Here is a 115,343-nt window from a genome sequence, read left to right as displayed (position 1 = left end):
TTATATGCATATAAACCATTCAATGTAGCCTCTCCTAGATGGGGCGTAATCTTAGAAATTTCATCAATATCCGACTTAGACAGAGAACTAGTTGGCTGTGTTTCTAAAAAATCATTTGAACAACCACAGAATATCAATCCTATTATTATAATAAATCCTTTTTTCATGTCAATATTTATTAAATTAAAACTTCACTTTTACGCCACCAGTAATAGTAGATAGAGGGGAATACTGGTAGGTTGATGATTGTCCAAACTCCGATCCTGTTGGGTTAAATCCTTTTCGTTTTGTAAACAATAACAAATTATCGCCAGATACATAAAAACTTAACTCTGCTAAACCTAGTTGTTTTACATAAGCTGACGGCAATCGATAACCTAAGCGCACATTATTAATACTCAAAAAATCACTTTTAGTCAAAAATCTAGTTGACACTCCATTAACATTAGTATCAGCATTACTTGACAACCTAGGCACATCAGTTAAATCTCCAGGTTTTTGCCAACGGTTTCCAATATCTTTATGCCAGTTATTACTACCTATTTTACTATTCCCCATAAGTCCTGCATAAGCGCTATCGTAAGCATATCCTCCAAGGCTATAAAGCATTTGAATACCTAATTCCCAACCTTTGTAACCAGCATTTAAATTAATACCTCCTCTTAACTTTGGAATAGCAGATTTGCCTACATAATTCAGAGTACCTTCTGCATAACTTGTTGTTGTTTCTTTTGTCAATTTTCCTCCCATCTCAGGATTTTTTGCTAAAAAATCTACTAATGACTCCACATGTCGCTTCTGGCCATCTTCCCCTATGTAAGTATAAGTATACCATTGAGCTTGACCAGTTTCCGAATTAACCCCAGCCCATTCCCTTATATAAAAATCTGCTAGAGAATGTCCTGAAGACCTACCATAAACTCCAGATACATCAATTGTCTTCTCTTCACCAGTAGAAGGGTCATTAGGCATTCTTTTCAACTTATTTCTAAGGTACTCTCCATTAATAGACAAATCTATATAAGCATCTTTTGATTTTAAGATATGCCCTACAAGATTAAACTCAAGTCCCTGATTTCTAAGTCTCCCATCATTAACAGTTATGGATTGAAACCCAACAGAAGGTCCTATTCCCCTATTAAAAATTAAATCGTCTGTATTCTTAATATAATAGTCTATACTAACATCTAAAAACTGTTTTAAACTAAATTCTGTACCGACTTGGAACATCTTAGCTTTTTCCCACGTCAACTCAGCATTACCAATCCTTCCTTCATATATAGCAAGATCCCCACCATAAGTTCCAATATCCCAATAGTTTTCACCTGCATAATATGTCCCTACACTCTGATCTCCCATTACACCATAACTAATCTTCCATTTTAAATTACTAAATAGCTTTTGATCATTCATGAAATTTTCACGCGACATAACCCAAGAGGCTCCCAATGAACTAAATGTTCCCCATTTTTCATTTTTAAACCTTGATGAACCATCTCTTCTAACAGACCCTGTTAAGAAATATTTATTAGCAAAATCATAATTTAATTGTCCAAAAAAACTTTCTATGGTATAAACATCTTTATAACCGCTAGTTGGTAATGTTACACTACCATTATTCATCTCTGTTCCATGTGGGTTTCCTAAATCTTTCTTACCCATTGAGTTCAAACGATATTCATAAGAACTATTTTCGTGCGCAACGAGCGCTTCAATACCATGCCCTCCAAAAGCTTTTTTATAGCGAAATAACTTAAGCCAATTATAAGTAAACACTTCACTTTTACTTTTGTAGATAGACCCTTTGCTTGGCACTGATGGTCCATAAAACATACTACCCAAAATATCTCTGGTATTATTATAATACTGTCCTCCTACAGTAGTTTCAAACGTTAATCCATCATATAACTTAACATTAAATGAAGCATTAGCATTTATTTCATCTCTCACTCCCTTATTTTTTCCATAAGTAGCGTCAGCTATAGCGTTAGTTTGAGAACCAAATCCTCTACCTCTACCGTAATCATACTCATAACCTCCATATACGTCTTTTAAAAAACCTCCATCTGCATCTCTTAAATAAAGAGGATAAATAGATGGGATATTCTGAGTAAACCAAAACAGACTGCCCGAATCACTACTCTGTCCACTATTATTACTTTCTGAATGTGAATAACCAATATTCATTTTCGCATCCAACCAATCTTTAGGTTTATGCTGTAGATTAAGTCTTGCTGTTAGACGTTCGAAATCAGATTTAATAGAATATCCCTCATCACTTAAGTAACCTATAGAAGAATAATAAGAAGACTTATCGCTAGATCCTCCCATATTGAGGTTCACCTCTGTACGTTTTCCACTTCTAAAAGCATAATCTTTCCAATTCTCAGGATTGTACTTTCTACTTACTCCTTCATAAACTTGACCAGTACTAGGGTCTATTAATTCAGTACCGTCTTTTACATTCCACATATTGTAATGAGAAGAAATACCATATTGTGGATTAAAAAGATTCTTACCTGCCCAAAGAAGCGCTTGCTCATCTGTAAACTTTCCTCTAATTTTTCCGAAATTTTTCAACGCTTCAAATGAATACTCCATATAAAGCTCTGGAGAAGTAATAATATCATATTCTGGTAAAGCTCGCCAGTTAACTCCCGTCTTAGCTTCTACTTCTATATAAGACTTTACACCTTTTCCATTCTTTGTATTGACAATAATAACTCCATTTGCACCACGAGATCCATAAATAGCTGTTGCTGTCGCATCTTTCAAAACAGTCAAAGAACCAATGTCAGCAGGGTTTATAGAGGAGAAATTTGAGTTATAAGGCACTCCATCTAGTATAATTAAAGGACTTCTATTACCATTAATCGAGCCAAATCCACGAATACGAATAGTAGGTTCCGAACCTGGTTGTCCAGTAGCATTTATAATTCGAACACCAGCTGCTTCACCTGACAGTGCTACAAGCGCATTAGAAACACTTTTACTTTCTATACTCTTTGCACTAATTTGCGATGCTGAACCAGAAAAAGATTCTTTAGTTGAAGTCCCATATCCTACAACAATAACTTCATCTAAAATATGTTCATCTGACAATAATTCTACATCATAAGTAGATGCTCCCCCTACCTTATAAGTAACATCCTTCATACCGATAAAACTGAACACAAGTACATCTCCTGCCTTAACATTTAAAGAATAATTACCATTTAAATCTGTTTGAGCCCCCTGACTTGTTCCTTTTATAGTAACCGAAACACCAGGAAGAGGCGTTCCTCCATCACTCACTTTCCCTGTAAGTGTCTTGTTTTGTGCGTGCCCTAAACTTACTGAAAGTAATAGTAAACTAGCATAAAACCAATTAAGTCTAAATTTCTTCATAAAAACATTGATTAGTTAGTATGACAAATCTAAACACAGTTGTTAACATTAAATTAACATAAACAAAGAACTATAAAGTATTTGTGATAGAATTCAAATAACCATACATAAAAAAAGCTACCCAATATTTGGGTAGCTTTTAATACTATACTAGTACATTAATATACTAAATATTTATTTTTACTTATTTGTAAGCTTGATTTTGTTCTATCTTACTTACGTTAATCTCTGCTTGAGGTATAGGAAATGCAGTTAACGCATCTCCAAACTCCACTTTATCTTTAGTAATATTTAAATTAGCTTTAATTCTAGGGTTCACCACTTCACCTTTCCAACGCATAACATCTTCGTAACCAAAACCTTCAAACATCAACTCACGTTGTCTTTCCATTTTATAAGCTTCAAAATCTAAAGAGTTATACTTTTTAGGTATAGGTGAACTATTCCCGTCTTGTAAAGTAACTCTCTGTACAACTATTTCATTAAGATAATCTAATGCTACATTTGTTTTTCCTTTTGAAGCACCTTTAATAGTAGCCTCAATATAGTTCAACATTACCTCTTCAATACGCATCATACGTATATTAGAAGTTCTCGTAGTGTATTTACCTAAATTACGAAGAGTTTTAGTTGGCATAGCATCTCTTCCAACAATATCACTACGAACATCAGCTACTACCTTACCTTCTTCATTTTCAGGAAAGAAAGACAATTTATCACCTCCATTCCAAACTAAATCACCATAACCTTCCGTAGGAGACTTAAAGTAAATATTATAGAGACTGTTAGTATATTGATTATCTGTTCCAAATTGTGTTAACTCAAATAATGAATTAGACATTATTCCATCTCCTTTATAAGCATCTAAGAATCCACTTCTACTCATGACAGTGATATTTCTCTCTTTTGCTTTTGCTATAGCTAACTCTGCACTTTCTAAAACCAAATCGTATTTACTACTATCAAAACCAGCAAAAAATAAAGCAATTCTAGATTTAATACCATAAGCACTAGCTAATGTTATACGAGCACGCTGAGTGGCTTGGTTCTTAACCTCTGATTCTGACTTTTTCATCATCTCTATTCCAAGATTCAAATCTGCGAATATAGAATCAAAATTCTCTTTTACTGTTTTACGTGTAATTTTCTCATCAATATCCTTAAATGATAATTTATAAGGGATACCTAAAGCCATCATTCCTGAATTTCCAACATACTGCTCACCATACAATCTTAATAAATCATAATGAGCTAAAGCTCTAATTACATATGCTTGTCCTTTATAATATTGAACATAAGCATCATCTGTAACATCCGCCTCGATTACACGGTTAGTATTTGAAATAACCTTGTATATTTGTTCCCAAGTTTCCTTTGCATATGCATGGCTAGGTGTAATTGTAAAGCCAGAAATATTTCCAAACCTACCACTTCGATTATCCGAATACATGTACGGAGATCTTGCTTCAGAGAAAATAATAATATCCCTACCGTAGTACAAAGCACTAGTCATACGTGCATAAGAACCGTTTAGCCCTGCCAACAAGTCATTAACATTTCTAATTGGTTCTTTTTCATTATCTTTATAATTTGACTGTTCAGGATCCAATGAACATGATGTTACTGACACACCTGTCATTCCTATCATTCCTGCTAACAGAAAAGTTTTTATTATATTCTTCATCTAACTTAAAATTTAACGTTCAACGTAAAAACAACAGATTTTAATGGTGGCGTTGCCATTTCAATATATCCTGTTGCATCAACTTCCGGATCCCACTTTAATCTACTATCTTTTACCCAAGTCAAAGGATTTCTAGCAGAAACAGAAAGATTTAAACCATCCAATCCCATTCTATTAACAATTTTCTTATTAAAATTATAACCAACTGTTAATTGTTTTAATCTTATATGATCTCCATCATACAACCATCTAGTACTTGGATCTGTATAACTAGCTCCCCCTTCTGTTGTTAACATAGGCACATCAGTAATATCCCCAGGCTTTTGCCATCTATCCATTAATTCTGTAGTTCCATTATAATAATATAAAGATGTATCATTTGGAGCATTTGTATAAGCAGACCAATAATCATATACACTATATCCTGCAGCAAAACTAAATAAAGCATCAACATAAAAACCTTTAAAATCAATATGTGTATTGATAGCTCCAGTTACTTTTGGTAAAGCACTAGTATTCTGAAATCTAAACTCCGCAGCATTATGATTAGTTGTTTTTGTTCCGTCTGCCATATACCATTGAGCTAATCCTGTTTGAGCATCAACCCCAGCATATTCTTTCAAACGCCATGTCTCTAAGGCTTTTCCCTCAACTGTTCCTTTAAAGCTGCTAAATACTTCTAATGGTTTTCCATCAACTATAGGCATACTAACCATTTCATTTTTTACTGTACCTAGATTTCCACCTATAGACCAATTAAAATCTTCTGAGCGAATTATATCATAGTTCAATTCAACCTCAATTCCACTATTTTTCAAATCACCTAAATTAACCCATTGAGAGCTAAATCCTGATGTCAACGATAATGGTCTTGCATACAACAAATCTTTACTTTTGCTTTGAAAATATGTGAAAGACCCAGTTAAGCGATTATCAAACAATCCAAACTCTACTCCGAAATCTAATTTTTGTTGTTTTTCCCATCCTAATAAACCTCCAAATTGAGTCGAAATCATAGCTGACTCTTCATTATAGGTACCTGCTCCCAATAATTGTGTAAAAGTATTAAGGCTTATTTCAGAATTACCAGTTGTACCATAAGATCCCCTTAAACGTAATAAATTCAAAAATTCAACATCATTCATAAATGACTCTGAATTAATGTTCCACGCTCCTCCAATCGCATAGAAAGTACCCCATCTTTTATCTTCGGAAAAACGAGAAGAACCTTCTCTTCTCAAAGTTAAATCTAGTAAATAACGATCATCGTAACTATAATTCAACAGCCCTAAATAACTTAAATTTGTCCAATCAGTATAAGATGCATTTGTTGTATAATTGGCAGCAGCAGTACCTAAACTGATCATACCTGGAGGGAGAACTTCTCCACGTCCCGACAATACGTTAGTTTTATTTTTTTGAAACTCCATAACACCTCTCACATCAAAACGGTGAGCTTCACCTACATAAAACTTATAGTTTAAGCTATTTTGCCAAACATAATTAAATCTTTTATTATCATCCTCGCTAGCAGACCCCTTATAAGCAGCACCATCACCATGAGTTGGGTTATAGTATGTAGAGTAATTCGCTAAAATATAATCCAGTGCTATAGTAGATTCAAATTTCAAATCATCTAATATTTTATATCCCAAACTATTATTTGACATTACACGAATAACATCATTTTGATATTTATTATTGCTCATTGTATACAATGAATTGTGCAGACCTGTCGGTATATTAAAGTTGTGGCTACCATCTTCATTATAAATTGGTATCCAAGGATTCATAAACATTCCTGATAAATTAGGATTAGAGAAAAAAGCTCCTCCTTCAGGTATTCCATTTTGAAGAATATTAGAGACATTTGCACCAATTTTTATATCCAATCTATCGTTTAAATTTCGAGTCATATTAAATGCACCAGAAACTTTTCTAAAATCAGTTCCAATAACAACTCCGTCAAATTTTTCGTGACCAATACTCGCATAATAAGTCCCTTTATCATCTCCTCCATTAACACTAAACGCTAATGTAGAAGTTAATGCATCTTTATTTTGAACAGCATCTCTCCAATTATTACTAGTTGAACCACTACGACCCCAAATTATTAAAGGATCATTTGGATTATAAGCATCTTGATACCATTCCCAAGCATTATCCATAGTAAACCCTTCATCCTTTCCATAAGTATTATAATTAGCTTCTAACCATAATTCTTTCTTTTGATCAGCATCAAGAAACTTAGGCCCTTTTCTAGCAAAATTTTGAAATCCTATAGACGCTTTTAAATTATAACTAGGAGCACCTCTTTTACCTTTTTTAGTTGTAATTACAATTACTCCATTACCACCTCTAGCTCCATATGCAGCAGTAGCAGCGGCATCTTTCAACACAGTCATAGATTCAACATCTTCACTACTTATACCTGAAATTGATGATAAGGTTGTTCCATCTGTATTACCTGATATATTACCACTTGTTAATGGTATTCCATCTACAACAAACAAAGGCTCATTATTAGCTGACATTGAATTTCTTCCTCGTATACGGATATTTTGTACAGCTCCAGGCGAACCAGATGTCGTTGACATTTGCAACCCAGCAACCCTACCCTGCAGAGCTTGATCAACAGAAACAGTAGGAGTCTTTGCTACAACATCACCTTGTACAGCAACAACATTCCCTGTAATTTCATTTTTACTTCTATTCTGACCATAAGCAAGAACAACTACTTCTTTCAATTGATTATCTTCAGATGATAAAGATGGACTATAAATACTTGCATCTCCAACTTTATAAGTAATATCCTTCATACCAATAAAACTAAAGACTAATACATCTCCTGGTTTTACATTCAAAGAATAATTACCATCCAAATCTGTTTGTGTTCCATGGTTAGTACCTTGGATTGTAACAGAAACCCCTGGAAGAGGAGTTCCTCCCTCGCTTACAACTCCCGTAAGCTTCTTGTCTTGTGCATAACCTGCGCTTACTGAAAGTAATAGCAAACTAGCATAAAACCAATTAAGTCTAGATTTCTTCATTAATAACATTGATTAGTTAGTGAAACAAATCTAACAAAATATTTGAATTATTTTATAATAATATTAAGAAATAAAAACAAAACACATTTGTAGTGAAAAAAAATTTATAATTAAAATGTGAAAAATAAAAACAAATCACATCTAATTAACAAAAAACACAAACTTATAAATATTTTAAACTTATAAATTCATTATAAAATACGAATAATCATATCTTAATTTTTTTCATAAAAAAACCTATAAGAAAATTCTTATAGGTTTTTTTATTTTAGATACTACATAGGATTATTTCTCTGGCTCTCTAATAATAACATAATCAAACTTAAACAATTTAGAAGTATCTTTTCCTTTAATTTCTATATTAGTAGGATACCCAAATTCATGAGAGGCAGTCGTTTTAAATGTATATACCTCTCCTGTCTTTTTATTAGTAGCTGTCTCTATATTGTTCTTAGAACTTTGAACAAAACGGATTAGATCACCACCGGGAAAATAGTCAAATGTCAAATTATACTCACTGTGTACAAATGGATTATATCCTGTACCATAAGTATAGTTAAATAATTCACCTATATCGTCCGATACTGAAGTCAGATTACCACGGTTATCATAGTCATAAGTATAAACTTTATCACTACTAGATGCCTTAACTACATTACCGCTTGAATATTCATACACAAAAGAACTCTTCTTACCTGTCAAATCATTCAAATAGTCAAATATACAGCCTATACTAACTAAATTATATTCTCTTTTATTCACAGATAGTAATAATAAATTATTTTACAACAAAAAAGGCTTTCGCATCTGCGAAAGCCTTTATATTAAACATTACTTAAAAACTAGTAACCTTTGTTTTGATCGATTTTACTATCATTGATCTCACTACGAGGTATAGGGAATGCTAACTTAGCATCACCATATTTAATTCCATCCTTAGATTGAGGCGTAGCACCTAAATTCTCTTTATTACGCATTTGATCGTCGAAACGGAATCCTTCAAATACTAATTCTTTACGTCTCTCTGCTAATACAGTTTCTAACGTTAAAGAAGTAAATTTAGACTTAGGGTTACCTTCATATCTTTCTTCAGCCACCTTATTAACTAATTCTAAAGCTCTTGTAACATTTGATTTTGTACGAACTGCAGCCTCGGCGTAGTTATAAATTAACTCCTCGTAACGCATAACCTTGATGTTAGAGCTAACAGCTGTATACTTACCAAAATTACGGTAGTACTCTTCTTTATAACGATTTTTCGGATCTACTTCAACAGTACCATCTAATTCCTCCTTAGTTAAAGGAATGTACTCTTTAGACACAAGTTTATATGCTCCTTTTTCATCTTTTACCATATTCATCCCCTGCATCTCTTCTGATGAACGGATATCTGTTTTGTCTGTAAAAAGAGCTTTTAAGTTCTCTTCTATACCTACAACATCTCCATATCCTAAATAAGAATAGATATATGATAATCCATTAATACCTTGGTTATTGATATTATCTTGTGCTAATTCTAATATAGAGTTACTTTGTGGCTCTTCAGCTCTAAATGAAGCAACATATGCACTTCTTTGAACAACAGCACCACCTAAACTCAATGCTTTCTCAGCACTTTCCATTGCAATGTTATAATCTGCACTATCAAATGCTCCAAAAAACAATGCCACTCTTGATTTCACACCATTAATTGATTGTGCATTGAAACGTGTTTTCTTAGTTGCATTCTTATCTACTAAAGTCAAAGCCTCATCTAAATCTCTATAAATAAGATCTCTAACTTCTCTAACAGAAAGTCTTTTGTAATTTTTAGCATCTAATTCACCAAACTGCGTAATATAAGGTACTCCTAATCCTGCTAATCCAGCATTGTCAACATTTTGTTGTCCAAATAAACGCAATAGATCAAAATGAGCTAATGCTCTTATTGCTAAAGCTTCAGCTTTTCCTTGATTAATATCAGTTTTATCACCTATCGTAATATTAGAACCTATAGCTAAGTTAGCAGAACTAATTACCTCATAAATCTTCTTCCATGTATCTGATGGAAAAGCATGAGTAGGAGTCAAAGTAAAACTAGATACATTTTGAAAACGGTTAGAAAAACCAGCCGCCGCATATGCATTATCTCCACGTACTTCACTGAAGATAACCATATCACGTCCGTAGTAATTATAATTTACCATTCTATAATATGCACCAGATACTGCCGCTCTTAAGTCAGTAGCAGATACTAGTGGCTTAGATTCGATATCTCGAGCACCTTCTAATGTAGCGTCTAATCTATCATCTGAACAACTAGTCATTCCAGCAGATAAAAGAACTACAGATAATATTGAAAATATAATTTTTTTCATAACTTTTTAAAACTTAACATTTACAGAGAATACTACTGATTTTACAGGCGGAGTAGCTACACTAACGTAACCTGAAGGGTCAACCTCTGGATCATATTTTAATCCTTTGTCTTTAACCCATGTCCATAAGTTCGTTCCAATAACTGAGAAACTTAAACCATCAACTTTCAAAGCTCTTGTAAATTCAGAATTGAAATTATATCCTAAAGTAACATTACGCAATCTAATATAATCTCCATCGTGTAAGAATCTAGTAGATGGACTTGTGAAATTCTTGTTACCTCCAGTAGCAGTGTACTCTACGATTGGCACGTTAGTAATATCACCTGGCTTTTGCCATCTATCTAACATCTCTACAGAAGCATTTGAAGAAACTAAAGCACTTGTAGTACCAGCTGTTTTAAATGCATACTGCTCATATACTTTATGTCCTCCAGCGAAAGTAAACATACCATCTAAGAAGAATCCTTTATAATCTACGTGTAAGTTAGCACCTCCAGTATATTTTGGTAAAGCACTCGCTCTTTGGAATCTATGTTCTGCTTTAGAATAATCAGAAGTAGCATTACCATCTTTATCAAACCACATAGGTTGTCCTGTAGCAGGATCAACTCCAGCCCATGTTGGCATATACCACTCACCTACTTCATGTCCAGCTACATCAGCATTATAAGATTTATAAACCTCCAACTCTTTTCCATCAACAACAGGCATCTCAGTAATTCTATTACGAACTGTACCAAAGTTAAAACCAACAGAAACATTAAAATCATCAGATCTAACAACTTCCCCATTGAACTCTACTTCAATACCACGGTTATTCATAGCTCCCATATTCATCATTTGGCTAGTGAAACCAGACATTTTAGAAAGAGATCTATTGTATAGTAAGTCACTTGTTTTACTGTCAAAATAAGCAGCTCCTAATGTAATACGCTCATTAAATAACCCTAAAGTAAAACCAAAGTCCATTTTTTGTTGTTTCTCCCATCCAATTGGTCCTCCAATCTGAGTTGGAATAAGCGCTGCCTCTCCATCATAAGATACGATATCAGCACGACGTACAAATTGATTAGGATTAATCTGAGAGTTACCATTCGTACCATAAGACCCTCTAAGACGTAATGTCGAAATAGTTTGTTGATTTTGCATCCACTCTTCCATATGCATATTCCATGCACCACCAACTGAATAGAAGTAACCTATTCTATCTGTAAATTTAGAAGAACCTTCACGTCTTCCTGTTACATCTACTAAGAATCTATTTTGATAGTTATAGTTTAAGATACCTACATATCCTAAGTTAGAATCATCTAAGAAATCATATCCAGCATCTCTATTAGCAGCCGCAGCAGCTAAAGAATTGAATCCATCTAAGATGATTTGTCCCGTTCCTTGTAAGAAGCTACGTTTAGATTTTTGATATTCTACTAATACTTTAGCATCGAACTTATGGTTCTCTCCTAAATAGAATCTATAGTCTAATCCGTTTTGAGCTACATAACTAAAGTTTCTTCTAACATATTTAGCAGCAGTACCATCATAAGTTCTACCATCACCATGAATAGGGTTTCTATACTCAGAATAATCTGCTAATGTATAATCAATACCCATAGAAGAAGTAAACTTCAAGTTATCAGTAATAGCATAACTAATAGAATTAGAATTAATTACACGAGTAACATCATTCAAATTTTGATTATGCTTTGTAGTATATACAACATTGTGATATCCTGATGGTGGTAGATAGTAACTACCATCTTCGTTATACAATGGGTTCCATGGATTCATAACTAACTTAATATAGTTAGGATTCGAGAAATATGATCCCCCTTCAGAAATACCATTTTGTTTAGTATTTGTAACTTTAATACTAGTATTAAATTCGATTTTATCACTTAATTTTTGCATAAAGCTTAAAGAAGCTCCGATACGTCTAAAATCAGATCCGATAACAGTACTCTCCATTTTGTCATGTGACATAGATGCGTAGAAATTGTTACGCTCACCACCACCTGTAGCAGAGAAGTTGATACTAGTTAAAGGTGCATCTGCATTCTTAACATATTCACCCCAATCATTATCAGGACGGCCTGCAGCAATCCAATTACTGTAACCACCTGCATTAGCATGTTTAGGTTGTGTTAATGCCCAAGCTCCAGCTTCTGCACGAGTGAACCCATTTGCAGCACCGAAAGTATTATATAACCCATCTAAATAAAGCTCTTCTTTCTGATTAGATGATAATAATTTAGGTCCTCTAACAGCGTTATTTTGGAATCCTACACGCGCACTTAAATTATATTTAGTAGCTCCTGATTTACCTCTTTTAGTAGTAATCAAGATTACCCCATTTGTACCACGAGCACCATATACTGCAGTCGCACCAGCATCTTTTAATACAGTCATAGACTCAATATCTGCTGGGTTAATTGTTGCTAATAATGATAATGATGTAGAAGGTGAGTCTGATCCTTGATTTCCTCCAGAGAAATCCCCATCATACATAGGCACACCATCGATAACGTATAACGGCTCATTAGTAGCAGTCATAGAGTTACGTCCACGAATACGAATATTTTGTTTAGCTCCAGGAGAACCAGATGAAGCAGACATTTGTAAACCTGCCACACGTCCTTGTAAAGCTTGGTCAGCAGAAGCCAATGGAGTGGCTGCAACAGCATCACCTTTAATAGCTACAGCATTACCTGTTACTTCATTCTTAGTTTTAACCTGCCCATAAGCTAACACTACTACTTCTTCTAACACAGAATCTTCCGATTCTAAAGAAACATTATAGTTATTCGCTGTAGACACTTTATATTCTTTATCGTTCATTCCGATGAAAGAATATACCAATACATCTCCAGGTTTTACCTTAAGAGAGTAGTTTCCATCTAGATCTGTTTGAGTACCCTCGTTAGTCCCCTTGATTACCACGCTTACACCTGGTAATGGAAGTCCTCCTTCTGATACTACTCCAGATAGAGTCTTTTCTTGTGCAAAAGAAGTTTGCACAGCTAGCCCTGCTACAAGAGCTAAAGTCCATCTTAACTTAGAAATCATTATTAAATTGAATTAGTTAGTTCACAAATCTAAAAAAGTAATTAGATAACCTAACTAGAATACCCATTATTAACAATACTAACCAATTGCATTCACAATACATTAATTAATATTTAAAATATTAACAATTAAAAAATACATACAATTAAATAAAATGACAATAACTAAACATCAAAACAATTGTTTTTTTAACTCAATGCTAAAAAAAACAAAATTGACTTATTTTTTTTAACACTTAAATCTTCCAATACCACTAAATACGCCTTATCACCAAAAAAAAATCACTAAAAAACTCATCGTTTTTTAACAAAACATTGAACTAAGAACTATAAAATTTATCATAAGATTCTCTCTAACTATCCAGCTAATATTATTTACATTTGCGGTAATTAAAAACGAGACTTTAGATGTTATTAAAAAATTTCTCCGAGTTTAGCTTAGAAGCTGGTACTGACGAAGCTGGTAGAGGATGTATCGCTGGTCCTGTAACGGCTGCAGCTGTAATACTCCCACTAGACTTTATCAATGAAGAAATAAACGATTCTAAAAAAATCACCTCTAAGATACGATACAAACTCCGAGATATCATAGAAGATCAGGCATTAACTTATAAAGTGACTCATCTTCACGAAGACGCAATCGAAGAACTAAACATCTTACACGCTTCTATTAAGGCTATGACTCTTTCTGTACTTGACTTAGACCCTAAACCAGAGTTTCTCATTATAGATGGAAATAAGTTCACTCCTATCCCAGATTTACCTCATCAGTGTATTGTCAAAGGAGATATGAAATATCTAAGCTTAGCAGCTGCCTCTATATTAGCAAAGACGTATCGAGATGATTATATGGATAAAATCCACGAGGAATTCCCAATGTACAATTGGAAGAAAAACAAAGGATACCCTACTAAAGAACACAGAGAAGCTATTGCAAAATATGGCCCTTGCAAGTACCATAGAATGTCTTTTAAACTTCTACCTGATCAATTAAAACTAGACTTATAATAGCCTAAACACTATAGATTACAAGCACACTTCGGTGTGCTTTTTTATTAACAACATCTCACTACAGTCTACACAATATCTCATTTAGTCCTCATAGACACCTATCATAACATAATGATAAGACACTTATCGCATAGTGATCGCATTAAAAACAGGCAAAAATATGCGACCACTATCCCATCACTATGCGACCACTATGCGATAACTCCCAAAATAGCAGATAAAAAAATAACCTATTCTAAGGAAAGAATAGGTTATTGATCTGTATTTTGAAATTGCAATAATTCGCTTAAGAGAAAATTTTATTTACTGCATTAATCGTGTAATCTAAATCTTCATAAGTCAATGCGTCAGTAATAAACCAAGTTTCATAAGATGATGGAGCGATATATACCCCTTCAGCTAATAATCCATGGAAGAATTTCTTAAACGTATCGTTATTACCATACCCTGCTGTTTCGAAATCAACTACTTCTCTTTCGTCAAAGAATACAGAGATCATAGATCCCACACGGTTAATCGTATAAGCTACTTTATTATCTGTTAATACCTTGCGCATTCCTTTTTCTAAATATGCTGTCTTTTCTTCAAGGCGCTTAAATAGATCAGCATCTTTATTAATTTCTTGTAACATCGTAAGACCAGCTGCCATCGCTAATGGATTACCAGATAGTGTTCCTGCTTGGTATACAGGTCCTACTGGTGCAAGGTAATTCATAATCTCGTTACGAGAAGCAAAAGCTCCTACTGGCAATCCTCCACCAATCACTTTACCAAAAGTAACGATGTCGGCATTCACACCAAATAATTCTTGTGCTCCACCTTTCGCTAGACGGAAGCCTGTCATCACCTCATCAAAGATTAATAACGTACCATGCTTATCACATAACGCTCTTAATCCCTCTAAGAATCCTTTTGCAGGAGGTACACATCCCATATTCCCCGCTACAGGCTCGATGATGATCGCAGCTACTTCTCCTTTGTTTGCTTCTAGGATAGACTCTACATTACTCAGATTATTATAATCTGCTAACAAAGTATCTTTTGCTGTACCTGCAGTTACACCAGGACTGTTAGGTGAACCAAAAGTAACAGCTCCACTTCCTGCAGAGATCAAGAATGAATCTGAGTGCCCGTGATAACAACCTTTAAATTTGATAATCTTCTCTCTATCTGTATACCCTCTAGCTAATCTAATAGCACTCATACAGGCTTCTGTACCAGAATTCACAAAGCGAATTTTATCAATATTAGGTACCATAGATACAGCTAGCTCAGCTATCTGTGTCTCTATCTCTGTAGGCATCCCAAAAGAAGTCCCTAGTTTTGCTTTTTCGACTACAGCATTAACTACTGGCTCATAAGCATGTCCTAAGATCATAGGTCCCCAAGAGTTAATATAATCTATAAGTTTATTACCATCCTCATCGTATAAATATGCTCCTTTAGCCTCTTTAACGAAGATAGGAGTTCCTCCGACAGATTTAAAAGCACGTACTGGAGAGTTAACTCCTCCTGGTATCACTTTCTCAGCTTCTGCAAAAAGCTTACTACTTCTTTGGTATAACATATTATTTTATTTTTAAAGTTTGACCTATTGAAAGGTTTGTTCCTGTTAATTTATTCATTTTCTGTACTTGTGCTACAGTGGTATTATATCTCTTAGAGATAGAGTATAATGTATCACCTTTTTTCACTACATGTACCGTCCCTTTACTTTTAGCACTAGACTGAGAAGACTTCGATGTAGATTTAGTTTCCGTTACTGCACTAGGTTTATCAGTCGTTGTAGCTATTGTTCTAGGTCTAGGCCCTGTCACAGTCTTATTTAGCACCTCAGCATCGTATTTATACAGTTCATATCGTTCGATAAGACTGATCAACTTCTCAGCATATCTAGGGTCAGTAGCATACCCAGCACTCTTTAGTCCTACTGCCCATCCTTCATAATCATCCTTTTCTAATAAAAACAGACTGCTATAACGCCCTCTATTCGTTAAGAACAGAGAGTGGTCTGTATAAGATTCGTTAGGATTGCTATATTTTCTAAAGCATTCGTCTGGTGCATCATCTGTATGGCGTACAGACTCACCGTCCCATCCTTGATGACACTTAATACCGAAGTGGTTATTCGCATTTCTACTCAGTGTCCCTTGTCCTGAGCCAGACTCTAACACCCCTTGAGCTAATTTAATACTAGCAGGGATCCCGTATGTCGTCATATTATCTTTTGCAACATCTTTATATGTAAGTATATAGTCGCGTATCATATCAGTCGTCACACTTAGTCTAGAGGTAGCTTCTAAGACCTCACTAGAGCTTCTCTTCTTCTCTTCTTTTTTTCTATCCACTTCATTTTTCTGAAGTTTATCTCTATACTCAGACTTAGACACGAGTTCTTTTTCTTTTACTTTTTTTCCAGTAGGAGCAGGATATCTCTTCGTAGTTAGAGCCTTACTCTTAGGCATTGGAGTTTTCTTGCTAGCACACCCAACAAGAAAAACCATACAAATAAAAAAAATGATTCTTCTATACATACATTACTATTGCTAAATATTTATCTTTTCATTCCAACCTTGCAAGCCACCAGTGTGTATTACAAGTATTTTACTATTATCCTTAAATCTTCCTTTCTTAATCTCTTCTAACACCCCGTATATCATCTTACCATTATAAATAGGATCAAACAAAACGCCTGTTTGTTTATAGAGCTCTCTTAAAAATGATAACAACTCCTCATTATACTTTGCATATCCTCCGAAGTGATAGTCTAAGACTAGGTCCCAATTATTGTTAGTAACAAACTTACGAATATCCTCATATAAAAAGCTTCCTTTAAGGGCAGGAAAGCCTAATATTGTTTGATTCTGATGAGAACTGTTAATAATACCTGCTATCGTCCCCCCTGTTCCTACAGCTGTACAGATATAATCAAAGGCCTCATCACCTTCTTTTAATATTTCTTCTGTTCCCTTTATTGCCTCTGCATTCGTTCCTCCTTCTGGTACTAAATAAAAATCTCCATACCTAGCTTTTAGTCTATCGATGATCTCTACCTCTCCTTTACTTCTATACTCTGTGCGCGTCATAAAACCAAGCGTCATTCCATCCTCTACTGCCTTCGTTAGTGTTGGATTGCCTGCGTAGTTATTTTCTAGCTCTTCACCTCTAATGATACCTATCGTCTCTACTCCACAGATACGTCCTGCCGCGGCAGTAGCGGCTATATGGTTAGAATATGCCCCACCGAATGTCAAAAGCTTACTATATCCTAACTCTTGCGCCTTTAAAATATTGTACTTTAATTTTCTAAACTTATTACCTGATACTTCTTCATGTAATAAATCTTCTCTCTTGACAAAAATAGTAATCCCTCTAGGCAATTCTACTTTCAATTGTTCATTATATACATTCTCGCTCTCAAACATTAGTATTATTTCTTAAGAATGAATAAAGTCTTCTCGTTTTTAAATAGTCAAGATTGTGTTCATATTGATACGCTTCTCTTTCAAACAGGTTCTTACGATATGCCTTTTTCACATCCTTAGTTTGAAAATAACGCCACACAAAATCTAAAACATACCAAAGATAAAATAACACAATCAACAGTTCTATTTGTTGCCTTAGATGGATGCGTTCATGATTTAGTAAATAACGATCTCCTTTAGATTCTGCTGATCTTAAAATAATAAAGGGAAACAATGTTATTCCCTGATATCCTTTAGGAACTAAATATTTACAAACAATTACCACTCTCTTTTTTTAGAACTTTTTAATAATCGAGATATTAATTTTATCCAAGTTTATTACTATCTTCCCATCAGTTTTACTACAGCTAGTGTAATAAAGCGTCAACGTAGCAAAAATAGTTAATGATTTGGCTAATTCACTAGTATTTAAATAAAAATTAATAACAAACAAAAAATTATAAAAATGACTTTTCAAGAACATATTTTACAAGGGATACCGACTGTGTTACCTCCTAAGAAAGAGTATGATTTATCTATCAACCACGCTCCTAAGAGAAAAGAAATCTTATCTGATGATGAGAAAGTATTAGCCCTTAAGAATGCGCTACGCTATTTCCCAAGTGAGAACCACAGCACACTTATCCCTGAGTTCAAAGAAGAACTTGAAAAGTACGGAAGAATCTATATGTACCGTCTACGCCCGGACTACAAGATGTATGCTAGACCGATAGATGAATATCCTGGACAATGTCTACAAGCGAAGGCAATCATGCTAATGATCCAAAACAACCTTGACTATGCTGTAGCTCAACATCCACATGAGTTAATTACTTACGGAGGTAATGGAGCTGTGTTCTCTAACTGGGCTCAATACTTACTGACGATGAAGTATTTAGGAGAGATGACTGACGAGCAGACATTAGTAATGTATTCTGGTCATCCTATGGGACTATTCCCTTCTCATAAAAACGCACCTCGTGTAGTAGTGACTAATGGTATGATGATCCCTAACTACTCGAAACCGGATGATTGGGAAAAGTTCAATGCGTTAGGTGTGACACAGTACGGTCAGATGACTGCAGGTAGCTATATGTATATAGGTCCTCAAGGTATCGTACATGGGACAACAATCACAGTGCTAAACGGCGGTAGAAAAATAGCTAAAAACGGAGAAGGATTAGCAGGTAAGCTGTTTGTGACTTCAGGATTAGGAGGAATGAGTGGTGCTCAACCAAAAGCTGGAAATATTGCAGGATGTATTACGGTATGTGCAGAGGTAAACCCTAAAGCAGTACATACTAGACATTCTCAAGGATGGGTAGATGAAGTAATAACTGATATCAACGCCCTAGTCGTTCGCGTTAAAAAAGCACAAGAGGATAAAGAAATCGTATCTATCGCATACCAAGGTAACGTAGTGGATATATGGGAAGAATTTGACAAACAAGATTTATACATAGACTTAGGTTCTGATCAGACCTCTCTTCACAACCCTTGGGCAGGTGGATACTACCCAGTAGGCGTTGCTTTTGAAGAAGCAAATGACTTAATGGCTAATAACCCAGCTAAGTTTAAAGAACTAGTACAAGAGTCTCTAAGACGACAAGCTGCCGCTATTAATAAACACACAGCTAAAGGAACTTATTTCTTTGACTATGGAAATGCTTTCTTATTAGAAGCTTCTAGAGCAGGAGCTGATGTTATGGCAGCTAATAATATCGACTTTAAATACCCTAGTTATGTACAGGATATTATGGGGCCAATGTGTTTTGACTACGGATTTGGACCATTTAGATGGGTATGTACATCCGGAAATCCAGAAGATCTAGCCAAAACAGATGAGATCGCTTGTGAGGTATTAGAAGAGATGATTAAAAACTCGCCTGTAGAAATACAACAACAGATGGCTGATAATATCCGTTGGATAAAAGGAGCTCAAGAGAATAAACTAGTAGTAGGGTCACAAGCTCGTATCTTATATGCAGATGCTGAAGGGCGTATTAATATCGCCAGAGCATTTAACGACGCTATTAAAGCAGGTAAGATAGGCCCTGTAGTATTAGGAAGAGATCACCATGATGTATCTGGTACAGACTCTCCATATAGAGAAACATCTAATATCTATGATGGTTCTAAATTCACAGCCGATATGGCTATCCATAACGTTATCGGAGACAGCTTCAGAGGAGCTACTTGGGTATCTATCCACAATGGTGGTGGTGTAGGATGGGGAGAAGTAATCAATGGTGGTTTTGGTATGTTACTTGATGGTACTATTGAAGCACAAAAAAGATTAGAATCAATGCTATTCTGGGATGTTAATAATGGAATCGCTAGAAGAAGCTGGGCTAGAAATGACGAAGCTATTTTTGCAATAAAAAGAGCGATGGAAGTAGAACCACTTCTAAAAGTAACTATTCCAAATATAGTAGATGAAAACTTATTGAAATAACAATTAAAACAATTTCACTCATGAAAGCTATTAAATTATTACCACTAGCTCTATTGATGTTATTTATAGCATCATGTAGTAGCGTTAAAGTAACAGCTGATTATGATAAAGCTGTAGACTTCGAACAATACAAAACGTATGCTTTCTTTAAAGAAGGTATTGATCAAGCAACGATTAATGACTTAGACAAGAAGAGAATTCTAACTGCTATTGATAGTAATCTTACAGCAAAAGGTTTTACAAAAGCTAGTAGCAATCCTGATTTTGTTATTAATATTTTCACTAAAGCGTCAAAACAAGTCAATGTGACTACCCATAACAACTTCTATTCTCCTTACGGATACTACGGTTGGGGATGGGGACCATATTGGGGACCTAATAATACGACAGTGTCTACTTCTATAGAGGGGACACTTTATATAGACGTTCTAGACACAAAGAAAAAAGCCTTAATCTGGCAAGGAATAGGAACAGGATACCTAGACAATGCACCTACTCCAGAGAAAAAAGAAGAGAGAATACATGAGTTTATCGAAAAGATATTAACTAAGTTCCCTCCTACACTAGAGAAGAAATAATTCTTCCTATAGATGATATACACAGAGGCTTTCCCTTACAGGAGAGCCTCTGTTCTTTTATACTTTTCTAAAGAATTCTCTTAATGATTCGATTAAAAACACAATAATAGGGTATTCTGAGTGCCTATCGTCCATTGTTTTTATTATATTTACGACAAACAATAACAAATTTCATTTATGAAAACACAAGAATATGAAAGTAACGACTTGATCGAAAGATTGCCACAGCATTTAAAACAATTTATCAAACCACAGAGTTATCAGGATTATACACCTATTAATCAAGCTGTGTGGCGATACGTTATGCGTAAAAATGTTGATTATCTATCTAAAGTTGCTCACGAATCATATCTTGACGGTCTAGCTAAAACAGGTATTTCTATAGAAAGTATCCCTAGTATGTATGGGATGAATAGAATATTAAAAGAAATTGGTTGGGCTGCTGTAGCAGTAGATGGCTTTATACCACCGAATGCCTTTATGGAGTTTCAGGCGTATAAAGTACTTGTTATTGCATCAGATATTAGACAATTAGAAAATATAGAATACACACCTGCACCAGACATTATACACGAAGGGGCAGGACATGCTCCTATTATCGCTAACCCTGAGTATGCTGAGTATCTGAGACGCTTCGGAGAGATAGGCTGTAAGGCTATTTCTTCTGGCAGAGACTATGAGATATATGAAGCTATCCGCTTACTGTCTATCTTAAAAGAGGCTGAGGGTGTAGACCCTGAAGAAATCAAAAAGGCAGAAGAGCAGGTAGATTATTTACAAGGTATAACAGAAGAACCTTCTGAGATGGCACTTATCCGTAATCTTCACTGGTGGACAGTAGAGTATGGATTAATCGGTACTACGGATAACCCTAAGATATACGGAGCAGGCTTACTATCTTCTATCGGAGAGAGTGCATGGTGTATGACTGATAATGTAAAAAAACTTCCTTACAGCATAGAAGCTGCATACCAAGGCTTTGATATCACTAAACCTCAACCTCAGTTATATGTAACTCCTGACTTTGCTTATCTAAGTGAAGTATTAGAAGAGTTTGCAAATAAGATGGCTTTAAGAAAAGGAGGCTTAATGGGAATAAACAAACTAATAGACTCTAAAGCCTTAGGTACGATAGAACTGAATACAGGTCTACAGATATCAGGTGTATTTAAACGTGTAATCGAACACGAAGGCAAACCTGCTTATGTGCAGACAACAGGCAAAACAGCTTTAGCCTATAGAGAGAAAGAATTAGTAGGACACGGCACAGAGACTCATCCACATGGTTTTGGTACTGCATTAGGTCGTTTAAAGGGAATCAACCTTGCTATAGAAGACATGAGTCCTAGAGATCTAAAAGCTTATAACTTATATGAAGGCAAGCCAGTAACTCTAGAGTTCGAAGGAGGGATCACTGTATCTGGAACTAATATCACGGGTATTCGCAATATACATGGTAAGATTATTCTGATTAGTTTTAGTGACTGTACAGTGAAGCACAATGATGAAGTACTATTCCAACCAGAATGGGGGACTTATGATATGGCTGTTGGTGCTCATGTGATTTCTGCTTTCTCAGGACCTGCTGACTACCACAGTTTTGATCTAATCAATCACGTTCCTTCTAGCCAAACAATAAAAGCAAAAAGAGACGAGAGTAAAATAAAGCTTGAAAACTTCTACCAAGAAGTTAGAGCCATGAGAGAAGAGAGTAAAACAACTGATTTAAACAACGTACTAGATGTTCTAATCAACGAATACCCTTCTGATTGGTTACTTACAGTAGAAATACTGGAATTAGCTAAAAAAGCTTCAAATACAGTATTAGCTGAAAAAGCAATGAGCCACCTTAAATCTGTTCAAACACACAGACCTGAAGTAGCTCATTTAATCAAAGACGGTATAGATATTATTCTAAAAAGCTTATAAAGCCATATCTAATACCAAGTCTTTATCACTTTGAATAACGTTACCTTGATACTCTAGTTTCCAACCTAGAGTATTGGTAACTATTAATATTTTAGAAAGTTCACTTATAAGTCGATTCTCCGCATTCGATTTTAAAGTGGACTTTTCTATTTTATCTTCTAAGTCTTTCTTCACTTTTGCATTAATCTTATTGTAGTCATCTCCTTTAAAAGGGTTGAAAGTACTCTGCTCTACATCTAGTATTTTATAGTCAGGATATATATTTACTTCTGCTTCTGGTATATATATTAATTGCACTACCTTATTCTTCTCATCGATCTGATATTGCAGTTGACTCAAATCATAAGACACTGTAGCCTTTGCATTAATAATAACCACAGCCTTTTTATCAAAAGAAAGCATATTTAAAAAGTATTTCTGCTGATCCTTATACGTCATTACTTGTGAAAAAGTAGCTTCTGTCACCACTAATTTACTCACATTTTTTAACTGCTCTTGGATTAGAGCTGTATTGTATTGCATATCATCTTTATCCCCCTTCACAAAGCTGTTATACAAAACAACTCCTGCAAACATAAAGAAGAGCACTATAAATATACCGAAGAGTACGCGCAATAACTTTCTCATAACTATCTAAAGTTCATAAATGGATATTTCTCTAATAAGTAATCTATCTTGGCTACCAATGTATCTAAGAAAGCTAAGTGTTGCTCTGCAGTAGGGTTAAAGGGTCTATGGTTCAGTCCTTTTTGCACCTCATCTACTTTATGCATAATCGGATACATATCAGGATGAACCCAAGTCGTCACAAAGCGCTCCCAGATATAATCTATCGCCAACTCATTTGGATGTAACATATCAGCTTTATAAAAGCGATAATCTCTTAACTCATCCATTACAATCTCATAAGAAGGGAAGTAACTAATTTTATCTCCACTTTGCTGATCTAACACATCGTGTAAGGCAGTAAATAATACTGACTTACTTCTCTGATTCTCTACGATACCATCTTTAAAATGTCTCACTGGAGACACTGTAAACACAATCTGTATATCCGGATTAATAGCTTGTACTAATGTAATAATTTTAGACAAGCTAACCTTCACTTCTTCAGTACTTAATAATCTCTTTTTGAAATTACTCTGTGCTACCTTATGACAATTGGCAACAACCATTCCACTCTCGATATGCTCATATACCCAAGCTGTTCCTAAAGTAATATACATAAACGAGCTCTCTTTTAAAGCTACCTGTAAGTCAAACAGCTTTACATTCAGCTTCGTCACGATATCTTCTTCTTCTAATTCATTCAAATCAGAATGTGCGATAAAGCTACTCCACACCTCGTTATGACAGAACACATCTGCACTTGTAAATTCATACCCTTTCACCGCATACTCTAATATGCGCTCTATCGCAATAGGGTGAAACAGAATACCGAATGGATTCACCACACTTTGGAACTGATACTCTTTTAGCTTATCACTTATATTCACAGCAAAACAAGATCCCATAGATAAGATCTTATGCTCGTATTTAATTCTATCCTTTGCTACCTTAGTAGGCACTACTGTACTAAACTTCATAACCTGATGAACTCTTGAACAAAAAAAAGATTCTCATATGAGAATCTTTTTTTATCTATTATTATTACAAATATAATACTATTTCAAATAATCTTTTGCGTGAGCGATAGCGTCTGCCATACCTGCTGGGTTCTTACCTCCTGCTGTAGCGAAGAACGCTTGTCCACCACCACCACCTTGGATGTGTTTACCTAACTCACGTACGATAGTACCTGCATTAAGACCTTTGCTCTCTACTATATCTTTAGATACATAACAAGTCAGCATTGGCTTATCATTCGCTACACTACCAAGCAGTACATATAGATTAGAGAACTCATTACCTAACTCATACGCAAGGTCCTTTGCTCCAGCAGCATCTAAGTCCACTTCTACAGCTAAGAAAGAGATACCGTTTACCTCTTGGATTTGACCTTTTAAGTCTCCTTTTAGGTTCTTTGCTTTCTCTTTTAATAATTGCTCTACTTGTTTTTTAAGTTTAGCATTCTCATCTTGAAGAGATACTACCGCTTTTAAGGTATCTTGTGGATTCTTTAATACTGCTTTAAGCTCTTTTAATGTATCTTCTTGTTCTGCGTAGAACTGACGAGCAGCTTTATTCGTAATCGCCTCAATACGACGAATACCTGCAGCTACAGCCCCTTCACTTACGATCTTGAACTGCCAGATATCACTTGTATTCCCTACGTGAGTACCTCCACATAGCTCCATACTCTCTCCGAACTTAATAGCACGTACCTCATCACCGTATTTTTCACCGAATAATGCCATAGCACCCTCAGCGATAGCCTGAGCCATCGGTATACTTCTGCGCTCTACTAATGGCAAGTGATCGTGAATTCTATCATTCACGAATGCCTCTACTTGTGCTAACTCTTCTTCTGTCACTTTAGAGAAGTGAGAGAAGTCAAAGCGCAAGTGCGTAGGAGCCACTAACGAACCTTTTTGTTCTACGTGAGTACCTAAGATAGTGCGCAATGCTTGGTGTAGTAAGTGAGTAGCAGAGTGGTTAGCCATAGATTGCTTACGAGCATCTACATCTACCTTCGCTACTAGAGTTCCTTCTACATTAGCAGGAAGCTCTCTTACGATATGTAATATTAAGTTATTCTCTTTTTTCGTGTCGATTACTTGGATAGTGTCATTAGCAGATACTAATACTCCAGTATCTCCTACCTGTCCTCCTCCTTCTGGATAGAATGGAGTAGAATCTAACACGATTTGGAATAACTTACCATCTTTTTTACTATCAATCTTTCTATAACGAGTGATCTTCACTTCATTCTCTAACTGATCATATCCTACGAACTGCTCTACATTTCCTGATACTAATACAGTCCAGTCATCAGTAGATACTTCTGAAGCCGCACGAGAACGTGTTTTTTGTTCTAACATTGCTGCGTCAAAACCAGCTTCGTCTAGTTCATACCCTTTCTCTCTAAGGATAAGCGCTGTCAAGTCAATAGGGAAACCAAAAGTATCGTATAGTTCAAAAGCCTTCACTCCTGATACTACTTTACCTTCTGTTTGTTTGATTACATTGTCTAATAAATGTAACCCTTGCTCTAACGTTCTTAAGAAAGAAGTTTCTTCTTCTTTAATCACGTTTTTCACTAATTCTTTTTGACTAGTGATTTCTGGGAAGAATGCTCCCATCTGTGTACTTAACACCTCTACTAACTCATAGATGAATGGTTCTTTCTTATCTAAGAATGTAAATGCATAGCGAATAGCACGACGTAAGATACGACGGATCACATACCCTGCTCCATTGTTAGAAGGCAACTGCCCATCTGCAATAGCAAAGGCAACTGCTCTTACGTGGTCAACGATAACGCGGATAGCGATATTAATCTTCTCTTCCTCATCATCTTTTGCTTTCATTGTGTATTTACCACCTGTTAGCTCAGATACTTTAGCGATAAGTGGAGAGAATACATCTGTGTCATAGTTAGACTGTACTCCTTGAAGCACCATACATAGACGCTCAAACCCCATACCTGTATCTACGTGCTGAGCAGGTAACTTCTCTAGCGAACCATCCGCTTTACGGTTAAACTCCATAAATACGTTATTCCAGATCTCTACTACCTGTGGATGATCTCCATTCACTAATTCTCTACCCGCTATCTTTGCCTTCTCCTCAGCACTACGGATATCTACGTGTATCTCAGTACATGGTCCACAAGGTCCTTGATCTCCCATTTCCCAGAAGTTATCTTTCTTATTCCCCATCAGGATACGATCCTTGCCGATTAGGGTACTCCAGATATCATAAGCTTCTTGGTCAAAAGGAACGTTCTCCTCTTCACTACCTTCAAATACAGTAACGTATAAAATATCTTTAGGGATGTTATAAACTTCAGTCAATAATTCCCAAGCCCAATTGATAGCTTCTTTCTTAAAGTAATCTCCGAAACTCCAGTTCCCTAGCATCTCGAACATCGTGTGGTGGTATGTATCGATACCTACCTCTTCTAAGTCATTGTGCTTACCAGACACGCGAAGACACTTCTGTGTATCAGTGATACGGTTACTTTTAGGCTTGGCGTTTCCTAAGAAATACTCTTTAAACTGGGCCATCCCAGAGTTATTAAACATTAAAGTTGGATCGTCTTTCAGAACGATCGGCGCAGAAGGTACAACCATGTGACCTCTTTCTTCAAAAAAGTTTAAAAACTTCTGACGAATTTCTTGTGATTTCATATCCTTTGGAAACTAATTTATTCTTTTATATTCTTATTATTAAGTTATTCGGTTAGTTGTTAAACATATTATAAATTAACGAATAACTAGCTTTTATTTTATTCTCTTTGGCACTTAAACTATCATTATAACGAAAACATTTTTTAAATTTGTTAGCTAACCAATGACAGCACTTCTTATAAGATACAAAAAAGATAGTGCAAAAATAGTGTTTTTTTAAAAATATGGCTAAGGTAAAATATTATTACGACCCTGAAAAATTAGCGTTCCTTAAAATACGCCCTAAAAAGTTTAGACAGATAGGTAATATACTCTTGTTTTTACTAACAGCAGCTATTTTTGGAGTGCTCGGATTAATCTTTTTAATTAATAGTGATATCCTACAAACTCCTAAAGAAAAGAAACAAGCTAGAGAAATAGCAGAATTCAAAACTAACTATACTCTTCTAAACAAGAAACTTGACCTGATCACAGAGGTACTAGACGAATTAGAGGTGCGAGATAACGATATCTATAGAGCTTACTTTAATACCGCGCCTATCCCTGATGAACAACGCAAGTCTGGCCTAGGAGGTATTAATAGATATAGATCATTCGTAGGGCTTAACAACGAAAAGCTGTTGACAGAAACGAATGTGAAGATGGATCAACTACTGAAACAAGTAGCCATACAGTCCCAATCCTTAGATGACATCATCGCACTAGCCAAGAAGAAAGAAGAATTCTTATCCTCTATCCCTGCGATACAGCCAGTGAAGAATGAAGATCTAAAGAGAATGGCATCTGGATACGGATATCGTAGTGACCCCTTTACTAAAATCAAGAAGTTCCACGCTGGTATGGACTTCTCTGCAGAGGTAGGCACTCCGATATACGCTACTGGAGACGGTAAAGTAATCCGTGCTAACAACGAACTATCTGGGTATGGTAACCTAATCGAAATAGATCACGGATACGGATACCTAACTAGGTACGCTCACTTAAGCAAGTATCAAGCACGCGCTGGACAGTCTGTTAAACGTGGAGATATCATAGGATATGTAGGTAGTACTGGGCGTAGCTCTGGTCCTCACTTACACTATGAGGTACACTACCAAGGGAATGTAGTCAATCCACTGAATTACTACTACGGAGAAATCTCTGCTAAAGAATTTGAACTTCTATCACAAGAAGCTAACCAAGAAAACCAATCACTTGACTAATGGAATTAAACTTACCTGATAAACGATACTATAGCATTGGCGAACTTGCCAAGGCATTTGATGTAAATGCTTCGTTATTGCGATTCTGGGAGAAAGAATTTGACATTATCAAACCTAGAAAGAATGCAAAGGGAAATCGAATGTTCACACCTCAGGATGTGCAAAATCTTCAGCTCATCTATCACTTAGTGAAAGAAAGAGGATTCACTCTAGACGGTGCTAAAGAACACATGAAGAAGAATGCAAAAGACATTATGGATAACTTCGAAATCATACAGAAACTCGAAGGAATCAAAACAGCGCTACTGAATATTAAAAATGAACTCTAAATAACAAAAAATCAAAATGAAAAAAGCTTTACCAATTATCATCGTACTTGTAGTATTAATCGGAGGATACTTTATGCTATCTATGAACTACAACAACTCGGCTCTAGTACACAAACAGGCTACAGATAAATCTTGGGCTGATGTGCAAGGGGCTTACCAACGTAGAAACGACCTTATCGGAAACTTAGTAAACACAGTAAAAGGGGCTGCTGACTTCGAAAAATCAACATTAGAAGCTGTAGTAAATGCGCGTGCAAAAGCAACTTCTGTAAACATAGATCCAAGTAATATGACTCCTGAAAAGTTTCAAGAGTTCCAACAAGCTCAATCTGGTGTATCTAGTGCATTAGGAAGATTATTAGTAACTGTAGAAAAATACCCTGATTTAAAAACAAATCAAAACTTCTTAAAACTACAAGATGAACTAGCTAGTACAGAGAACCAAATATTAACTCAACGTACTCGTTTTAATGACGCTGTAGCTGTATATAACAGTTATGTACTTAAGATGCCTAATAAGTTCTTCTTAAGCGATTATAAAGAAAGGCCTTTCTTCCAAGCAGAAGCTGGAGCAGAGAAAGCACCTGAAGTAAAATTCTAAAAAACTATAAAATGGATAGACTAAGAGAGTTTTTAACCAAAACGGATGAAGAAGAAATTGTTCTTGCTATAACTCAAGCAGAAAAGAATACTTCTGGAGAGATTAGAGTACATATCGAAACGACTTCTAAGAAAGATCCTTTTGAAAGAGCTCAGGAGGTCTTCTTTGAATTAGGCATAGATAAGACAGCTGCTAGAAATGGTGTACTGTTTTACATCTGTATTAACTCTAAAGCATTCGTGATACTGGGTGATCAGGGAATAGATCATAAAGTTAGATCAGATAACTTCTGGGAAGGAACCAAAGAACTAGTGATTAATCACTTCAGACAAGGTCTGTTCAAAGAAGGATTAGTCTATGGGATCCTAAAAGCAGGAAGTCAACTAAAAGTACACTTCCCTTCACTTGAAGAAAATAAAAACGAATTATCAAACGAAATTTCAAAAGCATAAATCAATGATCAAGCTATTACTAAAAGCATATCATTTCATAACCCTGATTATAATTCTATTATTATCACAGGTAACTTATGCTCAATTAGACGTCCCTAAGAAACCCTCTTTCCAAACTTCTGTATACGACTATGCTACCATATTAGAAGCGAATCAAATGAAGCAACTAGAGCGCAAACTCATTGCTTATAGTGATTCTACTTCTACTCAGATAGTACTAATTACCATTCCTTCTCTAAAAGGAGAAAACATTGGTATACTAGGACCTAAATGGGGACAAGAATGGGGCATCGGACAGAAAGGGAAAGACAATGGTATCGTAATCCTTATGGCGGCAAAAGAACGTCAGATCGGTATCTACCCTGGTTATGGAGTAGAACACCTTATCACAGCCGGACAAGGAGGAGAGATTATCCGTAATATCATTATCCCAGAGTTTAAGCGCAATGATTATTACGCAGGATTAGACAAAGGGACAGATGCCATCTTCCAGCTATTGACTGGTACATATAAGGCAGACAAGACCGTTAGAACAGATGGTGATAATAGCATCGGTGGTCTAGCGTGTTTAGGAATCATTATACTGATCATCGTACTGACTATCGTATTCGGTAAGAAAGATAACAATGGAAGAGGCGGGGGTAATCATCGCTCACGTGACTTTGGAAGTAGCTTACTAGACATCCTTGTATTAAGCAGTCTTGGCCGTGGAGGCGGAGGCGGCGGAAGCTTCGGTGGCGGTGGTGGCTTCGGAAGTGGAGGCGGTGGCGGAGGCTTCGGTGGAGGCTTTGGCGGCGGTGGGTTCTCCGGAGGAGGATCTAGCGGTAGCTGGTAGACATACGTCATTCTAAACATATAAGCAGGTAATATAGTTAGTGCTAGTCGCTTCTACATTGCCTGCTTTTTTTATGCACTCTCGCTCGCTGTCTTTACAACACAACTATTTTACACCTCCATACTGACTCCGTTATTTCTCTTGATACTACGGAGTCAGTACGGATACATAACGGACTCACTACGGACTCAAACCGCACAAGTCAAAAAGGCAAGTCGAGTATAACTCCTATTCTAGCTATACTCGACTTGCCTTTACTATATTTTCTTGTATTTTACTTAAGTCCTTTTTTTAATACCTCATCACACGCATCGGTCTTGAGACTCCTCCTCTTCCTCTATTCCCTCCTTTTTTAGTTCCTGCAAACTCATTAAGCTTATAAGTCAATGAGAACATCACATATCGCTTCAGTACTAAACTCTCAGAATCCACTATCTGCATTGGGTCTATGGTACGTGTACTACTAGTATTCTGATTTAATACATCGTATACCTTCACCTTAGCACTGAATTTGTCTTTATAGAAATCATACGCTAGACTTATATTCCACATATAGAAATCTTTCTTAAAGCCTTTAGCAATCTGTGAATTATAATTATAAGCAAAGTCGTTACCAAATGTAACCTTCTTTGGCCAATACGTTGTTGTCTGTATATTAAATCTATGTGTAAAGTTAGAAGCCTTATCTACAGAGAAATTAGTATAACTCGTTCTATTATAGTTATAATTATACGATGGCTTTATAGACACCCATTCTCCGTAATCATAGGTTAGATACACACGTGGTCCCATCGTATTCCCTCTAGCGGTATAAGTCTCTCCATCTATATATCCGTTATTAATCGTCTGATTATATCTAAACATAATACCGTATCTCAGCGCATGCTCTCCCCACTTACTATTCTTAAACCAGTCAGCTGTAACTCCCCATTGGTAGTTCCCTTGTATATTCTTATACGTAGAGATAGCCTTCTTATCCTCATCATAGATTACAGATCCTACTATACTATTATCAAATATTCCTGCATTAGCCGAAATACTATATCCAGCACGAGTCTGAAAGTCATACGAACGGTAGCTAAGATTAACGTTATGCTGCCCAGTAGGCTTTAGATCCGGGTTACCGATCGTAGTCGTTAATGGGTTAGAGATATCTGTGATATCTAGTAATTGGCTTGCACTTTGATAATTGACATTATATCGATAGATACCGAATAAACTCTTATCCTTCGTCAGTCTATAATTAATCATAGCATTAATATTCGGGTCGATGTAGTGTTTATCTAGGCTATACCACTTCGCATTATAAAGAGCAGTAGCTGTATTCTTAACGATCTGAGTCCTCGTCGAAATATTAATATTGTACTTATTCTTATTCAACGCAAAGTTTACATAAGGAGACACCTTATTCCCAATATCCGTATATCTATTTGTCTCTAGTACATTGACATCAGTATACCCCTGCTCTGTCTCATTATAGTTAAACACTTGCAGATCGTTAATGCTCTGATTTCTACTCCAGTCCACACCTATAGATACTCTTAATGAATCTGTAATCGGCTGTGTGAATTCTACAGATATACCATAACTATCCGTAGTCGTATAATTCTTTCTGTACTGTCTACGCCAATCGTCTTCTGTCTCTGATTGAAAAAACTGCGTCAGAGATTCGCTCAATGCATTATTCGTAGCGCTCCTATTACTATTATTAAAACCTATACTTAGATATTGTCCCTCTTTTTTAAACTTGCGCGTATACTGTGCAGATGAACTAAAACTATCTGAGTTTCCTCTAGATGATGAGTGAGCATTGCTACTATTCAGTTTTTCTCCATGCTCATCATAAGATACTTGATTGCTCTCACTAGTCGAATAGGTGTGATCTGTACTAAAATGAGGGCTAAAATAGAAAGCGTCTTTCTCTCCCATATAGTCTACAGATACATTCCCCCTATGCCCTTCATTCCCTCCTAGGGAAGAAGAATTAGAATCTGTGCTAAACTGCCCTGAAGGCAAAAACTTAGTACTAGACGACTTATTGGCTTGTTCTGTCTCTGCAAAATTATAATCGTAACTACCATTAACCTTCAGCTTATCAGATACATCTTCTACAAAGTTTAGCCCCAACATACGCGATTCTGTAAGCCCGCCTCTAGAGCGCCCCGTACGCATATTATCAAATACCTTATCCATAGAGAATCCGACAGCATTGATATTATTAGCAGATCCTATCAGACTAATCTTTCTACGCTTATTAAAGGTGTTTAAGAACATTCCTGCTTCATAGTGCTCATCAGTACCATATCCTCCTGATACTCGCCCAAAGTGCCCTTTATTCTTATCTTCGTCTATCGTTATATTGATACTCGCATCATCTGTTCTACTGCGTTCACCTGTGAATTTTTCTTTCTTAGTCTTTTTTTCAGTTACCTGTACTTTTTGGATAATCTCAGCAGGTAAGTTCTCTAGTGCTATTGCTCCATCTTCGTTAAAGAAAGGTTTGCCATTGACTAAGATTTCATTGACAGGCTTACCATTGACCGTGATCTTTTTATTCTCATCTAGCTGCACCCCTGGTAGATTCTTTAAAAGCTCTTCAAGATTAGCATCAGGTCTTACCTTAAACGAAGCAGCATTAAACTCTAAGGTATCTTTCTTCATACGAATAGGCGGAGCATCGGCTACAATCAATACTTCGTCTAGCTGATTGCCATATTCTTTAAGAATAAGTGTCTTAAGGTCAACATTCTCTTGTACCCCTTTTTCAAACTTCTTAGCATAATCTTGGTACCCTACCATAGAAAGCTTGAGCACTGAAGGCTCAGATAGCTTACTGAAGGCTAGCTTAAAGTTACCTTTGACATCCGTCATGGTGTACTCCACTAGTGTCGAATCTTTCTCTTTCGATAGATATACCGTCACCGCTTCTATCGGCTGTTTTAAACTATCTACTACAGTCCCAGTAATATTCACAGTACTCTGTGAATACATATTCACACAGGAGATTAATAGTAGTAACGTCAATAAGTTTCTCATAAAAAAAGCGGTCAATGTTATTACACAAAGACCGCTGTTATATATAGAATATATTACTTACTATTTCTGACGGAAATAAATATCGATAGGCACACCACTGAAGTTGTACATTTCTCTTAACTTATTCTCAATATATCGTTTGTAAGGGTCTTTGATATATTGTGGCAAGTTAGCAAAAAATACGAATTGAGGTGTAGCTGTAGGCAATTGCATACAGTATTTTATCTTGATATATTTTCCTTTAATTGCAGGAGGTGGTGTATTCTCTACGATAGGCAACATCGCTTCATTAAATTTAGAAGTCGAAATTCTCGCTTTTCTATTTTCATACACTTCCACAGCAGTCTCTAACGCTTTTAATAAACGCTGTTTAGTCACTGTAGATGTAAAGACAATAGGCACATCTGTAAATGGCGCGATCTCCTCACGGATTCTATCTTCAAACTGTTTAGTAGTCATAGTATCTTTCTCTACTAAATCCCATTTGTTTACAAGGATAACGATTCCTTTTCTATTCTTCTCTGCTAACCAGAATATATTCTGATCTTGTCCTTCGAACCCACGTGTAGCATCTACCATAAGGATACATACATCACTGTGCTCAATAGCTCTCACAGATCTCATCACTGAGTAAAACTCTAAATCTTCTTTTACTTTTGACTTTCTACGGATACCCGCAGTATCTACTAAGTTAAAGTCAAAGCCAAACTGTGTAAAGCGCGTATCAATAGCATCACGTGTAGTACCAGCAATATCTGTAACAATATAACGATCTTCACCAATAAGTGCATTGATAAAGCTAGACTTACCAGCATTAGGACGACCTACAACACAAAAACGTGGTAACTCTTCTTCTTCTGTCTCTCTTACTTCTTCTTCTGGCAATGCAGCTACTACAGCATCTAATAGATCTCCAGTACCACTTCCACTCATCCCCGCGATAGGATATATCTCCCCTAAACCAAGGTTATAGAACTCGAATGTGTCATCCATACGCTTAGCACTGTCCACTTTATTCACAGCGACAAAGACAGGTTTAGTTTCTTTGCGCAATAGACGAGCTACTTCAGCATCCATAGGTGTAATACCTTCTTCTACATCTACTACAAATATTACTACGTCACACTCTTCAATAGCTAAAGAAACTTGACGTCTAATCTCTCCTTCAAATACGTCGTCAGATCCTTTTATATATCCTCCAGTGTCAATCACTGAGAACTCTCTTCCATTCCACTCTGACTTGCCGTAGTTTCTATCACGTGTCACTCCACTAACCGAATCTACGATGGCATCTCTCCTTTGAATCAATCGATTAAAAAAAGTTGACTTTCCTACGTTTGGTCTACCAACTATGGCTACTATACTACTCATAAATATTTTAAATATGTCGCAAAGTTAGTATTTCAATGCGATATTTTAATGATTATTTTATTATTCCTTATTTCTTTTGATTATATCCGAAACGACGCAATTGATAGTCACTCGATCTCCAATCTTTATTCACCTTTACGAATAGTTCTAAGTGTACTTTCTTCATAAAGAATTGTTCCATTTCTTCTCTAGCAGTTATCCCTACTTTCTTTAAAGCAGCCCCTTTATGTCCGATGATAATCCCCTTCTGACTATCGCGCTCTACCATAATTACAGCCTTGATACGAATGATATTCTCTTCTTCTTTAAACTCCTCTGTCTCTACCTCTACAGCATAAGGCACTTCCTTATCATAGTTAAGCAAAATCTTCTCACGAATAATCTCGTTCACGAAGAAACGCTCTGACTTATCTGTTAGGGCATCTTTAGGGAAATACGGTGGAGATACTGGCAATAGCTCGATGATACGATCATATACAGCCTGGGTATTAAACTTCTCTAAAGCAGATATAGGGAATATCTCAGCATTAGGAACCTTCTCACTCCATAGGGTTACTTGTTCTTCTAATTGTTCTTGATTAGATTTGTCTATCTTATTAAGAAGCAACATTACAGGTACTTTAGAGTTGTTAATTCTAGCGAAAAATGCTTCGTCTTTTAATTCTCTCTCGCCTATCTCTACCATATAAATCAATACGTCCGCATCCTCAAAAGCAGATTTAACGAAGTCCATCATTGATTCTTGTAATTCGTATGCAGGCTTGATAATACCAGGGGTATCTGAGAAAACGATCTGATAATCATCTCCATTTACGATCCCTAATATTCTATGTCTAGTAGTCTGTGCCTTAGAAGTGATGATAGACAATCTCTCACCTACTAAAGCATTCATTAGTGTTGATTTACCTACATTTGGATTACCAATAATGTTAACGTAACCAGCTTTATGCGTCATATTATTTAATTTTTTCGGTAGCAAAGGTAGCTTATATCAATGACATAGGAAAAATTAAATAAAATTTATAACAACACTTTATATATATTTAGCTTTTGAAATATAGATAAACAATTAGCCTATCTGAGGTTATATACTTAAAATAGAAGAGAACAAATGATAGAAGAGAACAAAAAACATTGGTCTAAAGTAGAATACCTACACGAGACAGTAAAAAATCCTAACATACATATCAAGGGAACAACAAGTTATTACAGCAATGCCTGGACAGGTAGCTTTGAAGATAGTGTAGTACGTTACCTATATGGAGACGAATACAGTCTACAAACTTGGGAACCACTATGGCATATAGATCAATTATACATAGGATCCCATGTCTGTATAGCAGCGGAAGTCGTTATCTTAATGGGAGGGAATAATACGCATCGCACAGATTGGTTTAGTCTATACCCTTATCTAGATGTGATACAAGAAGCGTATCAAGCAAAAGGAGACACTACGATAGGTGATGGCGCATGGTTAGGTATGCGATCTATGATAATGCCAGGCATTACCATAGGAGAAGGGGCTATTATCGCTTCGGGTGCTGTCGTCATAAAGGATGTCGAACCGTATACTATCGTAGCTGGTAACCCTGCAAAGCCAATAAAACAGCGCTTCTCAGAAGAAATAATAAAAAAGTTACTGGAATTAAAAATTTATGATTGGTCAGAAGAAAAATTAAATCATCTGCTTAAACACCTATGCAACAATAACATTGAGGCTTTAGAATTAGCTCATTCTAAGTACACACAAGGCTTACAATCAAAATAAAAGTAAAATAGAGCGAATTATTTTAGGGACTCATTTGTGAGTTCCAAATATTCGTTCTATATTTGCACCACAATAACGCGGGATAGAGCAGTAGGCAGCTCGTCGGGCTCATAACCCGAAGGTCACAGGTTCGAGTCCTGTTCCCGCTACTAAGTAAAAGCCATTTCTAACGAAGTGGCTTTTTTATTTTATAATACTTTGTTGGTACTTATACATATTTATAGCAACACTTAGCAATCCAAGCAAACCAATACCTAATACAAGTAAACCAACTGCTATCTCTTCTAAAACACTAGAAACAGCAAAATAGTATCCTACTCCACCTCCAACAAAAGAAAGCACAGACATAAGCGTTATAATATACAAGGCTATTGCACCTTTCTTCTTGTCCTGCCATATACGTTTAGAGAAATTATTCTGTGTCTTGGTCGAATCCTGCAATGCCGAAAAGCTGACTCCAATTCCTATAAACATCAACGCACTATTCATACACGATAAATAAGTATCCATATTACCTAAAGCTATTTTATCATAGATCGGTTTAAAGCTATAGAATAAAGCTATTAATAGAAAAGGGTATTGTAGGTAGCTAATAATCTGAAATGTTTTCTCAATATTCTTCATTTAATAGGGAAGTATAAATTCATAATAAGTCTCAGAAACAGAATAAGTACTATTATTACCCTGACTAAGACGGTCAAAAATACTAAAATATTCATAAAATAAATAAACTGTCTCTTTTTTAATTAACAGTTACATACCTATCAAACAAGTTTCTTAAAAAGAATATAACCTTCTAGTAATATTACTTCTATAAAATATATTATCAACAATAATTAAGTAAAAAAGACTCCTAAGAGTAAAAAACATTTAACATTATAATAGATAAACACAGTATTACTCAATTGTCTGATTTTGTCAACCCAAATATTGGTCGTACATTTGTACCACAATAGCGCGGGATAGAGCAGTAGGCAGCTCGTCGGGCTCATAACCCGAAGGTCACAGGTTCGAGTCCTGTTCCCGCTACTAAGTAAAAGCCACTTCAATCACTTGAAGTGGTTTTTTCTTGAAATAATATAACTTTATTACGCCTATTTTATAAAAAAAGGGATTACTTAATGTAATCCCTTTTTTATTATCTATTGTAATTGTTCGTGGATTTCTTCCCACTCAATCATCAAATCATCAATCTTTTTCTTCTTCTTCTCATACTCACTAAAGAAATTTGCGTCAGCCATTAACTTCTCATAATCTACAGCTAATCGCTCATCATCCTTAGCGATCTTCTTCTCTAGCTCTGATATTTCGCTCTCGATTTTGCTCAATCTATTTTGTAAAGACTTCTGCTTCTTTTGCTCTTCATAAGACAACGCAGGTGCTTTCTTCTCTTCAACTACAGTTTTTTTAGTATCTTCTACAACTGTTTTCTTTTCGATTTCACGCATATTTTGCGCGTTTCTCTCCTCTAAGAAATAGTTGATATCCCCTAGGTATTCTTTTATCTTCTGATCTTTAAACTCATAAACGAACTGTGTTAGTCCTTGTAAGAAGTCACGGTCGTGAGACACTAATACTAAAGTTCCTTTAAAGTTCTCTAATGCCTTCTTCAGTACGTTCTTAGATTTAATATCTAAGTGGTTCGTCGGCTCATCCATCAGCAAGACATTAATAGGTAAAAGTAACATTTTACACAAAGCAAGTCTATTTCGCTCACCTCCTGACAGTACTTTTACTTTTTTCTCTACATCATCACCTCTAAATAAGAAAGACCCCAGCATATCACGTACTTTCACGCGATTACCATCTGTAGCAGCGTCTAACATCGTATCTAAGATAGTCTTCTCTCCGTCTAAATAATCTGCTTGGTTCTGTGCGAAATAACCGATTTGGACATTGTGTCCCAACTTAATATTACCTTCGTATTCAAACTCATTGATAATTGCTTTAATCAATGTAGATTTACCTTGACCATTTTGTCCAACGAAAGCTACCTTAGTTCCACGTTCAATTAAAAGATCAATATCTTTAAAGATCACTTTATCACCGAAACGCTTCGTTACTTTATCAATCTCTAAAACAACTTTACCAGGATCAATACTAACAGGAAAAGAGATATTCATTACAGCATTATCATCTTCATCTACTTCGATACGCTCCACTTTATCCAATTTCTTAATAAGCGATTGCGCCATAGAGGCCTTAGTCGCTTTATATCTAAACTTTTCGATAAGTTTCTCCGTCTCTTCTATCTTCTTCGCTTGGTTCTTCTGAGCAGCTAATTGCATCTCTCGAAGTTCTTCACGCAATACTAAGTATTGTGAATAAGGCTTATTAAAGTCATATATCTTTCCTAATGATATTTCTATCGTACGATTAGTCACGTTGTCTAAGAACATCTTATCGTGCGAAATAATCACTACAGCACCAGCATAAGACTTTAAGAATTGTTCTAACCAAATGATACTCTCAATATCCAAGTGGTTCGTAGGCTCATCCAGAAGAAGCACATCATTATCTTGTAATAACAACTTAGCTAATTCAATACGCATACGCCATCCTCCAGAGAAAGTGTCAGTCTGATTATTAAACTCCTCACGCTTAAAACCTAAACCTAATAATACACGCTCTGTATTACCAACATAGTTATACCCACCTATGATTTCAAAACGATGAGTTAAATCACTCAGTTTCTCAATCAGCTCACTATAACTTTCAGATTCATAATCTGTACGTTCTGTCAGCTCCTTATTTACTTTATCTAAATCAGCTTCTACTTTCTTAATTTCTTCAAAAGCTTGATAAGCCTCATCTAACACAGTACGACCAGGTATAAAATCAATATCCTGTCTCAAGAAACCAATTCGAAGATCTTTCTCCATAGCAAGGCTTCCTGTATCTGGTTCTAAATCACCAGATAATAACTTCAACATAGTCGATTTACCAGCTCCATTTTTTCCAACTAGACCTACGCGGTCTCCTGCACCTATACGAAACGTAACGTTCTCAAATAAATATTCACCCGAAAAAGAAACTGATAGATTGTGTATATTTAACATACTTAGATTCTACTAAAATTTAAACTTCTTATATCTATGAATAGAGATATTCTCCTCTAGCTCCATAGCATTTTCTATATTATTATATAATTTATCTGCCAAGAAAGGTCCTAATAACACCCCTCTAGTTCCCAATCCATTCAACACATGAATTCTCGCAGACTCTCTACTTCTTCCTAACAAGGGACGACGATCTTTTACAGTAGGTCGTACACCAGCATTATGAGCAACTACCTCAAAGTCTAAATCAACAACATCTCTTAATCCTTCTAATAACTCACTTAGTCCCTCTGCTGTAGTATTATCTGTTTTATCTTGCCAATCATAAGTAGCGCCTACTTTATATAAATCATTACCTACAGGGATTAAAAACACATTTGCTTTCAATATAACATCAACATTAAGATTAGGTATCCTTACTAAAAGAACCTCTCCTTTAGTACCGTCTAAAGGCAGATCTTTAAAGAAAGGGTTCTGTAACATCCCAAAGCCTTCTGCAAAAACAATATGCTTAGCCACTATATCCTTATAAGTGATTCGCTCATCTGTATAGCTCAAACTATCGTAATCAAAGTCCTCTTGTCTATAGCTATTAATTCCGTTCAAATAAGCTCTATAAGCTTTAATCAAGGTTTTAGTTTCAACATATCCTGTATAGTTCACCTCTCCAAAACCAAAAGGAGACTTCACTCCATTAATTTCATCACGAACTAACTTAGGTGATAGATACTTCTCTAAATTTGGTTTATCAGCCGCATGGAACCAATTATTCTGTTCTTCAACAGATAATAATCTTCTGTACAAAGGCATAGCAAAGATAAACTTCTCCCCTAATTTCTTTTCTAATTCAGTATAAAAAGGCAAAGCTATCTCTAATTGTTCTCCAACCTTCCATACATCAGTGAAACGCTTTAATACAACAGGGTTATACATACCTCCTGCCATTAGTGAAGAAGAGCGCTTCTCATTGTCTATCACTACAAAGGTCTTACCTTCCTTAGCTAGTTTTTCTGTAAAACAGATTCCTGCCAAACCAGTACCTACTACAATATAATCTACCATACTTAAAACCATTAAAAAAGCTCTTATCTATTCTAATAGATAAGAGCTTAATAAATTAGAAACTACAAAATTAGTAATTCCACATATCATCTTCAAGGTTTCGAATCAATTCTTTAATTCTTTCTGCCTCAAATAAACGTTTTAAATCATTACTCTTGATATAATCATCAATTTTACGATTACCATATTGGTTATCTGCTTTATAAATAGTAGCACTAAATCTTCTTGAATTTAACAAGTGATCGAAGTTGATCGGATTAAGTGGGTTCTTAGCATTGAATGCATAGTTTTGGAACAATGTATTACGAGCATCAGCAAAGAATATCCAGAATAACTCCACATAGTTTTCATTAGCTGACCCTTTAGTATACAAGTCCGCAACTACAGGAGCGATACCTAATAATCTATATTTTAACTGTCCTTCATTTCTATCGAAATACCACATACCCATGATGTGATATTCTTTAACATCAGAAGGTCTTAACTCTACTTTCTGAATATATTCCTCAGGAATAGCTTCTCCAGCATTGTAATACTCAATACCAGCATCTGTAGTATCTATTCTAACGAAAGAGTCTTGAATATCTTTTAAAGTACGTTGGTTTTTGAAATCACTATTATCATAAACTTCAGTAATCTCTCCAGATTTAATACCATCAATTAAAACTTGGAACAAAGGTTTTTTTCCTTCAGATGAATATTCATCAATAGGATATAGATACATCTCATTTGCTTTCTCAGCTAACGAAATATTCTCCCATACTTTAATACCAAATAAGATATCTTTCTCACGAACGTGTCCGTAAGGTATTGGTCCTTCTGCTTTGATTAGAATCTCCGAGATTGGCATAATACCAATATCAGCAGCAGATTTTGCATTCAATAGATTCGTCTGTGCGAATGATGCTATTGAAAACAGCGTAAACACTATATATAGTGAAAAATTCTTCCAGTTCATATTCTTCAAAATTTTCTTCTTATAAATTTAAGTGAAATTACATAATCTCAAACGTACATGGTGATGTTTTTTTCAAAGCATAGTCTCCTGCACCTTCTAAACGCACCTTAATATCCGAAATTACAACCACATCACCTAACTGAGCTCTACGGATAGCCGCTTTAGCTCTTTCATTCATTCTATTTCCAGGAACAACAATACTAGGTTGTCCAGGTATTTGCAATACAAAACTAGTAACTGTAAGATTTAAATCAAAGTCAAAGTCTTCTAATTTAGCACCGATAGTTACAATCTCTAAGTTAGACTTAGGTCCTTTAGCATTGAACTCCCCACGTACTGTCCCTCTTGGAGAAGGAATATCTTTAATACGGAAAACTTTTCTATCAGATACTTTTTGTCCATCAGGCAACGTTCCTGTTACATTGATAACTACTTCTCTTCCTGCTTGTGGTCTTAATGTATATTTACCACCTCCTTGACTTGTAAGTCCTGGAGCAGAAGCTTGTACTTTATCATTCGCAATACCAGCAAACGAAATTGTCATAGGGTTAGAAACACCACGATAAACTACGTTCATTTTATCAGCAGATATATTAGCTGAGTTTGGTTTAGGTACTACTACATAACTTCCCTTAATATCAATCTCTACTGGCTGACCGTCCTCTACGAAAGTAAACTTACCTCCGATTTGGTGTTCTCCTACGTTACCAACAGTAAAACCTAAGTTAACTTGTCCATCAACTAATGATTTAGACAAATCAATGTTTTGACCATTAACAACTACTTTAGTAGGAACAGTTGATTTGTCATAACGACCTAATACTACTCTACCTTTATAAGTTTCACCAGCAAAAAGAGTAGACTTGTCAGCTACTACGATAGCCTGATAGTTCTTCATAGATGCAGCTTTACTAAGTGTATTACCCATTAAGCTGTTATAAATCTCTGCTTCTACAATCTTCGCATCGTTTTGCATTGTTGACAACTTAGTCAAAGAAGCAATAGCTGGGAATCCATAGAAGTTATAATTTAAATAAGCTCTATCTTTTCCTTGGCTATCTTTCACATCGCTTAGATTAAATTTGTTATTTATATCTAATACGATTGGTTGGAACTTAGCATCTTTTTCTAAAATATCAAGAAGTGCTTTTTTGTACTTATTAATACCATCAATAAAAGCTTGTCCTTCTGCTGAATATTTATCACCTGTGAACCAAGCATCATTGATAATATCAGATTTATTCATACGCTCAGCAGGTAGTTTACCATTCTCTGTGCGTTCTCCTTCAAATTCACTAGTAATTAGAGTTTTATATTTACCCACAAAGTCATAAAACTCTTGCGTAATTTTCTCTACTTGCTTTGCTTTTTTTGCAGGGTCAGCGAATTGAGCTGGGTTCTCCTCAGCTTTCTTCTCTAAAGCCCCTAGCAAACCTTCATTATTTGCTTTTGCACCTTCATTAGCTGCCTCGAACTTCTCGTTCACTACACCAAAAGCTGATAGAACCTCTGTAGATACCTGAAGTGCCATCATCGCGATAAACACCAGGTACATCAGGTTAATCATCTTTTGTCTTGGGGTCAGTTTTTGTTTAGCCATTACCTTATAATAATTTTAAAATTATAAACTAATTAGCATTTCTTCCACCACCCATAGCAGAAAGCATTCCACCATAAACGTTGTTTAATGACGCTAAATTGTTTGTTAATGCTTGCATTTGCTCTTTTAACTGAGCATTGTTTTCAGCTACTGCTTTATTGATTTCAGCATTCGCTGTTGCGCTTTCTAATTGTACTTTATAAGCTTTATTTAGAGACTCTAACTGCTGAGCAGCTAATGTCATTTCTTGCGCATATTTTTGTGTTGAAGCAACAGAATTCACAGAAGGTCCCATCTCTCTAGAAGCAGCTTCGAAGTTGCGAATACTGTTTCCTAAGCTACTCATTAACTCTCCGTCAATCTTTGCGTCTTTCAACATTTGATCTAATTTTTTAGAAAGCATACCTTCTGTATCTTGAGGCTCTACAACAGCTTGCTTAGCCACTTTTACTTCTCTAGCTTTCCCATCTTTTAATTCTGGATATACCTTTGCCCAATCTAATTCCTCATCAACTGGCTCGAATGCAGAGATTGCAAAAATAAACGCCTCTACTAATAGACCAATAGTCAACATATTGTTACCATTCAAAGGTCCAAATTCCATGTGCGTAATTTTAAATAATGCACCGATGATTACTACTGAAGCTCCCATTCCATAACAGAAGTTCATCAATTTTTTAGATAATGCCATAGCCTTCTTCTTCTTTTATTTTTTTGTTTGATTATTAACGAGCCATTTTTGATTGGTTAACACGTGATAAAGAACCTGATACAGACTGTACTGTTCTAAATCCAATGTAACTTCTTGCTGAATCTGCGTACTCAGAATCACGAGTAGCAACTTGTAAGAAATATGCTGGGTCTCTCCAAGAACCACCTCTTACTACTTTTAGTGGGCTTTCGCTAGGTCTATTTCTAGGCTTTAAAGCTGACATGTGATCGTAACTTGATGCATCATAAGTAGAACTAGTCCACTCTGCTACGTTACCTGCCATATTGTATAAGTTATATCCATTAGGAGGGTAAGAACGAACATTAGCTGTATAAAGAGCTCCATCTGCTGCATAGTCAAAACGAGTTGGTTTAAAGTTTGCCATAAAGCATCCTTTCTCATCCGTTGCATAAGGTCCACCCCAAGGATACATAGCTCCTTCTAGACCACCTCTAGCAGCGTACTCCCACTCACTTTCCATTGGTAAACGGAATTCGTTGATCTCAAGAGTCATCTTATTATCTTTCAGATAAATGTTTTTATACATTGATCTCCATGCAGCGAATGCTTTAGCTTGGTGCCAGTTTACCCCTACTACAGGATAATCACCGAAAGCTTCGTGCCAGAAGTAATCGTTGTGCATTGGTTCGTTGTAAGAATATTGGAATTCTTTAATCCAACGTGTTGTATCAGGATAGATTAATAGTGTCTCCGTTTTTAAGTGTCTATTTCTCTTTCCTCTGTTCTCTGTTGATCTATCTCTAGTAGCTGCATCTACATCTACATAAGAATATTTAAACTTCAACTTAGAGTTATCGAAAGTAGTCATTCCATTATATGTCTCACTAGCTGGGATATATAATGAATCCATTACTTCCACGTAATTAGCATCTGGATACTTCTTAGTATCTTTTATTAAAGGAACTTTTTTATTTAAACGACGACCAGAGTAGATATCATCACTCACCTGAAGGCTGTAATAGTTCTCATACATATATCGTTGGTATGGAGTCATTCTTTCTAAATCCTCTTCAGCATCTACGAATGCATACGCACCGATACCTCCAGATTCTTTAGCCACACCCATTTCATCAGCTGCAATAGCTAATTTAGTTCGAACAACTGAATCCTTTACCCATTCTACGAATTTGCGGTATTGGTTATTCGAAATTTCAGTTTCATCCATATAAAATGAACCGATAGTAACTGTTTTTGTTGGCGCATCTTGGGCTCCTAAGAAATCCTCATTGGCTTGACCCATGGTAAAAGTACCTCCTGGGATAAGCGACATACCTTGTGGTTTCTCACTGCTCCATCTTTTCCCAGCCTCTCCATGCATCAATTCACCTCGATCTCCAGTTCCACAACTGGTCATCAAAGCTAAAACTGCTCCTAACGTAATGATCTTCTTCATATAATTTTAGGTTTTTATGTACTACTATAAATACTTACAAGTAATTTTTTTTCTTTTTATTTCACAAAACAAAGCTAAAAATTAATTTAACTTAATTATTTATTTTTGTTAAATTAATTTTCATACTACACTTTTTTTTATTGTTCGCCACCATCTTTCAGGTATAACTTGACTAATAGCCAACTCATAATCTTCATAACTACATGGCAACAATACTTTTCTCTCAGCATCCATCGTTTCTATAGAAGCCTCTATCCACCAGCGTTCAGATACATCACTCTTATAGAATATCAAATCGTCATATCCCTCTATCGGCACGATATACTTCATATAACTAGCCTTGCTAACAAAGGGGTATTCATTCGATCTGTAATTAACACCTTCCACAAAATACCAAAGCATTTGTGCTATTAATAACGTTTCATTTTTATTATTATTATAATTAAATATTCCAAAAGATGAAACTCTATCACTCAATCCACTATATCTAGCTAAGGCACATATCTCTCTTCCATCAAATCCATTCGGATTAAAGAAGTCAAAATTGCCCGAATCAGCAGATTTAACAGAAGTCATATCTACACTTACGATATCTGCGTCTCTAAGTACTGGCTCAGCTAATTTTATATTACCAGATATCTCTCCTACTCTATACGCCTCGAAATATAAACTAGCGATTAAGTCTATTTCTTCCTGAGCATTGAAGTAAGTCTGATATCCGATATTAGAAAAGTTAAACAGATTCGTAGGTTCTTCTAATATAATACGCGTCAGATAACTATTCGCTACATCACCCTCTGTCTTAGATAAGTCTAACTTAGCATCTATAGACACAAGATTCACTGACTGCTCTAATACATCATACGCTCTATACATCGCATAGGTCATATCCTGAGATCCCCCTACGAATACAGGAATTACTCCTTGCTTTACTAAGTCTGCTACTAGAGCCTTCACTAAATAGTATGTATCCTCTAGTCTCTCTCCAGCCACTACATCACCTAAGTCTATAATATTCACTCCCCAGTTACCTGGATATAACGAATACCAAGCCTTTCTTATTTTAGTGATATCTACTATACTTACACCTGCACCATTACCTCGATTATCTCCTATTCCGATAATAGCGATATTATACCGACCTTCATTCTCAAAAGAACCTCCAGAGAAGAACGTTACTTTCTTCCCTATACACTGACTCTGTAAACCATCTATATAAGTGATTAATTCGTTATTTATCGGTCTTAGCAGTTCGTAGATCATTCTTTCTTATTTTTTAGTCGTCTTCTTAGTTGCCGTTTTCTTAGCTGTAGTAGTTGCTTTTTTGGCTGTCGTTTTCTTAGCAGCTGTCTTTTTAGCAGGAGCCTTTGCTTCGATCATTGCCTTTACCTCATCTAGAGATAACGCTGCCGCATCCACATCCTTACTTAGCTCTATCTTCGTTTTTCCTTTTAAGATTACAGAACGACCCCATCTTGCTTTCTCTACTCGGATACCCTCTTCTGCCCAATCGTGAATTACTTTATCCTTCTCTTTCTGGATCTTATCTTCGATTAGTTCGTTGATATCCGCTTGAGATAGATTGTCGAAGTTATACTTCTTATTCACATTGATAAAAATGCCATTCCACTTTAAGTATGGTCCGAAGCGTCCCACCCCTTTCTGTACAGGCAATCCTTGGTATGTAGCGATAGGAGCATCTGCTTGCTCTTTCTCTTTGATTAATTCTAATGCTCTATCTAGCGTCACATCAGCAGGCTCTTCTCCTTTAGGCAGAGAGATAAATGTCTTACCTACTCTTACATAAGGACCAAATCTACCGTTGTTCACTTCTACTTCTTCTCCTTTATATTCTCCTAATACCTTTGGTAATAAGAATAATGCTAATGCTTCTTCTAATGTAATCGTACCGATGTTCTGCTCAGCAGTAAGGCTAGCATATTGCTTCTCTTCATCCTCAGGATTACCGATCTGCGCCACAGGGCCAAACTTAGCTAAACGAACTAATACTGTACGTCCACTCTTAGGATCAATACCTAATATACGCTCTCCAGACTCGCGCTCTGCATTCTCTTCTACATCTTTCACTGTTGGGTGGAAGTGATTGTAGAACTCTCTCATCATCTTAGCCCAATCCTCATTACCAGCTGCTATCTCATCGAAGTCCTCTTCTACCTTAGCAGTGAAGTTATAATCTAAGATTGTCTTAAAGTTCTTCACTAAGAAGTCATTCACGATCATACCGATATCTGTAGGTACTAGCTTCCCTTTATCAGATCCAGTCTTCTCTGTAAGTACCTTCTCTTTTAGCTCAGCACCTCTAAGCATCATCATCTTATAGTTGCGCTCTTTTCCTTCTGTCTCCCCTTTTTCCACATACGTTCTAGCGATAATAGTAGAGATAGTAGGTGCATAAGTAGACGGACGTCCGATACCTAGCTCCTCTAGTTTCTTCACTAATGACGCTTCTGTATATCTAGCAGCAGGCTTAGTAAAGCGTTGAGTAGCTACTAACGCATTTTGTTCTAATCCTTCTCCTATTCTCAATGCTGGTAAGATTCCTTCTACTTCTTCATCCTCATCATCATGCCCTTCTAAGTACACTTTTAAGAATCCTTCAAAAAGCAATACCTCACCCGTAGCCACAAATAACTCTTTAAACTTATTTGCTTCTATACGCACATTCGTTCTCTCTAACTGAGCATCACTCATCTGAGATGCCAAAGTACGCTTCCAGATCAGATCATATAGACGAGCCTGATCTCTATCTACAGGAGCACTGTGTAGCGCCATATTCGTCGGACGGATAGCCTCGTGCGCCTCTTGGGCTCCCTTGCTCTTAGTCGTATAAGTACGTGGTTTAGAATATTCTGCTCCGTAAGACTTCGTGATTTCAGCTGCTGCTGCACTCATCGCCTCTTTAGATAAGTTCACACTATCCGTTCTCATATACGTGATCAGTCCGCTCTCGTATAAGCGCTGTGCTAACATCATCGTCTGACCTACTGAGTAGTGAAGCTTTCTAGCCGCTTCCTGTTGTAGTGTAGAAGTGGTAAATGGAGCTGCAGGTGATTTCTTAGCAGGTTTAGTCTCTAAATCTGCTACTCTGTATGCCGCTCCGATATTAACTGCTAAAAAGTCTCTTGCTTCTTTCTCAGTTGCAAAGTTCTTAGGCAGTTTAGCTTTTAATGTTTTTCCTTCAGCAGTCTTAAACTCTGCTGATATATGGTAAGATGACTCTACCTTAAAGTCATTAATCTCTCTTTCTCTCTCTACGATAAGACGTACAGCCACAGACTGTACACGTCCAGCAGATAGTCCTCCTTTTACTTTTTTCCACAGTACAGGAGACAGCTCATACCCTACTAATCTATCTAGTACACGACGTGCCTGCTGTGCATTCACTAGATTATAGTCTATCTGACGTGGGTTGTCTATCGCTTTTAAAATAGCATTTTTTGTAATCTCGTGGAATACAATACGCTTTGTGTTTTCACTCTTTAAATTTAGTTCTTCCGCTAAGTGCCATGCAATAGCCTCTCCCTCGCGGTCCTCATCGGATGCTAACCAAACCATTTCAGCTTTCTTCGCAAGATCCTTTAACTTCTTAACTACCGCCTTCTTATCACTCGATACTTCATATTTAGGCTTAAAGTTATTCTCTACATCTACTCCTATTTCTTTAGAAGGCAGATCCGCTATATGTCCATAGCTAGACTCTACCTGATAATCCTGTCCTAAAAATTTTTCAATGGTTTTTGCCTTTGCAGGTGACTCAACAATCACTAAATTCTTTGCCATACTTCATTATTTTGTGAAGCAAAAATATATGATTTTTTTGAATATATCCGTGCCACTACTTATTAATGCTTCTTTTAACTAATATGCCAGCATATAAAAATTGTAATAATTACCTAGTTATTCGTAAAATAAACCAACATTCTAGTAATAAACCGATATATTGATTTTTTTTACAAACAAAATCAAGAAATTACACAATTTAATAACAATTCTCTAAATTTTTTAATTTTTACCTCTATCAATACTTTTACACCCCTTTTATTTCGCACAATGCTTAAAGTTTTCTAAACCTTTAGAAGTAAAAAAGTCAATAGTAAATGTTCTGTTTAACAACCAAACAAATTCCATTTTTTAAAAATCACTTTTTATTTATATGTTTTTGTTTAATGTTTATAGTTTTATATATGTGTCCCACTACTAGTCCAGGACTTGTCCCGAAAGTGGGACAAGTCCTGACCACCTATAGTGTCCCACTTTTGGGACAAGTAATGGACCCTATCACTAGTTCATTTATTGGACTAGTGTATCGCACTATTCACTACATCACTATCGTAATCTAGCTAATGGTTCATTTTATTTTGATAGTAGATGGTTCGGGTAGAGATAGGGTACGCTTTTAGAAAAGACCTCTCATCCCAAGTAAACACTGAATATCTCCGAACAACTTCCGAACGAAAATAAACCAAAACAACACTAAACACTGAATATCAAGAAAATAAATACGAAATAAAAGTGCAAACGAGGTCAAAAAGGGATTATAGAGCCATAAACGCCAAATCTGTTCATTAGTGTCCATTCTGTAATAATCAGCTCAACGGCTTAGGATTACAACTCAAAGATTATGAGCAAAAAAGATGTGCTATGGTACTAAATAAAATGGATTACAAAAAAACCTTAAAACTAACACTGTCATCTTGTCAGTTAGACAAAAAAAAGTATCTTTGTCCCTTAAAGTAAAACATCCTTAAAGTATCTTATGGAAAAGGTAATTGACGAAAATAAACAAGGTACAAGCTTACATTTAGAACAAAAACAAGACAACAAGAAGAAGCTATTCATCGAAAGCTACGGTTGTCAAATGAATTTCTCTGACAGTGAGATTGTAGCATCTATCCTATCTAACGAAGGGTATAATACAACAGACAACTTAGAAGAAGCAGACTTAGTGTTAGTAAACACTTGTTCGATCAGAGATAAAGCAGAACAAACTGTTCGCAAACGTTTAGACCAATACAACCAAGTAAAAAGAAAGAACCCTGGTATGAAGGTAGGTGTTCTAGGATGTATGGCTGAGCGTCTTAAAGCAAAATTCTTAGAAGAAGAAAAAATCGTGGACATGGTAGTAGGTCCTGATGCTTATAAAGATCTTCCTAACTTACTTAAAGACGTAGAAGAAGGTAGAGATGCAATCAACGTGATCTTATCTAAAGATGAGACTTATGGTGATATCTCTCCAGTGCGTCTACAGAGTAATGGGGTGACAGCATTCGTATCTATCACTAGAGGATGTGATAATATGTGTACATTCTGCGTGGTACCATTCACTAGAGGTCGTGAGCGTAGCCGTGATCCACAGAGTATCATAGAAGAAATCACAGACTTACAACAAAGAGGGTTTAAAGAAATCACGTTACTAGGTCAGAACGTAGATAGCTACCTATGGTATGGTGGAGGTCTTAAAAAAGACTTCGATAAAGCTAGCGATATGCAGAAAGCGACAGCTGTAGATTTCGCTCAGCTATTAGACCAGTGTGCTACTACATTCCCTAAGATGCGTTTCCGTTTCTCTACTTCTAACCCTCAAGATATGCATATCGAGGTGATAGAGGCTATCGCTAGACACGAGAATATCTGTAAGTATATCCACCTACCAGTACAGTCTGGAAGTACACGTATCTTACAGGAGATGAACCGTCAGCACACTAGAGAAGAATACATCGAGCTAGTAGATAAGATCTATGCACTGATACCTGATATCTCGTTATCACAAGATATGATCACAGGATTCCCTACAGAGACTGAAGAGGATCACCAGGATACATTATCACTAATGGAACACGTGAGATATGACTTCGGATTTATGTTCGCCTACTCTGAGAGACCAGGTACATTAGCTGCTCGTAAGTTAGAGGATGATGTACCAGAAGAGGTTAAAAAACGTCGTCTTACAGAGATCATCGCTGTACAAAATAAAATCAGCCTTGAGCGTACAAAACGCTTCGTAGGTCAAACGGTAGAAGTACTTATCGAGAAAACGTCTAAGCGTAATGAAGACGAGTGGTCTGGGCGTAACTCTCAGAACACTACAGTAGTATTCCCTAAGGAACACTATAACGTAGGAGACTTCGTGATGGTAGAGATCGCTGACTGTACTTCTGCTACATTAATCGGTAAGGCGGTAGGATACTCTCCTATGCAAGGATAATAAATAGCAATATTTAAAATATAAGAATGGAAAACCTTCAAGTCATAAAACAACGCTTCGAAATTATCGGTAACGATGTCAAACTAAACCGTGCATTGGAAAAAGCTATACAAGTAGCTCCTACTGATATCTCAGTCTTAGTCACTGGAGAGAGTGGTGTGGGTAAAGAAAGTATTCCTAAGATTATACATTCTATGTCTCATCGAAAGCACGGTAAGTTCATCGCGGTGAACTGTGGTGCTATCCCTGAAGGGACGATAGACAGTGAATTATTCGGACACGAAAAAGGGGCTTTTACGGGTGCTATAGGCACTCGTGAAGGTTACTTCGAAGAGGCAAATGGCGGTACAATCTTCTTAGATGAAGTGGGAGAACTACCTCTGACTACTCAGGTAAGACTATTGCGTGTGTTAGAGAATGGAGAATTTATAAAAGTAGGTTCTTCTAAAGTCCAAAAAACAGATATACGCATCATCGCAGCGACTAATGTCAATATGATGGATGCTATCCATAAAGGCAAGTTTAGAGAAGACCTATACTACAGACTGAGTACAGTAGAGATCACCTTACCTCCTCTACGCGAGAGAGGTGAAGATATCCACCTACTGTTCAGAAAGTTTGCTTCTGACTTCTCACATAAGTATAAGATGCCTCCGATAAAACTAGAGCCTGCTGCAGCTGCATACCTTATGCGCTATAGCTGGAATGGTAATATCCGTCAGTTAAGAAACGTAGCAGAGCAGATATCGGTATTAGAGACCAATAGAGATATTTCACTACCTGTACTTCAGGGTTATTTACCTAACCATGACAGACAGTTACCTTCTATCGTGAATGGCCCTAAGGCAGAGTCTGACTTCAGCAATGAACGAGAAATATTGTACAAGGTCTTATTCGACATGAAGAGTGACCTAACTGATCTAAAGAAGCTGACACTAGAGCTACTGCAACACGATAAAGGGACAGTATCCGAAACCAACAAATCTCTTATCCAAAAAATCTATGGTACCAAGAAGGCTGAGCTACCAGAACTGATGGCTCCTCCTAGTACTAATCTAGACATCATCGCTATGGATACTCCGGTATCTCCTAGTGCTAATCTAGGTTTTCACGAGACTGTAGATGACGATGAAGATACGTCTAACTACCTAGAAGCAGAGACCGTAGATGATGAACCTCTAAACTTAGCAAATCAAGAGATAAAGCTAATCAAACTGGCACTAGAGAGACATAATGGCAAGAGAAAGGCTGCTGCCAAAGAACTAAACATCTCGGAGAGAACATTGTATAGAAAAATAAAACAATACGACTTATAGACATGAGAATCAAACAATTATTTGCACTAATATTCATATCTTTATTTTTTACTAGCTGTAAATATTATAACTTTACGGGGACTGGTAAGATAGATGCTAGCTCATTTCAGGTAAACTCATTCCAGAACAATGCTCCTTTAGTAGAGCCTGGTATAGAGCGTACCTTCACAATGTCCTTACAAGATCTTATCCAGAACCAAACTAGCTTAAGTCTTACTAATGCTGATGCGGACTTAGTATATGAGGGAGAAATCGTAGAATATCGTATCAGCCCGATGACAGCTACAGCTGATCAGAGAGCAGCTCAGAACAGACTATATGTGTCTGTGAATGTGCGCTTCTTCAACAAGAAGAAACCTGATGACGACTTCGAAAAGAGATTCTCATTCTACTATGACTATGATGCAAACGTACAGCTAGCAGGAGCTAGTCTTAACACAGCTATCGAGACTATCTATGAGCGTATCACACAAGATGTGTTCAATGAATCATTAGCTAAGTGGTAATTATATAAAAATAAATATCTTGACTCTAAACGAATTAGACATATTGCTCCGTCAACCTCAGCAAATTCAAGAGAGTGACAGTCCTCAGTTAAAACAACTCATAGAGAAGTATCCATACTTTCAGTCTGTGAGAAGTCTTTATCTGAAGAGCTTATATGTACAAAACAGTACAGAGTATAACCTAGAGTTAAAGAGGACTGCAGCGCATACATTAGACAGGGATATTCTTTTTGATTTTATTGTTTCTCCAGAGTTCGTTACCTATACTCCTATCGTCATAGATATGACAGAGTCTACAGCTGCGGAGGAGACCGAAGTACCTACAGAAGAAGAAACAATACAAGAAGCTCCAGAGCCTAAGCTAACCTCTACCGCTATTAAAAGCCTATTACAGTCTATCACCTTCCATGAGATAGATGATAAGGACGAAGCACAAGACCCTGTAAAAGAAGCACCTACAGAAATCTCTACTGAGACTAAAGAGGCTATCACAGGGGATGCTATCGAAACTACACTAGAAGAAAAAGAGACTGTACAGCAAGAAATAGAAAAACTAGAAGAGAAATTAGAAATAGGAAAGCCATTAAACTTCTCAGAAAACGAGAAATTGTCTTTCCAAGAGTGGTTACAATTATCTAGAATAAAGCCGATAGACAGAGAAAATGATTCTATTTTAACAGATTTAGAACAAAAATCAGATATCGAAAAACAAAAAAAAATAGAATTAATAGATAAATTTATAGAAACCAATCCAAAGATAGTTCCTACTAAAAAACCTACCGTAACCCCTGCAAACATTGACACTTCAGTGCAAGAGAACAGTAGTTTAATGACAGAAACGTTGGCAAAAATATACTTAGAACAAAAGAAATATCAGAAAGCAATACAAGCTTATGAAATATTAATTTTGAAATATCCAGAAAAAAGTAGTTTCTTTGCAAACCAAATATTAGATATAAAAGCGTTACAACAACATAATAGTTAACACCATGAACACATTTACAATATTTTTAATCTTAATCGCAATTGTATGTTTTTTACTAATCGTAGTAATTATGGTACAGAATCCTAAAGGTGGAGGATTAGACTCATCTTTCGGTGGATCTACTGTAGCTGGAGGAGTGAAAAATACAAATGATTTCTTAGATAAAAGTACTTGGACATTAGGTGCAGCATTAATCATCTTAATCCTGTTATCATCTACTAGTTTCAGTGGTGGAGCTGCTGGAGATTCTAAATTATTAGACCCTAACGCAGTAGTACCTACTCAAAATCTGACACCAGAGGCTCCTGCTAAGCAAGAAGCTCCTGTGACAACAGAAGAGACTACTCCAACTCAAGAGACTCAAAATCAAGCTGAATAATTTTAGCTTCAAACAATACACAAGATGCCAGCTGTCAAGCTGGCATTTTTTTTTGCCTATAATGTCACTTTTTAGCTTTGGCACACTTTATGCCTTTTGATTATCTATAATAATTAAAAATAATAATTCAATTTCATAAACTATAAAACTATGGCAGTAAATATTAAACCACTTGCAGACAGAGTTCTTATCGAACCATTACCAGCTGAAACTAAAACTGCTTCAGGATTATTCATCCCTGATACAGCTAAAGAAAAACCACAAAGAGGTACTGTAGTAGCTGTAGGAAATGGGACTAAAGATCATGAAATGACAGTAAAAGTAGGAGATACTGTACTATACGGTAAATATGCTGGTACTGATCTAAAATTAGAAGGTACAGACTACCTAATCATGAGAGAAGACGACATCTTAGCAATCGTTTAAAATTGAATCATTAACAACTAAATCCAAAAGAATAAAATGGCAAAAGATATTAAATTCGACATCGAAGCACGCGAAGGTTTAAAACGTGGAGTGGACGCTTTAGCAAATGCAGTAAAAGTAACATTAGGACCAAAAGGAAGAAACGTAATCATCGGTAAATCATTTGGTGCACCTACAGTAACTAAAGATGGTGTGTCTGTAGCTAAAGAAGTTGAGTTAGAGAACACATTAGAGAACATGGGTGCTCAGATGGTGAAAGAGGTTGCTTCTAAAACGAATGACTTAGCTGGTGACGGTACAACTACTGCTACTGTATTAGCTCAAGCTATCGTAAAAGAAGGTCTTAAGAACGTAGCTGCTGGTGCAAACCCTATGGACTTAAAACGCGGTATAGATAAAGCGGTAGAAATCATCGTAGAAGACTTGAGAAAACAATCTCAAGAAGTAGGTGGTTCTATGGATAAGATCAAACAAGTAGCGTCTATCTCTGCTAATAACGATGACTTCATCGGTGAGTTAATCGCTCAAGCATTCGAAAAAGTAGGTAAAGAAGGTGTTATCACTGTAGAAGAAGCTAAAGGTACTGAGACTTATGTAGATGTAGTAGAAGGAATGCAGTTTGACAGAGGATACTTATCTCCATACTTCGTTACAAACTCAGAAAAAATGGAAGTAGATTTAGATACTCCATATATCTTATTATACGACAAGAAAGTATCTTCTCTTAAAGAACTTTTACCAATATTAGAACCAATCGCTCAATCAGGAAAACCTCTATTAATCATCGCTGAAGATGTAGATGGAGAAGCGTTATCTACATTAGTAGTAAACAAGTTAAGAGGAGCATTAAAAATCGCTGCTGTTAAAGCTCCTGGATTCGGAGATAGAAGAAAAGCTATGTTAGAAGATATCGCTATCTTAACAGGTGGTGTAGTTATCTCTGAAGAGCAAGGATATACATTAGAAAATACTACTTTAGAAATGTTAGGTACTTGTAAGAGAGTTAACATCGATAAAGACAATACTACTATCGTGAGTGGTGACGGTGAAGCTGATATGATCAAAAACAGAATCAACCAAATCAAAGCTCAAATGGAAACTACTACTTCTGACTATGACAGAGAGAAGTTACAAGAGCGCTTAGCTAAGTTAGCTGGTGGTGTAGCTGTATTATACGTAGGTGCTCCATCTGAAGTAGAGATGAAAGAGAAGAAAGATCGCGTAGATGACGCTCTTCACGCTACTAGAGCTGCTGTAGAAGAAGGTATCGTAGCTGGTGGAGGTGTTGCTTTACTAAGAGCTAAAAACACTCTTGTTAATATCAATGCTGAGAATGCTGACGAAGAAACAGGTATCGCTATCATTGCAAAAGCTGTAGAAGCTCCATTGAGAACTATTGTGGAGAATGCTGGATTAGAAGGTTCTGTAGTTGTTTCTAAAGTATTAGAAGGAAAAGAAAACTTCGGATACAATGCTAAAACAAACGAGTATGTAGATATGCTTAACGCTGGTGTAATCGATCCTAAGAAAGTAACTAGAGTAGCTTTAGAAAACGCTGCTTCTGTAGCTGGTATGATCTTAATCACTGAGTGTGCATTAGTAGATATTAAAGATGACAGCGCTGCTGCTATGCCTATGGGTGGTGGTATGCCAGGTATGATGTAATACCTTATCTTATTTCAATATTATATAAGAGGTTGTCCAAAAGACAGCCTCTTATTTTTTATCTTACCAATAATAACAAAAAAAAGGCTTAGTGTACTGAATACACTAAGCCTTTTTTTATCACTTATTTAAACTTCTTACTTAGAAGTAATTTCTTTTAAATCTGCAATAGTTGCAATAGGATCTGCAGCACTGAACACAAAGTTACCTGCTACTAATGCATCTACTCCAGCATCTACTAGAGCCTTTGCATTTTTATTGTTCACTCCTCCATCTATTTCTATCATTACAGTTGCTCCCTTAGCATCTATCATTGCCTTTAGTTTACGCACTTTCTCATACGTATTCTCTATAAAGCTCTGTCCTCCAAAGCCAGGATTAACACTCATGACAAGTACTAAATCTAAGTCTTGTATGATATCTTCTAATACACTTACTGGTGTATGTGGATTAAGAGCTACACCAGCTTTCATCCCTTCAGCTTTGATAGCTTGTACTGTGCGGTGTAGGTGTGTACATGCTTCATAATGCACAGTTAAAATATCTGCTCCTAGCTCCTTAAATGTCTTAATATAACGATCAGGGTCTACTATCATTAAGTGAACGTCCAATGTCTTCTTAGCATGCTTATTAATAGCAGCTAAAACTGGCATCCCAAAAGAGATATTTGGTACAAATACTCCATCCATAATATCTATGTGAAACCAATCTGCTTGACTGTTATTCACCATTTCAATATCTCTCTGAAGATTAGCAAAGTCTGCTGCTAATACTGAAGGTGCTATAATCGTATTTTTCATATAATTGTGTTGTTTGTACAAAGATAAAAAAAATCCCAACAGCGAAGGCTCTTGGGATGTATATTGCTTATTGTTTAATAATTTCTACTTCGAATAATTCTGAGAAATACTTGATGATTTTAGCTCTTACCTCATCTTCATCTACCTGCTCCACACCTAATTCAACATTCAGAGAAGTAACTCCCTTACCTCGAATACCACATGGAATAATATTGTCAAAATAACCTAAATCTGAATTAACATTTAAAGCGAAACCATGCATCGTCACCCAGCGAGAAGCTCTTACGCCCATCGCACATATCTTACGCGCGAAAGGTGTCCCTACTCCTAACCACACTCCTGTCTCGCCCTCACTTCTACTAGACTCTATACCATAATCTTTTAAAACTAAAATAATAGTCTCTTCTAATAGACGTAGATATTTATGAATATCGGTAAAAAAGTTCTCCAAGTCTAAGATAGGATATCCTACTACCTGACCAGGCCCGTGATAAGTAATATCTCCTCCTCTATTAATCTTATAGAATGTAGCTCCTTTTGCTTTTAACTGTTCATCGTTTAAAAGCATATTGTGTACATCACCACTTTTTCCTAATGTATAAACATGTGGATGCTCTACAAATAATAAATAATTATCAGTATCATCTGAACGTTCTTCTCTTCTATTTCTAATTTTGACATCTAAAATAGATTGAAATACTTCTTCTTGGTAATCCCACGTTTCTTTATAATCTTTCTCGCCTAAATCTATAAGCTTTACTTTTTTATTCATTGTGTTGTCTGTTATTTATTGTATTTAGGATTATTAAGTATGACTAATGCCGCAATAACTCCTGGTACCCAACCTGCAATAGTCAAAAGTGTTACAATCAAAATAGATCCACATCCTTTGTCTAAAACTGCTAAAGGTGGCAAAAAAATAGATAATAATACTCTTCCTAAACTCATGACTAAATAATTTTGTTTGATACAAATTTCGGCATTTTTTAGTCAACTCCCTCGTTAATGAAGTTAAAATGATGAGGCCTACTTTGTTTTATTACAAAGTATTGCAAATTAAGTCGTTTTATAGCGAATACTAATTGTCGCATTTTCAAAGATTAACTATATTTGCCTTTTAAATTAATTTACAGTTATTATGCAACTTTCAGAACAAGAAATCATCAGAAGAGAAAAGCTGAGCAAGTTACAAGAGCTTGGTGTGAATCCCTATCCTGCTAATCTATTTCCAGTAGACCATACATCTAAGGAAATAAAGAACGATTTTGAAGAAGGTAAGAAGGTTATCGTGGCTGGTAGATTAATGTCTTCAAGAATACAAGGAAAAGCTTCTTTTGCAACTATTCAAGATAGCGAAGGGAAGATTCAGTTATATATCAATCGTGATGAGTTATGCCCAGGAGAGGACAAAACTCTTTACAATGAGATTTACAAAAAACTTATTGACTTAGGTGACTTCATTGGTATCGAAGGAGAGTTATTCACTACACAAGTAGGAGAAAAAACAGTACGTGTACAAGGATTACAACTATTAAGTAAATCTTTACGCCCACTTCCATTACCAAAAACGGATGCAGAAGGAAATACGTTTGACGCTTTTACAGATCCAGAATTGCGTTATAGAATGCGTTATGTTGATTTAGTGGTAAACCCATTAAATAAAGATATCTTCATTAAACGTACGAAGTTATTCAACGCTATGCGTCAGTTCTTTAATGAAGCTGGTTATATGGAAGTAGAGACTCCTGTATTACAGTCTATCCCTGGTGGAGCTTCTGCTCGTCCATTCATCACTCACCACAATGCGTTAGACATTCCATTATACTTGAGAATTGCTAATGAATTGTACTTAAAACGTCTTATCGTTGGTGGTTTTGACGGAGTGTATGAGTTCTCTAAAAACTTCCGTAACGAAGGAATGGACAGAACACACAACCCAGAGTTTACAGCTATGGAAATCTATGTAGCTTATAAAGACTACAACTGGATGATGGAGTTTACAGAGCGCTTATTAGAGTTCTGTGCTATCGCTGTTAACGGAACGACTAAAGCTACTTTCGGAGAACACGAAATCGACTTTAAAGCTCCTTACAAACGTATCACGATGGCAGACTCTATTAAGGAGTTTACAGGATTTGATATCACTGGTAAATCAGAAGATGAGATACGTCAAGCTGCTTTAGGCATGGGTATCCCAGTAGATGAAACAATGGGTAAAGGAAAGCTTATCGACGAAATCTTTGGAGAGAAATGTGAAGGAAACTACATTCAACCAACATACATTACTGACTATCCAAAAGAAATGTCTCCATTGACAAAAGCACATAGAGATAATCCAGAATTGACAGAGCGTTTTGAGCTAATGGTTTGTGGTAAAGAGATTGCTAATGCTTACTCTGAGCTTAATGACCCTATCGACCAAAGAGAGCGCTTCGAAGCTCAAATGGCTTTAGCTGATCGTGGAGATGATGAAGCGATGTTTATCGACCAAGACTTCTTACGTGCTTTAGAATATGGTATGCCTCCTACATCAGGATTAGGTATCGGTATGGATCGTTTAATTATGTTCTTAACAAACAATCCATCTATTCAAGAAGTATTATTCTTCCCTCAAATGAGACCAGAAAAAACAACTCCTTCAGTAGAGTTATCAGATGAAGAGAAAATCATTATTCAGATATTAGAAAACAATGACAATAAAGTAGAATTAGGTTCTTTAAAAGAACAAGCTGCTTTAAGTGGTAAAAAATGGGATAAAGCAATGAAAGGACTTGCTTCTCACAATCTTACTAAAGTAGAAACTGAAGGTGATACAAAATATGTAGTGTACCAACACTAAGAAATAAAAAAAACGAGACTTAATAGTCTCGTTTTTTTTATACTTATATTTAAGAGTCAGTCGCTCTCCTTAAAATATATATCTATGTTCTCTAACTAGTCATTACATTTTATTCAAGAAAATGACTTGCGATAATGATCTGGTGTAATCCCTTCTTGTTTTTTAAAGAATGTAACAAAGTAAGATGTGCTATCAAAGCACAATTCTTGTGCAATCTCATTGACATTAAATGTGCTAAACTGTAACAGTCTCTTTGCCTCTACCACAATGCGCTGACGAACTAGTTGTCCTGCTGTTATGCCTCGTTCCTGTTTGCAAAGTTTATTGAGGTAATTAGGAGTCACACAGAGCTTCTCAGCGTAAAAAGAAGGCGTTTTAGCCTCTTTAAAGTGAACTTCGACTAAATCCATAAAAGCAAGAATACGATCGTTATAACTAGCCTTATTGTACTCTATCGCAAGATGCTGATCATCTTCATCCACACTCTGCAACTCACATAACAATATATTTAAATAAGAACGCAGAACCTTCATTCGATATACTCTATCAGTACCGTACTCTCCCAACATCATATCCACCAACAACACTACCTTAGCACGTACACTTTCGCTCACTATTTGCTGAGAAGCGCTATCCAATTGAAAGAAATCAAAATAACGCAATATGTTCTCATGATAGCGCTGAGAAAAGAAAGAATCTTCAAAACCTATGAATATACCAGTACACTCACCATTGAATTGCATCTGTACAATATCTCCTGGTTTTATAAAGTAAACGCTTGACTGATAATCAACATAATCAACTCCATTAATCTTAATAGAATAGTTCCCACTATACACAAAGACAATCATGTAAAAGTTAGCCCTAAAACTATCTTTTAATAAAGGATAAGCATTGCCTAAGGCACTTATTGATTTAATAAAAAATGAAGACTGATCCTGTGTAAAATAATTGATAGAAAAGGATTTTATAATCTTAGTTGACATAAGAATCTTTAATTAATATTATACATAAGCTCATTGACCACACTATTATAAATTAGTTGATCAAATAATTATATTATAAATAATAATTAAACGAGGGGAGGACGTAGATCCTGACGACTAAATAATGAGGAATATAAATTATTATATCTATCGTAAACCTTATGAACACCTTTTATATCAAAATTAGGTGTAGGTAGTTCAGATTTATAATCAACATACATCAAAACAAAAGCAATATTATATACCTGCTTAACAGCATCTTTCTTTTGTTCTTCCTTAGCGATTTTAGCTAATTCTTGCATTAGATAACACTGTCCATTACAATGCATCTCAGGCTTATCTTGATTCACACATAAAAAAGTAGCAATATAATCATAGTCTACCAGATAGTCTACCAAAGGCACTACTGGTCTAAATACTAATAAGGATATGATTATAAATAAAAACTTTCTCACAATACAAATATACACTAACCTAAGGTATAAAAAAAAGCGTTACCTAAATAGTAACGCTTCTAATCTATATTATCCTAAATAAGTTTTTAAGATTTTACTTCTAGACGTATGTTTTAATCTACGAATAGCTTTCTCTTTAATCTGTCTAACACGCTCTCTTGTAAGATCGAATGTTTCTCCTATTTCTTCTAATGTCATAGGATGTTGATCACCTAAACCGAAGTATAAACGTACAACGTCAGCTTCTCTAGGAGTCAAAGTTTCTAATGCTCTCTCGATTTCAGTTCTAAGAGACTCATGAATAAGCTCTCTATCTGGATTAGGAGACTCACCTGAACGCAATACATCGTATAAGTTAGAATCTTCTCCTTCTACTAACGGAGCATCCATTGATAAATGACGACCAGAGTTTTTCATACTCTCTTTTACATCATTTACAGTCATATCAAGTTCTACAGCGATTTCTTCTGCTGAAGGTGGACGTTCATTAGATTGCTCTAATAAAGCATACATCTTATTAATTTTATTAATAGAACCGATCTTGTTCAATGGTAAACGTACGATACGAGATTGTTCTGCTAAAGCTGATAAAATCGACTGACGAATCCACCATACTGCATAAGAAATGAATTTAAATCCTCGTGTCTCATCAAAACGCTGTGCAGCTTTGATCAGACCTAAGTTTCCTTCATTAATTAAATCGGGTAATGTCAATCCTTGATTTTGATATTGCTTTGCCACCGATACTACGAAACGTAAGTTTGCTTTCGTTAATTTCTCAAGTGCTCTTTGATCCCCTGCTTTGATTCGTTGCGCTAACTCTACTTCCTCATCCGCAGTAATTAAATCTACTTTACCAATTTCTTGCAAGTACTTATCTAGAGAAGCGGTCTCACGATTCGTTACCTGCTTGGTAATTTTAAGTTGTCTCATATTATTTCTATCCTTATTTTTGCTATGATGTGCTCTTCACACATTAGTTATACGTATACTTTTACTAAAAGGTTACAACATTTTTAAAAATATTTTTTAACCTCACTTTATCTACACAAAAAAAGCGCCACAAAATCAAAATCCTGTAGCGCTAACTCTATTTTATAAAAATTATAACTCTTTTATCTTAGTAGTAATTCTCTTTACTTAATTCTAACTCATCTACCTCTACCTCATCTAGATACCTTTCTAAGCTATCATCTAACTCCTTCATCCATGGTGTATGATGCTCTTCTGCTGTAACACCTGTCATCACAGAAGTATATACTTTATCTCTATAATTTAGAATATTAGTCTCTTTATCATTTAACCAACTTTTAAACATCTCCGCCACTCTATCTAGATCAAATGTAGGATAATCTGTCATTTCTATCAATTCTTTGATATAATCAGTCTGGAAGTCTACATGCTCTTCTCCTGTTACAGATTTTTTTTCACGCTCTACCCATTTAGCGATATCCTTATCCCTTGCTTCTTTGTTAGGTAAAGTAATACGTCCTAACATATAATCTCTAGCAAACCAAGCTTGCGTATCGAACATATTGAACGTATAATACTGATCTTGCATCCCTAAAAAGATTAGTCGCTCATTCTCATTGAACACCACTCCTTTATACAGATTATCTGGATACAAATTATTCTTTGTCTTTAACCTTAAATTATCTGGTAGAAACGGAAACTTATGTTGGTATCCAGTACACAGAATTACTGCGTCATATTCTTTCTTAGAACCATCTTTAAAGTGAGCCACATTATCCTCGAAATGTGTCACAATTGGTTTCTCCTCAATCCCCTTAGGCCATTTAGCTCCTATAGGATTGGTTCTATACGAAATAGTAACTGATCTACTACCGTGTTTAAAACACTGTACACCGATATCCTCAGCAGAATAACTACTTCCTATCAATAAAATATCTTTATCTATAAACTGATCTGCTCCTCTAAAATCGTGCGCATGCATCACTGTTCCAGGGAAGCTATCTATTCCTTTAAAATAAGGCATATTTGGTGTTGAGAAGTGTCCAGTTCCCACTACTAAGTAATCGAAATATTCCTCAAAGGTTTCATTCTTTACTAAGTCATCAAATATGACCCTAAACTGTTTCTTGTCTTCCAGGTAATCTACCCATCTAGCCACGGTATTAAACTTGATAAAATCTCTTGCATTACTCTGCTTAATACGCCCTTGGATATAATCGAATAACACCTCTCTCGGTGGGTATGAAGATATAGGTTGTTTAAAGTGCTCCATAAAAGTATAATCAGAGAACTCTAAACACTCTTTAGGTCCATTAGACCATAAGTATTTATACATACTCCCGTGTATTGGTTCTCCATATTTTCCTACACCTGTACGCCAAGTATAGTTCCACATTCCTCCCCAATTATCTTGCTTTTCATAACATTTAATCTCTGGAATAGGGTTACCTTTTTTTTGTTCTGACTCGAACGCACGTAACATGGCTAATCCACTCGGACCAGCACCAATAATTCCAACTTTTAAATTTAACATAACTACATAACGAATTTGTCCTCACTATAAAGTGAAGAAATTAATAAAATGATTATCACTGATTGCTCAGCCGAGATAGAATACCACATGTTCGTATTCTATAATAGATACACCTAATAAGCGATGTACATTAGGCAGCATAATTATATGCTGAAAATAAGGTCAAGTATATCAAACTTGAATTTGGATAGGAGTTGAATACACATGCTAGAAATATATAAGCATGCCATCCCCTATTAACGTTAATTGCTAATATAATACAAATTAATGACTTAACCAAAAAACACCATTATTAACCGAAAAAACACAACTATCACAATGACAATAATCAACAGTTTACAATGTAGATATGAAAAGAAGAAACAAGATATACTAACATATATCCAAAATACTCCCCCACAGACTAGCTATCTCATAAAAATGAACACAAAAAAAAGGACACCTATTACTAGATGTCCTTTATATAATAAAAAGAATTACTCTTATTTATTTTCTTGTTTTGGAGCCGCGTCTTTTTTCTCTTCTCTAGGAGGACGTGGCATTAAAGCTTTACGAGATACTTTAGCTTTTTTAGTTTTAGGGTCTATACCTAAATACTTAACATCTAATTCATCTCCCATTTTAAGAACATCAGATACATTCTCAATACGTTTCCAATCTAATTCAGATACGTGAAGTAAAGTTTCTTTACCTGGTACAAATTCTACTACTGCACCGAAGTCAAGCATCTTAACCACTTTCACATGGTAAGTCTCACCTTCTACTGGAGAGAAAGTAGTGTTGCTAATAGCAGCTAATGCTCTATCCATACCTGCTTGATCAGTACCTAATACTTCGATGATACCATAATCACCTTCTTCGTTAATAACGATAGTAGTACCAGTTTCTGCTTGAAGCGCTTGGATGTTTTTACCACCTGGTCCGATAACTGCACCGATAAAGTCTTTAGGAATTGTAACAGTAACAATCTTAGGAGCTTTAGGTTTAACAGTAGGATTAGGTACAGCGATAGTCTCTTGTAATAATCCTAAGATATGCATACGACCATCAAGAGCTTGTTTTAACGCTTGCTCCATGATATCATAAGCTAATCCTTCGATCTTAATATCCATTTGACATGCAGTGATACCATCTTTAGTACCAGTAACTTTAAAGTCCATATCTCCTAAGTGATCCTCATCACCTAAGATATCAGACAATACAGCCCAACGTCCAGTTTTTGCATCAGAGATAAGTCCCATTGCAATACCTGAAACTGGTTTTTCAATTTGAATACCTGCATCCATTAATGCTAGAGTACCAGCACATACAGTAGCCATAGAAGAAGAACCGTTAGACTCTAATACCTCAGATACTAAACGAATAGTATAAGGACAGTCTGCAGGGATCATGTTTTTCAAAGCACGTTGTGCTAAGTTACCATGACCTACCTCTCTACGAGAAGTACCTCTTAATGGTTTTGCCTCACCTGTAGAGAATGGAGGGAAGTTATAATGTAAGTAGAACTTCTCTTCACCTTGCTCACTTGGTAAGTCGATAATATTCGCATCTCTTGATGTACCTAGTGTTACAGTAGCTAACGCTTGCGTTTCACCACGTGTAAAGATAGAAGATCCATGCACTGAAGGTAAGTAATCTACTTCACTCCAGATAGGACGAATCTCAGTAGTCTTACGACCATCAAGACGAATGTTTTGATCTAAAATAAGGTTACGTACGGCCTCTTTTTGAGTTTTCTTAAAGTATGTACTGATTAGTTCAGCTTTCTCTTCTAAATCTTCCTCAGAGAATAAAGCTTTAACTTCTTCATACACCTCAGCGAATTTCTCTCCACGCTCAGCTTTAGCACTAGCGTGAGAAGCTATGTCATACAATTTAGCATACGCTGCATCATGTACGATTTTCTCCACCTCTGCATCAGTTGCTTCTGGTTCGTACTCACGGTAAGTAAGTCCTAATGCAGCACGCATTTTCTCTTGAGCTTCGATTTGAACTTTAATCGCTTCATGAGCAAACTTAATTGCATCAATCATCTCTTGTTCTGAGATTTCTTTCATCTCACCCTCCACCATACATACAGAGTCTTTAGATGCACCGATCATCATATCAAGATCAGATGCGTCTAGTTGTTCTCTAGATGGATTGATGATGAACTGCCCATCAACGCGAGCAACTCTTACCTCAGAAATAGAATTATAAAATGGAATATCTGACACTGCTAATGCTGCAGAAGCAGCTAATCCAGCTAATGCATCAGGCATTACATTTTCGTCATGAGACATTAATTGAATCATAACTTGTGTTTCTGCGTGATAGTCATCTGGGAACAATGGACGTAAACAACGGTCTACTAAACGCATTGTTAACACCTCTTGGTCACTCGGACGAGCCTCACGTTTAAAAAAGCCTCCTGGAAAACGTCCAGCAGCAGAAAATTTTTCTCTGTAATCTACAGTTAAAGGAAGGAAGTCTACACCAGGGTTAGCAGTTCTCGCTGATACAGCTGTAGCTAAAAGCATACAGTCTCCCATACGAACAACTACAGAACCATCTGCTTGTTTCGCTAATTTCCCAGTTTCGATCGAGATGCTACGGCCATCTCCTAAATCGATAATCTCTTTAGTTACCTTAGGAATCATAATAAATTAATACTTTAGGGTTTCTGTCTCTCCGAAGAGAGACATTAATAATTGTGTGTTGTGTTGTGTGTGTTGTTGTGTAGTTGTATGAAACCCAATGAAAAACCAGACTTTTTCTGCAAAAAGGCTAAAAAGAAAAAGAGGCGCACAAAGGCACCTCTTCTCTATATTGATTATTTTCTAATACCCAATACTTTGATAATCTCACGATATCTGTTAATTTCTGTATTCTTTAAGTAGTCAAGAAGTCTTCTTCTTTTACCTACTAAAAGAACTAATGAACGCTCTGTATTATAATCTTTACGATTTTTTTTCAAGTGCTCAGTTAAATGCGTGATTCTGTATGTGAACAAAGCGATTTGTCCTTCAGCAGATCCAGTGTTAGCTGCAGCTCCACCGTGTTGTGCGAAGATCTCAGCTTTTTTCTCTTTTGATAAATACATGCCAATATTATTTTTAATGATTTTTATGCATGAAATACGGTGTATCCATATTTACGTTTGCAAAGGTAATTTTATTTTTCAAAATACAACTATAAATAATACACTTTTTTTTAGGTTCTTATCTACCCTCTAGTGCATTGATTACCAAGACTTCAATTAATAACAGTATAATCCAAACAAAACGCAAGCTTTATCTACAATAGAAGCTAAATAAATAATTTAGCTATTTCTACATTCAGTAATTCTAAAAACGATTGATCCTCAGCTGTAAATGCATTAATCGTATTAGAATCAATATCTATCTGTCCGATATTAACTCCATCAACAAATAACGGAACTACGATCTCAGACTTAACAGTAATACTGCATGCAATATAATTATCTTGAGCAGTCACATCTTCTACTAAAAAAGTCTCATTACTAACAGCCACTTGCCCACAAATCCCTTTACCGAAAGGAATCACTGTATGGTCTGTCTCAGGCCCGCTGTAAGGACCTAAATGAAGTACTCTCTCTTCTGGCACTGCAAAGTAGAATCCCACCCAATCATAGTAAGCTATTTTCTCATTTAAAAGAACACATACTTGCTGTAGTTTCTCTGTTCTATCTAATACACTAGATTCTAATATTGCCTTAGCTGCCACTAAAAGCTCTTGATATAAATTATTCATCTTACTTATGGTTTTATAGAAAAACAAATATAACAATCACTTCATTCTATCAATAGAAGTATTACAAAAAAATCACAAATAGGTATAAAAGCAAAAAAGCATTAGAACTCACCTCTAATGCTTTTTTCAAACAACAATATGTAATTTCGTAGCCAAACTCACAAACTACAAAATATAATAATCTTTTTTATAGCAATTCTTTTTATATCTTATTCGTATTGCTTTATCAAATACTTAATCAAGTCAGTACTCGTAAGCATGCCTATTAATATATCTCCTTCCATAACAGGCAATGATCTAAATCCTCTTTCGATAATTATTTCGGCTGCTTCCTTTATACTACAGTCTGCCTGTATAGTCACAACGTCCTTAACCATTACTTGTTCTATAGAGAACATATTATATATAGTAGTATCGATAATATCATCATTATCCCCTACTGTCTCAGCCAAACTAATTCTTACTAAGTCAGTATAACTAAGAATCCCTACCAACTTTCCTCCAGATAACACAGGAAGATGTCTAATCTTGTTCTCCTTAAATAACTTTTCAGCCTTTGTCAATGAATCTGTTAGATTTAATTTGACTAGTTTTGAAGCCATAATACTAGAAATTGGTACATTCTGTCTCATATCATAACTTATTTTGTTAGGACAAATGTAACCCAACACTATATCTAAAAATATGATATTTATCAGATTCCATGTTTTTTCTTTTATTTTTTACGAAAACACATTTTTCTTATCCTTCTAACACAACACCAACTGCAACCTCTCATAGTATTTATAACTATTTTCCACTTTTAACAAAAGGAAAACATCTTGGTAGCATAACATCTACCTAACACAAAAAAGAATACTCACCTCCATTCAACAGACAGAAGTGTACAATTAAAAGCAGGATTATAATCAATAACTGTATCGCTATTTTAAGACAGAAACAGTTGTCATCGCATAGTGGTCGGATAGTGATCGCATAGTGATCGCATAAAAAAGGGGGAAAACTATGCGATCACTATACTATCAAACTACGGTCAATATCTGATAGCATAAATGCACTAAAGAGATAGTCAGAGTATAAAACATACTTCTCAGGAAACTTTTCTCTAACTAAGGGATAGTTTTCTACATAGGCCATCACAATAGAAAACAGTAAAGTATATAAAAACAAAAAACGCTATTATCTAATTATAGACAATAGCGTATATATTTTGCGTCCGCGGGAGGGTTCGAACCCCCAACCCTCAGAGCCGAAATCTGATATTCTATCCAGTTGAACTACACGGACATTAAATCTACTATTTAGACAATAGAGATTTTACTACAGATGAGATGGTCTTACCATCAGCTTTACCAGCTAATTCTTTAGTAGCGATTCCCATTACTTGTCCCATTGAAGACATGCCACTGAAACCACCATTAGTAATTATCTCACCTATTATTTTTTGAACTTCTTCTTCTGATAATTGCTCTGGCAAGAATTGTTCTATGATTGTAGCTTGTGCTATTTCTGGCTCAGCTAAATCATTTCTACCTTGCTCTGAAAAAATATTAGCACTGTCTTTTCTCTGCTTCACTAACTTTTGAAGAATTTTAATTTCTTCTTCCTCAGTAAGGTCTGCTTGTGCTCCTGATTGAGTTTGAGCTAATAATAACTCAGACTTTACTGCTCTTAATGCTTCTAAAGCTACTGTATCTTTCGCTTTCATCGCACTTTTTATAGCGTCCATTATCTTTGATTGTAAACTCATATCAAATATTTTTATTTTTTGCAAATATATAAAAAAGCCCGAAAAACAACGTTCTTCGGGCTCTATATCTTTAGTTAAATAATAACTTAGTCTACATTATCGTGTAAATATGAGTTATTAGATCTTAACTGTCCATCGTTATTACTATCTAATCCGAAAGTAATGCGTGACTTATTAGTTGTCTCATCAGACTCGTGTAAGTCTACTCCACTTCTTTTATAAGCTGGCTCACGCTCTAGTTCTGTTAACTGACTATTCGTATTATTAAACTTATAGTTAAACTCTTTCATCTTTTTTCTACGTTCAGCAGCACGACTCTTAAGAGTAAATTCCTCTATACTCATCTCTATAGGATTTACTTCATCTAGCTCTTCTTCTACGACAGTATTAGACGCTTCTACAGCAGGAGTTGATTCTTCAGACTTAATAGAGAACCTGAATTCATCCTCTATTGCATCTTGATGTTTATTAACCGGCTTAGCAGATGCTAACTCACTTTCTTTATCTGTGTAATCTTCTAAAGAGAACATGATGATTTCTTCTTTAGGAGCGGTCATATTTTGAACTGATTTAGCTTCATTACCATAAGCAATATTGCTTTTTGCTTCTACCACATCATCTTCTAAATGATACACTATAGGAGCATTTGCTTGTGGCTGTTGAGACACTTGTGTTTCTGGTCTTTTTGCTACATTTACAATAACAAACTCAGGATCAACAACATTTATATCTCTTATATCTTTTGTTTTTGCTAAATTTTGCTCTTCTGAAATATTAGTATTTTTTTTTACTTCCTCAGAAGGTGTTACGATTTCAAAAAAAACGTCTAATCCATTAGCATCACTAGCTTTTTCAGTAGCTTCTGCTGTCACTTGATTTACTTGAACGTCATCCTCATTAATTGCCTCTACAGAGATACCTTCATCAAGGTCTTCATCTTCAAAATCACCTAACTGATGTACAGTAATTTTTTCTGTTTCTTCTACTGCCTCTTCTGGAGAAGAAATAATAGTAGTAACCTTAGATAATGGCTCATCTGGAGAAGAATAACCGAAAGACTCTACAGATGAAGCTTGCATTAAATTATGCTCTAACTTTTGGTCACCTTCTAATACGTGAATAATCTTATTAGGTTCACCTGTTGTAACAATACTTTTTTGTTGTTCGATATTGAAACCTGTTGCAATAATTGTTACAGAAATAGCGTCTCCTAAAGACTCATCTTCACCAACCCCCATAATAATGTTAGCATTATGTCCAGCTTCTGTCTGGATGTGGTCGTTGATTTCACCTATCTCATCAATTGTAATCTCATTTGCACCAGACACAATTAATAACAATACATTCTTAGCACCGCTAATCTTATTATCATTTAATAGAGGAGAATCTAATGCATCTACAATAGCATCTTTAGCTCTAGTCTCACCAGAAGCTGTAGCAGATCCCATTATAGCAGTACCACTATCAGATAATACAGTCTTAGCATCCTTTAAGTCAATATTCTGAGTATAATGATGTGTAATAACCTCTGCGATACCACGAGCTGCAGTAGATAAGACTTCATCGGCTTTGGAGAAACCAGCTTTGAAACCTAAATTACCATATACCTCTCGTAACTTATTATTATTGATAACTACTAAAGAGTCAACTTGTTTACGTAGACGTTCAACCCCTTTTAAAGCTTGGTCTTGTCTTACCTTACCTTCAAATTGGAAAGGAATAGTAACAATACCTACTGTAAGGATATCGCGTTCTTTAGACAACTGAGCGATAACTGGAGCAGCACCTGTACCAGTACCACCACCCATACCAGCAGTGATAAATACCATCTTAGTGTTGGTATCTAGCATCTTCTCTATCTCTTCTATACTTTCTAAAGCAGACTGTTGGCCCACTTCTGGATTAGCTCCTGCTCCTAACCCCTCAGTAAGGTTAACTCCTAACTGAATCTTAGTTGGAACTGGACTATTTTCTAATGCTTGAGAGTCAGTATTACACACTATAAAATCTACACCTTTTATTCCTTGTTGGAACATGTGATTAATAGCATTACTTCCACCGCCTCCTACACCTATTACTTTGATAACGTTTGATTGGTTTTTCGGTAAATCAAACTTTATTCCTCCAAAATCTGTATTCTCCATATACGTAGCCTTTTTATTCTTGCTTTTCAATAAAATCTTTTATTTTTCTAAAAAAAGTACCAAAGAAATTTGATTCAAATTTTTCTGCCGTTGGCGATCTAAATTCAGTCTCTTTTGGTTCTTCAGAAACCTTAGGTCTTTCTTGACTTACTGTTTCTATTGGATCTTGTGACACAACTGGTTGTTCTATCACAGGCGCTGTGCGATTAACAACAGACGCCTCCTCTTCTGGAGCTTTATTTTCAGCAGCAATATCTGCTAATGACACCGCTCCTTTTATATGATGTCTTTCACTTTCCATTACTAATCCTACAGCAGTAGCATATAATGGACTTGAAATTTCTAAACTAGAGTCACCTGCTAAATGCTCATTAGGATATCCGATACGAGTATCTATACCTGTAATGTATTCTACTAACTGCTTAATATGTTTTAATTCAGAACCTCCTCCGGTCAAAACAATTCCAGCTATCAGTTTCTTCTGTGGGCTTTCATATCCATAGCTCTTAATCTCAGAGAATACTAACTGAATAATCTCTTCTACACGAGCATGGATAATCTTAGACAAGTTCTTTAAAGATATTTCCTTTGGCTCTTTTCCTCTTAATCCTGGAATAGAAACAATCTCATTATCTTTATTTTCACCTGGCCAAGCAGACCCAAACTTTACTTTTAGAATCTCAGCTTGACGTTCTATAATAGAACATCCTTCTTTAATATCTTCTGTAATAACATTTCCTCCGAAAGGCACTACAGCTGTATGACGAATAATACCATCTTTAAAGATAGCTAAGTCTGTTGTACCCCCACCGATATCGATAAGTGCTACACCAGCTTCTTTTTCTTCTTGACTTAGAACAGCTTCAGCTGATGCTAAAGGCTCTAAAGTAATACCTGAAAGCTCTAAACCTGCATCTTTAATACATCTCCCTGCATTCTTGATTAATGCAGCTTGACCTACTACTACATGGAATACAGCTTCCAAACGACTTCCATACATTCCGATAGGCTCCTTAATACCAGGCTCTCCATCTATTTTGAACTCTTGTGGAAGTACATGTATAATTTCTTCTCCAGGAAGCATACTCAACTTCTGAACTTGAGTAATTAATTGCTCAATGTCCTTATCTCCTATTACTTCATCAGGATTATCTCTACTTATATAATCACTATGTTGAATACTACGTATATGTTGTCCAGCTATACCTACTACTACATTCTTAATCTTATACCCTGCTGCTGACTCAGCATCAGTAACAGCGTTTTGAATAGATTGAATGGTCTGCGTGATATTGTTAACAACACCTCGTTTAACACCTAGACTTTTAGCTTTACCTAATCCTAAAATTTCTAGTTTACCGTATTCGTTTTTCTTTCCAATCATTGCGACAATCTTAGTTGTCCCAATGTCTAAACCTACAGCTATATTTTCTTTTTCCATACTCTTTTTCTATTTCGTGCATACCACTTGTTGGGTAAACTTAAGGTTTATATACTTGTATTTCTCTTGTTCAACATTCTCTCTTATCAAATACTGTACAAAGGCTTTATAGTTTTGTAACTTTATTTCCATTTCATCAAACCCTCCAAACAAAATGTCAAAACGGTTTGTGCGACTAACCAACATTAAAGTTCCTTTTGGCTCTATAACTATCCCTGTGACATCTTCTCTTAAGAACTCATCCTTGTTGATTAACTCAAGTATTTCCTTAATTTCTCTTTCATTACTCTTATCCACTTTTCCCTGCACCATAGGAACTCTATCAGAAAAATTACTTGATAATGGCATCCTTTTACCTAACTCATCAAGATAATAATTATTACTACCATCTATCACTCTTCCAATCGCTCTTTTTTGCCAAATATCTACGATTATTCTATTATCTATCGTCAAATAAACATCCGCATTTCTGATTAATTCATTTTTTAGCACGTTTTTCTCTAGATTATTCAAATCTAAAACACTTCTATTAATCTCGGAAATTTTTGGAAATTTATTTTTAAGCAAATTGCGAATTTCACTACTAGTTACAAAGTGTTCCTCACTTTCCTTAAAAACTACATCGATCTCCTTAACTTCACGATCATTACTACGTTTATTAGTAAAAGAATATAAAAACAGTAACAGTCCACACAATAGCAATATGCGAACATCTGACCACTTTATTTTCTTAAACAACTTTTTCACGTACTAAAACTTTCTATATTATTCTAATCCTTTCTTGATATCTTCTACCATTTCTCCTAAATCACCGGCTCCTATCGTCAGAACCAATTCAGCCTTAGAGGCCTTTAAATAAGGTAATAACTCCCCTTTTTGTAAGACTACTTTATCTATTGATGTCATTTGCTCTAACAATGCTGCTGACGTCACACCTTCTATCGGCAACTCTCTCGCAGGATAAATATCTAATAACACTACATGATCAAAAGTAGATAATGCTGCAGCAAATTCACTCATAAAGTCTCTTGTACGACTATATAAATGAGGTTGGAACACAGCTACTACCATCTTATCACTATACAACTCATGTACTGCCTGACTCACTGCTAGGATTTCTGTCGGGTGATGAGCATAATCATCTATATAAATAAGATCATCTCTTCTAATCTTATAAGAGAATCTTCTTCTAACACCTTTAAAGCTCCCTAAACCATCAACTAATACCTTTGCATCTATGCCATAATTATAAGCCATAGCAAAGGCTACTAATGCATTAGATAGGTTATGTCTACCTGGTAATCCAAAGCGAACATGTTCAATTCTCTCATTAGGCGTTATTATATCAAAAACATACCATCCATTATCAACAGATATGTTCTCTATTCTATAAATACAGTCCTCTCCAAAACCAACTTTAATACCATTTAAATCTACTTGTTCTGTTTTAAAGAATTTAGCCTTATCCTCAATCTTATTTGCAAAGTCTTGGAATGCTACTAACATTTCTTCTGCAGTACCAAATATATCTAAGTGATCCGCCTCAGTAGAAGTGATACAAGCTGTATCAGGATACAATCTTAAAAAAGAACGATCAAATTCATCTGCCTCTACTACAGTTACTGTTTTACCACTTCCTATAAGATTAGTCTGATAATTTTCTACTACTCCTCCAACGAATGCTGTTACATCAACACCTGCTTGAAATAATAGATGCCCTAGAATACTTGTAGTAGTAGTCTTACCATGTGTTCCGGCTACTGCAAAACAATAGGTATCCTTAGTTATCAAACCTAATACTTCAGAACGCTTACGAATATCAAAACCATTATCGATAAAATAGTTCCATTCTGTATGTGTACTAGGTATCGCAGGAGTGACTACAACTAAAGTAGTTTCCTTATCCTTATACACATCCTTTACTAACTCTAAATTATCTTCAAAGTGGATATCAATTCCAGCTTCTTTTAATTCATCTGTTAATTGTGTCGCAGTACGATCATATCCTGCAACATTCTTTCCTATAAATTTAAAATAACGAGCTAAGGCACTCATACCTATGCCTCCTATTCCTATAAAAAATACGCTCTTTATCTTACTTAATTCCATACTTAAATATTCATTATAGCTTCTACTTGATCTACTATATCTTTTGTCGCATTAGGTAATGCTAACCTTCTAAAGTTAGCCCCTAACTTATTCTGCAATTCTCTATCTTCTACTAATGCAGTAAATGTTGGTAAAAATTGCTCTGCTAGCTCTGCCTCTTTTAGCAATATTGCTCCTTCCTCGCTTACAATACTCATCGCATTTTTAGTTTGATGGTCTTCAGCTACATTAGGAGAAGGAATAAACATAACAGGCTTACCTACCAATGCTAATTCAGAAATAGAAGAAGCTCCTGCTCTAGAAATCACATAATCCGCTGCTGCATAAGCTAAGTTCATCTTCTCCACAAAAGCAGTCACTAATACCCCTTCTGTCTGATACTTTTTATACTCCTCATAGTACAACTTACCACATTGCCATATAACTTGTATATTCTTTCTCTTTATTTCTTCTAAATTCTCTTCAATCAATTGGTTTATTCTTCTGGCTCCAAGACTTCCTCCTAAAACTAAAAGAATGTCTTTAGAGCTGTCTAATCCAAAAGATCGAATACCTTCTTCCTTCATAGAACTGACATCTAATAAATCATTTCTAACAGGGTTACCTGTCTTTATAATCTTTGACGCAGGAAAGAACCTTTCTAAATGATCATACGCCACGCATATCTTATTTGCCTTCTTTCCCAATAACTTATTTGTTATACCAGGAAAAGAATTCTGCTCTTGAATTAATGTAGGTATATTCTTACCAGCAGCCACTTTCACCACAGCACCACTAGCAAAACCACCAGTCCCAATCACTACATCTGGTTTAAACTTTTTAATTATTTTACCAGACTTCCATAAACTACTAATCAATTTAAACGGAAAAGCAAGATTATCTATAGTCAACTTTCGTTGAATACCAGATATCCACAATCCTTCTATCTTATAACCAGCTTGTGGCACCTTCTGCATCTCCATCTTATTCTCAGCTCCTACGAATAAGATTTCAGCATCTGCATACCTTGCCTTAATCTCATTAGCAATAGCTATAGCAGGATAAATATGTCCTCCTGTTCCTCCTCCACTTAATATGACTCTTGGTGCGCGCTTCATTTATACTGTTTTTTGCTAATAATCTATTTTACTAATTCTTGATTTTGCCTTAATTCTTCTTGTTTTCTTAATTCTTCTTGCATTCTTTCTTCCTCTATCATTCTTTCCATTTCCTGCTTTTGTATCTCTTGTTCTTTTTTGGTAACACTTAAAATCACCCCTAATGAAATACAAGTCATCCATATCGATGTACCTCCACTACTTATCAGAGGTAATGTTTGTCCAGTAGTAGGTAGTAATGAAACAGCTACCCCCATATTGATCAAGGCTTGGAATATAAAATAAAACCCTAATCCCGTAACCAACAACTTTCCAAACAAAGTCGGAGCTTTATGTGCTGCTATCAAAAACCTAAAGAACAAATACAAATAAAGAAACAATACTGATAGTCCTCCTACCATTCCATATTCCTCCACTATAATCGCATAAATAAAATCCGATGAAGACTGTGGTAAAAAGTTCTTTTGAACGCTTTTCCCTGGGCCTTTTCCCATTAGTCCACCAGACGCAATCGCTATTTTAGCATTATCTACTTGGTAAAGGTCTTTTCCTCCTTCATCTGCATTAGCGAATCTATCAATACGACTTATCCATGTATCTACACGGTTAGGCATCGTTCCTTCAGGCAAAGCTTTTGCTGCCAGTACAAACAAGGTTACAAACAACATTCCTGCACCGAAAATAGCCGCTAAGTATTTAAAAGGATACTTCCCCACAAATACCAGTATCCCAACCATCAAGAAGATCAAAGCTGCTGTAGAAAAGTTAGCTGGAAAGATTAATCCAACTACAACCATAACAGGCAACCACAACTCTAATACTGAAGGCCAAAACTCAACTTTTTTATCTTGAATACTGACTAGATACTGAGCTACATATCCAAGTACAACTACGGCAGCTATTGCTGACGGTTGTATCTGAATAACACCTAAGTCTAACCACCTACTAGCATTCGCACCTCCAATGGTCTTGCCTTGAATCAAAGTAAAGAACAGTAACACGATGGCTACAGGCATCATAAGAATCGACAATTGCCTAAAATACCTATACTCTAGTTTATGCGCTAAATACAATAGCACAAAACCAATAGACAAATGCGCAAAATGCTTAAATAAATACGAGAATGTCGATTTTCCAGTACCTATCGTATACACTAAGTTAGTACTAGCACTATACACAGGTACAAACGAAAATAAGGCCAGTAAAAATATTACTGTCCATATATGTTTATCTCCATATAAATTAGCAACTAACTTTTTCATTTTTATCTTATAGATTATTTACTTCAGCTTTAAACTGATGTCCTCTATCTTCATAATTTTTAAACAAATCAAAACTTGCACAGGCAGGTGATAACAGTACTGTATCACCACTCTCAGCTAAGCGTTGTGCCATTTTCACAGCATCGGCCATACTTTGTACCTCAATCAATGTATCAACCACCTGTTCATAAGCCGACTTTATCTTACTATTGTCTACTCCTAAACAGATAATACTTTTTACTTTCTCACGAACTAAAGGCATCAACTCATCGTAATCATTTCCTTTATCTACACCTCCAACAATCCATACTGTCGGTGTCTTCATACTCTCTAACGCAAAAAAGGTAGCATTTATATTAGTAGCTTTAGAATCATTTATATACTGAACATTCTCTACTTTCATCACCTTTTCTAAACGGTGTTCAGCTCCTTGAAAATCGGACAAACTCTCTCTAATACTTTGCTTTCTTATTCTTTTTAATTGTGCCACAGCAGTAGCTGCCATAGCATTCTTAACATTGTGCTTTCCTTCAACACCCAATTCGCTAATTGGTAAAACCACTGTTTCCTTGTCCATAGCCACTACAATATTTTGCCCTTCTAAATAAGCTCCATATTCTAATTTTTTAGTAATAGAAAATGGCACTCTTTTAGCGGCAGTTTTATTATTAGTTAACCAACGTTGAATCTCTACATCATCATCATCATAGATTAAATAATCTTCTTTGGTTTGATTCAATGTAATTCTAAACTTAGCATTGATATAATTTTCATACTTATAATCATATCTATCTAAGTGATCTGGGCTAATATTAGTAATAACAGCGATATGAGGTCTAAACTTGCGTATGCCATCTAATTGAAAACTGCTCAATTCTAACACATAACACTTTTCAGGATTCACAGCTACCTGCTTAGCGTAGCTATCTCCTATATTTCCTCCTATACCAACATTCAATCCACCCTTACTCAATAAATGATAGGTAAGCATCGTCGTTGTTGTTTTTCCATTACTACCTGTTATAGCGACAGATGGCTCTGTATTAAAAGTATAAGCAAATTCAATTTCCGAAATAACATCAATATCTCTTGCTAATGCTTTTTGAATAATAGCTACCTTATCTGGAATACCAGGACTCTTAACTATTATATCACCACTTAATATTTCTGTTTCTGTATGTTTTCCTTCTTCCCAACGTATATTGAATTCATTTAGAACAGACTTGTACTTATCCTCAATCTGTCCAAAATCTGAAACAAATACATCATATCCTTTGGTCATAGCTAATACAGCTGTACCAACTCCACTTTCTCCTGCTCCTAATACAACTACTCTCATACTATCTTATTTTTAAAGATACAATACAGAATATTCCTAACAATATTCCGATAATCCAAAAGCGAGTTACAATCTTACTCTCATGATAACCTTTCTTTTGAAAATGATGATGAAGTGGAGACATTAAGAATATCCTTCTTCCTTCCCCATATCTCTTCTTGGTATATTTAAAGTAACCTACCTGTAATACTACTGATAAGTTCTCTGCTAAAAATATTCCACATAATACTGGAATGATTAGTTCTTTTCGCACTGCGATAGCTAATACTGCTATAATACCCCCAATAGTTAAACTACCTGTATCTCCCATAAATACCTGAGCAGGATAAGTATTATACCATAAAAACCCTATCAATGCACCCATAAAGGAGGCTATATAAATAGTCATCTCACCTGAATGAGGTATATACATTACATTAAGATAAGTTGATAATACAACGTTACCTGAAATAAACGCAAAAATTCCCAACACAAATGTTGAGATTGCTGACGTACCCGCGGCTAATCCATCAATACCATCTGTTAGATTGGCTCCGTTAGATACAGCTGTCACGATAAATATTACAACAGGTATAAAGATCAACCAAGTGTATTTCTCTGCCCCTTCTCCTAACCAATTGATTAATATAGAATAATCAAACTCATTATCCTTTAGGAAAGGAATCGTTGTCGCTGTTGATTTCACATCATATTTACTAGCTACTTCTTCAACTAAAACTCTATTCGCAGGCATTTCTCTAACTGTCACTGTAGGACTAAAATAAAGTACCGCTCCAACGATTAATCCAAGCCCTACTTGCCCAATTACTTTAAATCGTCCTTTTAGCCCTTCTTTATCTTTTTTCTTCATCTTTAGATAATCATCTAAGAATCCGATAGTTCCCATCCACACTGTTGTTAGTAAAAGTAACAGAACGTAAGTATTGTCAAGTTTTGCAAACAATAGAACTGGTATAAGAGTTGCTATAATAATGATTAGCCCTCCCATAGTTGGTGTACCTGCTTTTTCCTTCTGCCCTTCTAATCCAAGCTCACGTACAGTCTCACCAATCTGCATTTTTCGTAGATATTTGATAATTCTCTTACCGTAGATGATCGAAATCAGCAATGAGAATATCATAGCCATACCTGATCGGAAAGTGATGTATTGAAACATCCCCGCCCCAGGAATTTTGAAATAATCATCTAAGTACTCAAATAAATAATATAACATACCTTAAATCTCCCTTATTCTATTGTTCTAAAAATTCAGTTACAATCTCTAAATCATTAAAATGATTTCTTACCCCTTTAATCTCCTGATAAGTTTCATGTCCCTTACCAGCGATTAAAATAATATCACCAGCTTCTGCCTGCTGACAAGCTAATTTGATAGCTTGCTTACGATCCTCCACTACTATAGTCTTCATCGTATTCTGAGGTTCCACTCCTTTTTCCATTTCTTCTAAGATTACAACAGGGTCTTCGAAGCGTGGATTATCTGAAGTGAATATTACTTTATTACTCAGTTCTGACGCTATCTGTGCCATCTCTGGTCTTTTCGTTTTATCTCTATTACCTCCACATCCTACTACAGTGATTAGTTTCTCATTGTAGGTACGAATAGAGTTAATTGTTTCTATTACATTCTTTAATGCATCAGGTGTATGAGCGTAATCTACTATAGCAGTTACCTTTTTAGAAGATACTACGTATTGGAATCTTCCTGCTACACTAGTTAACTTGCTTACTTCTAATAAAGCATCCTCTTCACGCACTCCTAATTGGATAGCTGCTGCATAAACAGCCAATAGATTAGAAGCATTAAACAAGCCTATTAATTGAACCCAAATCTCACGTTGATTAATTTTCATTAACATCCCTGAGAACTGACTTTCTAATACTTCAGCTTTATAATCAGCTACGTTCTTAAGACCATATGTCTTAATAGTTGCACCTGTATTTTGGGTCATAACCAACCCATTTTTATCATCTACATTTGTTATTGCAAAAGCCCCCTTAGGCAACTGATCAAAGAAAGCTTTCTTCGCATTTCTATATTCAGCGAATGTTTTGTGATAATCTAAATGATCGTGTGTTAGGTTAGTAAATATCCCCCCATCAAACTCTAGACTATGTGTACGCATCTGTACAATACCATGCGAACTAACTTCCATAAAACAGTACTCACAACCTGCTTCAACCATCTCATTTAAATAATGATTGATTGTAAGCGAATCAGGTGTAGTATGAGTAGCATTATAATCTACATCACCTACTTTTATTACTACAGTAGACAACAAACCTACCTCGTACCCTAAGTTTTTAAACAATGTATACAAAAGAGTAGCTATAGTTGTTTTACCATTTGTACCGGTTACTCCAACCAATTTTAATTTAGAAGAAGGATTGTCATAAAAATTACTAGCAACTATAGCTAATGCCTTATTACTATCTTCTACTAAAACATAGGTAACTCCCGCTAGTATATCCTGTGGCAGTTTCTCACAAATAACAGCACTAGCACCATCTTTAATCGCTTGTGAGATATAGTCATGACCATCTACTACAGTACCAGGTATAGCAACAAATAGAGTCCCTTTTGAAACTTCACGTGAATCAAATGCAATCTTGGTTACAGTAAGTTCTAAATCACCTCCTGTAACAGATATCATTTTTGCTTTGTATAATAATTCGTTTAACTTTTTCACGATAGCTCTAATACTACTTTTTGATTCTTAATTATTTTTTGTCCAGCTATTACAGACTGTTTCTTTATTTTTCCTATTCCTTTTATTTCTACTTTCAGACCTAGATTCTCTAAAAGAGGGACTGCATCCATTGCGTACATTCCTCTTACATCAGGCATAACTTCAAGATTATCCACTACTTTTTCATGATAATCTCGGTAACTTGTTCTCACATTAGACGGCACTTCATCTATATTGCTTAAACTTGTTGTTGTAGGCACATCCGTGTATATCTTCTGTGCTATACGTTTAAATACTGGCCCAGACACATCCGCTCCATAATAACTCTTCGTTCTATCTGGTTTATGTATAATCACTATACATGAATATTTTGGATTCTCTGTTGGAAAGTATCCAGCAAAAGAAGATGAATAATACATATCCTTTCCTTTTCCTTTTCCATAATTTACCTGAGCTGTTCCTGTTTTACCTGCCATAGAGAAATTAGGAGAGCCTACTTTTCTACCTGTTCCTTTTACAACCACATTAGTCAATACTCCTTGTACCTGTTTAATAACTTCTGGAGAAGCAATCTGAGGGTTTAAAACCTCTGGTTCAAACTTCACCACTGTTTTATTAAACTCCCTAACTTCAGATACAAACATTGGTTTTACCATCACTCCATTATTTGCAACTGCATTATACAATGTCAAAGTATGCAAAGGTGTTATCGAAATCCCATACCCAAAAGCCATCCAAGGTAGCGCTAATCCACTCCATCCTTTTTTACCAGGCTTTGGTATATAGGGTACACTAGCTCCTTTAATAGGTATGTCTAATGCCTTATCCATACCTAGAGTAGATAGATAATTAGTGAACTCACTAGGCTTATCTTTAAAGCCTTCATTCACAGCTTGAGTAATCACAGTGTTTGATGACACTTCTATACCTCTAGCTAGCGAAATCTTTCCATATCCTCCCCATTTAGAATCTCTAACTCTTGCATTATAAAACTTTACAACACCATCATTCGTATCATATATTCTAGCAGTATCACTTTTTCCCTTTTCTAAAAGAGCCAATAGTGATGCTAACTTAAATGTAGATCCTGGTTCATGTTTCTCCCCTACAGCATAATTAATTGTTTCATAATAATTACCACTTTCAGATCGTCCTAAATTAGAAATAGCTTTAATAGCTCCTGTTCCAACTTCCATAACTACCACACATCCATGATCTGCACTATAATACTCTAATTGTTTTAGTAACGCATGATGAGCAATATCTTGTATATAAACATCAATGGTAGATACGATATCTTGTCCATCGATAGGTTCTATCTCATTTTCATCATTAATAGGCTTCCATTGATCCTTACCAAGGCTTTGCATCTTTCTACGGCCATCTACTCCACTTAAATAGGATGTAAATGCTCCTTCTATTCCCACTCGAGTGAAAGAGTTATCCTCATTCTTTCTTTCATACCCGATTGTACGTTGTGCAATCTTGCCTATAGGATGTTGCCTAATTGTTTTCTGAAGAGAAATAAGCCCTCCTTTATAAGGCCCTCTTTTTAAAAGAGGAAAGCTTTTAACTCTTACATATTGTGTATAACTAAGATCTTTAGCTATGAATACATATCTGTTTCCATTCTTTCTAGCCTTTCTAAGCAAATTCTCATAATAGCTAGAAGGTTTTTTAAACATCACTCCTAAAGAATCAGACAATGGCTTCACATTCTCATAAAAATCCTTTTCACTAGGTGCCAAACCATCAAAACGAATTTCAAAGACCGGTACAGAAGTCGCTAATAGACTTCCATCTGACGAATACACATTCCCTCTATTAGCAGGAATCTCTTCTATCTTTACTCTAGTTTTATCTTGAGCCTTAGCTCTTAACTCCTTTCCTTCTATCCCCTGGATCTGTACTAATCTATAGATAATCCCTCCCGCAAAGAGTAAAACTAATGCAGAGATAAGGTATATATTCACATAAATATTCTTATTATTTAGCGCCATAACTTATCCCAAAAACTTTCTTTTTCTACTTCTCTTGTTACTTTGATCTTTGTCGCCGGTGTCTCTGAAGGAAATATTCCATCTTCTTCTAAATTCTTAGTGATAGTGGACTCCATCTTTAATTCCATCAACTCTGATCGTGTATCAACAAACTCTGCACGCAACATCTTCACTTCATGAGTTAGTTTTGCTATTTTAAATACTTTCGCCTCATACGACTGAGTATTACCAATTAACAATAAACTTAAAATGATTACATAAATAATAAATGCCCAAGTCTTAGCCGAATTCTCATTTACGAGAATCTTCGCTTTGATAATATCTCCTGGACTACTTACTTTATTTTTCATTTTTTCTCGGCAATTCTCAATTTCGCAGAGCGAGCTCTATTATTTATTGCAATTTCTTCATCAGTTGGCAAGATCAACTTCCCTAACTGTTTCATCGGAACTTCAAACCTTCCAAAGAAGTCTTTTTCAGGTTCTCCTTCGAACATTCCATTTTTCATAAATCGTTTCACTAAACGATCTTCTAATGAATGATAAGAGATAATACTCAATCTCCCTTTTGGTTTCAAGACCTCTTGGCTTTGCACCAACATTTCTTTTAACACATCCATTTCCTGATTCACTTCTATTCGAATCGCTTGGTATATCTGAGCCAAAATCCTAGCACTCTTATGAGCAGGTAAGAATCTAGCCAACACCTCTTTTAATTCATCTGTATTCTTGATAGGATTGTCTACTCTAGCTTTTACTATTGTATTTGCAATTGCTCCGGCATTTTTTAATTCCCCATACATATAAAACATATTTCTAAGATCTGCTTCTTCGTACTCATTCACTACGTTAAAAGCAGAAATATCTCCGGACTGATTCATCCTCATATCTAGCTCACCGTCGAATCTAGTTGAGAATCCTCTCTCAGGCACGTCGAACTGATGCGATGACACTCCTAAATCTCCTAAAACCCCATCTACTTCCTTCACTCCGTGAAAACGCAAATAACGTTTTAGATATCTAAAGTTTTGATTGATCAAAGTAAACCTTGGGTCATCTAATGCATTTGCTAATGCATCCTCATCTTGATCAAATGCAAACAACTTCCCTTCACTTCCTAGACGGTTAAGTATCTCTCTAGAGTGTCCTCCTCCTCCGAATGTCACATCTACATAGACACCATTCGGATCAGTAATTAATCCATCAATACTCTCTGTCAACAAAACAGGTCTGTGATAACCGTATTCTTCTTTACTCATCAAAACTTATATTACTCATTACATCCTGAGCCAACTCTCCGAAATCAAAATCATCCACCTCTAACGTTGCCTCATACAATTTCTTATCCCAAATTTCCATTATATTTACCTTAGACGAAAAAACAAGATCCTTGCTTATTTGGGCAAAATCTATCAAGTCTTTTGCTATCAAAAGACGTCCTGCATCGTCTATTTCAACATTCTTCACACCGGCCATAAAACGACGAATAAAAGCATCATTCTTTTTATCAAAAGGATTCAACTTTCCTATTTTACTCATCATTTTATCCCATTCCGCCATAGGCCATAACTCTAAACAGCTCTCAAAAACAGAACGTTTTAATACAAAACCATCGCCAATACCAGGCAACTGCTTCTTCAGAGAAGCAGGTACTAGCACCCTTCCTTTGGCGTCTATTTTGCATTCATATGTTCCGATTATTGCCATCAATGTACACCTATAAATATAATCTTAGCAAATGTAGTCAATTTTTTACCACAATTTACCACTTTTTCCCACTTTGTTGATAAGTTTTGAGTCTTAAACTAAATAATTCAAGTAAATAGGGTAATCAGCTGACTAATAGCCCTTAATTTTAAAATACAAATCACAATTCGAACCCTAGCTTTTGACCATAAAAACTCTTTTATCAACATCAATAAATTAGCATTTACGACAAGGCCAGAAGCGCTGAAATGGACAAATTCACACTTTTACAATAAATTATTACTCCTTTTAGAATTTTTCTCATATTTAAAAACGTATATTTGTGGGAATTTAAAAATCGCATTTAGAAACTACATGGAGCGAACTTTAAAAGAAGATGGTAAATTCCGTTTTATAGAAATTGGCGAAGGTACACCAATTGTTATCTTACACGGATTAATGGGAGGTCTGAGCAATTTTGATGGTGTTACAAATTTTTTCCCAAATGAAGGTTACAAAGTAGTTCTTCCAGAACTTCCACTTTACACGAACAGTATTTTAAAAACGAACGTAAAGGCTTTCGCAAAATTTGTAAAAGATTTTATAGATAGAAGAGGTTATAAAAAAGTGATCTTGCTAGGGAATTCTCTAGGAGGACATATCGCTTTGTACTTTTCAAAAATGTATCCTGAATATCTTCAAGCGATGATATTAACAGGAAGCTCTGGCTTATACGAAAGTGCTATGGGAGACAGTTACCCTAAACGTGGAGACTACGAATACATCAAAAAGAAAGCTGAAGATGTATTTTATCATCCAGAAATAGCAACTAAAGAAATCGTAGATGAAGTCTTTGCTACAGTTAATGATCGAATGAAAGTAATCAAGACTATTACTATCGCCAAAAGTGCGATACGACACAATATGTCTAAAGATTTGCCAAAAATAAAAGTACCTACGTGTTTAATCTGGGGAAAGAATGACAAAGTAACTCCTCCTGAAGTAGCTGTAGAATTCAACGAATTACTTCCAGATTCTGACTTATATTGGATCGATGAGTGTGGACACGCTGCTATGATGGAACACCCAGATCAATTCAACGAATTACTAAACGCGTGGTTTATCAAAAGAAATATCAAATAAAATGAAAATAAATACAGCTGAATTTGTTGTTAGTAACTCTGACGCTAAGAAGTGTCCTAATGAACCTATCCCTGAATACGCATTCATCGGTAGATCTAATGTAGGTAAGTCTTCTCTGATCAATATGCTTACTAATCAGAAATACTTAGCCAAAACCTCTTCTAGACCAGGGAAAACACAACTAATCAACCACTTTAAAATTAATTCTAATTGGTATTTAGTTGACTTACCAGGTTATGGGTACGCAAAAGTATCTAAAAAGACTAAAGCTGTATTCCAGAAGTTCATCACAGATTACTTCGAGAATAGACAACAATTAGTAAGTGCTTTTGTATTAGTAGATATCAGACATGAGGCTCAGAAGATTGACTTAGAATTCATGCAATATTTAGGACAAGCCGAAGTTCCTTTCTCTATCATCTTTACCAAAGCCGATAAAGTAGGTAAACAAAAAGTAGCTAGCCTTATTGCTGATTACAGAAAGAAAATGTTAGCTGATAACTGGGAAGAGATGCCGCCGTGCTTTGTTACCTCATCAGAAGACAAAACAGGTAGAGACGAAGTCTTAAACTATATCGAAGAAATAAACGTTGAGATGTTTAAAAATCAAAACTTTATATAAAACAAAAAAACTGCTTAATAGCAGTTTTTTTTATCTCTATCATTAGATATAATACTCATTTACAGTAATAATACCTGCTCTAATAGCATATCGCGTTGCATCATACACATTGCTAACACCAAGTTTTTTAAATATATTCTTGCGATGTGTTATCACTGTATGAGCACTAATATTTCTGTCTGCAGCTATCTCCTTAGTCATTTTTCCAGAAGCTATTTCTTTTAGTATCTCACGCTCAGCATTAGTAAGTACCTGCTCTACTTTCAGAATACTATCTTGATGCTCTTCCAACTTCTTCACTATCCAAGGTGCCAGATAAGTCTCCTTAGAAATAGTCTTATAGATCCCCTCTTTGATATGTTCTAGTTTATCATTTTGGAAAACAATATTAAAAGCAGAGATTCGATTAGACAAAAACTGTTTTAGCCATTGCTCGTTTAGTTCACTAAAAAATAACAACCACTGTGACTTCTCATTTTGTTCTCGCAACAATAGCAACAACTCCGTTTGCTTCTCCAGACACTTACTAAAAGGATCTACAATGATAACCGCATTAGGATATTTCAAAAGATAGCTTTTTAAACCTGTCAAATCATCAATCTCAGCAATACTTACCTCTCCTGAGCAAATCTCTCTAATAAGCCCCTGCAAGGCGTAACGCGTTATTTCTTGACTTTCTACTACCCCTATATTTAACATCCTTATCTCCTTAAGTTAACACTTTCTCTAACCTATTACTAGAACAGAGTATTTTTATTAATATTCTACTACAAAAATACATAACTTTTTCTAGTACTAACATATCCCTAAATAGCCTTATATCAAAAAGGTTACTCTTAATACTATTATCAAGAGCAACCTTTTTATATGAATAAACGCTAACTAATTCTTTTTATTTTTTCCTTATTTATAAAGGTTTCCATTTTCTATCTCTTCTACTTCTGGAATTCTAAATAAATAATTCACACTATTAGGAACAAAAGAAGACTTATCAGAAAAACTAATGATTCTATGTCCTTGTGGTAATAAATCTACAGTTACTTGACTTATTTTACCTTGATTATCCATTACCTCATAAGTATAAGGAATCAATTTATCTTGAGGATATAGCTTTCTTTCTACAGACAACTTGTTACGCACAATATCCACTCGTGAAAATCCTTCACCAAACAACTCTTTTCTTCTCTCTATCCAGATTTCATTAAGAAGTTCTTGTCCACTTAATCCATTCACTTCTTTAGCACCTCTTGCTGCTTTTAAAACATTCAAAGCATTAACAGCATCAGCACGTCCTAATCTAGCTTTTGCTTCTGCACTTATTAGATACATCTCTGAAGAGCGCATTAATACAATATCTGCTATACGACCAGCTTTAAACTTAAACTTAGCGTAACGCATATAAGCTACATCTCTCGTTTTTGGAGAAGTATTAGAAGGATCTGGAGCCCAGTAAATCATACTTTTTCTATAATCCCCGTCATCAAATAATTCTTTAAAATAAGGATCCGCATTAAAACTGAAATAATAACTCTCTTTTGATGTTACATCTAAATAATTAAACTGATAAGAAGCTCCACTTTGTTCAGATGTCTGTTGATGCCCCCATATCCACTCTACATTACTAGAATCATTAAAACCACTCTTATAATCTTCCTCAGACATCAATTGGCCATACTTACTCAAAACTGCCTCTACATAAAAATTAGCCTTCTCCCAATTCTGAGTATACAAATAAGCACGTGCCAATAATCCTTGTACTACTGTCTTATCAAATTTATACTTAAGATTTCTCTTATAAGTATCAGGTATTAAAGACAAAGCTTCTTCTAAATCCGAAATTGCTTGTTTATACACTTCTGTCACTGTAGCTGCAGATGCAGGAACTGTACTAGGCGTAGTCGCAGTCAAATAAATAGGACCTACTAAAGCATTAGGGTTTACATCTATGGCTAATGCATAACTAGAAGCTAAGTGTAAATACATAAATCCTCTCAACGCCAACGCTTGACCTCGTACACGCTGTTTTTCATTTACAGTACCTTCTGAAGCAAATACCTTATCAATTACGTTATTGGCATTATCAATCGTCTTATACGTAAGATTCCAACTAAAGGAATTCGTCCCACCACGATTATAAAGAGCTGTGAAGGCGTAATGACTACTAAATCCATACATATTATTCACCACTACATCATTCCCCATAGCATCGTTTGTTCTTAAAAACGCTCCATATCCTGGATTAGCATAAGTGCTATATGAATCCATCAAGTTAGCCCATGTACCAATCAATACCTTGTCATTACCTTCTACTGTGGTAAAAACATTCTCATTCACCACTGCATCTGTAGGTTCAGTATCTAAAGAACAAGAAGTCATTCCAATAGAAAATAGAACACTAAACGCTATATATTTAAAAATTGTTTTTTTCATGATTTCTTAATTCTTTATAATTTAATATTTAATCCTAAAGACAATGTCTTCATCGCTGGATATCTATAATAAGTAGTTCCATTGAATGTTTGCTCTGGATCAAAACCTTGTTCTTTTGTCCATGTAAATAAATTCTCTGCTTGGAAATAGATAGAAGCAGATGATAAATTAATTTTTCTTAACCATTCTTGTGGTACGTTATAAGCTAGTGTAAGGTTCTTTAATTTTAAGTAAGAACGATCTACCAAGAAACGATCTGAAGTATTTGTCCAGCTATTAGCAGGATTAGTTGTTAATCTAGCTATATCAGTATTAGGATTCTCAGGAGTCCATCTTCCCATCATATCCGCACTCCATGTATTTCCATTACCTGCATGTCTATACATACCTATCTTATCCCCATTATAGATCTTACCTCCTATATTATAAGTAAAGTTGGCAGACAGTTGCCATGATTTATAAGATAACTCTGTAGAGAAACCTCCAGATACATCGGGTAACGAAGTTCCTTTATATACTTTGTTTTTATTACCACTTACACTACTGTAGTTCTCTGTCACTGTACGACTACCATCCTCGTTCTGAATATACCATTGTGCATTACCATTCTCTGGATTTACACCAGCCCACTCAGGCAAATAGAAATCATAAATAGATCCTCCTACTTTCCATATCTGGTTTCCTTTATTGATTTCAGAACTAGGCAATGAAGTAATTTTATTTTTATATGTAGTCAAGTTTAATCCTACACGCCATCTCCAATCCTCTGTTTGAATAGGAATACCATCTAAAGTAAATTCCCATCCATAGTTTTTAATTCCTCCAATATTTACATCTTTGCTAGCAAATCCAATAGATGGAGCCAACTGTTGACTAAATAATAAATCTTTTGATCTTCTTTCAAAGTACTCTACTGAACCTGTCAGACGATTATCAAACAAACCAAAATCTAATCCAATATTTAAGTTTAAGTTCGTTTCCCACGATAAGTTAGGCGTTTCCATTCTAGAGCTAACTAATCCAGATTCTCCTAAGTTATTACGTATAGCATACAACCCTTGATAAGCATAAAATCCTACCTTATCATTTCCTTGTGCCCCATAACTTGCTTTTAACAATAAGTTGTTTAACCAAGTATCTCTATACTCACTCATAAAGTCTTCATCTATAATTCTCCATGAAGCACCAAATGACCAGAAACCTCCCCATTTATTAGATGATTTAAAACGAGACGATCCGTCTGCTCTATAAGATCCTGATAAATAATATTTCTTATCATAAGAATAGTTTACACTCCCGAAGAAACTCAACATACTATATTTATCAGCCTTTCCATAAAAATCTATCAATCTAGACGCAGCATCAGGCTCCTCGAATCCCATCATCGCAATCTGTTCTCTAGTACCTCCAAAATAGTTAGAATCATACTGGTAATACTCTTGCCCTGCCATTACAGCTAAAGCGTTCTTATCATCTAAATCAATATTGTAGTTTAAAACATTATTAAACGTCATATTAATTGTTCTTGTATTTCTACGGCTAATACTTCCTCCATAATTAGCAGAAGCCCCTTTATCAGGGTTTGACACACTATGGTCATACATACTATTATAATCAACACTTAAAGATGTCTTTAATTTTAAGTTATCTAAAAACTTAACCTGTCCGTATGTTCTAATACTCGCTACATCTCTTTTTATTTCACTCTTATCTAATGGAAGAGTTTCTACTAAGTTGTAATTTCTATAAGATGTAGTTCTATAATTCCCATAATCATATATAAGCCCTCCTGTATTTGCATCTCTTAGGTATTCTCCCGTGGCCAAATCACGTTGATAAATAGGATAAAAAGAAGGCAATCCTCTTGCAAAACCAATTACATTATTAATCGCACTATCATCCTGTTTTGGGTAGTCTTGTATAGAATGAGACGCAGCGACATTCATCCCTATTTCTAACCAATCCTTAGCATCTATCACGATATTAGAACGCATATTAAAACGTTTAAAACCTGATTCTAATACGTATCCTTGATCGTTTAAATATCCCCCAGAAACATAGTATCGTGTATTCTTACCTCCTCCACTGACACGTAAGTTTATATCAGTAAATCTCGCATTTTGACTCAATGCATCATTCCAGTCGTCATTCCACAAAGGTTTTAACCCTGGTAATAACTTACCATCTGTACCTACTGGAAATGGGTTACCTGTTCCATAAGGATTGATTCCAACAGAACCAATCAAGTTATTTGTTGCATAAGCAGCAGCTTCAGTAGCATTCATTTTTGCAGCGTCCATCTGTCCATTACGAATAGCTTCCCACTGCAATTCCATGTACTGATTAGTACTCAATTGTTTATAATCACTACGTGCTCTATCAGAAAAACCATGCTTTGCACTGATTTCTATCTGAGGTTTTGTTTCTTTACCACCTTGCTTAGTTGTAATCATAATTACCCCATTAGCTGCACGAGATCCATATAAGGTTGCAGCAGTAGCATCTTTTAACACTGATATAGATTCAATATCTGTAGGAGAAATAGAGTTTAACCCTCCTTCAAAAGGCACACCATCAACTACGAATAATGGATCACTATCTGCATTCATAGATCCAATACCACGGATTCTAATTGTTGCATTAGACCCTGGCTGCCCACTAGCTGAGAAAGACTGAAGTCCCGCTACAGTACCTTCTAATGCTTTAGACACATCACTTACTTGCGCCTTTTCTATATCTTTAGCTTGCACTAAACCTACTGACCCAGTATATGTCTTCTTATTAGCAGTACCATAAGGCACTGTAATTAATACTTCTCCCAATTCGCTTGCTTCGTCTGCAAGCTTCACATTCAGAACTTCCTGTCCTTTATATGTAATATTCTTTGTGGTATACCCTATAAATGAAAAGACTAATACCTGTCCATTATTAACTTTTATAGAGTAATTACCATCTAAGTCTGTCATTGTTCCTTCATCACTTCCCTGAATCAGAACACTCACACCTGGTAATGCTCCACTTATATCTGTAACAGATCCTGTCACAAGTTTTTCTTGCGCCTGTAAGTTTAAAACACTAACAAACACAAATAAGATTGCGTAAATTTTTTGCATAAAACAATTAGTTTAAAATGAACTATCTTTGAAAGACTGATTCATTATGTCTAGAAATATTGAAATGTAGTATCGGTACAGCCACCATGAGCTGACCTAAAAAGAATAAACTATAGGCAGCAACACATGCACATCATAGAAGATGAGCTAGAAGAAAAGAAATCAGTAAATCTAAAAGTACGAGTGTCAAGTTCTCGCTTTTGTTGAATTGATTGCATAATATTTAGGTTATATAATTTTTTCTTATCAGTGAAAAAAGCAAAGTAGGGAAACCCTTATATGTAATTATTTTCTTACAAAACAAACAATAATTATACACAACAGATTAAGGATATAGCACTCCCTACTTTTGTAATACAAAGGTATTTCAACACCTTATTTTATGAAATACCATGTATATGGTATATTTTAATTCTCTCTTATAATTCTAAAAGAAGGAATACTCTATAACCACACTAAACAACTGAATAACCAACCTTTTAATTAGAGCCAAAAACCTTGTAAGTACAAGGAGGAAATACTCCTTTTTTTTAAAAAAAAGCGACTGGTCGCATAGTTATCGCATAGTGATGGCATAGTGCTCGCATAATTTTACGCTTATTTTATGCGATCACTATGGAATCAGTATCCTATTATCTAATGACCATATCAATTATAGATCAAAAAAAAGGGCCCTCAGTAATGAGAGCCCTTATATAAGTGTACTTATAATCTTACTTTACATGTAAAACAAAGTAATTTTTCTTTCCTTTTTGTAATAATACAAATTGATTATTAATCAGATCTTTTGTAGTTATTACATAGTCTTCAGCCACTTTCTCTTTGTTCACAGAGATAGAGTTAGCTTGTAGCGAACGACGAGCATCACCATTAGAAGATGCCAAGTCAGAGTTAGCTGCTAATGCATCTACAATATTTAATCCTGCCTCGATATCAGCCTTTGCCACTTCTGATTGTCCAACTCCATCGAATACTTCTAAGAAAGTCTTCTCATCTAATTGTTTTAAATCTTCTGTAGAAGAGTTACCGAATAAGATATTAGATGCTTTGATAGCATTGTCTAACTGCTCTTGACCGTGTACCATAATCGTTACTTCTTCTGCTAGACGACGCTGTAACACACGTAAATGTGGAGCCTCAGCATGTTCTTTCACTAATGCTTCAATGTCTTCTCTAGAGATGAATGTAAAGATCTTGATATAACGCTCTGCATCAGCATCAGGCACGTTTAACCAATATTGGTAGAATTTATATGGAGAAGTGTACTCTGCAGACAACCAAATATTACCCCCTTCTGACTTACCAAATTTAGTTCCGTCAGCTTTAGTAATCAATGGACAAGTAAGCGCATACGCTTTCTCGCTAATTGTTCTACGGATTAACTCTGTACCAGTAGTGATATTTCCCCATTGGTCAGATCCTCCCATTTGTAATGTAATATTATTCTCTTTGTATAAATGCAAAAAGTCATATCCTTGCATTAACTGATAACAGAACTCTGTAAAAGACATTCCATCTTGGAACTCACCGTTTAGACGTTTCTTTACAGAATCTTTCGCCATCATATAGTTCACCGTGATATGCTTACCTACTGTACGGATAAACTCTAAGAAAGAGAAATCCTTCATCCAGTCATAGTTATTTACTAACACAGCAGCATTCTCAGCACCTGAATTAAAATCTAAGAAACGACTTAATTGTTCTTTAATTGCGTTTTGATTATGACGTAAAGCTTCTTCGTCTAATAAGTTTCTTTCATTAGACTTTCCTGAAGGGTCACCTACCATACCAGTAGCACCTCCCACAAGAGCATAAGGTTTATGTCCAGCTAATTGAAAGTGTTTCAATAGCATTACTCCTACTAAATGTCCAATATGCAATGAATCGGCTGTTGGGTCAATTCCCACATACGCAGCACGCATTTGCTCCAACAAATGTTCTTCAGTGCCTGGCATTACGTCGTGGAGCATTCCTCTCCAAGTCACTTCTTCAATAAAATTCTTCATTTAAATAAATTTTACACAAAGATAGCTCAAAACCTTAGCTTATGGAATAAAAATTCTCAAACACTGCATTTTTATAGGTTTTCTACATTTATCCTTTAAGAACTAATAATAGGGGCGTTAGAATTCAACTTTATTTCATAATTTTTCACTATGTAAAACATATAACTTACTTTTGTCTAAATATGATACTAGTAACAGGAGGTACAGGCTTAGTAGGCGCGCATTTATTATTACATCTTCTTCAGTCAGAAGGTGCAGTCCGTGCTATTTACAGAAATGAGGATAGTATTAAAAAAACGAAGAACCTCTTTATTTTAAACAATCAAGAAGCTCTGTTCTTAAAAATAGAATGGGTTAAAGCTGATCTAATAGATGTACCTGCCTTAGAAAAAGCCTTTGTAGGAGTTGACTATGTGTATCACTGTGCAGCTCTAGTCTCTTTTGAACCTAAAGATGAAAAAAAACTTCGCAAGACCAATATAGAAGGTACCGCTAATATCGTGAACCTATCTATCGCGTTTAATGTAAAAAAACTGTGCTATGTAAGTTCTATCGCTGCCTTAGGCGAAACGCTAGCCAAAGATAAAATCATTACAGAAAAGACAGATTGGAACCCTGAGCTCTATCATGGAGACTATGCCATCACTAAATATGGAGCCGAAATGGAAGTATGGAGAGGTACACAAGAAGGACTAGATGTAGTCATCGTCAATCCTGGTATAGTATTCGGACGTGGCTTCGGTTATGAAGGTAGTGGGGCATTCTTCCAAAAAGTAAAGAAGGATTTTCCTTTCTACACTACAGGTATTGCTGGAATCGTAGGAGTAAATGATGTCGTAAAAGCTATGCGTCTGCTCATGATCAGTAATGTCAGAAACGAGAGATTTGCATTAGTCTCTAATAATATTACTTACCAAGAGCTAATCAATCATATTGCAGACTTAATGGGTAAGAAACATCCTAGTATCCATGTGTCGCGTACATCAAGTCTATTCGCATGGAAGTTAGACAACCTCGTATCTATGATAACGAGAAAAAAAAGAAGCTTTACACGATCAATCGCGCAAGCTTCTCATTCTTCTTATATTTATGACTGTACAAAAATTAAAAACACTATTGAATTTGATTTCGAAGACTATCGTTCTTTTCTTGGTCCGATTGTACAGTATCATCAAGCTTAATTTCTTCTTTATTTAACTCCTCTTGGGATTTAGATAATAAGGAGTCTGCTACTACTTTAGCAGCTTCTAGACGACTTAGAATATTATTTTGTATAGTGTGATACACACCACCTCCCAGCTCTACATAATATCTATTATTCGACACAAAAGTAAGACTGTCTATATCATACTTCTTAAAGACAGCATTAACGTTAAGTCTTTTTAGAGTATCTTCTCTGCTATACGCACTTACACTTTCTATAGAGTATAACAATGCCATATCATACAAAATATCTTCCATCTTTTGTTGTTCTATAAACGGAGACGGTTTTACTACATCACTCTTACATGACATAAGTATAAACACAGCTAATATTGCTAAGTATTTGTTCATCTATTCTCTTAATTTTATCTTACGAATAATAATCGTTGTCCTTTATGTTCTTCTTTAACCTTGTCATTCTCATAAGCTAAGAATCCATTTACAAAAGTATGTGTAATTTTAGAACTAAATTTCTCTCCTTCGAATGGAGACCAACCACATTTATATAAAATATTATCTTTATTTACTTCCCAGTCATGATTCACGTCTACGATAGCTATATCAGCATGATACCCCTCTTTTACATAACCGCGTTTCTCTACTTGAAATAAAATAGCAGGGTTGTGTGCTGTTTTTTCTACGATCTTTTCTATACTAATTTTGCCTTGTTTAGAAGCTTCGAATAACGAAACTAAAGCATGCTGTACCAATGGTCCTCCAGACGGAGCAGAAGAATAAGCCTTGCTCTTCTCTTCTAAGGTATGAGGTGCATGATCAGTAGCGATAACATCAATTCTATCATCTAGTAATGCCTTCCAAAGACCATCTCTATCAGCTTCTGTTTTAACAGCAGGATTCCACTTGATAAAATTACCTTTTTTATCATAATCTTTATCCGTGAACCACAAGTGATGAACACATACCTCTGCCGTAATCTTTTTATCCTTCAGTGGAATATCATTTCTGAACAGCTCTGTCTCTTTAGCTGTAGAAAGGTGGAATACATGTAATCTAGCTCCTGTTTTCTTTGCTAATTCTATTGCTTTAGAAGAAGATAAATAACAAGCCTCTTCACTTCGAATAATCGGGTGATACTTCACAGGGATATCTTCTCCGAATTCTTCTTTATACTTCGCTAAGTTAGCTTTAATCGTTCCTTCGTCTTCTGCGTGTACAGCGATAAGCATAGAAGTACTCGAAAAGATTTTTTCTAATACATCTTGTCTATCTACTAACATATTTCCAGTCGATGAACCTAAGAAAAGCTTAATCCCCGCTACATTGCGTGGGTTTGTTTTTAGCAGTTCTTCTAAGTTATCATTTGTTCCACCCATCATAAATGAATAGTTGGCAAACGATTTAGTAGCAGCGATCTGATACTTCTGTTCTAACAATTCTTGAGTTACCGCATTAGGCACTGTATTAGGTTGTTCTATAAAAGAAGTAATCCCTCCAGCAATAGCTGCTCTAGACTCAGATTCTATATCACCTTTATGAGTCAATCCAGGTTCTCTAAAATGCACTTGATCATCTATCATACCAGGGATAACATAATTCCCTTTTGCATCAACAATAGTTACATCATTAGAAACTTCGATATTAGAAGCTACTTTAGCAATAAAGCCATTCTCAATTAAAACATCTGCTTCTACAATAGTCCCTTCGTTTACGACTTTTCCGTTTTTAATTAAATAGTGTGTCATTATAGTGTGTTTAGTAGTTTACGTATACGTAGATTAATAACGCCAAAAACAGCTTCTTTGATAATTCCTCCAGACATTTTAGACTCTCCCCTAGTTCTATCTGTAAAAATAATAGGTACTTCAGTAATCGAAAAATTCTTCACATAAGTACGATACTTCATTTCTATCTGAAAAGCATACCCAACAAAACGAACTTTCTCAAAGTCAAAACTCTCTAATACTTTACGCGAAAAACAGACAAAGCCAGCTGTAGTATCTTTAATATTCATCCCTGTAATCATTCTAACATAGATAGAAGCTCCATAGGATAGCAAGACACGATTTAAAGGCCAGTTTACAACATTTACTCCTGTCACATATCTAGAACCTATAGCTAAGCCTTGATTCGCTTTACAAGCCTCTAAAAGTTTAGGAAGGTCGTTGGGATTATGAGAAAAATCTGCATCCATTTCAAAAACATAGTCATAGTCACGAGCCAGAGCCCATTTAAAACCATGTACATAAGCTGTTCCTAGACCATTCTTACCTTCTCTCTTCTCTAGAAACAAAGATTCTGGATACTTCTTTTGCAACTCTTCAACTGCAGCTGCAGTACCATCAGGGGAATTATCATCAACAATCAGAACATGAAAATGCTGAGGCAATGCCATGACAGCATCGATAATCAATTCTATATTTTCAATTTCATTATATGTTGGTATAATGACAAGTCCTGACTCCATTTTTTAAAACGTTTGCCACAAAAATAACCTTTTTCTAGAAAGTTATCACTTAAATAAAATACAAAGTCAATCTAAAAGGTTTTTTTGCTAATTTTGCAGATATTATGGAGAATCTAATACTTATCGAGCGTGTACTCCCTAGTAAAGATTGGGCAACAGTCCTATTCTTTATCGGATTCTCTATTATTGCTGTTAACCGTACTATCTTTGGAGTCCGATTTTCTGAATTTACAAAACTAGCTGCCTCTAATAAGTATTTAAAAATCTATAAGGATAATACAAACTTAAGAAACAGTTTTACCTTATCTTTTTTACTTGTACAGCTTTTATCTATTACTTTCTTTATACAAATCACTTTAAAGGCTTTCGAATTACTACCAGATTACAATTTTGGTTCGTTCTTAATGATTTTAAACTTTGTAACAACGTTTATCATCGGAAAGTATTTAATAGATAAGATTATATCAACAACATTTGGTATAGACGAATTTTCGGATGCGTTAAATCTACAAAAAGCTACCTATCGAAATTATATAGGAATGTTACTGTTAGCAGTAGACGTTCTTTTATTCTACAACAATATAACCAACAAACTTATAATTGGATTCATGTTGATTGCATTAATCGCAACAAATATCCTTTTATACGTTCTTTTTATAAAAAACAACCAAAAATCAATAATAAATAAGGTGTTCTATTTTATTTTGTATCTTTGCACCCTTGAAATAGCTCCTTATCTATTATTATATTTCTGGTTAAAAGATTACGGAGCATTATAAGAAAAAGTACAATTATGAAAGTGAAAACAATTTTGGTTTCTCAACCAGAGCCTAAAGTAGAAAACTCACCTTACTTCGAATTAGAGCAGAAATTCAAAGTAAAAATTGACTTTAGACCCTTCATCCACGTAGAAGGTGTACCAGCCAAAGAGGTAAGACACCAAAAGATTGATTTAAACAATTACACTGCTATTATTCTAACTAGTAAGAACTCTGTAGACCACTTTTTCCGCGTAGCAGAAGAAATGAGATATAAAGTTCCTGAAACACTTAAGTACTTCTGCCAATCAGAGGCAGTAGCATATTATTTGCAAAAATATGTGGTGTATCGCAAAAGAAAAATCTATGTAGGTCAAAAAGACTTTGCAGAATTAGCTCCTTTGATTAAGAAGTATAAAGACGAGACTTTCTTACTTCCTGCTTCAGATCAGTTAAATCACGATGTTCCAACTACCTTAAATGATTTAAAAGTAAATTGGACTCCTGGTACATTCTATCGCACTGTTATGAGTGATCTATCAGACCTAGCAGATGTTAAGTATGATGTTTTAGCTTTCTTTAGCCCTACAGGTATTAAATCTCTATTCAAAAACTTCCCTGACTTTAGTCAAGATAACACTAGAATAGCTGTATTTGGAACTACAACACAGAAAGAAGCTTTAGACAATAACTTAAGAGTAGACATTATGGCTCCTGCACCAGGAACACCATCTATGACTATGGCTTTAGAAAAATACATTCAACAAGTAAATAAATAATATCCTATTTATATTATAAAAAAACCACCTATTTAAGAGGTGGTTTTTTTATACCTTTAAAATAAAAGCACACAACTCAATTAAGGATAAAAAAAAGGAGATGACATAGTCATCTCCTTTTTATATAGTTATAGATTATATTATAATTGAGGTCCAGCAGCTACTAGAGCTTTACCTTCTTCATTATTAGAATATAATTTAAAGTTTTCTACGAATAATCCAGCTAATTCTTTTGCTTTCTCTTCCCATTCAGAAGCTTCAGCATACGTATTACGAGGATCTAAAATATTTGTATCTACTCCTTCTAAAGCTGTTGGTACAGCGAAGTTATAGATAGGTACAATAGTAGTCTCAGCATTCTCGATAGAACCATCTAAGATACGATCAATGATAGCTCTAGTATCCTTAATAGAAATACGCTTACCAGTACCATTCCATCCTGTGTTTACCATATAAGCAGTAGCATTGTGCTCTTCCATTTTCTTCACTAGCTCCTCACCGTATTGAGTTGGGTGTAGAGATAAGAAAGCTTTACCGAAACAAGCAGAGAACGTAGGCTCTGGCTTAGTTACTCCACGCTCAGTACCAGCTAACTTAGCAGTAAATCCTGATAAGAAGTAGTATTTAGTTTGCTCTGGAGTTAACTTAGAAACTGGAGGCATTACACCAAAAGCATCTGCAGTTAAGAAGATTACTTTAGTAGCATGTCCAGCTTTAGACACAGGCTTAACAATATTCTCGATATGTTCGATTGGGTAAGATACACGTGTATTTTGTGTTACAGAACCATCGTTAAAGTCAATAACACCATTAGCATCAACAGTAACGTTCTCTAATAAAGCATCACGACGGATAGCCCCATAGATATCTGGTTCATTCTCTTTGCTCAAGCTGATTGTCTTAGCGTAGCAACCTCCTTCGAAGTTAAATACACCTTCGTCATCCCATCCGTGCTCATCGTCTCCGATTAACTCACGTTTTGGGTCAGTTGATAAAGTTGTTTTACCTGTACCTGATAATCCAAAGAATACAGCTACGTCACCATCTTTACCTTTGTTAGCAGAACAGTGCATAGCAGCCATTCCTTGAAGAGGTAAATAGTAGTTCATCATTGCGAACATACCTTTTTTCATCTCACCACCGTACCAAGTACCACCGATAACTTGAATTTTCTCAGTCAAGTTGAACGCAATATAAACCTCAGAGTTTAATCCGTAATCTTTATAATCTTTAAAAGTAGTTTTAGAACCGTTCATTACTACGAAGTCTGGCTCACCGAAGTTAGCTAACTCTTCTGCAGTAGGACGGATAAACATATTAGTTACGAAGTGCGCTTGCCACGCTACTTCCATAATAAATCTAACTTTTAAACGAGTATTCTCGTTAGCTCCACAAAATGCATCAACAACGAATAATCTTTTACCAGATAACTGATTAACAGTATTCTCTTTTAAAGCATTCCAAGTTCTGTTGTCGATTGGTTTGTTGTCATTTGGAGATTCTGGTGAATTCCACCATACTGTATTTTCTGTAACTGAATCTTTAACGATGTATTTATCTTTAGGAGAACGTCCTGTAAACTCTCCAGTCATTACGTTAACTGCACCTAGCTCAGTTACAACTCCTTTATCATACCCTGTCAAGTTAGGGTTAGTTTCTTCTTTATATAAAACGTCGTACGAAGGATTATAAATTACCTCTACAACATCTTTAATACCATATTTTTCCAGTGAAATTGATTCAGAAATATCCATTTTCATTATTTAGGTTGTGTATTAATTTGTTTGCAAACTTAGAAATAAATTTAAAATATAAATATACAAAAGAATTATTTAATCATGTTTTTACTTTTATACGCCTGAATTCCAGCATATAGCCATGCAACAATGAACAATACCCCTCCTACAGGAGTAATTGGCCCAATAACTCTTAAGTCTATGGTTATCATATCTTTAAAGGTAAGAAGGTATATAGAACCGCAGAAGAACAATATTCCAAACAAAACCAGATACATAACTATTTTTTTAGCCTTGTCTGAAAATATTCCGCATATACCTATAAAAAGTAAAAAAAGTGCGTGGTACATTTGGTAACGAACGCCTATTTCAAAAGTAGCCACTTGAGCTTCTGTTACAACTTTCTTTAGACCGTGAGCTCCAAAAGCCCCTAGCACAATACCAATTGCGCCGATTATAGCAGCTATAAATATAACTTTTCGTCCCATTTATTTTTCTTTCAAATATACAACTTATCAGACAAATAGCACATTAAAAAATTTGTAGAATTTAATCTATTTATGGAACTACTAATTTTGTATCTTGAAAAACCAACCAGAATATTATGACAAAAGAAATTTTAATCGTAGGAGCAGGTAGATCCAGCTCTTCATTAATCAAGTATCTCTTAGACAAATCAGAGTCAGAGAACTTACACCTTACTATAGGAGATCTATCTCTAGAATCTGCACAACAAAAAGCGATGAATCACCCAAATGCTACTGCAATCGCATTTGACCTATTCAACGAAACAGAACGACAAAGTTTAGTGCAAAAAGCAGACATCGTAGTCTCAATGCTACCTGCCATATATCACTTAGAACTAGCTAAAGACTGTGTGAAATATAAAAAACACATGGTTACGGCATCTTACATCAGCCCTGCTATGCAAGAACTCAATGAAGAGGTAACTAAGAACAATCTCATCTTCATGAACGAAATAGGCTTAGACCCAGGTATAGATCATATGAGTGCGATGAAGATCATACACGATATCCAAAAGAAAGGAGGCAAAGTCATCTCTTTTGAATCTTTCTGTGGTGGACTAATCGCTCCAGAATCTGACAATAATCTATGGAATTATAAATTCACTTGGAACCCTCGCAATGTAGTATTAGCAGGACAAGGTGGTGCGGCTAAATTCTTACAAGAAGGTCAATATAAATACATTCCTTACAACAAAGTATTTAGACGTACTGAGTTTTTAGATGTAGAAGGATATGGAAAGTTTGAAGCGTATGCTAATAGAGATTCACTAAAATACAAAGATGTCTATGGACTTCACGATGCTAAGACCATCTTTAGAGGGACTATCAGAAGAGTAGGATACTCTAGAGCTTGGAATCTTTTTGTAGAATTAGGAATAACAGATGATAGCTATACTATTGATAATTCTGAAGAGATGTCTTACAGAGAGTTTATCAACTCATACTTGCCCTATCACCCTACCGATACTGTAGAGACCAAACTAAGATTAGCACTAGGTATTGACCAAGATGACATTATATGGGATAAACTATTAGAGTTAGACCTATTCAACCCAACTAAAAAAATAGGATTAAAAAAAGCGACTCCAGCACAGATCTTAGAGAAGATACTAAGCGACTCTTGGTCATTAAGTCCTGAAGATAAAGACATGATCGTTATGTACCACAAGATAGGATACGAACTACATGGGCAGAATCATCAGATAGACTCTCGTATGGTCTGTATAGGAGATAATCAGATCTATACTGCTATGGCTAAGACAGTAGGTCTTCCTGTAGCTATCGCTACTCTAAAAATCTTAAAAGGAATCATCACCACACCAGGTGTACAGATGCCTATAGAAGAGGAAGTGTATAGTCCTATTCTGAAAGAACTAGAAGAGAATGGCATTCACTTTATAGAAGAAGAAGTTCCATATTCAGGATATAACTAACTAAAAAAGCTCCACTATCGGAGCTTTTTTACTATATCTTATTTCGGGATAGAACTAATCAATCCTTTTGTGTAAGCTGTCTTAGGGTGAGTATATAATTCATCTGCCTCGCCTATCTCCTCTATCTTACCTTTATTCATCACCATCACCTGATCAGACATATACTTTACTACAGATAGATCATGAGATATAAATATATAGGTAAAGTTATACTTATCCTTTAAATCGTTTAGTAGATTCAGCACCTGAGCTTGTACAGATATATCTAGTGCAGACACAGACTCATCGCAGATGATCAGTTTAGGTTGCACAGCTATCGTCCTAGCGATACCGATACGCTGTCTCTGCCCTCCAGAGAACTCATGTGGATAACGACTAAATACAGATTCGTCTAGCCCTACTCGGTACAGTATTTCTATTACTCTCTCCTTTCTATCCGCATCACTACTTCCTATCTTGTGTACCTTCATAGGTTCTAAGATTGCCTCACCTACGGTCAGACGAGGGTTTAAAGACGAATAAGGATCTTGAAATATAATCTGTATATCTTTTCTAAACACCCTAAACGCTTTAGAAGAAAGCTTCGTGATGTCTTGACCTTTATAGAATATCTGTCCTTTAGTAGCTCTATCTAGTTGTAGAATGACATTGCCTAATGTAGATTTACCACACCCACTCTCTCCTACTAGTCCAAGAGTCTCTCCTTCATAGACATTAAAGCTGATGTCTTGTAACGCATGGAACACCCCTTTTTTAAACAGCCCTCCATTAATGACATAATCCTTAAACACATTCCTAATCTCTAGCAACGGAGCATTACTGTATAATTTCTCTAATCTATCTTTTCTATCCTCAGTAGTCACCACATCTCTAACCACCTTATTATTCAGGAAGTCTCCTATGGTAGACAGTCTTTTTAGTCGCTCTGTAAGAGAAGGTCTAGATGCTACTAAGGCTTTGGTATACATATCTTGTGGATGGTTAAACACTTCTGTTGACTTTCCTTGTTCTACGATATCCCCTTTATACATCACTAGAATACGGTCACTGATAGACGACACTAGATTCAGATCATGAGAGATAAATAAGATACTCATCTTATTATCGCGCTGTAGATCTTTCAGTAGATTAATGATTTCGTTTTGCACAGTCACATCTAATGCTGTCGTAGGCTCATCAGCTATCAGTAGCTTAGGCTTACACGCCACCGCCATTGCGATCATGACTCTTTGCTTTTGTCCACCAGAGATTTGGTGAGGATATTTAGTATAAACTTGATTAGGATTCGGCAATTTAACTCTATCAAAAAGGCGCAACACCTCTTCTCTTAAAGCCTTTCCTTTGAGCGAAGTATGCTCTCGAAGTATCTCAGCTACCTGTTCGCCACAAGTAATAGAAGGATTTAGAGCACTCATCGGCTCCTGAAATATCATAGATATCTGAGCTCCACGCAACAGTCGGAACTCACTATCTGTATTATGCGTAATATCATTTCCTTCAAACACGATATTACCCGAGCTAATACGAGATATCTCTCGAGGCAATAGCCCCATTAATGCAAGTGATGTAACTGACTTACCAGAACCCGACTCTCCTACTACACCAAGAATCTCGTTTGCATAAATATCAAAAGAACTCCTTTTGATAATAGTATTCCAAGATTTCTCTTTCAGAAAATCGATTTGTAAATCCTTTACAGATAATATAGGTATATCTTCTTTCATTTTTAATATTCAGTACGATCACTAGAATAACAAAAATATATAATAATTGTGATATAGTATAAGCTATCTAATAAACTAATTAAACATCTATACTATACCACAATTTTTACAGAATATACAGACATACTATGCTACTTTTACTTGGTCATATTCCTTGACTAACGTAACGATAGTAGGAGTTTTTTCTTTAAAATTTGCAAACATTGGACAAGCTGATTTTACAGCATCCAACCATTCTTTTAGCAACACTATAGATGCCTCAGAAGTAGGTTTTACGATTACATCTACTCTGTTGAAGTGGTCTAAACTATCCTTTTCGAACCCCTCTCCTTTTATCACACCAGATACTTCTATCTGGATAGACTTTAGATCTAACCCCAATGTATTACCGATTAATTTTCCCACTGCGTGGATACTACCTGCTAGCTTAGCTAATAGCAACTCTGCAGAGTTCGCATTCACGTCTCTTACTAGTTCTCTTCCATCTTTCACTGTGAAAGAGTAGTTGGCTGTCTTTACAGCGAATTGTTGCTCCCTTACTGAGAAGCCCAATACTTTTAAAACTTTACTTTCCATTCTCTTAATAATTTATAAAATTGACACTATACAAAAAGGCCCTTTCAGCTATCTGCCAAAAGGACCTTCTTATTAACTCTTAACTATAAAAATAGTATAATCAAAACAAGCTATCTCTCTTGGCTACATCTATATACATCGAATGCTTAGGAAAACAAATTTCCTTATACGATGTTGATGTTAATAGATTATAGACTAAATTCATTACTTTATTTTTATATGTTTCTTTCTTTAAAAAAAATAAGCCCCTGTGAGGTACAGAGGCTTATTAAATATCTTTATAATTATCCAAAGATAGCTCTATACCATAAACGATGCATTCTTCTTAGAGAATACACATTTTGTTGAATAAACCATATTTGAATAAATTATCTGCATTACTATTTTCTTATTTGAAGTCAAAATTAGAAAAAATTTATTTTAACAACAAGCACTAACCAATGTTTTTTAATATTTCTTTAACTTAAACAGAAAATATCTCGCTCTGACTTAATAGTTCCTCACGCTTAAATCTCAGCAAAACCTGTGCCACTGCTACCACATCTTTCTCACAATACACTATAATTCTGTCAATATCCTTATCTTCATAATACACCTTAGCCACCTCACTACCGTCTATATCATCTTTAGGAGAGGGTATACCCAATATTCTGGTCAAAAGCCTTAAAGATGTAAAATTTTTATAATCTCCTATCTTCCACATTTCCATAGTATCTAGATGATTCACCTCCCACGGTTTTTTCCCAATAATACACAGTTTATTGGGGATTTTTACCTCATTTATCAACATTCGCCTTACCACGAAGGGAATATCAAACTCCTTAATATTATGCCCACATAGAACGCGAGTAGGCTCATTAAAATACTCATCTATTAAATTAGAAAATTCTTGTAATAAATGGCGTTCCTCTCCTGCAAAGGACTTGACTCTAAACTGTCTATCTCCATTCTTATACGTGAAATATCCTACTGAGATACACACCACCTTACCAAACTCTGCCCAAATCCCTGCACGGTCATAAAACTCCTCTGCAGTCTGTCCATCTCTTCTCTGATAGGCCGTTTTGATATCATATAGATTTTGCATCTCCTCGTCTAGATCACTAAAAGCAGGTACTTCTGGCACTGTCTCAATATCAAAAAAGAGTAGACTATCTAGCATCACATTTCTAAGCATATCTTATTTCCTTTGGTTCAACATATTATAGGCCTCATCGATGTAAGTATATAGATCGTTACTATGAGGATCTTCCTCTGTCTGTAATCCCTTTAAGTGTCCTAGACGTACGATAATCACATTATCCTTAGGTGACACGATCACGAACTGTCCTAAATGACCTCGCATATAGAAGAAATCTTGTCCCTTGTGATTCACTAACCACCAGCCATAGCCATACTCAGGCGCATCTTTAAAACGCGGGGTAACTGACTTTTTAATAAATGTGCTGTCTAATATCTGTTCACCATTCCACAGCCCCTCGTCTTTATACAACTTACCAAATCTAGCAAAATCACGCGCATTACTCGTAAAACAACAGTATGACTTCTCTACCCCATCCCCTTCATGGTCTATCTGCCATAACGCTGGATTCTCTGCTCCCATAGGCTTCCAGAAATGTTCTGACACATAATCAGTCATATACTTACCAGTAGCTTTCTCTAACACCATCGTCAATAGCTCTGTATCTCCACTTTTATAAATAAACTCTTGCCCCGGCTTATCTTTTATCTCTAGATCTAGCATTACACTTCTTAGATCTTTATCAAAATAAGCTCTCGTCACCACTGAGAACGGACTGTAATATGCCTCATCCCAATCTAATCCTGATGCCATAGAAGACAGATCTCCTACAGTTACTTCGTCTTTATACTTTCCTTTTAACTCTGGCAAGAATTCTATTACCTTCTGATCAAGGCTCTTGATCTCTCCCCTCTGTAATGCTTTACCTAAGGCAGCAGATACGATACTCTTAGCCATCGAGAATGAGTTGGTATAAGAGTCCTTTCCATACCCGTCATAATAAGCCTCGTAGAAGATACTATCATTCTTTATGACTAAATAAGCTATAGACTCAAGTTCCTTATGGGTATTCTCTAAATTATCACTTGCTTTTATGGTATTATAATCCTTCGTGAATGCCCACGGCTGCCCTACATCATTCTTAATCTCTCTAGTCGGGAAATATTTATAATCATCTAAGAACGCTGTCTTATATCCATTAAAGTATATCGTACGCACCGCCGTAAAGAGGTAATCTACTTTAAATATATACATCAGTGCCACTACTAGTGCTATCAGAATCACTAGCCACTTCAGAACTTTCTTTAATACCTTCATAATAGTTTAAATAATTGGTTCCTATAAATTTAGAAAAATAAATCACTTCTTTGACAGTTATTTTTAATAACTCCTTTTAATATGATTACATCACGATGACTCAATTTGGAGTAATTGACTATTAATTCCCTTTTTGACCTATTATGAAGTTACAGTAATAGGATAATACTCTCTATATCAACACTTCATATTTAATAATATAGATAGCATTCGGATAGTGTTCGGAAATACCTTGTAAATACAAGGGTTAAGAAGTGCTTTTGCGAACTGTACTGATTCTCTACCCGAACTATCTATACAGTAGAACTGTAATATATATCGCTATTTATAGTCTAAACAAACTCTAAATAGACTAATAATCATAAATCTACAGGAGTATTTGGTCAGCGTACAATCTAAGATTATATTTGTGCCTTTAATTATTACTTGAATTTCGATTATGCATTTTATATCACCAGAGTTAGAAGATTATGCGGCAAGACACTCAGAAGATGAACCTGAGTTATTAGCCAAACTAGATAAAGAAACGTATCAAAAAGTACTACAGCCTAGAATGCTAAGTGGTCACTTCCAAGGTCGTTTTTTGAGTATGATCTCTAAGCTAGTTAACCCTCAGCATATATTAGAGGTAGGTACATTCACTGGATATGCTACACTATCACTAGCAGAAGGACTGAGAGCTGATGGTACTATCGATACGATAGATGTAAATGAAGAGTTAGTAGACTTTCAACGAAAATACTTCGATATGTCTGACTATGGGCATCAGATCACCCAGCACTTAGGTAGTGCATTAGACATCATCCCTACTTTAGATAAGAAGTTTGACCTAGTGTTTCTAGATGCAGATAAAAAGAATTACACAAACTACTTTCACCTAATCATCGAGAAGATGAATAAGGGCGGGATCATCCTATCTGACAATGTTCTATGGTCTGGGAAGGTAGTAGAAGATATTAAATGGAATGATAGAGCTACTATAGAGATCGATCAGTACAATAAGTTACTAAAAGACGATCCTCGTGTAGAGACTATATTATTACCGATAAGAGATGGACTTACAGTATCTAGAGTACGATAATAAAAAAGGCTTAGAATCTAGATTCTAAGCCTTTTTTTAATGTTAGTTATACTAACTTATATTTCTTTTCTACCCATTTAAATCCTTGGTAGAATAATGTTCCTGTGGTAAGTCCTGCACACATTCCTACGAAAATGTCTGTAGGGAAATGCAATGACAAGTAGATTCTACTATATGCAAATACGAGTGGGAATATAAATACCAAAAACGCGTACTTATAATATCTTCTCAATATTAAGAATAAGAACAGCATCGTCGCAGTAGAGTTAGAAGCATGTCCTGAGAAGAAACTCAGTGAGCTACTACACTTCACTACTCTAAGCATAGCTCTGATATCCTCTGTATTACACGGTCTAGGACGAGCTACCGCACTTTTGACTAGATTAGTAAACTGGTCTGTAAAGGCGATAAGTCCTGCTATGAACAGTAGGATAATACCTAGTGTCTTTAGAGACACCTTCTTATATACTAGATAAAGTAATAAGAGATAAAACGGAAGCCAGTTAAGCTGCTTCGTGATAAATAACCAGAATGGGTCAAATGTAGGAGTCCCTAAATTGTTTAAGAACAGCATTAGTTCCTTATCCCACTGTACAATTGTTTCTAACATTAAAGTTGTCTTTTTATCGGCCCTGTAATATTCTCAATATCCTCTTTTTGCTTCTCTACTTCATTCTGAATATCCTTCATAGGATTAATATCTATATCGAAAGTCTCTGTTATCTCTTTTTTAATACCAGATTCTTCTGCACTCTTATTGATTTCGTGTTTGATATCGTTTGTTGCATTCTTTAACTGAGCCATAAACTTACCAAAGGTACGTGCCATCTCCGGAACCTTATCAGAACCAAACAACATTAAGATTATTATAATGATGAAAAATATTTCACCCCCTCCGATTCCAAACATAAATATTCGTTTTTCTATTTATAAGATTACAAATCTACGAAGTTTATTAAATTCTCACATAGATTTTATCTAAAACCATTTGTTAAACTATTCTATTTTAGTCTGCTTCACTTCTAGATTCAATTTCTCATGTATCAGCTCTATAAACTCTAGTGCTAATTCTCCTGCTCTACTAGCGACTTTCTTTTCGTCTACTATATTTGTATTCAGAATAGAGGTCATTAGCTCATCTGTAGCTACATAGTAGGCAAACCCGTAGACATAATCTTTAGGTATACTATAATCCTTCGTTAACTTCTCTGGGCTAATATACATTAAGAACTTATCTTTTCGTCCTTCTTGTTTTTCATAAGCTAATGCTTTCTTCAGCATCTTAGTACGTCCAGAGATCATATTCACTATCGCATCTACAGAGATAAGTCCACTACCAGTAGTGGCAGTATATAACTTACGCTCAGCAGGAGTACGTATCTTGGTCCCTTTAGGTATCAGTCCTAGTGATTCTGAAGTAATCTTCGTGATTACTATTTCGTCTAACTCATAATAGAGTGAATTAGGCTCTAGTGGTATTAAAATAATATCTCTTTTTATATCTATATCGTCTAACTGATGTCTATATCCTAAAAAAAATGGCCCTGAAAACATAATCGTATCATTCTCCTGTGCCTTTAGTTTAAAATATCCTCCAGGAGCAGTCATAGTAGACTCTCCTGTATTAATATTCGCTACGTATACCCCATCTAATCTCTTCGTTCTAGATACAATCTTACCATCTACCATCTTTCTTTCTTGTGCAAAAACAACAGAAAAGTTCAATATTAATAGAAAGGCTACAAATATTCTCATCATTCCTTAATTATAATTGTAAAAATATTCCATTCTATAGGATACACAAATTTTCCCCTCGCAAACTTATGTTAAATATAGTCTTCCCTAACCTATCTATAGCTTTTATACTGACTACTAATATCACTCACATATTGAATAATACCCATAAAATCCTTGCGCTTCTAATCAATCTATTCCAGTTCTTTAAAAGGTCTATCCTTAATCACTTCTAAGAAGTCGACTGCTACAGGAGCAATCACCGTTTCTAAATAAGTAGTATCTACAGGCGTTACCTCGAGCGCTTCCTTTACCTTCTCATCATTCACAGCATAAAGAGCAAAACTCTCTACATAGTCATAAGGTATGTGATATTTATCTACCAATAGCTCATCACTTACATGGTCTAAAAACTTATCTGCTCTAAACCCCGCTCGCTCATAGACCAGTGCTTTTTTAAGCATCTTAGTCCTTCCGTTGAGCATATTGATTAAAGGCGCGATAAGGCCAGAGGTAGCATAAGCTAGCTGTTGTTCCATAGGACTAGGCCCTTTAGACTTATAAGTATATTTAGGATATGGAGACTTATTCTTTTTCGTAACAACTATTTCGTCCAATACCTCTCCTGTAGTATTTCTTTCTAACGAAAACAGAACAAGGTCTCTGTTTAGATCTACTTCATTAATTACATAGACGTGTAATAGATATGATAAACTTACGAATCTCAACGTATCATTCACTTCCCCTTTCACACTAAAGTACCCTTTATCATCAGAGAACTCAGAAACCCCTTTCGAAGTATTAATGACTAGTACTTCGTCTCTATCTCCATCTCTAAAAAGAATTTTTCCATTCAATGTTTTTAAACCTTCTTGAGCGAATACAAGTTCTACCAAAAGAAGAGCTATTATAATGGCAATGTATTTCATATTCTTCATATACTAGTTTATAAAGTGTTCACTCTTAAGCAAGCAAAGCATTGATCTGCCCTACTAACATGCTTAAAACTCAAAATAAGTATTCGATAAAACTTCCATCTAACCACTAACCATCTACCTCTATCACCTCAATCTCACCCCGATCTACTTAAATCTCTTATAACTCAGAGGTAAAAAAAGAAGAGAAGCTACTCCTCTTCTGTTCTTCTAGAACAAGTAATTATTACAAGACTGCTAAGAAGTATAAGGAAGCTATAATAGATTATTCTGTCTTCGTTTTGATCATTTCTAAAAAGTCTAACACCACCGGTGCTATCATTCTTTCTAAGAACTTTGTGTCTATCACAGTAGCATTCACGATATCTTTTATCTCTTCTCTAGACACAGCATAGTACGCGAAGCTCTCTACATAATCAGGTGGTATCTTATAATAATTGACTAATCTTTCTTCGTCTATTACACTTAATAACTTGTTGACCCTAAAACCTTCTCTCTCATACGCTAGATTCTTCTTAAGCATAGCTGTTCTACCTGATAACAAGTTCACTAGTGGATCTAATATTCCTGTGGTAGCAGTCCTGAGCTTTCGTTCTGCAGGGGTATATCTCTTAGTATACTTATTCGTAAATCCCAGCGCTCCAGCATCTATCTTAGTGATCAGAATCTCGTTTAATCTCGTACTTAAATCAGGTAAGGGTTCTAAAGGAAATAAGAGAACACCTCTTTTAGCATCCCCTTCTACTACGATATAAGTATATTCTATGTGATGCACACTACTAAAACGTATAGTATCTCGTGGTTCTCCATATATCTCAAAATAACCTTTCTTATCCGCTAATGTTGTTTTGTTCCTATTGATATTAGTGACTACAGTCCCATCTAACTCTCCTCCACGAGTGACTAGCTTACCACTTATCTGCCCACCTTGTTCTTGAGCCCAAGCATGTCCTACCCCTGCTAGCAATAGCAATAAAGTCAATAACCTCTGAATTACATTCATTACAATACTTCTATTTATCGGAAGATAATATTCTGCCTTTACAGCCTTATTTATGTTATACTAAATATGATCTAGTACACATATTATATTTCTTCTCCTTTTTTATTTTTAATCATTTCTAAAAACTCAAACACCACAGGCGTTAGATCTCTTTCTAACTCATTTAGATCAACTATCTTGGCATTGAGCAAATCTTTGATTCCTTCTTTTGTTACTGCATAATACGCAAATCCTTCTACATAATCTACAGGTATCTGATAATAATCTACTAATCGCTCATTCGTAATTGTCTCCAATAGTTTCTCTACTCTGTGGTCTGTCTTCTCATAAGCTAAGTTTTTCTTGAGCATACTCATTCTCCCTGACAGCATATTAATAAAGGGGTCTATTGGGATCATTCCTCCACCCGTTTTAGCAGTTCTAAGTTTGCGTTCTGCAGGAGTATACCTTCTCGTATACTTATCCGTAAAGCCTAGTGCATCACTATCTATCTTCGTGATGACAATCTCGTCAAGTCTATTGATACTGTATAGAGGTTCTAGAGGAAATAGCACAGGGCTGCGCTTGATATCAAATTCGTTGACTACATATTGATATTCTGTATGATTAGGACTGATAAATCTTATTGTATCATTAATATGACTACGGATAGAGAAATACCCTTTGTTATCAGATAGTACAGAAATCTCTTTTGAAGTATTTAAAATAACTATACCTTCAAATATGCCGTCTCTAGTCACAATCTTTCCATTAAGAACGGATGGGGAGTCCTGAGCAAAACAAATACTGCCTATCAAAAGCAGGATTATACTCAGGGCGTATTGAGCATGGTTCATGATAGTGTTTTTTAGTTAGGTGAACATTTGCAGGTGAAAAAGCAAATGTTCTATTTAAACGACTTATTTTTACAAAAATTATTTATCCACATGAAAAATCTAATTATTGCGAGTACTTCTACCATATATAATGGAACTTATCTAGAGTACTTATTACCGACTTTAAAAGAGCATTTTAAGAACATATCGACACTATTGTTTATCCCTTATGCTCGTCCAGGAGGAATCACACATGACCAATATACAGAAAAAGTAAAAGGTGCTTTTGCCACTATCAATATTGAGGTCAAAGGAATACATGAGTATCCAAATCCTATAGAAGCAGTACAACAAGCAGAAGCGATCTTCACAGGAGGAGGAAATACCTTCTTATTAGTACAACAACTATATAAGAATAATATTCTAAATACTGTTATAGATGCTGTAAATAACGGGACTCCATATCTAGGATGTAGTGCAGGAAGTAATATCTGTGGACTAACAATGGAAACGACTAATGATATGCCTATCGTGTACCCTCCTTCATTTAAGACATTTGGTTTTGTTCCATTTAATTTAAACCCTCATTATCTAGATCCTATCGAAGGCTCTACCCACATGGGAGAAACTAGAGAAACACGTATCAATGAGTTCCACGCTTTTAACACACAACCTGTAGTAGGACTTAGAGAAGGTAGTTGGCTAGAAGTAAAAGGAGATCAAATCACGCTAAAAGGTGAATTAGATGCTAGAATATTTGAACAAAATAAAGACGCTTATGAAGTAAAGACTAATACAGACTTAAGCCATCTTAACTAAACAAAAAAAGCCCTAACAAATGTTAGGGCTTTTTTATAGAGCGGAAGACGAGGCTCGAACTCGCGACAACCAGCTTGGAAGGCTGGAGCTCTACCAACTGAGCTACTTCCGCA

The 115,343-nt window shown here is 35.6% G+C and carries 96 protein-coding genes and 4 tRNA genes (1 of these 100 cut by a window edge); 28 read left to right on the top strand and 72 right to left on the bottom strand.

The features are described 5' to 3' along the window. From HX049_RS04385 to HX049_RS04355, 7 genes are all read right to left on the bottom strand, one after another. On the bottom strand, window positions 1–167 hold the 5' end (the start) of the coding sequence (locus HX049_RS04385) for a RagB/SusD family nutrient uptake outer membrane protein (RefSeq protein ID WP_286414317.1). It extends 1,330 nt beyond the left edge of the window; only the first 167 of its 1,497 coding nucleotides appear in the window; its start codon is at window positions 165–167; its stop codon lies off the left edge, out of view. A 16-nt stretch (window positions 168–183) separates the two neighbouring features. Beyond that, window positions 184–3,387 (bottom strand): SusC/RagA family TonB-linked outer membrane protein, encoded by a 3,204-nt coding sequence (locus tag HX049_RS04380; protein ID WP_286414315.1) that lies wholly within the window; start codon window positions 3,385–3,387, stop codon window positions 184–186. A gap of 184 nt (window positions 3,388–3,571) precedes the next feature. Next, window positions 3,572–5,071, bottom strand: coding sequence for a RagB/SusD family nutrient uptake outer membrane protein (locus HX049_RS04375; RefSeq protein WP_286414313.1), 1,500 nt, complete (start codon window positions 5,069–5,071; stop codon window positions 3,572–3,574). A 5-nt stretch (window positions 5,072–5,076) separates the two neighbouring features. Then, window positions 5,077–8,121, bottom strand: a complete 3,045-nt coding sequence (locus HX049_RS04370; protein ID WP_286414311.1) for a SusC/RagA family TonB-linked outer membrane protein — start codon at window positions 8,119–8,121, stop codon at window positions 5,077–5,079. A gap of 285 nt (window positions 8,122–8,406) precedes the next feature. Beyond that, window positions 8,407–8,883 carry a sugar-binding protein gene (locus tag HX049_RS04365; RefSeq protein ID WP_286414309.1) on the bottom strand — a complete coding sequence of 159 codons (477 nt, stop codon included), beginning with the start codon at window positions 8,881–8,883 and terminating at the stop codon, window positions 8,407–8,409. Window positions 8,884–8,963: 80 nt separating this feature from the next. After that, on the bottom strand, window positions 8,964–10,478 hold the full coding sequence (locus HX049_RS04360) for a RagB/SusD family nutrient uptake outer membrane protein (RefSeq protein ID WP_286414307.1): 1,515 nt from the start codon (window positions 10,476–10,478) through the stop codon (window positions 8,964–8,966). A gap of 6 nt (window positions 10,479–10,484) precedes the next feature. Further along, window positions 10,485–13,544 (bottom strand): SusC/RagA family TonB-linked outer membrane protein, encoded by a 3,060-nt coding sequence (locus tag HX049_RS04355; RefSeq protein WP_286414305.1) that lies wholly within the window; start codon window positions 13,542–13,544, stop codon window positions 10,485–10,487. Between the two features lie 407 nt (window positions 13,545–13,951). On the opposite strand from HX049_RS04355, the gene HX049_RS04350 reads away from it, so the two are divergent. Next, on the top strand, window positions 13,952–14,551 hold the full coding sequence (locus tag HX049_RS04350; protein ID WP_006259626.1) for a ribonuclease HII: 600 nt from the start codon (window positions 13,952–13,954) through the stop codon (window positions 14,549–14,551). Window positions 14,552–14,840: 289 nt separating this feature from the next. Here HX049_RS04350 and hemL read toward each other — a convergent pair whose 3' ends face one another. The 4 genes from hemL to HX049_RS04330 all read right to left on the bottom strand — a co-directional run bounded on the left by hemL (window position 14,841) and on the right by HX049_RS04330 (window position 18,304). Next, window positions 14,841–16,121, bottom strand: a complete 1,281-nt coding sequence (hemL, locus tag HX049_RS04345; protein ID WP_286414303.1) for a glutamate-1-semialdehyde 2,1-aminomutase — start codon at window positions 16,119–16,121, stop codon at window positions 14,841–14,843. Window position 16,122: 1 nt separating this feature from the next. After that, window positions 16,123–17,019, bottom strand: a complete 897-nt coding sequence (locus HX049_RS04340; RefSeq protein WP_131540255.1) for a glucosaminidase domain-containing protein — start codon at window positions 17,017–17,019, stop codon at window positions 16,123–16,125. An 81-nt stretch (window positions 17,020–17,100) separates the two neighbouring features. After that, window positions 17,101–17,979: a 1-aminocyclopropane-1-carboxylate deaminase/D-cysteine desulfhydrase gene (locus HX049_RS04335; protein ID WP_286414302.1), complete on the bottom strand. Its 879-nt coding sequence runs from the start codon at window positions 17,977–17,979 to the stop codon at window positions 17,101–17,103. Continuing rightward, a complete protein-coding gene (locus HX049_RS04330) occupies window positions 17,972–18,304 on the bottom strand; it encodes a hypothetical protein (RefSeq protein ID WP_006259630.1) in 333 nt (110 codons plus the stop codon). The genes HX049_RS04335 and HX049_RS04330 overlap by 8 nt, the downstream gene beginning before the upstream one ends. Before the next feature lie 180 nt (window positions 18,305–18,484). Between HX049_RS04330 and HX049_RS04325 the strand changes: the two genes are divergently transcribed. The 3 genes from HX049_RS04325 (at window position 18,485) to HX049_RS04315 (ending at window position 22,980) form a co-directional block, all read left to right on the top strand. Then, window positions 18,485–20,473, top strand: coding sequence for a urocanate hydratase (locus HX049_RS04325; RefSeq protein WP_286414301.1), 1,989 nt, complete (start codon window positions 18,485–18,487; stop codon window positions 20,471–20,473). A 20-nt stretch (window positions 20,474–20,493) separates the two neighbouring features. Next, window positions 20,494–21,051: a DUF4136 domain-containing protein gene (locus HX049_RS04320; RefSeq protein ID WP_006259632.1), complete on the top strand. Its 558-nt coding sequence runs from the start codon at window positions 20,494–20,496 to the stop codon at window positions 21,049–21,051. A 177-nt stretch (window positions 21,052–21,228) separates the two neighbouring features. Then, window positions 21,229–22,980, top strand: coding sequence for an aromatic amino acid hydroxylase (locus HX049_RS04315; RefSeq protein ID WP_286414300.1), 1,752 nt, complete (start codon window positions 21,229–21,231; stop codon window positions 22,978–22,980). On the opposite strand, the gene HX049_RS04310 is transcribed toward HX049_RS04315, so the two are convergent. The 3 genes from HX049_RS04310 to alaS all read right to left on the bottom strand — a co-directional run bounded on the left by HX049_RS04310 (window position 22,975) and on the right by alaS (window position 27,272). Continuing rightward, window positions 22,975–23,607, bottom strand: coding sequence for a DUF4230 domain-containing protein (locus tag HX049_RS04310; RefSeq protein WP_283840453.1), 633 nt, complete (start codon window positions 23,605–23,607; stop codon window positions 22,975–22,977). The two genes, HX049_RS04315 and HX049_RS04310, sit on opposite strands and share 6 nt — an antisense overlap. A gap of 2 nt (window positions 23,608–23,609) precedes the next feature. Next, window positions 23,610–24,566, bottom strand: coding sequence for a GSCFA domain-containing protein (locus tag HX049_RS04305; protein ID WP_286414299.1), 957 nt, complete (start codon window positions 24,564–24,566; stop codon window positions 23,610–23,612). Window positions 24,567–24,644: 78 nt separating this feature from the next. Further along, on the bottom strand, window positions 24,645–27,272 hold the full coding sequence (gene alaS / locus HX049_RS04300; RefSeq protein WP_258204653.1) for an alanine--tRNA ligase: 2,628 nt from the start codon (window positions 27,270–27,272) through the stop codon (window positions 24,645–24,647). A gap of 224 nt (window positions 27,273–27,496) precedes the next feature. Here alaS and HX049_RS04295 point away from each other — a divergent pair, with 224 nt between their 5' ends. From HX049_RS04295 to HX049_RS04275, 5 genes are read left to right on the top strand one after another with little or no spacing between them, the layout of a single operon-like run. Then, window positions 27,497–28,474: a M23 family metallopeptidase gene (locus HX049_RS04295; protein ID WP_006259637.1), complete on the top strand. Its 978-nt coding sequence runs from the start codon at window positions 27,497–27,499 to the stop codon at window positions 28,472–28,474. After that, window positions 28,474–28,803, top strand: a complete 330-nt coding sequence (locus tag HX049_RS04290) for a MerR family transcriptional regulator (protein ID WP_006259638.1) — start codon at window positions 28,474–28,476, stop codon at window positions 28,801–28,803. Before HX049_RS04295 ends, HX049_RS04290 begins: the two co-directional genes overlap by 1 nt. Before the next feature lie 16 nt (window positions 28,804–28,819). Next, window positions 28,820–29,404 (top strand): LemA family protein, encoded by a 585-nt coding sequence (locus HX049_RS04285; protein WP_286398681.1) that lies wholly within the window; start codon window positions 28,820–28,822, stop codon window positions 29,402–29,404. Window positions 29,405–29,415: 11 nt separating this feature from the next. Next, on the top strand, window positions 29,416–29,856 hold the full coding sequence (locus HX049_RS04280) for a TPM domain-containing protein (protein WP_006259640.1): 441 nt from the start codon (window positions 29,416–29,418) through the stop codon (window positions 29,854–29,856). Between the two features lie 4 nt (window positions 29,857–29,860). After that, on the top strand, window positions 29,861–30,691 hold the full coding sequence (locus tag HX049_RS04275) for a TPM domain-containing protein (RefSeq protein WP_006259641.1): 831 nt from the start codon (window positions 29,861–29,863) through the stop codon (window positions 30,689–30,691). A 291-nt stretch (window positions 30,692–30,982) separates the two neighbouring features. Here HX049_RS04275 and HX049_RS04270 read toward each other — a convergent pair whose 3' ends face one another. From HX049_RS04270 to era, 3 genes are all read right to left on the bottom strand, one after another. After that, on the bottom strand, window positions 30,983–33,682 hold the full coding sequence (locus tag HX049_RS04270) for a TonB-dependent receptor (RefSeq protein WP_353653710.1): 2,700 nt from the start codon (window positions 33,680–33,682) through the stop codon (window positions 30,983–30,985). A gap of 105 nt (window positions 33,683–33,787) precedes the next feature. Beyond that, the gene (gene der, locus HX049_RS04265; protein ID WP_131540265.1) at window positions 33,788–35,098 is read right to left on the bottom strand and encodes a ribosome biogenesis GTPase Der; all 1,311 of its coding nucleotides are present in this window, start codon (window positions 35,096–35,098) and stop codon (window positions 33,788–33,790) included. Between the two features lie 67 nt (window positions 35,099–35,165). After that, window positions 35,166–36,053 carry a GTPase Era gene (gene era / locus HX049_RS04260; RefSeq protein ID WP_006259644.1) on the bottom strand — a complete coding sequence of 296 codons (888 nt, stop codon included), beginning with the start codon at window positions 36,051–36,053 and terminating at the stop codon, window positions 35,166–35,168. Between the two features lie 156 nt (window positions 36,054–36,209). Here era and HX049_RS04255 point away from each other — a divergent pair, with 156 nt between their 5' ends. Together HX049_RS04255 and HX049_RS04250 are read left to right on the top strand one after the other, a co-directional pair. Next, window positions 36,210–36,866, top strand: a complete 657-nt coding sequence (locus HX049_RS04255) for a CatB-related O-acetyltransferase (protein WP_286414296.1) — start codon at window positions 36,210–36,212, stop codon at window positions 36,864–36,866. 76 nt (window positions 36,867–36,942) lie between these two features. Next, window positions 36,943–37,015, top strand: a tRNA-Met gene (locus tag HX049_RS04250). 34 nt (window positions 37,016–37,049) lie between these two features. On the opposite strand, the gene HX049_RS04245 is transcribed toward HX049_RS04250, so the two are convergent. After that, the gene (locus tag HX049_RS04245; protein ID WP_286414294.1) at window positions 37,050–37,490 is read right to left on the bottom strand and encodes a hypothetical protein; all 441 of its coding nucleotides are present in this window, start codon (window positions 37,488–37,490) and stop codon (window positions 37,050–37,052) included. 332 nt (window positions 37,491–37,822) lie between these two features. Between HX049_RS04245 and HX049_RS04240 the strand changes: the two genes are divergently transcribed. Further along, window positions 37,823–37,895, top strand: a tRNA-Met gene (locus HX049_RS04240). A 113-nt stretch (window positions 37,896–38,008) separates the two neighbouring features. Here the strand turns inward: HX049_RS04240 and HX049_RS04235 are convergent. The 8 genes from HX049_RS04235 to topA all read right to left on the bottom strand — a co-directional run bounded on the left by HX049_RS04235 (window position 38,009) and on the right by topA (window position 49,472). Further along, on the bottom strand, window positions 38,009–39,925 hold the full coding sequence (locus tag HX049_RS04235) for an ABC-F family ATP-binding cassette domain-containing protein (RefSeq protein ID WP_286398691.1): 1,917 nt from the start codon (window positions 39,923–39,925) through the stop codon (window positions 38,009–38,011). A gap of 12 nt (window positions 39,926–39,937) precedes the next feature. Beyond that, a complete protein-coding gene (locus HX049_RS04230; protein ID WP_286414293.1) occupies window positions 39,938–40,999 on the bottom strand; it encodes an NAD(P)/FAD-dependent oxidoreductase in 1,062 nt (353 codons plus the stop codon). A 58-nt stretch (window positions 41,000–41,057) separates the two neighbouring features. Continuing rightward, on the bottom strand, window positions 41,058–41,945 hold the full coding sequence (gldN, locus tag HX049_RS04225; protein ID WP_131540270.1) for a gliding motility protein GldN: 888 nt from the start codon (window positions 41,943–41,945) through the stop codon (window positions 41,058–41,060). 37 nt (window positions 41,946–41,982) lie between these two features. Continuing rightward, window positions 41,983–43,545 carry a gliding motility protein GldM gene (gene gldM / locus HX049_RS04220; protein WP_131540271.1) on the bottom strand — a complete coding sequence of 521 codons (1,563 nt, stop codon included), beginning with the start codon at window positions 43,543–43,545 and terminating at the stop codon, window positions 41,983–41,985. Window positions 43,546–43,573: 28 nt separating this feature from the next. After that, window positions 43,574–44,236, bottom strand: a complete 663-nt coding sequence (gene gldL, locus HX049_RS04215) for a gliding motility protein GldL (RefSeq protein ID WP_131540272.1) — start codon at window positions 44,234–44,236, stop codon at window positions 43,574–43,576. A gap of 34 nt (window positions 44,237–44,270) precedes the next feature. Next, the gene (gldK, locus tag HX049_RS04210; RefSeq protein WP_131540273.1) at window positions 44,271–45,671 is read right to left on the bottom strand and encodes a gliding motility lipoprotein GldK; all 1,401 of its coding nucleotides are present in this window, start codon (window positions 45,669–45,671) and stop codon (window positions 44,271–44,273) included. Between the two features lie 120 nt (window positions 45,672–45,791). Further along, window positions 45,792–46,934, bottom strand: coding sequence for a formimidoylglutamase (locus HX049_RS04205; protein WP_286414292.1), 1,143 nt, complete (start codon window positions 46,932–46,934; stop codon window positions 45,792–45,794). Window positions 46,935–46,940: 6 nt separating this feature from the next. After that, complete coding sequence (gene topA, locus HX049_RS04200) at window positions 46,941–49,472, bottom strand: type I DNA topoisomerase (RefSeq protein WP_286414291.1); 2,532 nt, start codon at window positions 49,470–49,472, stop codon at window positions 46,941–46,943. A gap of 976 nt (window positions 49,473–50,448) precedes the next feature. Here topA and miaB point away from each other — a divergent pair. The 7 genes from miaB to groL all read left to right on the top strand — a co-directional run bounded on the left by miaB (window position 50,449) and on the right by groL (window position 57,174). Further along, complete coding sequence (gene miaB / locus HX049_RS04195) at window positions 50,449–51,897, top strand: tRNA (N6-isopentenyl adenosine(37)-C2)-methylthiotransferase MiaB (RefSeq protein WP_286414290.1); 1,449 nt, start codon at window positions 50,449–50,451, stop codon at window positions 51,895–51,897. Window positions 51,898–51,923: 26 nt separating this feature from the next. Then, complete coding sequence (locus HX049_RS04190) at window positions 51,924–53,213, top strand: sigma-54 interaction domain-containing protein (RefSeq protein WP_131540277.1); 1,290 nt, start codon at window positions 51,924–51,926, stop codon at window positions 53,211–53,213. Window positions 53,214–53,215: 2 nt separating this feature from the next. Next, window positions 53,216–53,719, top strand: a complete 504-nt coding sequence (locus HX049_RS04185; protein WP_006259656.1) for an LptE family protein — start codon at window positions 53,216–53,218, stop codon at window positions 53,717–53,719. A gap of 19 nt (window positions 53,720–53,738) precedes the next feature. Next, the gene (locus HX049_RS04180; protein ID WP_286414289.1) at window positions 53,739–54,704 is read left to right on the top strand and encodes a tetratricopeptide repeat protein; all 966 of its coding nucleotides are present in this window, start codon (window positions 53,739–53,741) and stop codon (window positions 54,702–54,704) included. 4 nt (window positions 54,705–54,708) lie between these two features. After that, the gene (gene secG / locus HX049_RS04175; protein WP_131540279.1) at window positions 54,709–55,083 is read left to right on the top strand and encodes a preprotein translocase subunit SecG; all 375 of its coding nucleotides are present in this window, start codon (window positions 54,709–54,711) and stop codon (window positions 55,081–55,083) included. A 150-nt stretch (window positions 55,084–55,233) separates the two neighbouring features. Continuing rightward, window positions 55,234–55,509: a co-chaperone GroES gene (locus HX049_RS04170; RefSeq protein ID WP_006266878.1), complete on the top strand. Its 276-nt coding sequence runs from the start codon at window positions 55,234–55,236 to the stop codon at window positions 55,507–55,509. A 36-nt stretch (window positions 55,510–55,545) separates the two neighbouring features. After that, window positions 55,546–57,174, top strand: a complete 1,629-nt coding sequence (gene groL, locus HX049_RS04165; RefSeq protein WP_286414288.1) for a chaperonin GroEL — start codon at window positions 55,546–55,548, stop codon at window positions 57,172–57,174. Window positions 57,175–57,311: 137 nt separating this feature from the next. Here groL and rpe read toward each other — a convergent pair whose 3' ends face one another. The 3 genes from rpe to HX049_RS04150 form a co-directional block, all read right to left on the bottom strand. Continuing rightward, entirely contained in the window at window positions 57,312–57,974 is a 663-nt protein-coding gene (gene rpe / locus HX049_RS04160) for a ribulose-phosphate 3-epimerase (RefSeq protein ID WP_286414286.1), read from the bottom strand. 67 nt (window positions 57,975–58,041) lie between these two features. Further along, window positions 58,042–58,746 carry a lipoyl(octanoyl) transferase LipB gene (lipB, locus tag HX049_RS04155; protein WP_286414284.1) on the bottom strand — a complete coding sequence of 235 codons (705 nt, stop codon included), beginning with the start codon at window positions 58,744–58,746 and terminating at the stop codon, window positions 58,042–58,044. 11 nt (window positions 58,747–58,757) lie between these two features. Further along, window positions 58,758–58,922, bottom strand: a complete 165-nt coding sequence (locus tag HX049_RS04150; RefSeq protein ID WP_006259663.1) for a YqaE/Pmp3 family membrane protein — start codon at window positions 58,920–58,922, stop codon at window positions 58,758–58,760. 190 nt (window positions 58,923–59,112) lie between these two features. On the opposite strand from HX049_RS04150, the gene lysS reads away from it, so the two are divergent. Beyond that, on the top strand, window positions 59,113–60,813 hold the full coding sequence (gene lysS / locus HX049_RS04145) for a lysine--tRNA ligase (RefSeq protein ID WP_286414283.1): 1,701 nt from the start codon (window positions 59,113–59,115) through the stop codon (window positions 60,811–60,813). Between the two features lie 113 nt (window positions 60,814–60,926). Here the strand turns inward: lysS and HX049_RS04140 are convergent, their stop codons facing one another. From HX049_RS04140 to mraZ, 23 genes are all read right to left on the bottom strand, one after another. After that, on the bottom strand, window positions 60,927–61,799 hold the full coding sequence (locus tag HX049_RS04140) for an AraC family transcriptional regulator (RefSeq protein WP_225581487.1): 873 nt from the start codon (window positions 61,797–61,799) through the stop codon (window positions 60,927–60,929). Window positions 61,800–61,885: 86 nt separating this feature from the next. Further along, window positions 61,886–62,254: a hypothetical protein gene (locus tag HX049_RS04135; RefSeq protein ID WP_225581486.1), complete on the bottom strand. Its 369-nt coding sequence runs from the start codon at window positions 62,252–62,254 to the stop codon at window positions 61,886–61,888. Window positions 62,255–62,323: 69 nt separating this feature from the next. Continuing rightward, the gene (locus HX049_RS04130) at window positions 62,324–63,187 is read right to left on the bottom strand and encodes a sigma-70 family RNA polymerase sigma factor (RefSeq protein WP_002987652.1); all 864 of its coding nucleotides are present in this window, start codon (window positions 63,185–63,187) and stop codon (window positions 62,324–62,326) included. Between the two features lie 187 nt (window positions 63,188–63,374). Continuing rightward, on the bottom strand, window positions 63,375–64,760 hold the full coding sequence (locus HX049_RS04125) for an NAD(P)-binding domain-containing protein (protein ID WP_286414280.1): 1,386 nt from the start codon (window positions 64,758–64,760) through the stop codon (window positions 63,375–63,377). A 482-nt stretch (window positions 64,761–65,242) separates the two neighbouring features. Further along, window positions 65,243–67,399, bottom strand: coding sequence for a polyribonucleotide nucleotidyltransferase (locus HX049_RS04120; protein ID WP_286414279.1), 2,157 nt, complete (start codon window positions 67,397–67,399; stop codon window positions 65,243–65,245). Window positions 67,400–67,572: 173 nt separating this feature from the next. Next, window positions 67,573–67,842, bottom strand: coding sequence for a 30S ribosomal protein S15 (rpsO, locus tag HX049_RS04115; protein WP_006259669.1), 270 nt, complete (start codon window positions 67,840–67,842; stop codon window positions 67,573–67,575). Window positions 67,843–68,048: 206 nt separating this feature from the next. Beyond that, window positions 68,049–68,513 (bottom strand): GAF domain-containing protein, encoded by a 465-nt coding sequence (locus HX049_RS04110; protein WP_286414278.1) that lies wholly within the window; start codon window positions 68,511–68,513, stop codon window positions 68,049–68,051. Window positions 68,514–68,722: 209 nt separating this feature from the next. Continuing rightward, on the bottom strand, window positions 68,723–69,145 hold the full coding sequence (locus HX049_RS04105) for a CBS domain-containing protein (RefSeq protein ID WP_225581482.1): 423 nt from the start codon (window positions 69,143–69,145) through the stop codon (window positions 68,723–68,725). A 581-nt stretch (window positions 69,146–69,726) separates the two neighbouring features. Further along, window positions 69,727–69,800 (bottom strand) — tRNA-Arg (locus tag HX049_RS04100). 10 nt (window positions 69,801–69,810) lie between these two features. Next, on the bottom strand, window positions 69,811–70,263 hold the full coding sequence (locus tag HX049_RS04095; RefSeq protein WP_286414277.1) for a GatB/YqeY domain-containing protein: 453 nt from the start codon (window positions 70,261–70,263) through the stop codon (window positions 69,811–69,813). Between the two features lie 86 nt (window positions 70,264–70,349). After that, window positions 70,350–72,407: a cell division protein FtsZ gene (ftsZ, locus tag HX049_RS04090; protein WP_286414276.1), complete on the bottom strand. Its 2,058-nt coding sequence runs from the start codon at window positions 72,405–72,407 to the stop codon at window positions 70,350–70,352. Window positions 72,408–72,420: 13 nt separating this feature from the next. Further along, entirely contained in the window at window positions 72,421–73,848 is a 1,428-nt protein-coding gene (ftsA, locus tag HX049_RS04085; protein ID WP_286414274.1) for a cell division protein FtsA, read from the bottom strand. Between the two features lie 9 nt (window positions 73,849–73,857). After that, window positions 73,858–74,595, bottom strand: a complete 738-nt coding sequence (locus HX049_RS04080; RefSeq protein WP_286414272.1) for a cell division protein FtsQ/DivIB — start codon at window positions 74,593–74,595, stop codon at window positions 73,858–73,860. Between the two features lie 18 nt (window positions 74,596–74,613). Further along, window positions 74,614–75,957 (bottom strand): UDP-N-acetylmuramate--L-alanine ligase, encoded by a 1,344-nt coding sequence (gene murC / locus HX049_RS04075; protein WP_286414271.1) that lies wholly within the window; start codon window positions 75,955–75,957, stop codon window positions 74,614–74,616. Window positions 75,958–75,959: 2 nt separating this feature from the next. Further along, window positions 75,960–77,054, bottom strand: coding sequence for an undecaprenyldiphospho-muramoylpentapeptide beta-N-acetylglucosaminyltransferase (gene murG, locus HX049_RS04070; RefSeq protein ID WP_225581477.1), 1,095 nt, complete (start codon window positions 77,052–77,054; stop codon window positions 75,960–75,962). A gap of 23 nt (window positions 77,055–77,077) precedes the next feature. Beyond that, a complete protein-coding gene (locus HX049_RS04065) occupies window positions 77,078–78,316 on the bottom strand; it encodes an FtsW/RodA/SpoVE family cell cycle protein (protein ID WP_286414270.1) in 1,239 nt (412 codons plus the stop codon). A 7-nt stretch (window positions 78,317–78,323) separates the two neighbouring features. After that, window positions 78,324–79,655: a UDP-N-acetylmuramoyl-L-alanine--D-glutamate ligase gene (gene murD, locus HX049_RS04060; protein ID WP_286414269.1), complete on the bottom strand. Its 1,332-nt coding sequence runs from the start codon at window positions 79,653–79,655 to the stop codon at window positions 78,324–78,326. A 1-nt stretch (window position 79,656) separates the two neighbouring features. Continuing rightward, window positions 79,657–80,868, bottom strand: coding sequence for a phospho-N-acetylmuramoyl-pentapeptide-transferase (gene mraY, locus HX049_RS04055; RefSeq protein ID WP_225581474.1), 1,212 nt, complete (start codon window positions 80,866–80,868; stop codon window positions 79,657–79,659). Between the two features lie 19 nt (window positions 80,869–80,887). Continuing rightward, on the bottom strand, window positions 80,888–82,345 hold the full coding sequence (locus HX049_RS04050; protein WP_286414267.1) for a UDP-N-acetylmuramoyl-L-alanyl-D-glutamate--2,6-diaminopimelate ligase: 1,458 nt from the start codon (window positions 82,343–82,345) through the stop codon (window positions 80,888–80,890). After that, the gene (locus HX049_RS04045; RefSeq protein WP_286414265.1) at window positions 82,342–84,345 is read right to left on the bottom strand and encodes a penicillin-binding protein; all 2,004 of its coding nucleotides are present in this window, start codon (window positions 84,343–84,345) and stop codon (window positions 82,342–82,344) included. The genes HX049_RS04050 and HX049_RS04045 overlap by 4 nt, the downstream gene beginning before the upstream one ends. Beyond that, window positions 84,336–84,695 carry an FtsL-like putative cell division protein gene (locus tag HX049_RS04040; RefSeq protein WP_041894423.1) on the bottom strand — a complete coding sequence of 120 codons (360 nt, stop codon included), beginning with the start codon at window positions 84,693–84,695 and terminating at the stop codon, window positions 84,336–84,338. The genes HX049_RS04045 and HX049_RS04040 overlap by 10 nt, the downstream gene beginning before the upstream one ends. Beyond that, window positions 84,692–85,603 carry a 16S rRNA (cytosine(1402)-N(4))-methyltransferase RsmH gene (gene rsmH / locus HX049_RS04035; RefSeq protein WP_286414262.1) on the bottom strand — a complete coding sequence of 304 codons (912 nt, stop codon included), beginning with the start codon at window positions 85,601–85,603 and terminating at the stop codon, window positions 84,692–84,694. Before rsmH ends, HX049_RS04040 begins: the two co-directional genes overlap by 4 nt. Further along, entirely contained in the window at window positions 85,596–86,051 is a 456-nt protein-coding gene (gene mraZ, locus HX049_RS04030; protein ID WP_006259692.1) for a division/cell wall cluster transcriptional repressor MraZ, read from the bottom strand. The genes rsmH and mraZ overlap by 8 nt, the downstream gene beginning before the upstream one ends. Before the next feature lie 354 nt (window positions 86,052–86,405). On the opposite strand from mraZ, the gene HX049_RS04025 reads away from it, so the two are divergent. Beyond that, window positions 86,406–87,173: an alpha/beta fold hydrolase gene (locus HX049_RS04025; protein WP_006262250.1), complete on the top strand. Its 768-nt coding sequence runs from the start codon at window positions 86,406–86,408 to the stop codon at window positions 87,171–87,173. 1 nt (window position 87,174) lies between these two features. After that, complete coding sequence (yihA, locus tag HX049_RS04020; RefSeq protein WP_286414261.1) at window positions 87,175–87,795, top strand: ribosome biogenesis GTP-binding protein YihA/YsxC; 621 nt, start codon at window positions 87,175–87,177, stop codon at window positions 87,793–87,795. A gap of 42 nt (window positions 87,796–87,837) precedes the next feature. Here yihA and HX049_RS04015 read toward each other — a convergent pair whose 3' ends face one another. The 4 genes from HX049_RS04015 to tyrS all read right to left on the bottom strand — a co-directional run bounded on the left by HX049_RS04015 (window position 87,838) and on the right by tyrS (window position 95,344). Beyond that, window positions 87,838–88,494, bottom strand: a complete 657-nt coding sequence (locus HX049_RS04015) for a response regulator transcription factor (RefSeq protein ID WP_286414260.1) — start codon at window positions 88,492–88,494, stop codon at window positions 87,838–87,840. A 204-nt stretch (window positions 88,495–88,698) separates the two neighbouring features. Continuing rightward, window positions 88,699–90,225, bottom strand: a complete 1,527-nt coding sequence (locus HX049_RS04010; protein WP_286414258.1) for a RagB/SusD family nutrient uptake outer membrane protein — start codon at window positions 90,223–90,225, stop codon at window positions 88,699–88,701. A gap of 14 nt (window positions 90,226–90,239) precedes the next feature. Beyond that, complete coding sequence (locus HX049_RS04005) at window positions 90,240–93,338, bottom strand: SusC/RagA family TonB-linked outer membrane protein (protein ID WP_286414256.1); 3,099 nt, start codon at window positions 93,336–93,338, stop codon at window positions 90,240–90,242. Between the two features lie 713 nt (window positions 93,339–94,051). Then, window positions 94,052–95,344, bottom strand: coding sequence for a tyrosine--tRNA ligase (tyrS, locus tag HX049_RS04000; protein ID WP_286414254.1), 1,293 nt, complete (start codon window positions 95,342–95,344; stop codon window positions 94,052–94,054). Window positions 95,345–95,526: 182 nt separating this feature from the next. Here tyrS and HX049_RS03995 point away from each other — a divergent pair, with 182 nt between their 5' ends. Next, window positions 95,527–96,525 carry an NAD-dependent epimerase/dehydratase family protein gene (locus tag HX049_RS03995; RefSeq protein ID WP_286414253.1) on the top strand — a complete coding sequence of 333 codons (999 nt, stop codon included), beginning with the start codon at window positions 95,527–95,529 and terminating at the stop codon, window positions 96,523–96,525. On the opposite strand, the gene HX049_RS03990 is transcribed toward HX049_RS03995, so the two are convergent. The 3 genes from HX049_RS03990 to HX049_RS03980 are packed head-to-tail and all read right to left on the bottom strand — an operon-like array spanning window position 96,458 to window position 98,972. Next, window positions 96,458–96,898, bottom strand: a complete 441-nt coding sequence (locus HX049_RS03990) for a DUF4296 domain-containing protein (RefSeq protein WP_286414251.1) — start codon at window positions 96,896–96,898, stop codon at window positions 96,458–96,460. The two genes, HX049_RS03995 and HX049_RS03990, sit on opposite strands and share 68 nt — an antisense overlap. A 14-nt stretch (window positions 96,899–96,912) precedes the next feature. Continuing rightward, window positions 96,913–98,250: a dihydroorotase gene (locus HX049_RS03985; RefSeq protein ID WP_286414249.1), complete on the bottom strand. Its 1,338-nt coding sequence runs from the start codon at window positions 98,248–98,250 to the stop codon at window positions 96,913–96,915. Beyond that, a complete protein-coding gene (locus HX049_RS03980; RefSeq protein ID WP_286414246.1) occupies window positions 98,250–98,972 on the bottom strand; it encodes a polyprenol monophosphomannose synthase in 723 nt (240 codons plus the stop codon). The genes HX049_RS03985 and HX049_RS03980 overlap by 1 nt, the downstream gene beginning before the upstream one ends. A 104-nt stretch (window positions 98,973–99,076) precedes the next feature. On the opposite strand from HX049_RS03980, the gene HX049_RS03975 reads away from it, so the two are divergent. Next, on the top strand, window positions 99,077–99,751 hold the full coding sequence (locus tag HX049_RS03975; protein ID WP_286414245.1) for a DUF4271 domain-containing protein: 675 nt from the start codon (window positions 99,077–99,079) through the stop codon (window positions 99,749–99,751). A gap of 14 nt (window positions 99,752–99,765) precedes the next feature. Beyond that, window positions 99,766–100,509: a uroporphyrinogen-III synthase gene (locus HX049_RS03970; RefSeq protein ID WP_006259704.1), complete on the top strand. Its 744-nt coding sequence runs from the start codon at window positions 99,766–99,768 to the stop codon at window positions 100,507–100,509. 140 nt (window positions 100,510–100,649) lie between these two features. Here HX049_RS03970 and pckA read toward each other — a convergent pair whose 3' ends face one another. Together pckA and HX049_RS03960 are read right to left on the bottom strand one after the other, a co-directional pair. Further along, on the bottom strand, window positions 100,650–102,263 hold the full coding sequence (gene pckA, locus HX049_RS03965; protein WP_286414243.1) for a phosphoenolpyruvate carboxykinase (ATP): 1,614 nt from the start codon (window positions 102,261–102,263) through the stop codon (window positions 100,650–100,652). A gap of 74 nt (window positions 102,264–102,337) precedes the next feature. Continuing rightward, the gene (locus HX049_RS03960) at window positions 102,338–102,733 is read right to left on the bottom strand and encodes a DUF423 domain-containing protein (RefSeq protein WP_286414241.1); all 396 of its coding nucleotides are present in this window, start codon (window positions 102,731–102,733) and stop codon (window positions 102,338–102,340) included. 116 nt (window positions 102,734–102,849) lie between these two features. Between HX049_RS03960 and HX049_RS03955 the strand changes: the two genes are divergently transcribed. Beyond that, window positions 102,850–104,205 (top strand): saccharopine dehydrogenase family protein, encoded by a 1,356-nt coding sequence (locus HX049_RS03955; RefSeq protein WP_286414239.1) that lies wholly within the window; start codon window positions 102,850–102,852, stop codon window positions 104,203–104,205. A 38-nt stretch (window positions 104,206–104,243) separates the two neighbouring features. On the opposite strand, the gene HX049_RS03950 is transcribed toward HX049_RS03955, so the two are convergent. The 4 genes from HX049_RS03950 to HX049_RS03935 form a co-directional block, all read right to left on the bottom strand. Next, window positions 104,244–105,929 (bottom strand): ABC transporter ATP-binding protein, encoded by a 1,686-nt coding sequence (locus HX049_RS03950; RefSeq protein ID WP_286414238.1) that lies wholly within the window; start codon window positions 105,927–105,929, stop codon window positions 104,244–104,246. Window positions 105,930–106,055: 126 nt separating this feature from the next. Next, a complete protein-coding gene (locus HX049_RS03945) occupies window positions 106,056–106,505 on the bottom strand; it encodes an OsmC family protein (RefSeq protein WP_006259709.1) in 450 nt (149 codons plus the stop codon). 463 nt (window positions 106,506–106,968) lie between these two features. Then, window positions 106,969–107,682, bottom strand: coding sequence for a 3'-5' exonuclease (locus HX049_RS03940; RefSeq protein WP_286414237.1), 714 nt, complete (start codon window positions 107,680–107,682; stop codon window positions 106,969–106,971). 3 nt (window positions 107,683–107,685) lie between these two features. Then, the gene (locus tag HX049_RS03935) at window positions 107,686–108,843 is read right to left on the bottom strand and encodes a serine hydrolase domain-containing protein (RefSeq protein ID WP_286414236.1); all 1,158 of its coding nucleotides are present in this window, start codon (window positions 108,841–108,843) and stop codon (window positions 107,686–107,688) included. 439 nt (window positions 108,844–109,282) lie between these two features. Here HX049_RS03935 and HX049_RS03930 point away from each other — a divergent pair, with 439 nt between their 5' ends. After that, the gene (locus HX049_RS03930) at window positions 109,283–109,924 is read left to right on the top strand and encodes an O-methyltransferase (protein ID WP_286414235.1); all 642 of its coding nucleotides are present in this window, start codon (window positions 109,283–109,285) and stop codon (window positions 109,922–109,924) included. A gap of 46 nt (window positions 109,925–109,970) precedes the next feature. On the opposite strand, the gene HX049_RS03925 is transcribed toward HX049_RS03930, so the two are convergent. From HX049_RS03925 to HX049_RS03900, 6 genes are all read right to left on the bottom strand, one after another. After that, window positions 109,971–110,534, bottom strand: a complete 564-nt coding sequence (locus HX049_RS03925) for a phosphatase PAP2 family protein (protein ID WP_286414234.1) — start codon at window positions 110,532–110,534, stop codon at window positions 109,971–109,973. After that, window positions 110,534–110,833, bottom strand: coding sequence for a Sec-independent protein translocase subunit TatA/TatB (locus HX049_RS03920; protein WP_286414232.1), 300 nt, complete (start codon window positions 110,831–110,833; stop codon window positions 110,534–110,536). Before HX049_RS03920 ends, HX049_RS03925 begins: the two co-directional genes overlap by 1 nt. Before the next feature lie 87 nt (window positions 110,834–110,920). Further along, entirely contained in the window at window positions 110,921–111,682 is a 762-nt protein-coding gene (locus HX049_RS03915; RefSeq protein WP_286414230.1) for a hypothetical protein, read from the bottom strand. Window positions 111,683–111,852: 170 nt separating this feature from the next. Beyond that, window positions 111,853–112,596: a hypothetical protein gene (locus HX049_RS03910; protein WP_286414228.1), complete on the bottom strand. Its 744-nt coding sequence runs from the start codon at window positions 112,594–112,596 to the stop codon at window positions 111,853–111,855. A 262-nt stretch (window positions 112,597–112,858) separates the two neighbouring features. Further along, a complete protein-coding gene (locus HX049_RS03905) occupies window positions 112,859–113,596 on the bottom strand; it encodes a hypothetical protein (protein ID WP_286414226.1) in 738 nt (245 codons plus the stop codon). Window positions 113,597–113,679: 83 nt separating this feature from the next. Then, on the bottom strand, window positions 113,680–114,432 hold the full coding sequence (locus HX049_RS03900; RefSeq protein ID WP_286414225.1) for a hypothetical protein: 753 nt from the start codon (window positions 114,430–114,432) through the stop codon (window positions 113,680–113,682). Window positions 114,433–114,477: 45 nt separating this feature from the next. On the opposite strand from HX049_RS03900, the gene pepE reads away from it, so the two are divergent. Continuing rightward, the gene (pepE, locus tag HX049_RS03895) at window positions 114,478–115,230 is read left to right on the top strand and encodes a dipeptidase PepE (RefSeq protein ID WP_286414224.1); all 753 of its coding nucleotides are present in this window, start codon (window positions 114,478–114,480) and stop codon (window positions 115,228–115,230) included. Window positions 115,231–115,269: 39 nt separating this feature from the next. Here the strand turns inward: pepE and HX049_RS03890 are convergent. Then, a tRNA-Gly gene (locus HX049_RS03890) sits at window positions 115,270–115,342 on the bottom strand. Window position 115,343 lies beyond the last annotated feature (1 nt).

The sequence above is a fragment of the Myroides odoratimimus genome (assembly GCF_030326305.1).
GTDB lineage: Bacteria > Bacteroidota > Bacteroidia > Flavobacteriales > Flavobacteriaceae > Flavobacterium > Flavobacterium odoratimimum_A.
This window is presented reverse-complemented; position numbering and strand designations above follow the sequence as displayed.

Bases quoted from the DNA above. Each gene is read 5' to 3' on its own strand.
- HX049_RS04380 (WP_286414315.1), bottom strand. From the start codon at position 3,387: ATGAAGAAATTTAGACTTAATTGGTTTTATGCTAGTTTACTATTACTT.
- HX049_RS04375 (WP_286414313.1), bottom strand. From the start codon at position 5,071: ATGAAGAATATAATAAAAACTTTTCTGTTAGCAGGAATGATAGGAATG.
- HX049_RS04370 (WP_286414311.1), bottom strand. From the start codon at position 8,121: ATGAAGAAATCTAGACTTAATTGGTTTTATGCTAGTTTGCTATTACTT.
- HX049_RS04360 (WP_286414307.1), bottom strand. From the start codon at position 10,478: ATGAAAAAAATTATATTTTCAATATTATCTGTAGTTCTTTTATCTGCT.
- HX049_RS04355 (WP_286414305.1), bottom strand. From the start codon at position 13,544: ATGATTTCTAAGTTAAGATGGACTTTAGCTCTTGTAGCAGGGCTAGCT.
- HX049_RS04350 (WP_006259626.1), top strand. From the start codon at position 13,952: ATGTTATTAAAAAATTTCTCCGAGTTTAGCTTAGAAGCTGGTACTGAC.
- hemL (WP_286414303.1), bottom strand. From the start codon at position 16,121: ATGTTATACCAAAGAAGTAGTAAGCTTTTTGCAGAAGCTGAGAAAGTG.
- HX049_RS04340 (WP_131540255.1), bottom strand. From the start codon at position 17,019: ATGCCTAAGAGTAAGGCTCTAACTACGAAGAGATATCCTGCTCCTACT.
- HX049_RS04335 (WP_286414302.1), bottom strand. From the start codon at position 17,979: ATGTTTGAGAGCGAGAATGTATATAATGAACAATTGAAAGTAGAATTG.
- HX049_RS04325 (WP_286414301.1), top strand. From the start codon at position 18,485: ATGACTTTTCAAGAACATATTTTACAAGGGATACCGACTGTGTTACCT.
- HX049_RS04320 (WP_006259632.1), top strand. From the start codon at position 20,494: ATGAAAGCTATTAAATTATTACCACTAGCTCTATTGATGTTATTTATA.
- HX049_RS04315 (WP_286414300.1), top strand. From the start codon at position 21,229: ATGAAAACACAAGAATATGAAAGTAACGACTTGATCGAAAGATTGCCA.
- HX049_RS04310 (WP_283840453.1), bottom strand. From the start codon at position 23,607: ATGAGAAAGTTATTGCGCGTACTCTTCGGTATATTTATAGTGCTCTTC.
- HX049_RS04305 (WP_286414299.1), bottom strand. From the start codon at position 24,566: ATGAAGTTTAGTACAGTAGTGCCTACTAAGGTAGCAAAGGATAGAATT.
- alaS (WP_258204653.1), bottom strand. From the start codon at position 27,272: ATGAAATCACAAGAAATTCGTCAGAAGTTTTTAAACTTTTTTGAAGAA.
- HX049_RS04295 (WP_006259637.1), top strand. From the start codon at position 27,497: ATGGCTAAGGTAAAATATTATTACGACCCTGAAAAATTAGCGTTCCTT.
- HX049_RS04290 (WP_006259638.1), top strand. From the start codon at position 28,474: ATGGAATTAAACTTACCTGATAAACGATACTATAGCATTGGCGAACTT.
- HX049_RS04285 (WP_286398681.1), top strand. From the start codon at position 28,820: ATGAAAAAAGCTTTACCAATTATCATCGTACTTGTAGTATTAATCGGA.
- HX049_RS04280 (WP_006259640.1), top strand. From the start codon at position 29,416: ATGGATAGACTAAGAGAGTTTTTAACCAAAACGGATGAAGAAGAAATT.
- HX049_RS04275 (WP_006259641.1), top strand. From the start codon at position 29,861: ATGATCAAGCTATTACTAAAAGCATATCATTTCATAACCCTGATTATA.
- HX049_RS04270 (WP_353653710.1), bottom strand. From the start codon at position 33,682: ATGTATTCACAGAGTACTGTGAATATTACTGGGACTGTAGTAGATAGT.
- der (WP_131540265.1), bottom strand. From the start codon at position 35,098: ATGAGTAGTATAGTAGCCATAGTTGGTAGACCAAACGTAGGAAAGTCA.
- era (WP_006259644.1), bottom strand. From the start codon at position 36,053: ATGACGCATAAAGCTGGTTACGTTAACATTATTGGTAATCCAAATGTA.
- HX049_RS04255 (WP_286414296.1), top strand. From the start codon at position 36,210: ATGATAGAAGAGAACAAAAAACATTGGTCTAAAGTAGAATACCTACAC.
- HX049_RS04245 (WP_286414294.1), bottom strand. From the start codon at position 37,490: ATGAAGAATATTGAGAAAACATTTCAGATTATTAGCTACCTACAATAC.
- HX049_RS04235 (WP_286398691.1), bottom strand. From the start codon at position 39,925: ATGTTAAATATACACAATCTATCAGTTTCTTTTTCGGGTGAATATTTA.
- HX049_RS04230 (WP_286414293.1), bottom strand. From the start codon at position 40,999: ATGGTTTTAAGTATGGTAGATTATATTGTAGTAGGTACTGGTTTGGCA.
- gldN (WP_131540270.1), bottom strand. From the start codon at position 41,945: ATGAACTGGAAGAATTTTTCACTATATATAGTGTTTACGCTGTTTTCA.
- gldM (WP_131540271.1), bottom strand. From the start codon at position 43,545: ATGGCTAAACAAAAACTGACCCCAAGACAAAAGATGATTAACCTGATG.
- gldL (WP_131540272.1), bottom strand. From the start codon at position 44,236: ATGGCATTATCTAAAAAATTGATGAACTTCTGTTATGGAATGGGAGCT.
- gldK (WP_131540273.1), bottom strand. From the start codon at position 45,671: ATGAAGAAGATCATTACGTTAGGAGCAGTTTTAGCTTTGATGACCAGT.
- HX049_RS04205 (WP_286414292.1), bottom strand. From the start codon at position 46,934: ATGATCTACGAACTGCTAAGACCGATAAATAACGAATTAATCACTTAT.
- topA (WP_286414291.1), bottom strand. From the start codon at position 49,472: ATGGCAAAGAATTTAGTGATTGTTGAGTCACCTGCAAAGGCAAAAACC.
- miaB (WP_286414290.1), top strand. From the start codon at position 50,449: ATGGAAAAGGTAATTGACGAAAATAAACAAGGTACAAGCTTACATTTA.
- HX049_RS04190 (WP_131540277.1), top strand. From the start codon at position 51,924: ATGGAAAACCTTCAAGTCATAAAACAACGCTTCGAAATTATCGGTAAC.
- HX049_RS04185 (WP_006259656.1), top strand. From the start codon at position 53,216: ATGAGAATCAAACAATTATTTGCACTAATATTCATATCTTTATTTTTT.
- secG (WP_131540279.1), top strand. From the start codon at position 54,709: ATGAACACATTTACAATATTTTTAATCTTAATCGCAATTGTATGTTTT.
- HX049_RS04170 (WP_006266878.1), top strand. From the start codon at position 55,234: ATGGCAGTAAATATTAAACCACTTGCAGACAGAGTTCTTATCGAACCA.
- groL (WP_286414288.1), top strand. From the start codon at position 55,546: ATGGCAAAAGATATTAAATTCGACATCGAAGCACGCGAAGGTTTAAAA.
- rpe (WP_286414286.1), bottom strand. From the start codon at position 57,974: ATGAAAAATACGATTATAGCACCTTCAGTATTAGCAGCAGACTTTGCT.
- lipB (WP_286414284.1), bottom strand. From the start codon at position 58,746: ATGAATAAAAAAGTAAAGCTTATAGATTTAGGCGAGAAAGATTATAAA.
- HX049_RS04150 (WP_006259663.1), bottom strand. From the start codon at position 58,922: ATGAGTTTAGGAAGAGTATTATTATCTATTTTTTTGCCACCTTTAGCA.
- lysS (WP_286414283.1), top strand. From the start codon at position 59,113: ATGCAACTTTCAGAACAAGAAATCATCAGAAGAGAAAAGCTGAGCAAG.
- HX049_RS04140 (WP_225581487.1), bottom strand. From the start codon at position 61,799: ATGTCAACTAAGATTATAAAATCCTTTTCTATCAATTATTTTACACAG.
- HX049_RS04130 (WP_002987652.1), bottom strand. From the start codon at position 63,187: ATGAGACAACTTAAAATTACCAAGCAGGTAACGAATCGTGAGACCGCT.
- HX049_RS04125 (WP_286414280.1), bottom strand. From the start codon at position 64,760: ATGTTAAATTTAAAAGTTGGAATTATTGGTGCTGGTCCGAGTGGATTA.
- HX049_RS04120 (WP_286414279.1), bottom strand. From the start codon at position 67,399: ATGATTCCTAAGGTAACTAAAGAGATTATCGATTTAGGAGATGGCCGT.
- rpsO (WP_006259669.1), bottom strand. From the start codon at position 67,842: ATGTATTTATCAAAAGAGAAAAAAGCTGAGATCTTCGCACAACACGGT.
- HX049_RS04110 (WP_286414278.1), bottom strand. From the start codon at position 68,513: ATGAATAATTTATATCAAGAGCTTTTAGTGGCAGCTAAGGCAATATTA.
- HX049_RS04105 (WP_225581482.1), bottom strand. From the start codon at position 69,145: ATGAGACAGAATGTACCAATTTCTAGTATTATGGCTTCAAAACTAGTC.
- HX049_RS04095 (WP_286414277.1), bottom strand. From the start codon at position 70,263: ATGAGTTTACAATCAAAGATAATGGACGCTATAAAAAGTGCGATGAAA.
- ftsZ (WP_286414276.1), bottom strand. From the start codon at position 72,407: ATGGAGAATACAGATTTTGGAGGAATAAAGTTTGATTTACCGAAAAAC.
- ftsA (WP_286414274.1), bottom strand. From the start codon at position 73,848: ATGGAAAAAGAAAATATAGCTGTAGGTTTAGACATTGGGACAACTAAG.
- murC (WP_286414271.1), bottom strand. From the start codon at position 75,957: ATGGAATTAAGTAAGATAAAGAGCGTATTTTTTATAGGAATAGGAGGC.
- murG (WP_225581477.1), bottom strand. From the start codon at position 77,054: ATGAAGCGCGCACCAAGAGTCATATTAAGTGGAGGAGGAACAGGAGGA.
- HX049_RS04065 (WP_286414270.1), bottom strand. From the start codon at position 78,316: ATGAAAAAGTTAGTTGCTAATTTATATGGAGATAAACATATATGGACA.
- murD (WP_286414269.1), bottom strand. From the start codon at position 79,655: ATGAGAGTAGTTGTATTAGGAGCAGGAGAAAGTGGAGTTGGTACAGCT.
- mraY (WP_225581474.1), bottom strand. From the start codon at position 80,868: ATGTTATATTATTTATTTGAGTACTTAGATGATTATTTCAAAATTCCT.
- HX049_RS04045 (WP_286414265.1), bottom strand. From the start codon at position 84,345: ATGGCGCTAAATAATAAGAATATTTATGTGAATATATACCTTATCTCT.
- HX049_RS04040 (WP_041894423.1), bottom strand. From the start codon at position 84,695: ATGAAAAATAAAGTAAGTAGTCCAGGAGATATTATCAAAGCGAAGATT.
- rsmH (WP_286414262.1), bottom strand. From the start codon at position 85,603: ATGAGTAAAGAAGAATACGGTTATCACAGACCTGTTTTGTTGACAGAG.
- mraZ (WP_006259692.1), bottom strand. From the start codon at position 86,051: ATGGCAATAATCGGAACATATGAATGCAAAATAGACGCCAAAGGAAGG.
- HX049_RS04025 (WP_006262250.1), top strand. From the start codon at position 86,406: ATGGAGCGAACTTTAAAAGAAGATGGTAAATTCCGTTTTATAGAAATT.
- yihA (WP_286414261.1), top strand. From the start codon at position 87,175: ATGAAAATAAATACAGCTGAATTTGTTGTTAGTAACTCTGACGCTAAG.
- HX049_RS04015 (WP_286414260.1), bottom strand. From the start codon at position 88,494: ATGTTAAATATAGGGGTAGTAGAAAGTCAAGAAATAACGCGTTACGCC.
- HX049_RS04010 (WP_286414258.1), bottom strand. From the start codon at position 90,225: ATGAAAAAAACAATTTTTAAATATATAGCGTTTAGTGTTCTATTTTCT.
- HX049_RS04005 (WP_286414256.1), bottom strand. From the start codon at position 93,338: ATGCAAAAAATTTACGCAATCTTATTTGTGTTTGTTAGTGTTTTAAAC.
- tyrS (WP_286414254.1), bottom strand. From the start codon at position 95,344: ATGAAGAATTTTATTGAAGAAGTGACTTGGAGAGGAATGCTCCACGAC.
- HX049_RS03995 (WP_286414253.1), top strand. From the start codon at position 95,527: ATGATACTAGTAACAGGAGGTACAGGCTTAGTAGGCGCGCATTTATTA.
- HX049_RS03990 (WP_286414251.1), bottom strand. From the start codon at position 96,898: ATGAACAAATACTTAGCAATATTAGCTGTGTTTATACTTATGTCATGT.
- HX049_RS03985 (WP_286414249.1), bottom strand. From the start codon at position 98,250: ATGACACACTATTTAATTAAAAACGGAAAAGTCGTAAACGAAGGGACT.
- HX049_RS03980 (WP_286414246.1), bottom strand. From the start codon at position 98,972: ATGGAGTCAGGACTTGTCATTATACCAACATATAATGAAATTGAAAAT.
- HX049_RS03975 (WP_286414245.1), top strand. From the start codon at position 99,077: ATGGAGAATCTAATACTTATCGAGCGTGTACTCCCTAGTAAAGATTGG.
- HX049_RS03970 (WP_006259704.1), top strand. From the start codon at position 99,766: ATGAAAGTGAAAACAATTTTGGTTTCTCAACCAGAGCCTAAAGTAGAA.
- pckA (WP_286414243.1), bottom strand. From the start codon at position 102,263: ATGGATATTTCTGAATCAATTTCACTGGAAAAATATGGTATTAAAGAT.
- HX049_RS03960 (WP_286414241.1), bottom strand. From the start codon at position 102,733: ATGGGACGAAAAGTTATATTTATAGCTGCTATAATCGGCGCAATTGGT.
- HX049_RS03955 (WP_286414239.1), top strand. From the start codon at position 102,850: ATGACAAAAGAAATTTTAATCGTAGGAGCAGGTAGATCCAGCTCTTCA.
- HX049_RS03950 (WP_286414238.1), bottom strand. From the start codon at position 105,929: ATGAAAGAAGATATACCTATATTATCTGTAAAGGATTTACAAATCGAT.
- HX049_RS03945 (WP_006259709.1), bottom strand. From the start codon at position 106,505: ATGGAAAGTAAAGTTTTAAAAGTATTGGGCTTCTCAGTAAGGGAGCAA.
- HX049_RS03940 (WP_286414237.1), bottom strand. From the start codon at position 107,682: ATGCTTAGAAATGTGATGCTAGATAGTCTACTCTTTTTTGATATTGAG.
- HX049_RS03935 (WP_286414236.1), bottom strand. From the start codon at position 108,843: ATGAAGGTATTAAAGAAAGTTCTGAAGTGGCTAGTGATTCTGATAGCA.
- HX049_RS03930 (WP_286414235.1), top strand. From the start codon at position 109,283: ATGCATTTTATATCACCAGAGTTAGAAGATTATGCGGCAAGACACTCA.
- HX049_RS03925 (WP_286414234.1), bottom strand. From the start codon at position 110,534: ATGTTAGAAACAATTGTACAGTGGGATAAGGAACTAATGCTGTTCTTA.
- HX049_RS03920 (WP_286414232.1), bottom strand. From the start codon at position 110,833: ATGTTTGGAATCGGAGGGGGTGAAATATTTTTCATCATTATAATAATC.
- HX049_RS03915 (WP_286414230.1), bottom strand. From the start codon at position 111,682: ATGATGAGAATATTTGTAGCCTTTCTATTAATATTGAACTTTTCTGTT.
- HX049_RS03910 (WP_286414228.1), bottom strand. From the start codon at position 112,596: ATGAAGAATATGAAATACATTGCCATTATAATAGCTCTTCTTTTGGTA.
- HX049_RS03905 (WP_286414226.1), bottom strand. From the start codon at position 113,596: ATGAATGTAATTCAGAGGTTATTGACTTTATTGCTATTGCTAGCAGGG.
- HX049_RS03900 (WP_286414225.1), bottom strand. From the start codon at position 114,432: ATGAACCATGCTCAATACGCCCTGAGTATAATCCTGCTTTTGATAGGC.
- pepE (WP_286414224.1), top strand. From the start codon at position 114,478: ATGTTCTATTTAAACGACTTATTTTTACAAAAATTATTTATCCACATG.